This is a genomic window from Mesorhizobium sp. ArgA1 (assembly GCF_053714375.1).
In genome coordinates this window covers 1-113054 of record NZ_JBSKBQ010000006.1, presented here as the reverse complement: position 1 = coordinate 113054, position 113054 = coordinate 1, and the positions used below count along the sequence as shown (strand labels likewise).

Genomic DNA, 113054 nt, shown 5'->3' with positions numbered 1-113054 from the left:
CCCAGTGCTCGGCACGCTCTTCCGCAGCCGCGATTTCGTCCGCAACGAAAGCGAGCTGGTAGTCATCATCACGCCCTATCTGGCGCGGCCGGTGGCGCGCAACGACCTGGCCAAGCCGGACGACAATTTCAATGCCGCCGGCGATGGCCCGGCCATGTTCCTTGGCCGCGTCAACCGCGTGTACGGCACCATGCAGACCGACAAGCCCAACGGCCGCTACCACGGCGTTGTCGGCTTCATCTACAAGTAAGCGGGGAGCGGACATGTCTCAGTCAGCATCGAAGGCAATGGCGGTCGCCGCAACAGTGCGGTCCGGTGGTGCCCGGATCCGCCGATCGGCAATGCCGATCCTGGCGATCGCGATCGCGGCCTCGCTCGCCGGTTGCGCCAAGCGCGACAGTATCACGGTTGGGGCAATCCCCGACGATTATCGCACCACGCATCCGATCGTGATTGCCGAGAGGAACCAGAAGATCGACCTTCCGGTCGGCGCCGGTGATCGCGGCATGACGGGCTCGCAGCGCGACACGCTTCTGGGCTTCCTAGACGGCTACGACAAGAGCGCCGCCCCGGCGCTGACGATCGCAACTCCCATCGGCTCGGCCAATGAGGTGGCAGCGACTGCCGCGGCGCGCGATTTCGCCAGGCTGGCGATTGCCAGCGGCATCAAGCGAAACCGGATCGTCGTGACCTCCTATCAGTCGGTTTCCCCGGAAGCCTCGGCGCCTATCCGCGTCTCCTTTATTTCGGTGAGAGCCCAGACCGACAAATGCGGGCGCTGGCCCGAGGACCTGTTCGAGACCTCGGAAAACAAGCACTACGCCGATTACGGCTGCTCGTCCCAGAACAACCTCGCCGCGCAGCTCGCCAATCCGGCCGATCTGCTCGGGCCAAGAAAGCCGTCCGATATCGACGCCGAGAACCGCGGCGCGGTGATCGACGTCTATCGCGGCAGAGGTATTTCGGACGAGTTCCTCGGCAATTCGGAAGTGACGTACTAGGAGCGCCAGCCCCGCGTAGAGACTGGAAAGAGAAGTCACGGAAAGAGCATGACGATGAGCAATCTTGCCTACGACACGCCCGTAGACGGCGGCGACAGCTCGCAAACGGATATTGCCGCGATGCAGGCGCTGCGGCCGGTCCCGCGTATTTCGATACAGGCATTTTGCGAGACGGAAGGTGTCGCGCATCCGGTCGAGCGGGCCGCCGAGGATCGCCGCATGGCGAAGGCGCATCTGAAAGTGCATATGGGCGGCATCGCCACGGCGATCGAATTCTACCAGTCGGCGCCGACGCCGAACCTGATCCTGCTGGAATCGCGCAGCGAACCGAAGCAGCTGCTGGAGCAGCTTGCCCAGCTTTCCGAATATTGCGATCCCTCCTCGAAAGTCGTGGTGATCGGCCATTACAACGATGTCGGGCTTTACCGCGAACTCATCCGCTTCGGTATTTCCGAATATGTCATCGCGCCGGTGTCGATGGCCGATGTCGTCTCCGTGGTGTCGTCGATCTTCGTCGATCCGGAATCCGAGCCGATCGGCCGCTCGATCGCCTTCGTCGGCGCCAAGGGCGGCGTCGGCTCGTCGACCATCGCCCATAATGTGGCGTGGGCGATGTCATCGCTGTTCAAATCGGAAGTGGTCGTCGCCGATCTCGACCTGGCTTTCGGGACGGCCAACATAAATTTCGACCAGGACCCGGCGCAAGGCATCGCCGAGGCCGTGTTTTCGCCCGAACGGGTCGACGAGGTCTATCTCGACCGGCTGCTTGCCCAGTGCGCCGATCACCTATCGTTGCTTGCTGCGCCCTCCACTCTCGAACGGGTCTACGACTTTGATCCCGATGCCTTCACGCAACTCATCGACACCGCGCAGCGCAGCGTACCGCTGCTGGTGCTCGACGTCCCCCATGTCTGGACCGGCTGGACCAAGAACACACTGATGAAGGCCGACGAGATTGTCATCACGGCGACACCGGAACTGGCCAATCTGCGCAACACCAAGAACATGGTCGATATGCTGCACCGGCTTCGCCCGAACGATCCGCCGCCGAAGCTCATCATCAACCAGGCCGGCGTGCCGAAACGCCCCGAGATCTCCGCTTCCGACTTCGCCGAACCGCTCGGCATCACGCCGATGTCGGTTATCGCCTTCGACCCGTTGCTGTTTGGAAACGCCGCCAACAACGGCCGCATGCTGGGCGAGATGGATGCCAAGAGCCCGGTCGTCGGCATGATCAATGAAATCGCGCATGTGCTGACCGGTCGCAGCGAAATCAAGGCCAAGAAGAAGGCAGGCCTTGGCGGTCTGCTCGGCAAGCTCTCGCGTAACAAGAAATGACGCTTCTCAAGCGGAATTGGTAGTCGATCATGTTTGGTAAAAGAGGCTCCGACGACGGCGGCCGGTCCACCCCGGAATTCCGTCAGCCAGCACCGCCGCCTGCGGCCCCGGCGGGTGCGAAGCCTGCGGACACGGCGGTTCTTGCCCGGCCCGCCGCAGCGCCGCCGCCTGCTGCGCCGGCAATGCCGCCCGCTCGCCGTGCCGTTGAGGCGCCGCCGATGGCGCCGGAGCCGGCAAGAAAGGTTCAGCGCGAGCGCAGCGAGACCTATTACGACACCAAGAGCCAGGTCTTCTCCGCGCTTATCGACACCATCGACCTGTCGCAGCTCGCCAAGCTCGATCCCGAGAGCGCCCGGGAAGAAATCCGCGATATCGTCAACGACATCATCGCCATCAAAAATTTCGCAATGTCGATCGCCGAGCAGGAAGAGCTGCTCGAAGACATCTGCAACGACGTGCTGGGCTACGGTCCGCTGGAGCCCTTGCTCGCCCGCGACGATATCGCCGACATCATGGTCAACGGCTCCAAGAACGTCTACATCGAAGTCAACGGCAAGGTCGAACAGACCGGCATCCGCTTCCGCGACAATCAGCAGCTGCTCAATATCTGCCAGCGCATCGTCAGCCAGGTTGGCCGCCGGGTCGACGAATCGAGCCCGATCTGCGACGCCCGCTTGCCCGACGGCTCCCGCGTCAACGTCATCGCTCCGCCGCTGTCAATCGACGGCACCGCGCTCACCATCCGCAAGTTCAAGAAGGACAAGCTGACGCTCGATCAGCTGGTCAGGTTCGGCGCGATCTCGCCGCAGGGCGCCGAGATCCTCAAGATCATCGGGCGCGTCCGCTGCAACATCGTCATCTCCGGCGGCACCGGCTCCGGCAAGACGACGCTGCTCAACTGCCTGACCAACTATATCGACCGCGAGGAACGCGTCATCACTTGCGAGGATTCGGCCGAGTTGCAACTGCAGCAGCCGCATGTGGTGCGTCTCGAAACCCGCCCGCCCAATCTGGAGGGCGAAGGCGAGGTGACCATGCGCGACCTGGTCAAGAACTGCCTGCGCATGCGGCCCGAACGCATCATCGTCGGCGAAGTACGCGGACCGGAGGTTTTCGACCTGCTACAGGCGATGAACACCGGCCATGACGGTTCGATGGGAACGATCCACTCCAACAGCCCACGCGAATGCCTGAACCGCATCGAATCGATGATCGCCATGGGCGGCTATTCGCTGCCGCAGAAGACCGTGCGCGAAATCGTCGTCGGTTCGATCGATGTCATCATCCAGGCGGCGCGCCTTCGCGACGGGTCGCGCCGCATCACCCACATCACCGAGGTGATCGGTATGGAAGGCGACGTCATCATCACGCAGGATATCGTGCTCTACAACATCAAGGGCGAGGACTCGAACGGAAGGCTGCTTGGCGAGCATGTGTCGACCGGCATCGGCCGACCGCATTTCTGGGATCGCGCCCGCTACTATGGCGAGGAACAGCGCCTCGCCAATGCGCTGGAATCGATGGAGAAACGCGCTGACTGACGCATCTGTAGGCGTGGGGACCGAGGTTGATGTTCGGAATTGATACCACCGTACTGGCGTTCATCGTGCTCGCCGGCTTCAGCGCCGGCGCGGTCGCCTATGCATTCCTGTTCACCCGGATGAACAACGAGAAGCAGGCAGGCAAGCGGCTCGAGACGATCAAGGCCGCCGAAACCGATCGTTCGGTCGTCAAGGCTTCACGCGACCGTGCCGCGGAGGCGGTCAAGCGGCGCAAATCCGTTCAGGATTCGCTGAAACAGCTCGATGAAAAGCAGAAGACCAACGAACGCGTTGTCAAGAAGCCACCGCTGAAGGCCCAGATTCGTCAGGCGGGCATGCAGGTCTCGATGGAGCGTTTCTATCTCTACTCCGTCTTTTGCGGCATCGCGCTGACGGCGCTTGCCTATTTCGCCGGCGCGCCGATGCTGGTCCTGCCAGGCGCCCTGCTGGCCGGCGCGCTCGGCCTGCCGCGCTGGTTCGTCTCGTTTCGCCGCGCGCGCCGGGTCAAGGCGTTCCTCAACGAGTTTCCCAACGCCCTCGACATCATCGTACGCGCCGTCAAATCCGGCCTGCCGCTCAACGACGCCATTCGCCTGATCGCCAATGAATCGCCGGAGCCGGTCAAGACCGAGTTCCGCCGCATCGTCGATTCACAGCAGGTTGGCATGTCCATCCCCGATGCCACCTTGCGCATGGCTGAAACCATGCCGTGCAGCGAGGCAAGCTTCTTCGGCATCGTCATCCAGATCCAGTCGCAGGCCGGCGGCAACCTCTCCGAGGCGCTGGGCAACCTTTCGCGCGTGCTTCGCGATCGCAAGAAGATGAAGGCCAAGGTCCAGGCGCTGTCCATGGAAGCAAAGGCGTCGGCCGTCATCATCGGCGCCCTGCCTTTTGTCGTCGCCCTTCTCGTCTACCTGTCGAGCCCGAATTACATCATGCCGTTGTTCACCACGAGCACCGGCAATCTGATCCTCGGCTGTTCCGGTGTCTGGATGTCGATCGGCATTCTGGTGATGCGCAAGATGATGAACTTTGAGGTTTAGGCCCGACCTCGGAAAGCTCGAACGAAAAGACTGAAAACGAATGACCGACCAAGTCGTCAAATCGCTGACCGATCCTGCCTTCCTGATCGCATTGCTGGTCGGCATCGCGGTATTCGCAACCGTCTTCACGCTGCTCCCGGCCCTGAGTGGCAACCAGCTCAAGGCACGCATGAAATCAGTGGCGCTGGAGCGTGACGAACTGCGCGCCAAGCAGCGCGCACGGCTGGCCAACGAAGCCGATCGCCGCCGCAAGGGCCTGCGCGAGGAACAGTCGATCGGCATGCGTAACATCGTCGACAGGCTGGACCTGCGGCGGGCGTTGGCCGATGAAGGCACGCTGCAGAAGCTCAAAGTGGCTGGCTTTCGTGGCCAGAACCCGCTGACGCGCTTCCTGTTTTTCCGCCTGGTCCTGCCTTTTGTCGGTTTCGCGCTGGCGGCGATCTATCTGTTCGTGCTCGGCGGGCTGCCGGACCGGCCGGCTTTCGTGAAACTGTTCGTCTGCATCCTTGTGGCCTATGCCGGTTTCTACGCGCCGATCCTCTACGTCAACAACCGTGCCGCCAAGCGCAAGCAGTCGATCCAGCAGGCGTGGCCGGATGCGCTCGACCTGATGCTGATCTGCGTTGAGTCGGGCATGTCGGTGGAGGCTGCAATGCGCAGGGTCGCCGATGAGATCGGTTCGCAGTCAGTGGCGTTGGCGGAGGAGTTCGTGCTGACCAATGCCGAACTCTCTTATCTGCAGGAGCGCAAGCAGGCTTATGAAAACCTCTCGGCTCGTACCGGCCTGGAATCGGTGAAGTCAGTGTCCCAGGCGCTGGTCCAGGCCGAGCGCTACGGCACGCCCGTGGCGCACGCATTGCGCGTGCTGGCCTCGGAAAGTCGCGACATGCGCATGAATGCCGCCGAGAAGAAGGCCGCCGCCTTGCCGCCGAAGCTCACCGTGCCGATGATCCTGTTTTTCCTGCCGGTCTTGTTTGCCATCATTCTTGGACCGGCCGGCATGCAGGTCAGCCAGCGCGGCATCTTCGGCGACCAGCACAATTCCTCAAGCCAGTAACGGGCTTGTCGCAGCCAGACAAAAGAGCCGCACTGCTAAGGCAATGCGGCTCCTGGTTTTTCAGCTTTGGTGTGTGGATAGATCTTGCCCAGCGCGGAGGATGCGTTCAGCGGCTATGCGGCGCTCAGTTGGTCGCCGGCTTGCCCTTGTCCTGATCCTTGAGCTGGCTCCAGGCGTTCTGCTGGGCAAGCATCTGGCGAAGGTAGGCCACATTGGCCTGCGCCTGATCGGGCGAAAGCTCCTGCGAGGCGATCTTCTCGGCCTCGTCGAAACGGCCCTGAAGTCCCACGACCAGCGCCAGGTTCTGGCGCACCCGGCTGTCGGCATTCGGTTGCTGGGCGGCCGAGCGCATATAGGTCTCGGCGGTGCGCAGGTCGCCTTCCAGCACATAGGACATGCCGAGATTTGAAAGGATCGAGGGTTCGTTCGGTTTGAGGTCGAGCGCCTTGCGGTAGTTCTGGCGTGCTTCATCCTTCTGGCCGATCTGGTCGAGGATGGCGGCTTCGGCCGACATGAGCTTCCAGTCCGGATATTCCGGCGTCTGCGCCCGGCGCACGGCGTCGAGCGCGGGCTCGAACTGACCATTGGCTGCAAGCGCCTTGCCATAGGCGGCAAGCACGTCGCGATCCTTGGGGTAGGCGATCGCCAGCTTGCGCATCACGGCAAGCGACTGGTCGGCATCGCCGTCCATCTGCAGTGCCGCCGCAAAATTTGTCGCCAGCCGCTTGTCGTTGGGGTTCCTTGCGTAGGATTCGCCGAGCCGCGTGGTCGCGCTGTGCAACTCGCTGGCCGACATGGTTTCCAGCGGTTTGCCGCTGGTGCGCCCGATCGAGCCGGTCGTGAGCTTGCTGGTTCCGCACCCGGCAACACCGGCGGCGAGCGCCATAAGCAACGCCGCGGTGACCAACCGTTTGCCCGTAACGTTCATCCTGCGGTTGGTCGGCATCGGCACGGGGCTCTCCATTCCTGCGGGTGGCCATTGCGTGGCCATCTTCATTCCCCCAGAAATATTCTGTTAACCCTAACGGATAGTTAAAAAGCGTCCCGTTGAGATCGTTACGCGGCCCGCCGGAAGCCATTGGCTTGGCATTTTCCTATGCCTGGCCTCTGTGCATAGATGTTGAAATCGTTCGACGTCCCTGTCAGGTGACTGGGGACGACTTGCAAGCCTGCGCCGGAGACCATCGAATGCCCGTCGAACTCGTCGAGACACTAAACAGAGCCTTGCCGGTCCATCTGGTCGCTAGGGATGGACTGCAAGCCTTGGGGCTTTCGCCTTCCACGATCGCATGGGCGGGCGCCAACGGCTTTTCCGGCGAAGCCGGCAGGACGCTCGTCGTGCCCGGCGAAAACGGCGCGCTCGCCGGCGCCCTGTTCGGCATCGGCGATGGCGAGGGGGCGCTTGCCATCGGTGCGCTGGCGAGAGCCCTGCCGGAAGGCGACTGGCACCTTGCCTCTGCGCCCGCCGAGCCGGAGCTCGCGGCAATAGGTTTGGTTCTCGGCGGCTATTTCTTCACCCGTTACGGCAAGAAACCAGGCAAGGCGCTGCGCTTCATGCTGCCGTCCGGCGTCGATGCAGGCCGTGTCCACCGCATCGCCGACGGCGTCTTCCTGACGCGCAATCTGGTCAACACGCCGACCAGCGACATGGGGCCAGACGAGCTGGAGAAGGCCGTGCGGACGCTGGCATCCGGACACAATGCCGAAGTATCGGTGATCAAGGGCGACGATCTGTTGAAACAGAACTTCCCGATGATCCACGCGGTCGGCCGCGCCTCGGTCGGCGCGCCGCGCCTGATCGACATGATTTGGGGACCGGAAGGCGCGCCGAAGGTCACGCTGGTCGGCAAGGGCGTCTGCTTCGACACGGGCGGCCTCGACATCAAGCCCTCATCGGGCATGCTGTTGATGAAGAAGGACATGGGCGGCGCCGCCAATGTGATGGGCCTTGCCTCGATGATCATGGCCGCCGGGCTGAAAGTGCGGCTGCGCGTCCTGATACCGGCGGTCGAGAATTCGATTGCCGGCAATGCCTTTCGGCCTGGCGACGTGCTGGTGAGCCGCAAGGGCATCACCGTCGAGATCGGCAACACCGACGCCGAGGGGCGGCTGGTGCTCGCCGATGCGCTGGCGCTGGCCGATGATGAAGAACCTGACCTTTTGATCGACATGGCAACGCTGACCGGCGCCGCGCGTGTCGCGCTCGGGCCAGACCTGCCGCCTTTCTACACCGGCGACGAGACGCTGGCATCCGAACTGGCGGCGGCCTCGGTGGCCGTAGAGGATCCGCTGTGGCGCATGCCGCTGTGGCGGCCCTATGACGCCAAGCTGGCGTCGAAGATCGCCGACATCAACAACGTCACCACAGACGGCTTCGCCGGATCGGTCACCGCGGCGCTGTTCCTCAAGCGCTTTGTCGAGCGGACGGCGGGCTGGGCCCATTTCGACATCTTTGCCTGGAACCCGTCCGACCGCCCCCACGGCCCTGCGGGCGGCGAGGCGCAAGGCATCCGTGCGCTGGAACGGGTTATTTCGAAACGCTTTGGGTAGGGTTGTCCGGCCACTGCGCCGGCTGCCAAAACTGAAACGGAACCGAAACAATTTGCCGTCATGCTTGGGCGATGTCGATTTCGATGCGTCCGAGCCAGGCGATGCGGCTGTGGCAGCAGGTGATGCTGTCACAGGTGCGCGATGATGCGCCCGATCTCACCATGCGCCAGACGGCGATCCTGTTCACCATCTATCTCGACCCGCCGCCGCACACCGTCCGCGGCCTGGCCGCCCGCCTCAATGTCACCAAGCCGGTCATCACCCGCGCGCTCGACACGATGGGTGCGCTGAAGCTGGTGTCGCGCCACCGCGACGAGCTCGACAAGCGCAATGTGCTGATCCGGCGCACCGTCGAAGGCGCGCTCTTTGTCGAGCGCTTCGGCGATGGTATCGTTGCCAAGGGTCACGAACTGCCTATCTGACCGATTACCCATTTAGCTGGATTGATGATTTGACCGCAAGGGATGCACGCCTTCACGCCTTCCGTTCCGACCTCGCCGATGCCAGGCTGAAAGGCGAGGTGTCGGCCGATCGCTTCGTCACCGGCCGCCCGGCGCGCATCGCTGCCTCCGTGGCCGATATCCGCAAGGCGCCGCGCCCGGACGCCGGCGTCAACACGCAGGTTCTGTTCGGTGACGATGTGCTGGTCTTCGAGGAGACCGAGGGCTGGGCCTGGGTCCAGGCCGAACGCGACGGCTATGTCGGCTACGTCGGCGCGACCATGCTGGGCACGCGCGAGCACGCGCCGACCCACATCGTCACGGCGCCGCGCACCTTCCTCTATCCCGGCCCGGATCTGCGCTTCCCGATCAGCGGGCAATTGTCGATGGGCTCGACGGTGACAGTGACCGGCGCCGCCGAAACGCGCGGCACTCACTATGTGCTTCTGCCCTCCGGCGAGGCGCTGATCGCCGGCCACGTGCGGCCGCTCGGCGATGTCGCTGCAGACTATGTCTCAGTGGCCGAGATGTTTCTCGGCACGCCCTATCTCTGGGGTGGCACCTCGGGCTTCGGCATCGACTGTTCGGGCCTGGTGCAACTGGCGATGCGCATGGCCGGCAAAAATGTGCTGCGCGATTCCGACATGCAGGCGGCAGGCCTCGGCGCGCCGCTCGATCCCGGCCCGGATTTCACCGGGCTGGAGCGCGGCGATCTGGTGTTCTGGAAGGGCCACGTCGCGATCATGACCGACATCAACGACATGATCCACGCCAACGGCCACACCATGCTGGTCTCGCGCGAAGGGCTCAAGGAGGCGGTTGATCGGATTGGGTATCTGTATGGCGGGCCGACTGGGTTTCGGCGGCCGTAGCGGAAGCGCCTGTCCTTCTCCCCCTGTGGGAGAAGGTGGCCTCGCGAAGCGAGGTCGGATGAGGGGTGTTCCAGGGAACGCCAACGCCTCACTCCGCTGGAACACCCCTCATCCGTCTCGACGCTATCGCGCCGATCCACCTTCCCCCACAAGGGGGGAAGGGAAAGCTCACCTCGATCACCTTTTGTTCCGATTTTCCTTGGCGTTCGCGCGTCGTCGCGCTACCTCTTTCGCGTGACCGAGCAGCCGCGCCTTGCAGAACACAATGCCACAGTCTCCCTGCCCGAGCCATTCATCAAATGGTTCGGTGAGAAAGGCTGGTCGCCGCGCGCCCATCAGATCGAGCTGCTGGCCAAGGCGCAGGCCGGACAATCGGTGCTGCTGATCGCGCCGACCGGGGCCGGCAAGACGCTGGCCGGGTTCATGCCTTCGCTGACTGAATTGGCCAACCGACCCAGGCGAAAGCCCGGCCAGGCGCATCGCGGCATCCACACGCTCTACATCTCGCCGCTGAAGGCGCTGGCCGTCGACATCGAACGCAATCTCGGCAAGCCGGTAGAAGAGATAGGGCTTCCAGTCACCATTGAGACGCGCACCGGTGACACACCCTCGCATAAGCGCCAGCGACAAAAGCTGGTGCCTCCCGATATCCTGCTAACCACCCCAGAGCAGCTGGCGCTCTTGATCGCTGCCCCCGATGCCAGGCGCTTCTTCGAAGATCTGCGCTATGTCGTGCTCGACGAACTGCATTCGCTGGTGACTTCGAAGCGCGGCCATCTGCTGGCGCTCGGCTTGGCGCGGCTGCGCAGCATTGTGCCCGGCCTGCAAACGATCGGCCTGTCGGCGACAGTGGTCGAGCCCGACGAATTGCGGCGATGGCTGGTCAGCCAGAATCCACCCAAAGGTCTGACAAGCCCCGACATGTCTGAGCTGATCGTCGTCACGGGCGGCGCCAAGCCGGAAATCTCCATCCTCGATTCAGAGGAGCACGTGCCATGGGCCGGACATTCGGCGCGCTATGCCACGCCGGAGATCTACCGCGAGATCAAGCGTCACAAGACGACCCTGCTGTTCGTCAACACCCGCAGCCAGGCCGAGCTCTTGTTCCAGGAATTGTGGCGGGTCAACGAGGACACTCTGCCGATCGCGCTGCATCACGGCTCGCTCGATGTCGGCCAGCGCCGGCGCGTCGAGAAGGCGATGGGCGAAAACGCTTTGCGCGCCATCGTCGCCACCTCGACGCTCGACCTCGGCATCGACTGGGGCGATGTCGATCTCGTCGTTCATGTCGGCGCGCCCAAGGGGGCCAGCCGCCTGGCGCAGCGTATCGGCCGAGCCAACCACCGCATGGACGAACCATCCAAGGCGATCCTCATTCCGGCCAACCGCTTCGAAGTGCTGGAATGCCGGGCAGCCCTAGACGCCAACTATCTCGGCGCGCAGGACACGCCGCCCTTGGTCGATGGAGGGCTCGACGTGCTGGCGCAGCATGTGCTGGGCTGCGCCTGCGGTAGTCCGTTCCGCGCCGATGATCTCTACGAAGAAGTGCTGACAGCGGCGCCCTATGCCAGCCTCGATCGGCCGACATTCGACCGCGTCATCGATTTCGTCGCCACCGGTGGCTATGCGCTCAAGAACTATGAGCGCTACGCCCGCATCCGCCTGAACAAGGACGGCATGTGGCGGGTCTCCAATCCGCGCGTCGCGCAGCAATACCGGCTGAATGTCGGCACGATCATCGAAGTGCCGGCGCTCAATGTGCGCTACGTCAAGGCCGGCAGCAAAGGCTCGGCCTCGCGTGGCGGCGCGGTTCTTGGCAAGATCGAGGAGGCCTTCCTCGAGACACTGACGCATGGCGACACATTCATGTTTGCCGGCAAAGTGCTGCGTTTCGAAGGCATTCGCGAGAACGAATGCTTCGTCTCGAACGCCCCGGGAAGTGATGCCAAGGTGCCCTATTATGGCGGCGGCAAATTTCCGCTTTCGACCTATCTCGCCGAACAGGTCCGCATCATGCTGGACGATCCGCAGCGCTGGAAAAAACTGCCCGAGCAGGTTTCGGACTGGCTGCGCTTCCAGGCCGACAAATCGGTATTGCCCAAACGGGGCGACCTGCTGATCGAGACCTTCCCGCGTGGTAATCGCCACTATCTCGTGGCGTATCCGTTCGAAGGCAGGCTGGCGCATCAGACCCTCGGTATGTTGCTCACCCGCCGCCTGGACAGGGCCGGCGCCAGGCCGCTCGGCTTCGTCGCCACCGATTATGCGCTGGCCATATGGTCGCTGGGCGATATGGGGGCGATGTTCACGGCGAGGAAGCCGTCGCTCGCAGCGCTGTTAGACCAGGACATGCTGGGCGACGACCTCGAAGCATGGCTGGCCGACAGCTGGCTGCTCAAGCGTACCTTCCGTAATTGCGCGCTGATTTCGGGCCTGATCGAGAAGCGCCACCCCGGCCAGGAGAAAAGCGGTCGCCAGGTCACCGTCTCGACCGATCTGATCTACGACGTGCTGCGCAGCCATGAACCCGACCACATATTGCTGCAGGCGACGCGCGCCGATGCGGCGGCTGGCCTGCTCGATGTCAGCAGACTTGCGGACATGCTCTCGCGCATCCAGGGTCGAATCGTGCATAAGGCGCTCGAACAGATATCGCCGCTTGCCGTGCCGATCATGCTCGAGATCGGCAAGATGCCGGTGAACGGCGAGGCCGACGAAACGCTGCTGATGGACGCGGCGACACTGGTCGAGGAAGCCATGGGCTCCGGGATGATCGAGGAATGAATTTTTCGCCGGCGCGCGCAACACTGATCGCCGAGGCCGACATGGTCGGCATCGCCGGCGAGCGCGCGGTTTGCGATCCCCGCGGCGTGCTCTACTTCCCCGATCTCAGGCTACTTGCGGTGTCCGACCTGCATCTGGAAAAAGGCTCGTCCTTCGCCCGGCGCGGCGCCCTGATCCCGCCTTACGATACCGGCGCCACCTTGCTGCGGCTGCAGGCGGTGATCGCGGACTACCAGCCTTCGATCGTCATCAGCCTGGGCGATTCCTTCCATGACGGCGGTGGCGCCGAGCGCATGCACCAGTCCTTCCGCGAGCGCCTGGAAGCGCTGATGGCCGGCCGCGACTGGTTCTGGGTCGCCGGCAATCATGACCCGGAAGCGCCGGCCGATCTGCCCGGAGAGACGGTGCGCGAACTCGCTATCGGCTCGCTGCTGTTTCGGCACGAGCCGTCCAAGGTGAGAGCCGAGGGCGAAGTCGCGGGCCATCTTCACCCTTGCGCGCGCATCGTCCAGCGCGGCCGCTCGGTGCGGCGGCGCTGCTTTGCCGGCGATGGCGGACGCATGATCATGCCGGCCTTCGGCGCCTATACCGGTTCGCTCAACGTGCTCGACCGCGCCTATGCCGGCCTGTTCCGGCCGGAAACGCTGATGGCTTATATGATGGGCACTGACCGCATCTTCGCCATCTCGCGCTCGATGCTGCGGCCAGGCTGAGATCGCCGTCAGCTCAAGTCTTCTTAAGCGCAGCTTGGATGCGATCAAGAACTTCTTCCGCGCCATGGTATCCCTGGGCTGCCGAGCGTTTTAGCCATTGAACCGCAACGACTGCATTCTGCTCAACCCCAACGCCTTTGAGATACATCAATCCCACGTTGAATTGGGCCTTGCCATTGTTCAGTTGCGCAGCCTTTTCGTACCAATGAAAGGCCAGCTTGGGGTCTTTATCTACGATTTCGCCGGTCAGGTAAGCGGCACCTAGATTAATTTGTGCGTCAACGTTGCCCTGGTCCGCTGCTCTGGTTAACCAAAGAGTCGCGTCGGCCCCACTTTTGGGTACTCCCTTCCCGACGGAATACACATATCCAAGGTATTGCTGAGCTTCGGACAAGCCTTGGATCGCCGCCCTGCGCCATAGCTCCGCCGCTTTGGTGTCATCCAGTTGAACGCCCTTACCCCAGGAATATAAAAGTCCAAGTTTCAACTCAGCCACTGCCATGTTCTGATCCGCCGCCTTGTCCCACCACTCGGCAGCCTTGGAATAATCCAATGGAACACCAAGTCCGCTAGAATACAGAAACCCGACATTAAATTGCGCGGCAGCATCGCCCTTTTGCGCAAGAGCCATCCATTCTTTGTACGCTTGCGTGTAATTCTTCGCCTGAAAGGCAGCTTCGGCATCGAGCGCGCCTGCTACTAAATCGTGGGAAGCAAAAACCAAACTGCCCGCAACGCAAACCCCTCGTGCGAGATGCGATGCTAACTTGAAGGGAGTGAGGATCATTGTCTGCTTTGCCAATCCGAAGATGCGGATCCAAGAATTACGACACATTACTCCGAGCCACAACTTACGACAACACTAACTGACACCCAGCAATTGCGATCGCAATTTGGCGTTCCCTACCTGCCGTAGTAGAGCGTGACCGTGTGCTTGGCTTCGGCGAAGAACAGCCAGCGCTCGACCAGCATGCCGGTGAACTGGACGATCACGGCGACCACCGACAGTACCGCCGCCAAGGGCCAGGGCAAGGCAAAGATAGCGGCGAGAAGCAGGGTGGGCAGGGCGAAGGCCAGCAATTGCGTGATCTGACGCAGCCGCGCGCTGTGCTTGCGCGCTATGCGAAAGCCCATTTCCTTGAGCAGGTAGTTTTCCTCGGTATGCGGCCACTCCAGCGACCGCACCGTGCCGCCGGCCAAACCCGTGGCTGTATTGGCGGTGGTCGGGATCTCGAGCCGGTTATTATACCGCCAGGTCGCGAGCTTCCAGCCCCAGCCGGCAAGAGTGGCAATCAGCGAGCAAGCCAGCACGATGATCGAACCAACGCCGAAGCCTAGCAGTAAGGCGTTCAACAGCACGCTACCTGTCATTGTCGAGAAAATAAGATAAGCCGGCAAAGTATAGGGACTATGCCACTGCGCGATCGGCTTCAGCGAGGCATAGATCATACCGGTGGTGCAGACGGTGACGATTGCGCCGATCGTTGCGAGAAACCCGGCGATGGCCACCCAACCGCCGGTGCGGCCAAAAAACACCCAGCCGATGCCGAACAGCCCGGCCGGAATGAAGGTCGCCACCGAGGCCACGCCCTCGCGCGACAGCCAGGAACTGCGCCATTGCGAGAAGGCGCGCCAGGCCCGTTCGGGGCGGCCGAGATGGCCGGTCGAGGACAACAGGCCGGCGGCAATCAGCCCGAGCGCCAGGCCCATGCCAATGAGGCCGAGCCAGAAATCGGCCGGGATGAACCCTAGCCCGGCAAGCACGCCAAGCAGCGCCAGGAGGCCGTAGCCCGCTCCTGTGGCAGTTGTGAAGAAGACGACGGAGAAGGCTGGATGCATTGGTCAGTTCGAAAGCATGCGGTCGACCCAGCCGAGGAAGCCGCCTTCGGCCTTGACCGGCTCGAGCCTTGGCGCCGGCACTGAAGCTGCATGCTCGGTGTGGGCGCGTGGCGGCAGATATTTGTTGGTCGGCCTGTAGCCCATCTCCGGCATCAGGTCGACGCCACCGCGCCTGGCGACCAGTTGCGACACCGCCGAGGCGGGATCGCCGAGATCGCCGAAATGCCGAGCGCTGGTCGGGCAGGCGGCAACGCAGGCCGGCACGCGGTCCTCTTCCGCCAGATTGTCGTTGTAGATGCGGTCGACGCAGAGCGTGCATTTCTTCATCACGCCGACGTCGGTATCGAATTCGCGCGCGCCATAAGGGCAGGCCCAGCTACACAATTTGCAGCCAATGCATTTGCTTTCGTCGATCAGCACGACGCCGTCCGATGCCCGCTTGTAGGACGCGCCGGTCGGACAGACGGTGACGCAGGCCGGCGTCTCACAATGCAGGCAGGAGCGCGGGAAGTTGACTGTGCGCCCGCCCGCCTCGGTCGTGTGTTCGTAGCTGTGCACGCGGTTGAACCAGACGCCGTCGACATCGCCGCCATAGGGGTCGATGTCGGTCAGCGGCGCCATGTGGCCGCCAGTGTTCCACTCCTTGCAGGCGGTGACGCAGGCCTGGCAGCCGACGCAGGTGTCGAGGTCGATGACCAGACCCAGCTTCTTGTCGGTATGGGCGGGAAGGCAGGTCATTCGGCCGGCTCCCTTGCTGCGCGGAATTCCGCGCCGAAGCGAAGAATGTCGGGCGAGGGCTGGAAGCGCGGCGGCTGACTGAAGCGCTCGAATTGCGGCTCGGTGAAGCCGGCTTCTTCCGCAGCGCATTTGACGATGCGCACGCGTAAATCGAACCATGCCGCCTGTCCGGTGACCGGATCCGAATTCGAATAGCGTTTGCCGTTGGCGTCAGCCGAGGTCTGGTCGCCGATGATGTGGTTGAGCAGGAAGCCGCGATTGCTCTCGGCGGCGTCGTCCTTCAGCCCCCAGCTGCCGCGTCTCTTGCCGATGGCGTTCCAGGTCCACACCGTATCCGCATTGACGCCGTCGACCAGCTTGATCTGCCCCTTCACACGGCCATTGATGCTTTCGATCCACACCCAGTCGTCGTCAATCAGCTCAAGCTTTGCCGCGGTCTGACGATGCACGAATAGCCGGTTCTGGCTGGTGATCTGCCGCAGCCACGCATTCTGCGAGCCCCAGGAATGATACATGTGCATCGGCCGCTGCGTGAGCGCATGCAGCGGATATTTTTCGAGATCGACGGCGGCCTCTTCGAAGGGCGTAAACCAGAACGGCAGTGGGTCCATATAGGTCTCGATGCGGTGACGCTCGCCGTCGGGCGGCTGGACGCGACCATGGCCGCGCGCGGCGAGGCGAAAGCGCTGCATCGGTTCGGAGTAGAGCTGGAAGACGATGGGCTCGGCCTTGGGGATGAACCCCATCTGCTTCGCGAAGTCGAGATAGGAGCGGTTGGCCATCTTGTAGTAGCGCTGGTCGGCGGCAAAATCCTGATGCCAGAAGCCGCCATTGTCGATGTAGCGCTGTAGCTGATCGGGGTTGGCTTCACCCTTGCCGACGCAAGTGCCGTCCTTGCCGCGCCAGCCGGCGAGCGGGCCTATGCCCGGCGTGCGCTCGTGATTGACGATGTAATCGGCATAGTCGCGGTATTTCGCCGAGCCATCGTCGTTGACGAAGCAGGGCAGACCGAGCCGCGCGCCAAGCTCGATCAGCACCGACTGGAACGGCCTGACGTCGCGATCCGGCTCGACCACTGGATGGCGGATGGCGTCGCCCGGTCCGTCGGCATGGCTGATCGGCCGGTCGAGCAGGCTGATGCAGTCGTGACGTTCGAGATAGGTGGTGTCGGGCAGCACCAGATCGGCGAACGGCACCGTCTCCGAATAATAGGCGTCCGAATAGATGATGAAGGGGATCTTGTAGTTGCCCGCCTCGTCATGGTCGGTCAGCATCGCAATGGTCTCGACGGTGTTCATCGAGGAATTCCACGCCATGTTCGACATGTACATCATCAGGGTGTCGATGGGGTACGGGTCGCCGGCCCAGGCATTGCGGATCACCGTATGCATCAGCCCGTGGGCGGCGAGCGGCGCGTCCCAGGAATAGGCCTTGTCGATGCGCAAGGGCGTGCCGGCCTCATCGACCAGCAGATCATCCGGCCCGCATACGAAACCGAGCGGCATGCCATCGAGAGGCGTCATCGGCTTTGCGGTTTTGCCGCAAGGCTTCGGTCCCGGCGTTGCCGAGCGTGGGTAGGGCGGCTTGAAACGGAAGCCGCCGGGAACATCCACCGTGCCGAGCAACACCTGCAGCAGGTGGATAGCGCGGCAGGAGTGAAAACCGTTGGAGTGGGCCGAAATGCCGCGCATGGCGTGCATCGACACCGGCCGCCCCTTGATCGTCTCGTGCCGTCTGCCGGCCCAGTCGGTCCACGCCACTGGCAGTTCGATCGTCTGTTCGAAAGCAGCATGGGCGAGTTCGGCGGCGATGCGGCGAATGGTGTCGGCCGGAACGCTGCATTGTGCCGCGACCGCATCGGGTGCGTAGCTGTCGTCCATGTAGCGGTCGGCAACAAGCTGGAACACCGGCACGCAACGCCGGCCGGCGACAGTGTAGCTGCCGGTCAGCGCCGGTTTCGCATCGGCATCCTCCGCCTTGGCGGGGTTTTTTGCCACTCTGTCCCAGGCGAGAAGATTGTTGTCGCTGTCACGCAGGAAAAGCCCGTCATCGGCCGCGCCCGGCTCCTGGATGACCAGCACATGCGCGTTGGTGTAGCGCAGCAAATAATCGAGATCGACGCGGCCCGCCTTGAGCAGTTCGTGGATCAGGGCGAACACGAACAGGCCGTCGGTGCCCGGTCTGATGCCGATCCAGTCGTCGGCGATGGCATTGTAGCCGGTGCGGCACGGGTTGATCGACACCACCTTGGCGCCGCGAGCCTTGAGCTTGCCGAGCCCGATCTTGATCGGGTTGGAATCATGGTCCTCGGCGACGCCGAACAGCATGAAGTATTTGGTGTTGTCCCAGTCGGGTTCGCCGAATTCCCAGAACGAGCCGCCGATCGTGTAGAGTCCACCAACCGCCATGTTGACCGAGCAGAAGCCGCCATGGGCGGCGAAGTTCGGCGTGCCGAACTGGCTCGCCCACCAGCCGGTCAGCGACTGCGACTGGTCGCGCCCGGTGAAGAAGGCGAGTTTCTTCGGATCGGTCTGGCGTATCTTGGAAAGCCGCTCGGTCGCGATCGCAAACGCCTCCTCCCATTCGATCTCGCGGAACTCGCCGGAGCCGCGCGGGCCGCTGCGCAACAGCGGCTTCTTCAGCCGCGCCGGGCTGTAATGCTGCATGATACCGGAACTGCCCTTGCCGCAGATCACGCCGCGATTGACCGGATGGTCCTTGTTGCCGTTGATGTAGCGCACCTTGCCGTCCTTGATGTGGACGTCGATGCCGCAGCGGCAGGCGCACATATAGCAGGTGGTCTTGGCGATACTGTCGGAAACGGTGGGCGAAGTGTCGACGCCGTCGCCTTCATCCGGCGCGCGGGTGTTGGCCAACGGCTGTTGCGACGGTGCGGAATTGGCCCCGCGCGGCGCTGTGTGGTTCATAGGCCAGGAGTGCTTTTGCGGTCCGCGAATTTGGCCCGCGTTTTCGGTCCGGGGCCGCGCATATAATGCTCTTCAGGGTGATAGCGGTCGCCGGCCAGCCGCCGCTTGAGGCCACGGGTCCAATGCGCAAGCAGGGATCTGAACCGCCCGATCATTTTGTTGGCTGCGATCTGTTGGCGAATTTTTTCTAACTTCGCTTGAAAAAGTAGAATAAAGCTATCGATCTGTCTAATCAGTTGTTCTTGTAAATTCGATCGAAATTGGTTCTTAATGACCGCATGACCCTCGACCAGTTGCGCATTTTCGTCGCTGTCGCCGAACGCGGCCACATGACCAAGGCAGCCGAGCTTCTGGGCATTTCCCAGTCGGCTGCCTCGGCCGCCATCCGCGCGCTTGAAGAGCAGCATGGCGTTCATCTGTTCAACCGGGTCGGCCGCAACATCGAGCTGGCCCAGACCGGCCATCGCTTCCTGCCGGAGGCCAAGGCCGTGCTCGAGCGCGCCGCCGCCGCCCGCAATGTGCTGGAGCATGTCTCGCAGACGGTCGCCGGCAGCCTGTCGATCGCCGCCAGCCTGACCATTGCCAGCTACTGGCTGCCGCGCCGTCTCGCGTCCTTTCACGAGGCCTACCCGGCGGTGCGATTGAGCGTCACCATCGGCAACACCAGGCAGGTCGAGGCCAATGTGCTGGACGGTACTGCCGATCTCGGTCTGGTCGAGGGGCGCACCGAATCCGATATCCTTCGCCGCACCAAGGTCGACGTCGACAGATTGATGCTGGTTGTCGCCGCCTCGCATCCCGAGATCACCGAAATCGCGCCGGGCCGCCCTGATATCAGGGGCTTGCGCTGGATAATCCGCGAGGGCGGTTCGGGCACGCGCGAGGTTCTGGAAGATCTGGCGCGCCGCGAGGGGATTTCACTTGCCGACCTGCAGATATTCCTGGTGCTGCCGAGCAACGAGGCGGTTCGCCAGGCGGTCGAGGCGGGCGCCGGCGCCACCATTATTTCCGACCTCGTTATCGGACGCGCCGTGGCCGAAGGCAGTCTCCGGTCGGTACCGCTCGAGCTGCCGAAGCGCGACTTCGCCATGATCACCCATCGCGACCGCCAGGCCAGCCTGGCGCAGATGGCGCTCAAGGCGCATCTCGGCGCCTCCACAGATCACGGTTGAGGGATTAGCTGAACTTGCGCCGGGCATCCAGCGCCAGGCCAAGGCCGACCGAGCCGAACATATCGCCCTCGATGACAGCCGCCTGCGGCACCAGCGACAGGATTTCGCGTCTTGCCAGCGGGATGGCGGTCGAACCGCCGGTGAGGAACACGGCGGTGATCTCAGAGGCCGTCACGCCGGCATCGGCAATCGTGCGCCGCACGGTCGCGGACACCCGCTCGATGTCGGCGGCAATCGTCTCCTCCAGACCGCCCCGGCTGATCTCGGCTGCAAAGCGTGCATCGGGTAGCGCCACCGTCACATCGGCCGAAGCCTGATCCGTCAGCGCGATCTTGGCTCGTTCGACCAGCCCGGCCAGCGCATGGCCGTAGCGGTGCTCGACAATGTGGATGAAGCGCTCGACCAGATCGGCGCGCTTGGCCTCGAAGCGGATTTGCCTCAGGTCCGTCATCGCCTTGGCGGTGTAGACGAGATTGATGCGCTGCCACGTCGCCAGGTCGATGAAATAGCTTGCCGGCAGATTGCGTTTGCCGTCCTTGGTCGGCGTCAGATAGCCGAGCTTGGGCATGACATGGGCAATGCTGAGCAGCCGGTCGAAATCAGTGCCGCCGATGTGGATGCCGCGATTGGCAAGGATGTCGTCCTTGCGGTCGCTTGAGCGGGCGCGCTGCGGCGACACCCGCACGATCGAGAAGTCGGACGTGCCGCCGCCCATGTCGACGATCAGCGCCAGCTCCTCGCGCTTCACGGTCTGCTCATAGTCGAGCGCCGCGGCGATCGGCTCGAACTGGAAGGCGATGTGCTTGAAGCCTTGCGCGCGCGCAGCCTTTTCAAGCTCGCCCTGCGCCTTCGCATCGGCTTCCGCATCGTCGTCAACGAACTGCACCGGACGGCCGAGCACGACGCTCTCCACCGGAGCGCCGGCATCTTCGTCAAGCCGCTTCTTCAAATGACCGACGAACATGCCGACAATGTCGATGAAGCCGATCTGACGCGCCTTGATGCGCGTCTTCTCATGCGCCAGCGAACTGCCGAGCACGCTCTTCAGCGACCGCATCAGCCGGCCTTCTATGGCGTCGGTGTAGTCGGCAATCGCGCGGCGGCCGAAATAGGTGTGGCCGTCCTCGAAGTTGAAGAAAACAGCACTCGGCAATGTCGGCTGTTCCCCTTCCAGCGCCACCAGCCGTGCCTGGCCGTTGCGGATCACGCCCACCGTGGAATTGGACGTGCCGAAATCGATGCCGCCAAATGCCTGATGCATTGCAGCCTCCTGTCATTGGGTCGCGGTGGCCAGCGCCGAAGAGCACTGTCATCCGGATGTCCGAACCGCTTGCCGAATTGATTGTACGTATTTGCCCGAGGGTTGGGAGGCGGCGATCTATCCCATAAACGGGGAAAGGGGAACCCTGTTTTTCCGGGAAATGGGCTTTCCGTTTCCCCCGGGAGCGTCAGTCCTTGCGGAAGATCAGCCTGCCAAGCCAGCCGGTGATCATGGCCAGCGACACGGCGAAGACGCCGTAGAGAAAGGAATAATCGTGCGCGACGCGAAAGATCGACTGTTCGAAACCCGATTTGCGGATTTCGAGCTGGGCCGAGCTTTCCTTGAGGAACAAGCCGCTCTTGAACAGGAACGCGCGGGCTTTATGCGTTCCAACTGGGACATTCGGCGCCAGCCGCACGGTGGCGCGGAACAGGTTCTGCGATAGGAACTGCACGCCGCCGACATTCTCGCTGTAGAGGCCGGTCGCCGCCTTGCGCTCGCGCAGCGCTACGGTGAATTCGTCGATCGTCGCCGGGCTGTCGGTGGCGTCGGCCGGCTTCATGTAAAGGCTGGAGGCTCCGAGCGAAAGCTGCTTGTAGCTGTTGGGTTCGGTGATGTCCTGCAGTGGCCGCGTCGTGGCGACGGAATAGGACACCGGCACATTCTCGAAGGTCTCGGATTCCAGATTGACCCAGACGCCGAGCACCCGGTCCTTGCGACGCACCACCACCGGCCGCGGCGGCCCTTCGAGCACGACGATGACGTCATAGCGCCCCTGCCGCGCGACCAGCGGGTCGGGGTTTTCCAGCGACCCGAAAATGGTCAGGTCGGCGCCGGAAAAGCCGGCGGTGATCGACACGGCGTCCGTGGAAAGACCGATCTGGATGCCTTCCGGCAGCGGGTTCGGCGACTGTGCTGTCGCCGGCAGGGCGAGGGCGAACAGCAAAGCGGCGGTCGCGAACGTGCTCCACCGCCGCATCAGTTCAGGCCTGCGGCGGTCAGCGAATAGAGGTCAGGCGGCGTGACGAAGAGATCGATGGCCAGCCGGATGGCAACCGCCAGCACCAGCAGCGCCAGCAGCGCCCTCAGCTGTTCGCCGCGCAGCTTCTGGCCTGCCTTGGCGCCATATTGCGCACCGGCGACGCCGCCCGCCATCAACAGGAAGGCAAGCATGACGTCGACCGTCTGGTTGGTGGTGGCGTGCACCAGCGTCGTGTAGGCCGAGGTGAAAATGATCTGGAACAGCGAGGTGCCGATGACGACATTGGTCGGCACTTTCAGGAGATAGATCAGGGCCGGCACCATGATGAAGCCGCCGCCGACGCCCATGATCGACGACAGGAAGCCAATGCCGGCGCCGAGCCCAAGCACCGGAATGACGCTGACGAACAGCTTCGAAGCCCTGAACCGCATCTTCAGCGGCAGCCGGTGGATCCAGTTGTGCTGGCCGGATTTCTTCAACACCGGGGCGGCACCGCTGCGCGTGGCGCGTAGCGCATTGACGCTTTCGACCAGCATCAGCCCGCCCACGGTGCCGAGCAGCACGACGTAAAGCAGCGAGATGAACAAATCGAGCTGGCCGAGCCGGCGCAGCAAGGCAAAGACGAAGACGCCGCCGGTCGAGCCGACAATGCCGCCGGCCAGCAGCACCCCGCCGAGCTTGAAGTCGAGCGTGCCGCGCTTCATGTGCGACAGCGCGCCGGAGAAGGAGGAGGCGATGACCTGGTTGGCGCCGGTGGCAACCGCGATCGCCGGCGGGATGTTGTAGAAGATCAGGAGCGGCGTGATCAGGAAGCCGCCACCGACCCCGAACATACCCGACAGGAAACCCACCGCCGCGCCCATCGCCAGCAGGACGAAGACGTTGACGGAGATTTCCGCGATCGGGAGATAGATGCCCACCCGTCAGTCTCGATCAGTTTGCCTGTCGGCGATTGCAGCCATTCGCGGGCATTGTCGCACCGAAAAGCCAATTTTTTCTTGCGCCGCCAAGGCGGCCGGGTCAAACCCCGCCGCCCTGCCGAAACAAAAAACATCTCAATCAGTTAACAGGCAAATGTGTGGCAAGGGCGTCGTGTTAGCGACGCATCTGCCGTTATTTGTGCGCCAGCAGCGCCTTCACCAGCTTTTCGTCGATTTCGCCGGTCGCCTGCATCTTGTTGTCGGTTTGGAAAGCCATGATCGCGGTCTTGGTCTTGCCGCCCATCACGCCATCGGCGCCGCCGGCGTCGTAGCCGTTCTTGTTGAGGATGAGCTGGATGTTCTTGACGGCCTTCTTCATGTCGATGCTGGCGGTCGTCTGCGGCGTGCCTTCCTGCCAGGATTCAGGGATGTCGGCCGAGTTGGACGCCGGGTCGAGCGGCTTCGGCTTCCACAGTTCAGTGGCGGCGCGCGCCCGCTCGAGCTGTTCGGGCCTCAGCGCACTGGCGACCTCGTCACGCTTGGCCGCGGCATCCTTGTCGCCGGTCTTGGCGACAAGCGCGAACCATTTGTAGGATTCTTCCAGGCTCTGCTTCATGCCGACGCCCTTGGCCGCCAGGATGCCGAGATTGAACTGGCTGTCCTTGACGCCGACATCGGCCGCGGCCTGGAACCAGTGCGCGGCCGATTCATTGTCGGTCACGCCGTCCGCGGCCATGGCGAAGAGCACGGCCAGATTGTGCATGGCGCTGGCGTTACCTTGCGCGGCGGCAAGCTGGTAGAAAGTCTTCGCCTTCTTGATGTCGCGCGTGACGCCGATGCCCTTCTCGTAGAAATTGCCGATGCGGTATTCGGCCGGTGCGAAGCCCAGTTCGGCCGATTTTTCGTACCATTTGGCGGCCGCCGTCATGTCTTCTTTCACGCCGCGCGATTCGGCATAGCGCGAGCCGAGCTCGAACAGCGCCTTGGCGTCGCCGCCGGCGGCCGCGTCGCGCAAAGCCTGTGGGCCGGCATCGGTCGGAATGTCGATCTTGGCGACGACAGGGGTTGCCGCGGTGTCAGCGGGTGGAACGGCGCCGGTCGTATCCGATGCCGAGGGCGCCGTGACAGCAGCCGCAGGCTGCGCGTCAGCCGCCGCCGGTTCCGCAGTGGCGGTCGTCGGCAGCATTGCGTCTGGCGTCGGGGCCGGATCGGCCAAAGCCATCGGCGCGGACGCGGGTTCGAAGGGCGGTACTTCGGGAGCGGTGACCGAGGCTGCATCCATCGGTGCATCGTTGCCAGCTGTCGGCTGCGAGGGCTCCGCCTGCCTGACGATGCGAGCCGGCGTGTCCTGCACGGCTGGCTGCGCGTCTGCCTTGGGTTGGCTGGCAGCATTGACCGAGGCAATCTCGACCGGCTGCGATGCGACAATCGGCGCTGTATCGTTGCTTGCGACCTCGACCGGGTCGGCGAAGAAGGCCTTGCCCAACTGCAGGCCGGCAAGCGCCAGCATGATCGCGATCGCTCCCATCAGGATCGGCTTGCGACGCGCCTTGAGCAGGTCGCCGATCCGCAGCGCTTTCACCGGGCCCTTCATGGTGGACTGGCGTTTCAGCGCGTCGGCCTCGGCGGCAGCGGCCTGCGCCGCGCGCCGGGCGGCGGCGATGAAGTCGGATTTCGATGCATCGCCGGTGCTTTGCCGCACCGGCGGCCCGCGCTCATCGCGCACGCGCTTCATGATGGCGTTGAGGTCGGGTGCGCCTGAGCCTGGCTCCAGCGGCCGGTTGGCGAGCTTCGGGTCGAGCGGCTCGTCGAGATCGACGCTCGGCATGTCGACATTGGGCGCAGAGCCAGCAAGCGGCGGCAAGTCGGCCGGCTTCTTGCCCCTGAAGGCGCGCGCCAGTCCGCCGAACAGCGACTTCTTGGCCGTGCCTTCGCCCTTCTCGGTAATCGCATCGGAACCGAGCGCCGCCTGGGCAGCGGCCGCGGCAGCCTCGGCCGGCGAGCGCCGCACCGGCTCGCTGCGCATGTCTGGTTCGGCGCGCATATCGGGCTCGTTGCGCATGATGGCGGCGGCGCGGCCGTCGAGGTCGGCCATGTCTCCGGTCAGCGGCAGCGGCTGGTCGATGTCCATCGACGGCGCATCCTGCACCGCGATCTTGGAGGCGCGGGCCGCACGGGCCCGCCGTGCCGGTTCCGCCGGCGTATCCAGGAGTTCGCTCACCGCCTCGACCGGTTCGCTGGTCTCCAGCGAACCCAGGCGGTCGACGATCTTGAGCAGCGTGTCGTGAATGGCCTCGAATGTCCGCGAATTGCGCTCGTCCGAACGGCGCGTCAGCGCTTCCAGCGTCTTCAGATCCTGGGCGAGGCCGGTGACGGCCGCGGTGTTGGCATTGGAATCGGCCAGCGAGCGCACCGCGCTCTCGGCCGCTTCGCGTGCCGCGCCCATGATGGACTCGCGGGTTCCGGCCAGCGATTTCTCGATTTCGTTGAGTCGCGGGCTGATGTCCTCGAATTCCGGCAGCGGCGTGCCGGGCTTCGACAGATGCGCCGACAGGCCGGAGACCTGAGCCTCGAGGCTGCGGATCAGTGCCGGATCGATGCCGGCGACCTGCGCGGCCGACGAGTCCAGCCGGCTTGAAATGTCTTCGAGCCGGCTTTCCAGGCCGCGGATCGCCGCCTCGTTGGCAGGATCGGGAACACGCGTCTCCATGCGTTTGGCAAGCGCGGTGAAGCGGGCGTCGATGGCGTCCATGATTTCGGTGTTGTCGGCTTGCGGCTGACGCTGGTCCAGCCGGTCGGCGACCTCGTCCAGCCGCCGCTCGAGGTCGCGAAACAGCATGTTGCCCTGGTCGATGGCGTCGCCCTGCCGGCGTTCCATCATGCCCGACAGCACGTCGAAGCGCTGTTCCAGACCCTGGAAGATATAGTCGGCGTCGGGCATGGCCGGGGCGCGGTCGATCTTGTCGGCAATCATCGCGATCTGCTTGCCGAGGCGCTCCATCGCCTGTTCCGGCAGATTGGCGCGGCCGGCGAGGTCGTCGACCCGGTTCGACAGCATGCTGAGACGGTCGAGAACCTCGCCGCTCGGACGAACCTGCATGACTTCCTCGATCTGCTGCGCCAGCGAGGCGATCCGCTTCTCGATGCGCTCGAACGGCTCGGGGTCGAAGGAATTGGCCTGGGCGGCGACGGTCGAGGCGACGATGGCGCGCGTAATCTCGTCAAGCCGTTCGTCGATCAGGCCGAGCGTGTCGCCGCCGCGGTTGTTCTGCTGGCTGACGAAGTGATCGACGGCGCCGGCAAGCGTGCGGACCTTTTCCTCCATCGAGCGCAGCGACAGCGATTCCGGCAGATTGTTGACGGCATTGCTGATCTGCTCGAGCCGGTCGGTCAGAGCCGAAAATCCGGGACCGTCCGCGCGGTTGCGCTGATCGGCGTCGACGCGGTCCTCGAACGCGCTCCAGCGGCGGTCGAAATCGTCCCAGCGGCGATCGACCTTCAGCACGCTTTCCTCGCGCGCCAGCGTGTCGAGCGCGGTCTTCACCTGCTCGAGTTCGAGCCGCAGCATGTTGACGCTTCTGTCGTCGCTCTTTTCGGCCAGCGTCTGGATGGCGCCGGACAGCCGCTCGAATTCGAGGCCGAGTTCCGCGCTGCCCTTGCCGGGCAAGCCGCCTGACTGGTTGCCCGCCTGGAATGCCCGCTCGATATCCTTGCGCAGGGCGGCAAATTCGCGCTGCAGGCCGGCAGTCATCTGATGGCGTAGTTCTTCGCGCAAGCCGCGCAATTCGCCGGCGATCTTGCCGACCACGGCGACGCTGTCTTCCTGGCCGCGCACACGGTCTATGTCGCGCGCGATCGCCTGATAGTTCTGGTCGAATCCGGCCTGCGCCGAGCTCTTCGGCCGTGGCGCGGGTTGCGGATCCTCATACCAGCGCGGCGGGGCGTAGGGCTGCGCGCTGGCGTAGCGCGGCTCGACCGGTGGCCGGCGCGGATCGAAGCGCTCTCCCGTGTCCTCGCGCTTGCGCTCCAGCCGCTGTTCCAGCGTTTCCAGCGAGCGGTTCAATTCATCAAGCGTGGTGTTCGGCCTGCGTGGCCTGCCGGCGTTGAGTGTATCGAGATAGGACCGCTTGCTGTTCATCGATGCGCCCGTTTTTCAGAATGGCCGGCTTGCTGCCAGTTTTCCCCAAAGTCCCTGTCGGGAACGAAGGCGGCCGCGCGGCTATGCTGCGGCGGAAGACGAGCTTCCCGGGCCAGGCCCGCGCTCCGAAAAACCGTGAAAAATTCGCTACAGGATAAACACGGATGACCGACATGCGCACATTTCACCCATCGTGGTAAACAAGGCGTTAACCAAGCTTAAGAAGTTACCGCATTGCTGAAATACAGGCAGCGCCCGTTCGGACCTGCACGGGGGGTGCGGCATAAGGTTTCGCAATCCCAGAACGCCCTTGCGTCATGAGGCGGCTATCGATATAGAATTGACGTAAACGTAAGAGGGGCGCTTTTCGTGCCTTTTGCGATGAATTAGTTGAAACCCACGACTGGAAGCATGCCCCCGCTTCCACTCAGGCGTTGCAAGGTCCGAGACCGCGACGCCACTACAGGGGAAAGCCAGTGACCATGAAACTTGTTTCGCCCGGCGAAGCCGCGGCCAACACCAACAATATCTCTGTCGAAGCCGGCGAGGAGCTCGTGCGCATCGGCGAGATGGCCAAGAAATACGGCGTGACCCTGCGCACGCTGCGTTTCTATGAAGACAAGGGCCTGCTCAATCCGAAGCGCGACGGGGCAACGCGCCTCTACACGCGTCGCGACAAGGCGCGGCTGAAGCTGATCCTGCTCGGCCGCAAGGTCGGGTTCTCGCTGCGCGACGTCAAGCAGATGATGGATCTCTACGATCCGACCGGATCCAACACCAAGCAACTGCGGCTGGCTCTCGACAAGTCGGAGAAGCAGCTTGCCCGCCTGCAGAAGCAGCGCGCGCTGATCGACGACGCGATCAACGAGCTGAGCGGCTCGATGTCGGCCGTGCGCCAGATGCTGTCCGAGCGTTCAGCTCCAGCCAGCGCCGCGAGCTGAACTCGCTGCGCCATTTACGGCGCAAGCTTCGATGAACAAGAGCCGTGCGGTCAGCCGCGCGGCTCTTTTCGTTTGCCATCATACTCGCTTGCGCAACCCATGCGCCGCTGGTGTCCGCCACCTCGTGCCGATAGGCTGGCACAAGGAAATTTTGTCGCGGCAATAAAATTGACGTTTACGCAAACGTCAATTTTTGCTATCCCGCTTTCAACATTGGTCTGCATGCTGCCCAGAGCTCATTTTCGGGGCTTTATCCCGCGACCAAGACCCGCATGGTGGAGGAAACACATGCCGATCTACAGGGCTCCCGTCCAGGACACGCTGTTCGTGCTCAATGAGGTGCTGGGCTACCAGCGCTATTCCAATCTTCCAGGATTTGCCGACGCGACGCCCGATGTGGTCGAGGCCATCCTCGCCGAGGGCGCCAAGCTCGCCGAAAACGTCATGCATCCCTTGAACCGTGTCGGTGACATGGAAGGCTGCGTGCGCCACGACGACGGCTCGGTGACGACACCGAAAGGCTTCAAGGAGGCCTACGACCAGTATCGCGAAGGCGGCTGGATGGGACTGGCGGCGCCGGTGGAATTCGGTGGCCAGGGCCTGCCCTATGCGGTGCACACCGCGGTTGCCGAATACATGGTGTCGGCCAACATGGCGCTGATGATGTATCCTGGCCTGACCCAAGGCGCGATCGCGGCGATCATCACCCATGGCACCGACGAGCAGAAAGCGACTTGGCTGCCGAAGCTGGTCGAGGGTTCCTGGACCGGCACCATGAACTTGACCGAGCCGCATTGCGGCACCGATCTCGGTCTGCTGCGCACCAAGGCGGTGCCGAACGGCGATGGCACCTACAAGATTTCCGGCCAGAAGATCTTCATCTCGGCCGGCGAGCACGACATGTCGGACAACATCGTCCACCTCGTGCTGGCGCGCATCGAAGGTGCGCCGGAAGGCGTCAAGGGCATTTCGCTCTTCATCGTGCCGAAGCTCAAGCTCGATGCTTCGGGCAATCCAGCCGACAGGAACACGCTCTCCTGCGGCTCGATCGAGGAGAAGATGGGCATCCACGGAAATTCGACCTGCGTCATGAACTATGACGAGGCCGAGGGCACGCTGCTCGGCGAGGCAAATGGCGGCCTGAAGGCGATGTTCACGATGATGAACGAAGCCCGCCTCGGCGTCGGTCTGCAGGGACTGTCGCTGTCCGAAATCGCCTACCAGAACGCGGTCTCCTATGCCAAGGACCGGCTGCAAGGCCGTTCGCTGTCGGGCGCCAAGGCGCCGGACAAGAAGGCCGACCCGATCATCGTCCATCCCGACATCAGACGCTCGTTGATGACCATGAAGGCCTTCAACGAGGCCGGCCGCGCGCTGGCGCTGTGGACGGCGATCAAGTCCGACATCGCCCACCGCTCCGCCGACGACAAGGACCGCCAGGCCGCCGACGACTACACCGGCCTGCTGACGCCGGTGATCAAGGGCGTGCTCACCGACAAGGGTTTCGACCACGCCGTCATGGCGCAGCAAGTGTTCGGCGGCCACGGCTATATCGAAGAGCATGGCATGAGCCAGTTCGTGCGCGATGCCCGCATCGCCATGATCTATGAAGGCGCCAACGGCATCCAGGCCCTCGATCTCGTCGGCCGCAAGCTCGGCCTCAACGGCGGCCGTGCCATCCAGGCCTTCTTCAAGGATGTCGGCGAGTTCTGCGAGGAGAACCGTGCCGACGAGAGAATGGCGCCGTTCACCAAGGCCCTGAAGAAGGGCCTCAACGACCTGCAGGCGGCCACCATGTGGCTGCTGCAGAACGGCATGGCCAAGCCCGACAATGCCGGCGCCGCCTCTACCGACTACATGCATCTCTTCGGCCTTGTGGCGCTGGGCTATATGTGGGCGCAGATGGCCAAGGCGGCTGTCGGCAAAACCGGCGCCAATGGCACCCAGTCCTTCTACGACAACAAGGTGGTGACGGCGCGCTTCTTCATGGAGCAGATCATGCCCGAGACGTCGGCACATCTCGCCCGCATTTCCAGTGGTGCGGATACGCTAATGGCGCTGCCTGCGGAAGCGTTCTAGGTTTGTCGGGCCGGCATCGCCGGCCCACATTGTCGGAACGCGGAGGAAATCGTGGCGACAAATCCAGCCGAAGTGCTCTCTTTGCCGAAGCCTGCCTGGGCGGCGGAAGAGGTCGGCATGCTTTACGACATGTCGCATCGCTTCATGTTGGAAGAGATCGCGCCGCGCTACGACGAGTTCGAGAAGAACGAAATGGTCGACCGCGAGAGCTGGCGCAAGGCCGGTGCCGCCGGCCTGCTCTGTGCCTCGATGCCGGAGGAATATGGCGGCTCCGGCGGCACGTTCGCGCATGAGAGCGCCATCATCGAGGCGATCGGCCATGTCGGCGTCGACGGGTTCGGCATCGGCCTGCACAATGCCATCGTCGCCCCTTACATCCTTCACTACGGCTCCGAAGAGCAGAAGAAGAAGTGGCTGCCGAAACTGGCGACCGGCGAACTGATCGGCGCCATCGCCATGACCGAGCCGGGTGCCGGCTCCGACCTGCAAGGCGTCAAGACGCGGGCCGAGAAGGACGGCAACCAGTACAAGATCAACGGCTCCAAGACCTTCATAACCAACGGCCAGCTGGCCAATTTCATCATCGTCGTCACCAAGACCGATCCGGCCAAGGGCGCCAAGGGCACCTCGCTCATCGTCATCGAGACCGACGCGGTCGATGGCTTTGAGCGCGGCCGCAACCTCGACAAGATCGGGCTGAAGGCCAACGACACGTCGGAACTGTTCTTCAACGATGTTCGGGTGCCGACCTCCAACCTGCTCGGTCATGAAGAGGGGCAGGGCTTTATCCAGCTGATGCAGCAATTGCCGCAGGAGCGGCTGCAGATCGGCACCGGCGCCATTGCCATGATCGAACGCGCGCTTGCGCTGACCATCGACTACGTCAAGGATCGCAAGGCCTTCGGCAAGGCGATCATCGAGTTCCAGAACACCCAGTTCAAGCTCGCCGAATTGAAGACCGAGGCCACCATAGGCCGCGTCTTCTACAATGACTGCGTCACCCGCCATATCAATGGCGGCCTCGACCCGGTCACCGCCTCGATGGCGAAATACTGGCTCTCGGACCTGCAGGGCAAAGTCGTCGACGAATGCCTTCAATTGCATGGCGGCTATGGCTACATGAATGAATATCCGATCGCCCGCATGTTCCGCGACGCCCGCGTTCAGCGCATCTACGGCGGCACCAACGAGATCATGAAATTGCTGATCGGCCGCTCTCTCTGAGAGCCACGACCGGCAAACCCAAGGAGCAAGAAAATGGCCGAAGCTTATGTCTACGACGCCGTGCGCACGCCGCGCGGCAAGGGCAAGAAGGATGGCTCGCTGCACGAAGTGCCGGCGGTGCGGCTCGCCGCCAGGACGCTCGAGGCGCTGCGCGACCGCAACGGGCTCGACACAGGCAATGTCGACGACATCATCTTCGGCTGCGTCGATCCGGTCGGCGAGGCCGGCTCCGTCATTCCGCGCGCCGCCGCCTTCGAGGCCGGATACGACAACAAGGCGCCTGGCATGCAGATCTCGCGCTTCTGCGCATCGGGTCTCGACGCCATCAACTTCGGCGCCGCCAAGATCGCGCAGGGCGCCGACGAGATCGTCATTGCCGGCGGCGTCGAATCGATGTCGCGCGTCGGCATGGGCGCCTCCGGCGGCGCATGGTTCATGGACCCGTCGGTCGGTCTGCCCGGCTGGTTCGTGCCGCAGGGCATTTCGGCCGACCTGATCGCCACCAAATACGGTTTTTCGCGCGACGACGTCGACGCCTATGCGGTCGAGAGCCAGAAGCGCGCCGGCAAGGCGTGGGCCGACGGACGCTTCAAGAACTCCGTCATCCCGATCAAGGACCAGAACGGCCTGACCATTCTCGATCATGATGAGCACATGCGGCCCACGACCGATATGCAGTCGCTGGCCTCGCTCAACCCGTCCTTCGTCATGCCCGGCGAAATGGGCGGCTTCGACGCCGTTGCCGTGCAGAAGCATCCCGAAGTGGAAGAAGTGAACCACGTCCATCATGCCGGCAATTCGTCCGGCATCGTCGATGGCGCAGCCGCCGTGCTGCTCGGTTCGAAGAAGGCCGGCAAGACCATGGGCCTGAAGCCACGCGCCCGCATCCGCGCCTTCGCCAATATCGGCTCCGAGCCGGTGCTGATGCTGACCGGTCCGGTCGACGTCACCGAAAAGCTGTTGAAGCGCGCCAAGATGAAGCTGTCGGATATCGATCTTTTCGAACTCAACGAAGCCTTCGCCTCGGTGGTGCTGCGCTACATGCAGGCCTTCGACATTCCGCACGACAAGATCAACGTCAATGGCGGCGCCATTGCCATGGGCCATCCGCTCGGCGCCACCGGAGCGATGATCCTGGGCACGGTTCTGGATGAGCTGGAGCGACGCGACCTCAACACCGCCTTGGTGACGCTCTGCATCGGCGCCGGCATGGGCACCGCAACGATCATCGAACGCGTCTGATTTTCGGCCGGAAGGAGAGAGACATGACCTACACAAACTTCACGGTCGACACCGACGCCGACGGCATTGCGCTGGTCACCTGGAACATGCCGGACCGCTCGATGAACGTCTTCACCGAAGAGGTGATGAACGAACTTGACAAGATCATCGATCAGGTGGTGGCCGATGCCGGCATCAAGGGTGCAGTGATCACCTCGGGCAAGGACAGCTTCTCCGGCGGCGCGGATCTCACCATGCTGCAAAAGATGCTGACGGTCTTTGCGAAGGAGAAGACCAAGGATCCGGAGAAAGCGGCAAAGTTGCTGTTCGAAAACGCCGGCCGCATGGGTGCCCTTTGGCGCAAGCTCGAAACCTCGGGCAAGCCTTGGGTTTCGGCGATCAATGGCACTTGCATGGGCGGCGCTTTTGAGCTGTCGCTGGCCTGCCATGGCCGCGTGGCCGCCGACTCCGAAAAGGTCAAGATGGCCCTGCCGGAAGTCAAGGTCGGCATTTTCCCGGGCGCCGGCGGCACCCAGCGCGTGCCGCGCCTGACCGACCAGCAGCAGGCCTTGCAGATGCTGACCACCGGCCAGAACCTGTCGCCGCAGAAAGCCAAGGCGATGGGCCTGATCCACGAAATCGCCGAACCGGCGAAGCTGATCGAGACCGCCAAGGCATTGATCAAGAACGGCCTGAAAGCCGTCCAGCCCTGGGACGAGAAGGGCTATAAATTGCCCGGCGGCCAGATCTATTCGCCCGCCGGCTTCAACCTGTGGCCGCCGGCCATCGCCATCCTGCGCCGCGAGACCTATGGCAATTATCCGGCCGCCGCTGCCATCCTGAAATGCGTCTATGAAGGCCTGTTGGTGCCGTTCGACACCGGCTTGAGGATCGAACAGCGCTATTTCACCGAAATCATGCAGTCGAAGGAAGCGGCGGCGATGATCCGCTCGCTGTTCGTGTCGCTGCAGGAGCTCAACAAGGGCGCCCGCCGTCCGGCCGGCGTGCCGGAAACCAGGTTCAAGAAGATCGGCATTCTCGGCGCCGGTTTCATGGGCGCCGGCATCGCCTTTGTCACCGCCAAGGCAGGTATCCCGGTCGTGCTGCTCGACCGCGACATGGCTTCGGCCGAAAAGGGCAAGGCGCATTCCGACAGCCTGATCTCGGATCAGGTCAAGAAGGGCCGCGCCAAGACCGCGGATAAGGACAAACTCCTGTCGCTGATCACGCCGACGGCAGACTATGCTGACCTCGCCGGCTGCGATCTGGTGGTCGAGGCGGTGTTCGAGGATTCAGCCGTCAAGAAGGCTGCCACCGAACAGGCGGAAGCGGTGCTGAAATCGTCGGCGATATTCGCCTCCAACACCTCGACCATCCCGATCACCGCGCTGGCCAAGAATTCGACGCGGCCGAAGAATTTTGTCGGCATCCACTTCTTCTCGCCGGTCGACAAGATGATGCTGGTCGAGATCATTCTGGGCAAGAAGACCGGCGACAAGGCGCTTGCCACAGCCATCGACTTCGTGCGCGCCATCAAGAAGACGCCGATCGTCGTCAACGACACGCGCGGCTTCTACGTCAACCGCTGCGTGCTGCGTTACATGTCGGAAGCCTACAAGATGCTGATCGAGGGCGTTCCGGCGCCGATGATCGAGAATGCCGCCAAGGCCGCCGGCATGCCGGTCGGTCCGCTGGCGCTGACCGATGAGACGGCGATCGACCTGGCTCAGAAGATCATGAAACAGACCATCAGGGACCTCGGTGACAAGGCCGTCGATCCGAGGCAGATGGCGCTGATCAACACGCTGGTCGATACCCATGGCCGCTTCGGCCGCAAGAACGGCAAGGGCTTCTACGACTATCCGGCGAAGCCCGCCAAGAAGAAGCTGTGGCCGGGCCTGAAAGACCTTTATCCGCAGCTGAAGGCCGAGAAGGTCGACTATAACGAGCTGCAGCAGCGCCTGCTGGTCACCATCGCGCTGGAAGCAGCAAGGGTGATGGAAGAAGGCATTGTCACCGATCCACGTGAGGCCGATGTCGGCTCCATCCTGGCGTTCGGCTTCGCCCCGTTCACCGGTGGCGCGCTGTCCTATATCGACGGCATCGGCGCCAAGGAGTTCGTCAGGATCGCCAAGGGCCTGCAGAAGAAATACGGCGCCGAGTTCAAGGCGCCCAAGCTGCTGCTCGACCTGGCTGAGAAAGGCGAGACCTTCTACCAGCGCTTCGACCCCTATGCGAAGGGTGAGGTGAAGAAGGCCGCTTGATCTAGCGCCCCATGTACGTCTGGGGGCGTCTGGCGCGCATGATGGCCACGGCAAGGCGCCGTGGCCCCTATGTGGTCGGTAGCGAAAGCCGGCTGGCTTTCCGCTGCCTGCCAACCGACATCGACTTCAACAGCCATCTCAACAACGCCCGCTACATGATGCTGGCCGATCTTGGCCGCATCGACATCTTCCTGCGCATTGGCCTCATCGCGCTGGCGCGCAAGAAAGGCTGGGCGCCGATGATCGGCGGGCTGCAGGTGGCCTATGTGCGCGAGATCAGGTTGTGGCGGCGCTTCGAAGTGGTGTCCTCGATCGAAACCTGGGAGGGCACGCAGGTCATCGGCAGGCACCGGTTTGTCCTCGACAATGGCGAGACGGCCGCGCTGATTATGACCACGGGCGGCGTCTACGACCGTGGCGGCCGTCGCTTTGTTGACATAGACGAAGTCGTGGCGGCACTTGGCCATTCGACAGCACCGCGCCCGCCGACGGAGGTGGAGCGGATTTTCATGACCTCTCACCAAAATTTGCGCAGCCTGGCCAAGTCGGGCGACTGAACCGCCGGTGGACAAAGCCGTGGCCGAGCGCTAGAAGGAAAAGGTATTTTTTCCTGTTTCGAGGGAGAGCGGATTGCTCTCGCATGATCGTGTTTGGGCCGCCATCGACGCTCTCGCCGAGCGTTATTCGCTGTCGGCCTCGGGTCTGGCCAGGCGTGCCGGGCTTGATTCGACCGCGTTCAACAAGTCGAAGCGGCTGTCCTCGGATGGGCGGCCTCGCTGGCCCTCGACCGAATCGCTGGCCAAGATCATCGAGGCGACCGGTGCCTCGCTCGACGAATTCACCGGGCTGGTCGAAGGCCGCGCCAAGACCGCTTCAGGCCAGGCAGCCGCGCAGCGTTCAGCGGTGCCGCTGCTCGGCTTTGCCCAGGCCGGCGCCGGAGGCTTCTTCGACGATGCCGGCTATCCCTCCGGCCAGGGCTGGGATCTGGTCGAGCTTCCGGCGCGGGCGACGGAAACCTCCTATGCGCTGAAGGTGCAGGGCGATTCCATGCTGCCGCTCTACCGCAATGGCGATGTGCTGATCGTCGAGCCGGGCGCCGCCACCCGTAAGGGCGACCGCGTCGTCGTCAAGACCAATGCCGGCGAGGTCATGGCCAAGGTGCTCGACCGTCAGACGACGAAGTCGATCGTGCTGATCTCGCTCAATCCCGACCACCCGGACCGCGACATCGCGATGCGCGATGTCGAATGGGTGGCGCGGATCGTCTGGGCAAGCCAGTAGTGCGGCTGCTCCAACTGGCCTTGGCTGTGCTGGCGATCCCGGCGATGGTGGCCTTGGTTGTCGCTGGCGGCCGCGTCCTGCAGCCCGAGCAGAGCAGCGTCGCAGTCGATCAGATCGACCCGGGCATTGACGCCGTGCCCGAGGAGCCGGCAACGTCGGCCATTCCCGAAACCCAGCCCGCCAAGCCTGCGTTGCCTTCGCCTCCGGTGCATTCGAGGGCGATCGATCCCGAGGCCATCGCGCCGCCGCCGCTGCCGCCAGAGGAGCTCGAACGGGTCGAACCGCGGGCACCGCTGAGCGATCTCGCGCTGGCCGGACCGCCCAGGCCGCGCCGGCCGAAAGCAGTCGACGACTGGGGCGGGACAAAACTGTTCCAGCCGGTCGCATCCGCCGCCGGCCTGATCGAAGCCAATGGTTATTCCGTGGCCGTCTCCGGCATCGACATCGTCAAGGAGGACGAGACCTGCACCGATGACGGCAAGTCCTGGGCTTGCGGTGTTCGCGCGCGCACCGCATTCCGGTCTTTCCTGCGCGGCCGGGCCGTGGCGTGCAAGGTGCCGCCGGAGGCCGACAGCGCGCTGGTAGCCGCCGAATGCCGCATCGGCAAGCAGGATGTCGGCCAATGGCTGGTCGAAAACGGCTGGGCGCGTGCGGTCGCGGGCGGCCCCTATGTCGAAGCGGGCGACAAGGCGCGCGACGCCAAAAAGGGCATCTTCGGCGCCGCGCCCGATCTTGGCGGCCTGCCGCCGGCGCCAACGCCGGTTGCCGCACCGACGGCGTCGCAACCGATCCTCGATGCCCCGGCGACAGACACGCAGTCGGTCGGGACGGAAATTATGCCGCCAACTGACCAGCCAGCGCCCGCTCAATGAGGGCGCGCGTCTCGGCAATGCCGTAAAGCGCTGCGAACGAGCCGAAGCGCGGGCCGCGTTCCTGGCCGATCAGCACCTGGTAGATCATCTGGAAGAAGGCGCCGGAAACGCCGGGACCGCCGTCCGGGCTCTGCTTGGAATGGTCCTGGTAGCGCTCGATCTTGCGCGCGACGTTGAGCGAAGCGTTCTGGATAGCCTCGCCGTCAGCACCGGCCGGCAGGGCGGCCAGCGCCTCCGACAGCTTCGTCAGTGCCTCGCGCTCGACCGCGTCGGCGGCTCGATAGACCTTGGCCGGCCGCACGAAATCGTCGAAATAGCGGATGGCGAAGCCGACCAGCTGGTCGAGCTCGGGATGCGTTGACGGCGTCACGCCGGATGTGTGGCGCAAGATGAAGCCCCACAGCACATCCTTGTTCTGCGCATTGGAGGCGCTGACCAGGTTGAGCAGCAGCGAAAACGGCACCGGCAGGTCGATCGCCGGCGGCTTGCCGTCATGCATGTGCCAGACCGGATTGCCCAGCCGCTCCTTCCAATCCTGCCGCGGATAGGCGCCGAGGAATGTGTAGTATTCGTCGACGGCGCGCGGGATGACGTCGAAATAGAGCTTTTTCGCCTGCCTGGGCCGCTGGTACATGTAAAGGCCGAGGCTTTCGGTCGGCGCATAGCGCAGCCATTCGTCGATGGTCAGCCCGTTGCCCTTCGACTTCGAGATCTTCTGGCCGTTCTCGTCGAGGAACAGCTCGTAGACGAAATGCTCCGGCGCGCGTCCGCCGAGGATGTTGCAGATGCGGTCGTAGACCACCGCGTTGGTCTGGTGGTCCTTGCCGAACATTTCGAAATCGACGCCGAGTGCCGCCCAGCGCATGCCGAAATCCGGCTTCCACTGCAGCTTCACCCTGCCGCCGGTCACCGAAAGCGTGGTCTCGGTGCCCTCATCGTCGAAGGTGATGGTGCCCGCCTTGGCGTCGACATGCTTCATCGGCACGTAGAGCACCCGGCCGCTCTTCGGCGAAATCGGCAGGAACGGGCTGTAGGTCGCCTGGCGCTCCGGCCCGAGCGTCGGCAGCATCACCGCCATGATCTGGTCATAGCGCTCGGCGGCGCACACCAGCATCGCGTCGAAGCGGCCGGCCTTGTAGTACTGCGTCGCGCTGGCGAACTCGTAGTCGAAGCCGAATGTATCGAGGAAGCGGCACAGCATCACATTGTTGTGGTCGGCAAAGCTTGCATAGTCGCCGCCAAACGGATTGGGCACCGAGGACAGCGGCATATGCAGGTATGGCTCAAGGGCGGCGCGATCCGGCACATTGTCCGGGATCTTGCGCATGCCGTCCATGTCGTCGGAGAAGCACAGAAGCTTGGTCTTGATCTTGTTTCCGGTCAACACGTGGAAGGCATGGCGCACCATCGAGGTGCGCGCCACCTCGCCGAACGTGCCGATATGCGGTAGGCCTGACGGACCGTAGCCGGTCTCGAACAGGACGGTCTCGGGAAAGTCGGCGCCTTTGTAGCGGTCGATGATCTTTTTGGCTTCCTCGAACGGCCAGGCCTTGCTTTCGGCTGCCGCCGCAAGCTCGGGGTTGAGATCGGCGATGTTTGATCCCGTCATGTCGCTGTCTTCCAAATTACGCACCGGCATCGCCGGATCGGAGTTTTTCAACCGGTCTCTAGGCGTGCACGCCTTGGGCGTCAACGCGCGCGGCGGTTTTTCCTTGCGGCGCGGAGACCGCGTTCCTACCTTCGAAACCCAATATCAAGGAGTTTTGAATGCCGCTGCCGTCCACGCATGAAGCCCTGATCTACCTGATGGTCATCACCTCGGCTTCCGACCGCGACATGACCGATGTCGAACTGGCGCGCATCGGCGACGTCGTCCGCAGCTGGCCGGTTTTCGAGGATTTCAAGCAGGACAGGCTGATTGCCATCGCGCAGGATTGCCAGAAGATGCTGAATGAAAAGGACGGGTTGGAAGGCGTTCTCGAGCGTGTTGGCAAGGCTTTGCCCGAGCGGCTGCACGACACCGCCTATGCCGCCGCCTTCGAGGTCGCCGCCGTCGATCTCGAAATGCGCATGGAGGAATTGCGGGTGTTGCAGCTCATTCGGCGCCAACTCGATCTCGACACGCTGACCGTCGCGGCAATCGCCCGCGGGGCCAAGGCGCGGCTACGCACGCTGACTTGAAAGTCTCGCTGGTAGGGGCTGTTGAAATTCAGGTCAGGCCGAGTCGAGAATGGCTGATGCCGAGAACCGGAGCGGAGCGTACTTGAAGTATGTGAGCGCCTGAAGCGCAGGTGTCAGCCCGTTCGCAGGCCGGCATCCTCTGAATATCAGCAGCCCCTAGAAAAAGCTGACCGGGAAATAGCGTAGATAGAATTCGGCAAAGGTGCCCTTCACCGAGATTTCCTGCAGCGCGTAGTCCATCGCCGCGGCCAGCGCCGGATCGCCGGCCCTTGTGGCGATGGTCATGCCGGAACCCAGATATTCCGGGGCAAGGTACGGACCGCCCGCAAAGCGGCAGCAGCCGGCCGCGTCCTTGCCGCCAAGCCAGAAGGAAAACCGCATGCCGTCGCCGAAGGCGGCGTCGATCTTGCCGCTTTTCAAATCGCTGTAGAGGTCTTCGGGGCTGTTGAAGGGGACGATCTGCACCGTGCCGAAATAATCGCGCAGCATCTTTTCATGCGCCGCGCCAGCCAGCACGCCGACCCGCTTGCTGCGCAATTTGTCGAGGATAGGCTCGGCGAAGGCCTTGGTCTTCGGCATGATGAAGCGCGCCGGAAACTGCAGATAGGAGCGCGAAAAACTGTATTTCGCCCGTGATTCCGGCGTCGCGGCGATTCCGGCGATGATCGCTTCGCCTTCGCCCTTCTGCAGCGCCTCGTCGAGTTCGGCCCAGGGCAGCGCCTGGATCTGGCATTTGTCGGCGATGTCGAGTTCAGCGCAAATCGCCCGCGCCAGGTCGATGTGGAAGCCGGACAGCCGGCCAGCGCCGTCGAGAAAATTGAAGGGCGGGAAATCGGTTGTGGTCAGGAATCGGAGCCTGGGCAGCGCCGAGAGATCTGGTTTCGGCAGCCGTTCCTTGGCGTCCCAAAGCACCGGCACCTGCGGTCCCGCCGCGCGCGCAACGCCGGCAAACGGCTGCGCTCCGGCCAGCAGCGACAGCAAGGCAACGGCTATCCAGCGAAATGTCACGAAAGAACTCCGACCGTTCTGCCATTGGCTTTTGGTACGAAAACGGTGCAGGCACAATTGTTTTTGATTTCAAGGGGCAACTTTCGGGTTATAATTTAGTGAGGTTGCAAATAGCTGCGCAGATTCGGTCCGAGGGCAAGCGGTCGCTGCGCTAGAAAAACCAAATATGCGACTTGCAATCCGGGGTTGATGGCAAAGTGCGGATCAGGCACGTAACATCAGTCTCAAGAGCAGTAGGCAACATGGGGTTGATGTTGCGATGGGTCATTTTGACCAGACACTGGAATATATTGACCAGGTGCAGCGTGCCGGCACGGCGGCTGAGGTGTGCGAGCGGCTACTCAGTGTCACCTCGAATTTCGGATTGACGGCCCTGATAGCCGCGACAGTGCCGCAGCCCGGCATGTCAAGCAGCCAGCAGAAGGACCATGTGCTGCTCTGCGATTGGCCTAATGAATGGCTGGAGCGTTACCTGACGCGCAACTATGTCGACCACGATCCGGTCGTCAGCCACTTGAAACAGTTGCGGGCGCCATTCCAATGGCGCGAGGCCGTCCAGAGGATGCCCGCCGACAAGAGCAGCGACGAGGTGATGCGCGACGCTCGCGAATTCAAGCTGCGTGACGGCCTCGCCTTCCCGCTGATCACGCTCGAAGGCCAGATCGCGCTGGTTTCGCTGGGCGGTGAGGCGGTCGAGCTGTCCTACGCCGAATTCGCAATGGTCTCGCTGGCCTCCACCTATGCCCTCGGCCGCGCCATGCAGCTTCAAACGACGGCCAGCAAGGTTATCGATCACATTGAATTGACGCCGCGCGAGCGCGAATGCCTGCAATGGGCGGCGGTTGGCAAATCCGAGTGGGAAATTTCGCAGATCCTCGGCATCTCGGAGCATACCTCGGAGAAACACCTTCTCAACGCCAAGAGCAAACTGGGCGCCGCCAATCGCGTGCAGGCAGTCGCCGAGGCAATCAGACACGGCTATATCAGCTAGGCCGGTTCTGGCGGCCCCGAAATTATTGGCCGCCCCGTTGGCCTAATTATCTTCAGGAAAGACCGACCCTGTCGTCCTCTTGAGACGGCTAATGCTTTCTTAACGCCAAATGCAGACTGGGCGCCGCCAAACGGGCAAGCCGTCGCGGAGGCGATTAGGCACGGCTATATTAGCCATGGCGGCTGTGGCAGCCCAGAAATTCTTGCCAACACCTTCGCGCAATTTTTTCGGGAAACCCGACCGTATCTTCCTCTTAAGCCCAGGAGACGGCCAATGCTATTTTCCCTCACCACTCAACAATTGATGGAGCGCCCCGACCTATGGGAGGCGGTCCATCGCCTGCGCTATAAGATCTTCGTCGATGAGATGCGGTGGGCCGATCTCGATCGCCCGGACGGCCTCGAGATCGATCAATTCGACCATGATGCAGCCGAACACCACCTTGTCATCCGCAATGGCGAGCTTGCCGGCTATCAGCGCATGCTGCCGACCACGCGGCCGCATCTCCTGAGCGACGTGATGCCGGAACTCTGCGAGGGAAGGCGCCCTTCGGGACCGAATGTCTGGGAGCTCACCCGCTACGCGGTGGCGCCAGGCTTTCGCGATGGCAAGCGCGGCGTGTCTACGGTCGGCACCGAGCTGATCGCCGGCTTCGTCGAATGGGGCCTTGGTCGCAATATCAATCAGGTCATTATCGAGGTCGAGCCGGTATGGGTGCTGCGGACACTGCAACTGCATTTCCTGGCAACGCCGCTCGGCTACCAGCGCACCTATGGCAACCAGCAGGTCGTCGCCACCTTGCTGACCTTCAACGACCACACGCTCGATGTCGTGCGCTCACGCCGCAACCATCACGCCCCCGTGTTGGCCAGAGGCACGCCCGACATGATCGGCATGCGGCAGGCGTCGTGAGATCGGAGACGACGAGATGAGCTTTGACGCCCACCCCGAACTGCGCGGCCACACGCTGGTCGTCACCGTGTCGTCGCATGACGGCCGGCCGTTCTGGACAGGCGCGCCTATGCAAGCCTGGCCAGGGCCTTCCATGAAGCCGCCGTCGACGACAAAGGCCTGTGTTGACGGCGATGCTGTCGGCGTCGGCGGCACCACCTTATTCCAATGCGGCTCTGCAGGACGACACCACGCTGAAGCGGCTGCAGCGGATCGCCCGCCTGGCTGCATGACGCCAGCACGTTTGCAGTAAAGCCGGACAACAGAGCCCATCCCGTATCAGGGATGGGCTCTGTGCCTTCAGCCTCTACTTCTCCAGGAATGACGGCCCTTCGCCGATGATCTTCTTGTCTTCCTTGCCGATGGCGTCGAGATCGCGCCCATCATAGGGCAACGACAACAGGATGCGCCGCATGGCGGCCAGCCGCGAGCGTCGTTTGTCGTTGGCCCGCAGGATGATCCATGGCGCGAACTGCTTGTGCGTGCGCTCGACCATCTGGTCGCGGGCCTTGGTGTAATCGTCCCATTTGGTGATGCCGGCAATGTCGATCGGCGAGAACTTCCAGTTCTTCAGCGGAGACCAGCGGCGATCGTGGAACCGTTCGAGCTGGGTTTCGCGGCCGATGTTCAGCCAGAATTTGAAGAAATAAATGCCTTCATTGGAGATCATCCGTTCGAAATGCGGCGTCTCGTCGAGAAATTTCTCATGCTGCTCCGGCGTACAGAAGCCCATCACCGGCTCGACGCCGCCGCGATTGTACCAGGAGCGGTCGAAGGTGACGAATTCCCCCGATGTCGGGAAATGGTCGACATAGCGCTGGAAGTACCACTGCCCGACTTCCGTCGGTGTCGGCTTGGTCAGAGCCACGTTGCGCGCGGTGCGAGGGTTGAGATACTGGCGCAGCACGAAGATGGTGCCGCCCTTGCCGGCGGCATCGCGCCCCTCGAACAGCGCCATCACACGCTTGCCGGTCGCCTGCAGCCAGGCCTGCGCCTTGACCAGCTCGATCTGCAGCCGCTCCAACGTCTCGTCATATTCCTCGCCCTTCATTTTCTTGTCGTAGGGATAGTCGCCGGCGGTCAGCTTGTTGTCCTCGATCCAGCTGGGAAGCTCGGGGTTCTCGATATCGAACTCCCGCTCCTTGCCGTCGATCCTGATCTTCAGCGGACCTTTTGCCGGCTCTGCCGCGGGACTTTCCTTGGGTTTTTTCATCGAGACGAACCTTTCCAGCTTGCGGACTCATGCTATGGGGGGCCACTACAGCGCCTCGCGTCCCGTTTGGACGCGCAAAGGACGCTGTAGCATTTTTGATTTGCGCATGATCCTTTCCGAAAATCGATTCCGATTTTCGGGGTCATGCGGGAAGCCGGTCCAGCGGAAGTTTCATTCGACCGGCGCAAGGTGCAGGACGCGTGAATGGCTGACACCGGCGCAGAGCGGATAACCACGGCGCAGGCGCTAAGGGCCAGGGTGTGGAACGGCCGCTGGCTGATCGCCGCGGGCATCGTTGCTGTCGCGGCCGTCTATGGTTTCGCCGGCATGTCCGTCTATGTCGTTCTGCTCGCCTGTGCGGTGCTGCTTGCCGCCGCGATGCTGCCGACCGGCGGCGCCAGCCAGTCCATCCAGAGCGATGCCGCGATCGAGTCGAGCGGGCTGCAGCGGCTTTCCGGTGAATATCTCGCGGCTGCCGTTGCCGATCCGTTGATCATCTTCGACCGAACCGCCACCATCGTCCATGCCAACGCCGCAGCCTTCGCCGCCTTTGGCGGCATCGCGCCCGGCCTGTCACTGTCGTTGAAATTCCGCGCCCCTGAGATGCAGGCACTGCTTGACAGCGTGCTGTCGGGAACGGTCGCTTCGGATGCCGTCGACTACACCGAGAAACTGCCGGTCGAACGGGCCTACCGGGTCAGCGCGTCCTCGGTCGGCCACGCCACCGATCTCTTTGTGCTGGTGTTCAAGGACCAGAGCGAGACGCGCCGAATCGACCGCATGCGCGCCGACTTCATCGCCAATGCCAGCCATGAGTTGCGCACCCCGCTGGCCTCGATCTCGGGCTTCATCGAGACGTTGCGGGGTCCGGCCCGCAACGATCCGGCGGCGCGCGAGCAGTTCCTGCAGATCATGCAGAACCAGACCGGCCGCATGGCACGCCTGATCGACGACCTGCTGTCGCTGTCGCGACTGGAAATGAAGCCCTATCTGAAGCCGGGCACCGAGGTCGATCTGCGCCAGACCATCGACAGCGTCATCGACTCGCTCGGCCCGCTCGCCAGGGAAAACAGCGTCGTCATCGAGCGCGACTATGCCGAGGGGCCGCTCGACGTGCCTGGAGACCGCGACGAGCTGTTCCAGGTGTTCGAGAACCTGTTGGAGAACGCCTGCAAATACGGTCAGCCGGGCGGACGTGTCACGGTGTCGATCGGCAGCAGCGAGGCCGGTCCCGAACCAGGCATCGACGTCACCATCAGGGACTACGGTCCAGGCATCCCCGAAGAGCACATCCCGCGCATTACCGAGCGCTTTTACCGCATCGATGTCGAGAGCAGCCGCACCCAGAAAGGCACCGGCCTTGGCCTGTCCATCGTCAAGCACATCTTGACGCGTCACAACGCCAGACTTTCGATCAAGTCGGAAGTCGGCAAGGGCGCGGCGTTCACGGTCCATTTGCCGGCGCGCTGAGGCAGTACTATTTGCTAACTGCCTGTTTCTTCTTTCTGTCATCAGGCAAGCGTATCAGCACAGGATTCGAGGAAACGACTCAAAAGGCCAAGGATTCTAGGAAGGCATTTGATCCATGCAGTCCGTACACATCGTCAGCGCCTATGACGAAGAGCTGAAATATCTGTCGAAACGCATCGCTGCGATGGGCGGGCACGCCGAGCGTATGGTCGAGCAGGCAATCCAGGCCCTGGTCAATGCCGATCCCGGCCTCGCCCAGAAGGTTATCCGCGACGACATTGTCCTCGACGAGGGCCAGCGCGAAATTGACGATAAGGCCATCGTCATCATCGCCAAGCGCCAGCCGATGGCGACGGATCTGCGCGAGATTGTCGGCGCGATCCGTATTTCCGCCGACCTCGAACGGGTCGGCGACCTCGGCAAGAATGTCGCCAAGCGGGTGGTGAGTGTCATTGACGGCCGCCAGCCGACCAGCCTGTTTCGCGGTCTCGAGGCGCTGGCCGAGCTCGCATTGACCCAGCTCAAGGAAGTGCTCGACGTCTATGCCTCGCGCTCCGTCGACAGAATAGGCTTCGTTCGCGATCGCGACGATCAGATCGACGCCATGTACACCTCGCTGTTTCGCGAGCTTTTGACCTACATGATGGAAGATCCGCGCAACATCACGCCGTGCACGCATCTGCTGTTCTGCGCCAAGAACATCGAGCGCATCGGCGACCACGCCACCAACATCGCCGAGACCATCTATTACATCGTCACTGGCGACCAGTTACCGGCCGAGCGGCCGAAAGGCGACAAGACCGACAAGGTTGCGCTTCCGCAGACGGTGCCGGTCAAGTGAACAGCCGCCTCTCGAACGCTTAATCATATTGCGCTAAGCTATCGCAGCGTTAAGCTTCTCAGGTTCTGCTTCCGGAGGCTGCGATGGAATATGTCCGAGAGTTCAAGCCGGCGCCGGCATCGTCCGGCATCATCGCGTCGAGCGTCTACACCGCCGGCAAGCGCATCGCCGACATCCCGATCGAAGAGGCCGGCGACTGGGCGAAGAAATCGGGCCATGTCGTCTGGATCGGGTTGCTCGAACCCGACCGCGAGCTGTTGCTGCGCGTCAAGGCGCAATTCCATTTGCATGAGCTGGCGATCGAAGACGCCGAGCATCCGCATCAGCGGCCCAAGATCGAGCAATATGGCGATGCCCTGTTCATCGTCGCCCGCACCGCCCAGTTGATCGACGGCCGCGTCACCTTCGGCGAAACCCATCTGTTTGTAGGCTCAGGCTATATCGTCAGCGTCAGGCATGGTCCGTCGACCTCCTATGCCGCCGTGCGCCAGCACTGGGAAAGCTGCCCGCACTCGCTGGCCAAGGGCGAGGACTTCGTCCTCTATGCCATTCTCGACTTCATCGTCGACAATTACATGCCGGTGCTGGAGCAGATCGAGGACGAGGTCGAGGCGATCGAGGACAAGATCCTGCTGAAGCCGATGACCGGTCCCGACATAGAGCGGCTCTATATGCTGCGCCGCGATCTATTGCGCCTGCGCAATGCCGCACTTCCCTTGGTCGAGGTCTGCCGCCGGCTGACCAGCGCCGAACTGCCGCAGATCCATGCCGCTATGCACCCGCTGTTTCGCGATGTGACCGACCACATCCGCACCGTCCAGGAAAAAATCGACAGTCTGCGCGAGGTTCTGGCCTTCGCCTTCGAAGCCAGTCTGCTGGTTGGCCAAAGCCAGGAAACTGCGAATACCAAGAAGCTGGCGTCATGGGCCGCCATACTGGCGGTGCCGACGGCGTTCGCCGGCATATACGGCATGAATTTCGACGACATGCCGGAACTGAAGATGGAATACGGCTACCCGGTAGTGCTGACCGCGATCGCCTGCATCTGCGTGTTTTTGTACTGGCGGTTTCGCAAGAATGGCTGGCTGTGAAAGAGAGCGAATAGCGAATAGCAAAAACGGCTTGCTCCTGTCCCAGAAGCCAAGCCGTTTCTATTCGCTATTCGCTATTCGCTATTCGCTATTCGCTATTCGCTATTCGCTATTCGCTATTCGCTCACCGGCTCCGCCGCCGCTCCGAAGCCGGCTGAAACGCGACCCTTGCGTGATATTTGCAATAGGGACCGGTTTCGGCCGCCTCGTTGCCGCAGAAGTTGAAGTCTTCCGACAGCGGATCGCCATTCGGCCATTTGCAGGTCCGCTCGGTGAGGTCGGTAAGCTGCAGATGCCGCGAGATCGGCACGACGACGTTTTCGACCGGGCGGATGTAGTGGCGAGCCACCGGCTCGGCGTCGAACTGCGCCTGCAGCGCTGTCGCACCGATCGAGGTGGTGACGTGGCGTTGCGTGGTTGCGGCGCGCGACACAGACTTCTGGATGGATGATCCCTGCGCCGTCTTCTTCTGGCGCGCCGGCGTTGCGGTCGAGCGTCCGCGGCCCGACAGCTTCAGCCGATGCACCTTGCCGATGACGGCGTTGCGGCTGACCCCGCCAAGTTGTGCGGCGATCTGGCTTGCGCTCAAGCCCTCCGACCACAGCTTTCTGAGAAGTTCGACCCGCTCGTCAGTCCAGTTCATGAGACCGCGCTCCTGCTAAGCGTGCGGCAGCCGGAATCCATTCCCGACCCGGCAACCTTTGCCGGGGCAGACACCACATATATTAGGTGATTAGGTCCGCCGCACGAAATCTAGTTATTTCCCGACTACAATTACCTCATGTGTTGACTCGGTGACAAGAGTCCCAGGTGCAACACGAATCGGTTTTTTCGGTTTTCCCCAACTTGCCCGGTCGCTTATGAGCCGGCGTCCCGTCGGGAGCTTGCCGCGCGCCTTTGCACGACGTTTTCGTTGACTTCATGGCCGAAAAACACGATAAGCCGCACAAGGCCGCCGCTTTGGCGGCTTTTTTGATTTTCCGGTACCGGAGACGCATATAATGAGCGGTTCGGCGCTTTACGAGACCTTTACTCGCGCACCCCTGGCCTTCGACCATGGCGAAGGCACTTGGCTGGTTACCGACAAGGGCGAGCGATATCTCGATTTTGCTGGCGGCATCGCGGTCAATTCGTTGGGCCACGGCCATCCGCATCTGGTCTCGGCGCTGACCGAGCAGGCGGCCAAGCTCTGGCATGTCTCCAATCTCTACGAGATCCCTGGGCAGACCCGGCTCGGCGAGCGGTTGGCTGAGGCCACCTTCGCCGACAAGGTGTTCTTCACCAATTCCGGCGCCGAGGCGCTGGAATGCGCGATCAAGACGGCGCGGCGCTACCAGTTCGTCAAGGGCCATCCCGAGCGCTTCCGCGTCATCACCTTCGAAGGCGCCTTCCATGGCCGTACGCTGGCGACCATCGCCGCGGGCGGCCAGTACAAATATCTCGAAGGCTTCGGCCCCAAGGTCGAAGGTTTCGACCAGGTCGGCTTCGACGACATCGATGCCGCCGAGAAGGCGATCACGCCGGAGACCGCGGCGATCCTGATCGAACCGGTGCAGGGCGAGGGCGGCATCCGCCCGGTGCCGACGCAATCGCTGAAGCGGCTGCGCCAGCTCTGCGACCAGCACGGCCTGCTGTTGATCTTCGACGAGGTCCAGTGCGGCATCGGCCGTACCGGCAAGCTGTTCGCGCATGAATGGACCGGCGTGACGCCCGACATCATGGCGATCGCCAAGGGCATTGGCGGCGGCTTCCCGATGGGCGCGTGCCTCGCCACCGACGAGGCTGTCGTCGGCATGACGGCCGGCGTGCATGGCACCACCTTCGGCGGCAATCCGTTGGCTATGGCGGTCGGCAATGCCGTGCTCGACGTGGTGCTGGAAGACGGTTTCCTCGAAGACGTCCAGCGCAAGGCATTGCTGATGAAGCAGGGCCTGGCGGCAGTCGCCGACGAATTTCCCGATGTCATCGAAGGCATCCGGGGCACCGGCCTGATGCTCGGCCTGAAATGTGCCATGCCCAACACCAAGGTCAACATGGCGTTACGCGACCAGCATCTGCTGGCAGTACCGGCCGGCGACAACGTCATTCGCCTGCTGCCGCCGCTCACCGTCACCGATGCCGAGATCAAAGAGGCGCTCGACCGCATCCGCGCCGGCGCCAAGGGCCTGGCCGACGCCATCACCGCGGCCGCCGCGAAGTAACCCCGGAACCATTCCTGATGTCACTTCGCCATTTCACCGATCTTTCCGCCGTTTCCGAAGGCGATCTGCGGTTCATGCTGGACGACGCGGTGGTGCGCAAGGCGCGCCTCAAGGCCGGCGAGCGCACCAGGCCGCTCGAAGGCAAGGTGCTGGCCATGATCTTCGACAAGCCGTCGACGCGCACGCGTGTCTCCTTCGATGTCGGAATGCGCCAGCTCGGCGGCGAGACCATCATGCTGACCGGCACCGAAATGCAGCTCGGCCGCTCCGAGACCATTGCCGACACCGCCAAGGTGCTGTCGCGCTATGTCGACGCCATCATGATCCGCACGACGTCGCATGAGCGGCTGCTCGAGCTGACCGAGAATGCCACCATCCCCGTCATCAACGGGCTGACCGACGACACCCATCCCTGCCAGCTGATGGCCGACATCATGACCTTCGAGGAACATCGCGGTCCGGTTGCCGGCAAGACCATCGCCTGGACCGGCGACGGCAACAATGTGCTGCATTCGCTGCTCGAAGCCTCGGCGCGCTTCCGCTTCAACCTCAATGTCGCCGTGCCGGAAGGCAGCGAACCGGCGCAGAAGCATATCGACTGGTCGAAGACCAATGGCGGCAAGCTGCATTTCACCCGCTCGCCCGAGGAAGCCGTCGACCAGGCCGATTGCATCGTCACCGACTGTTGGGTGTCGATGGGCCAGGAACACCGCGCGCGCGGCCACAATGTTTTCTCGCCCTATCAGGTCAATGCGGCACTGATGGCGAGGGCCAAGCCCGACGCCCTGTTCATGCACTGCCTGCCGGCGCATCGCGGCGAGGAGGTGACGGACGAGGTTATCGACGGGCCGCATTCGGTGGTCTTCGACGAAGCCGAGAACCGGCTACACGCCCAGAAGGCGGTTTTGGCCTGGTGCTTGGGCGCGTGAAATGTCTGGGCGCTTGATCTGCGGGGGCGCGATGCCTATTTGCGCCGCATCACGCAAATCAAGCGCGTTTGGACGCATGCACCCCTCAGGGCCGCATGGCCGCGCCCTGGAGTATTGTCATGTTGGAAACGCATCAAGTGACTGAACACCACCCCAAACTCGGCGAGTTCGGCTACGCCGGCGACGATCATGTCGTGCCGTTCGAGGTCGGCCCGCTCGACGTGCGCGGCCGCACCGTGCAGCTCGGGCCGATGCTCGACGCCATCCTTGGCCGCCACGACTATCCCGAGCCGGTCGCCCGGCTTCTGGCGGAAGCCTGCGTGCTGACGGTGCTGCTTGGCACCTCGCTCAAATTCGAGGGCAAGTTCATCCTGCAGACCCGCACCGACGGGCCGGTCGACATGCTGGTCGCGGATTTCTCCACGCCCTCGGCATTGCGCGCCTATGCGCGCTTCGATGCCGACCGGCTGGAGGCGCTGGTCGCCGCCGGCGAAACCTCGCAGCAGACAATGCTGGGCAGCGGCGTGCTGGCGTTGACCATCGACCAGGGCGCACACACGCAGCGCTATCAGGGCATCGTCCAGCTCGACGGCGAGACGCTGGAAGACGCCGCGCGCACGTACTTCCGCCAGTCGGAGCAGATCCCGACCGATATCAGGCTTTCGGTCGCCAAGCTCCTGACGCCGGGCCTTGGCGGGGCGCGCGAGCAGTGGCGCGCCGGCGGCATCCTGGCGCAGTTCCTGCCGCAGTCGCCCGAGCGCATGCGTGTGCCCGACATTTCGGGCGGCGACGGCGATCCGCGCGACGTGACGAACGAGCCGGCCGACAATTCTTGGCAGGAGTTGCTGGCCCTGCTCGGCACCATCGAGCCGACCGAACTGATCGACCCGACCATCGGCGCCGAGCGTCTGCTCTACCGGCTGTTCCACGAACATGGCGTGCGCGTCTTCGGCGGCGTGCCTGTCGCCGACCAGTGCTCCTGCTCGCGCGACAAGATCCGAGGCATCCTCGAAGGCTTTTCGGCCGAAGAGATCAGGGAGAGCACGCAGGATGGCGGCATCCACGTCGCCTGCGAGTTCTGCTCGACCCAGTACGACTTCGACCCGGCGGAGTTTGCGAAGCAGTGAGGCTTCTTCCTTCTCCCCGTTTCACGGGGAGAAGGTGCCCGAAGGGCGGATGAGGGGCAGCGCCGACTTCGGCGGTTGGCCGCGCCCACATCCGTCATTGCGTGGAAGATAATCTCATCAGCCCGGCGCCGCCCCTCATTGCCCTGCCGGTCATTTCTCCCCGTGAAACGGGGAGAAAGAGGCTAATTCACCGTCCGTCTCGTCCCCGGCAGATCCAGCGAGAAAGCCGGGATGGCGATATCGAACGTCTCGCCCCTTTTGTTGCGCATCGTGTAGTGCCCGACCATGAAGCCGGACGGCGTCGAAAGCGGGCAGCCGGACGTGTATTGGTAGCTGTCGCCCGGATTGAGTTCGGGCTGGTCGCCGACCACGCCGGCGCCGCGCACCTCTTCGACCCGGCCGCTGCCGTCGGTGATGTGCCAGTAGCGCGACATAAGCTGCACGAACTCGTCCGACTGGTTGTCGATCGTCACCTGGTAGCCCCAGACATAGCGGTTCTCCGACGGATCCGAGCGATCCTCCAGATAGAACGGTCTGACCTGCACTTCGATGTTGCGCGTGACTGCGCGGTACATGGGCTGCTCCAAACGATACGGACGAAATCGTCGACGCTCTCCCCCGCACAGTCAACCGTGCGCGTCGTATTCTTGGCCAGACCACTGGTGGGGGCCTGATGGGCAGGTGCCGAACAACAATGTCATTTAAGTGACACATGACAATGATGGTGTGCACGAACCGTGTCGGGCGACTCAGCGCTCTGTCGAACTGTTGAAAACGGTCGCTCGTGGCCGCTTTTTCCCGGAGTGACCAGATCTCGATGGAACTGACATTCATAGCAGCGCTGCTTTCGATACTCCTGCTCCTCTCCAACCTCGCCAGCATTGTGCTGGCCTCGCTTAGCCTGAAGCGGCCGCTCCTCATCACGCCGCCCGCTGCAAAGGCGGCACCAGTCTCGATCGTCGTGCCGTCGCGCGGCGTGGAGGCTTTCACGCGGGAGACGCTTCAGCGCGCCTTCTCCCTCGACTGGCCGCATTACGAGCTGATCTTCTGCGTCGCCCATTCCGAAGACCCCGTGGTCAAGCTTATCAACGCTGCAATCGCCCACCATCCCGAGATTCCGGCACAGCTCCTCATCGGCGATGACCGGGTCAGCGCCAACCCGAAGCTCAACAACTGCGTCAAGGGCTGGCTGGCGGCGCAGCACGACTGGGTCATCCTGGCCGATTCCAACGTGCTGATGCCTGTCGACTACGTACAGCATCTGATGGCGGCCTGGCGGCCGGACACCGGGCTTGTCTGCTCGACCCCGATCGGCTCGCGGCCGGATGGGTTCTGGGCCGAGGTCGAATGCGCCTTCCTCAACACGCTGCAGGCGCGCTGGCAATATGCCGGCGAAGCCCTTGGCCTCGGCTTTGCCCAGGGCAAGAGCATGCTGTGGAACAAGCCGATGCTTGACGCCAATGGCGGCATCGAGGCGCTTGCCGCGGAGATCGCCGAAGATGCTGCCGCGACCAAGCTGGTCAATGGGCTCGGCCTGCACGTCAATCTCGTTGCCTCGCCGTTCGAACAGCCGCTCGGCCAGCGCACCTTTGCCGAGATCTGGTCGCGCCAGACGCGCTGGGCGCGGCTGCGCCGCGTCACCTTCCCGCTGTTCTACACGCCCGAAATCCTGACCGGCGCGGCGGTGCCGTTGCTGCTGGCGCTGGTCGCAGCGGCAAGCGCCGGCGTCAGCCTGCCGACCACGGCCTTGGCTGTCCTGGCCTTTGCCTACGTGCCGGAATGCCTGCTCGCCTGGGCCAAAGGCTGGTATTTGTCGCCGCGCATCGTCACCGCCATGATCGTGCGCGATGTGATGCTTCCCGCCATCTGGGCGCGCGGCTGGCTCGGCGGCGCGGTCGAATGGCGCGGCAATGCCATGACCATCCGCACCAGGGCGATGACGGACCTGGAAGAGGCCTCGTCGGGCGCCTGATCGACGCCGGGCTTTTGCCTCGCTTTTCGGACCAGGCCGCTACTTGGCCGCCTTCAGCGCCTGTTCGACGTCATCGAGCAGATCATCCGTATCCTCGAGACCAACCGACAGCCTCAGCGTTCCCGGCCCGATGCCGAGCTCGGCGCGCGCCTCGTCGCTGAGGTTCTTGTGCGTCGTCGTCGCCGGATGGGTGATCAGGCTCTTGGCGTCGCCGAGATTGTTGGAGATCAGCACGATGTCGAGCGCGTTCTGCAAGGCGAAAGCGGCCTGCTTGCCGCCCTTGACGTCGAGGCAGATCAGCGTCGAGCCGCCAGTCATCTGCTTCTTGACGATATCGGCCTGCGGGTGGTCGGCGCGGCCGGGATAGATGACGCGGGCGATCTGCGGCTGCCCGGCCAGGAAGTCGGCGATCTTGGCCGCACTTTCCGTCTGCTGGCGCACGCGCACGGGCAATGTTTCCAGGCCCTTCAGCAGCGTCCAGGCGTTGAACGGCGACAGGCTCGGACCGGTGTGGCGGAAATAGTCGTGCAGATTCTCGTCGATCCACTTCTTGTCCGACAGGATGATGCCACCCAGGCAGCGTCCCTGGCCGTCAATGTGCTTGGTGGCGGAATAGACGACGATGTGGGCGCCGAGCAGCAAGGGCTTCTGCTGCAAGGGCGTGGCAAAGACATTGTCGACGATCAGCCTGGCGCCGATCGAGGTCGCCAGCGATGCGACGGCGGCAATGTCGACCACTTCCAAGGTCGGATTGGTAGGGCTTTCCAGGAAGAACAGTTTCGTGTTCGGCCTGACCGCCTTTTCCCAGTTGGCGATGTCGGTGCCGTCGACCAGCGTCGCCTCGATGCCGTATTTCGGCGCCAGCGTCTCGACCACCCAGCGGCAGGAGCCGAACAGCGCGCGCGCCGCAACGATATGGTCGCCGGCCTTGGCGCTGCACAAAAGGGCGGCCGTCACCGCCGCCATGCCCGATGCGGTGGCGCGCGCATCTTCGGCACCTTCCAGCGCGCACATGCGCTTTTCGAACATGTCGACGGTCGGGTTGGCGTAGCGCGAATAGATGAAGCCAGGCTCCTCGCCCTTGAAACGGGCTTCGGCGGCCTGTGCCGTTTCATAGACATAGCCTTGGGTCAGGTACATCGCTTCCGACGTTTCGCCGAACTGGGAACGCAGCGTTCCCCCGTGCACGAGTGCGGTCTGAGGCTTCCAGTTACGCTTCTTGGTGCTCATCGTTTTTGTTCCAGACACAAAAAAACCGGCCGCGAAAGTCGCAACCGGTCCATACGGCCTTGCGGCCCGACGGTCCTTTAGCGACTTGTTTAACGTGGCTGCAAGCCGACCGGCCAAATCACCACGGGATAACGACCCTTTAGACCTCAGCCATGCTTGCGTCAATTGCCGGCTTCATTAAGAGGTTTGTACCAGTTGGAATGGAGCCAGCCTTTTGCGGCAGACAGGCATTCTTCCCGATCAGGACATTTCCGCGCTGTTTCAGTCCGGCGCGCTGAAGTCGCCGCGCGCGCTCGACGCCGACCAGGTCCAGCCGGCCAGCCTCGATCTCAGGCTCGGTGACAAGGCTTTTCGCGTACGCGCCTCCTTCCTGCCGGGTCCCGACCATTTGGTGGCCGACAAGCTTCACCGGCTGAAACTGCACGAGTTCAGTCTCGCCGAGGGCGCGGTGCTGGAAACCGGTTGCGTCTACATCGTGCCGCTGCTCGAAAGCCTGGCGCTGCCTGCAAACGTGTCCGCCTCGGCCAATCCGAAGAGTTCGACCGGACGGCTCGATATCTTCACCCGGGTGATGACCGATCGCGGCCACGAGTTCGACAAGATCGCCGCCGGCTATCATGGGCCGCTCTATCTGGAGGTCAGCCCGCGCACCTTCCCGATTGTCGTGCGTGCGGGCTCGCGGCTGTCGCAGATCAGATTCCGCACCGGCAATGCACTCCTGTCGGAGAGCGAACTCAAGGAATTGCACCACGCGGAAATGCTGGTGGCGACCGAGCCGCCCAACATTTCCGGCGGCGGCATTGCGCTGTCCATCGACCTTGACGGCGATCGGAACGGCCTGGTGGGCTATCGCGGCAAGCATCACACCGGACTGGTCGACGTCGACAAGCGCGCCGCGCAGAACGTCGTCGATTTCTGGGAGCCGCTCTACAAGAGCGGCGCCGGCGAACTGGTGCTCGATCCCGACGAATTCTACATCCTGGTCAGCCGTGAGGCGGTGCACGTGCCGCCGCTCTACGCCGCCGAGATGACGCCCTTCGATCCGCTGGTCGGTGAATTCCGCGTCCACTATGCCGGCTTCTTCGATCCCGGCTTCGGCCATTCGGCGTCCGGCGGCACCGGCAGCCGGGCAGTGCTCGAAGTGCGCAGCCACGAAGTGCCGTTCATTCTCGACCATGGCCAGATCGTTGGCCGGCTGGTCTACGAGCACATGCTGAAGCGGCCGCAGGCGCTGTACGGCACCGATCTCGGTTCCAACTACCAGGCCCAAGGCCTGAAACTCTCCAAGCATTTCCGAACCGCCGGCTGAAGCTTGATCACCGCCAGGCAAAATACTTGCCTGCGTTGCCCCGCCATGCTTGGCTGCCTTTCGGTGGCCGGCAAGAGACCGGCGCGTAAGGGGAACCAAAAATGCAGATATCAAGATGGATCATATCGGCAGCCGGCGCTGCCATGCTGGTGATGGCGGCCGGCTCGCTGGCACAGGCGCAGGAAAAATTGAAGATCGGCACTGAGGGCGCCTATCCGCCCTTCAACACCATCACCGCGGACGGCAAGGTCGAAGGCTTCGACATCGATATCGCCAATGCGCTCTGTGCGCAGATGAAGGTTGAATGCGAGATTGTCACCCAGGACTGGGACGGCATCATTCCGGCGCTGCAGGCGAAAAAATTCGACGCCATCATCGCCTCGATGAGCATCACCGAGGAGCGCAAGAAGCAGGTGGCCTTCACCAACAAATACTACACCACGCCGCTGGCGCTTGTGGCGCCGAAGGACAGCGACCTCACCTCCACCGAACCGGCCGCCCTTGCCGGCAAGACGGTGGGCGCGCAGGCCTCGACCACCCAAGCCGACTACGCCCAGAATGCCTACGGCAAGGCCGGTGCCGAGGCAAAACTTTATCCGACCCAGGAAGAGGCGATTACCGACCTGCAGAATGGCCGCCTCGATGCGGTGATTTCGGACAAGTTCGTGCTGATGGACTGGCTGAAGAAGGCGAGCGACGGCTGTTGCAAGCTGGTCGGCGACGTCAAGGGCACCGAGACGCAAGCGGGCATCGCCGTGCGCCTGGAAGACACCGCCCTCCGCGACAAGCTCAACGCGGCCATCGACGCCATCGTCGCCGACGGCACCTACAAGAAGATCCAGGCCAAGTATTTCGATTTTGATATTTATTGAGGGTGAGCTGCCGCGCCTTCCCTTCTCCCCCAGGGGGAGAAGGGAAGGGCGCTATGTCACAACGCTTTCACCGCCACCTTCACCGGCTGCTCGATTTCCAGCGGGTTGCGCAGCGGCAGGCCGAAATCCCCGGCTTCGATCTCGAAGACGTCGCCGGCTTCAGTCCTGATGCCGTCGGCGAAGGACAGCGTCGCCGTGCCGAACATGTGGACATGCACGTCGCCAGGCTGGCGGAAGGCTGAATATTTGAAGTGGTGATGCTCGAGATTGGCGATGGTGTGCGACATGTTCGCCTCGCCCGACAGGAACGGCTTTTCCCACAGCAGATTGCCGTCGCGCAGGATGCGGGAGGCGCCTCTGATGTCGGCCGGCAGGTCGCCGATCAGGATCTCCGGTCCGAACGAGGCGTTGCGCAGCTTGGAATGCGCCAGGAATAGATAGTTCACCCGCTCGGTGACGTGGTCGGAAAACTCGTTCGACAGCGTGAAACCGACGCGGAACGGTGCACCGTCGTCGCCGATGACATAGATGCCGGCGATTTCCGGCTCCTCGCCGGCGTCCTGCGCGAAGGCCGGCGACATCAGCGCCGCACCCGGCGCCACCGCCATGGTGCCGTTGCCCTTGTAGAACCATTCCGGCTGCACGCCGGTCTGGCCCTTGGCCGGCTTGCCGCCTTCCAGTCCCATGCGGAACATCTTCATGGAATCGGTGAGTTGTTCCTCACCGCCATCGCTGAGCTTCTTGTGCATGGAATCGCGCGTCGCCGCCGAGCCGAGATGGGTCAGCCCGGTGCCGGTCAGATGCAGATGCGCGGGATCGGGATGGTTGATCGGCGACACCAGCCGGCCCTTCTTGTAGGCGGCGTCGAGGTCCACGGCCTCACCGTATCCCTTGCGCTCGATCAGCGCGGCGAGACCGGTGCCGGTGCGCGCGGCTTCCATCGCCAGCGAATAGACGCTGCGGGCGCCATTGATGATCCTGGTCTTGCCGCCGCCATTGCGGGCGACGACGCGGATCGTCTCGGCGTCGTCGAGGATCTGGGAGATCAGCATGATGAAACCCTCTCTCATGTGCCTTGGCCCGGTTGCCTCTTGGCAAACCTTGACCTGCGCGGCTCGGACCACGCCGCGCCACGGGTTGAACTCTTCGTCCGGATTGCGCTCGCGGGCTCGGTCCCTCAGGGGACTTGCTGATGTCGGCAGGTTGCCGGCAACATCGCGATCTTGACCCGTATGCCTTCTTCGTTGCCTCGCCTAAGCCTGTTCAAGCCTTGTTCTTGTTGTAGACGTCGAAGATCACCGCGCCGAGCAGCACCAGGCCTTTGACCACCTGCTGCCAGTCGACATTGACGCCCATGATCGACATGCCGTTGTTCATCACGCCCATGATGAAGCCGCCGACGACGGCTCCGATGACCTGGCCGACGCCGCCCATCGCCGAGGCGCCGCCGATGAAGACGGCGGCAATGACGTCGAGCTCCGAGCCGAGACCCGCTGCCGGCACCGCCTGGCCAAGACGAGCCGCGATGATCAGGCCGCCGAGCGCCGACAGCACGCCCATATTGATGAACACCATCAGCGTCAGCCGCTCGGTGTTGATGCCCGACAGCTGCGCCGCCTTGGCGTTGCCGCCCATCGCATAGATGCGGCGGCCGATGGTCATGCGCTTGGTGACGAAGACGAACAGCGAGATCAGCACGCCCATGACCAGCAGCACGACCGGCAGGCCCCTGTAGCTGGCGAATTCATAGACCAGGAACAGCGCCAGCGCGCTGGCGACCAGCGTCTTGACGATGAAAAGGGGGAAGGGCTCCGCCTCATAGCCATGGCGTTCGCGCTTGCGCCGGGTGCGAACCCCGAAATAGGCATAGGCCAGCACGGCAATCAGGCCGAGCACGACCGTCGTCATGTGCAGCGTCAGGCCGCTGCCCAGGATGGTCTTGCCGGCGGCGTTCACCGTTGGCGGGATCAGCGTCAGCGGGCCGATCACGTCTGGGATGAAGCCGGAGCTGAGCGCCTTGAAGTCGCCCGGAAGCGGACCGACCGAGGATCCGCCGCCTAGCAGCGCCTGGCAGATGCCGCGGAAGATCAGCATTCCGGCCAGCGTCACGATGAAGCTTGGTATCCGGTGATAGGCGATCCAGTAGCCTTGCGCGGCGCCGATCAGGCCACCCACGATCAGGCAGACAATTGAAACCACCAGCGGATTGCTGAGCGGGCCGAGCTGCCAGATGACCATCATGTTTGCCGCCAGCGCGCCGATGAAACCGGCGACCGATCCGACGCTGAGGTCGATATAGCCCGATACGATCACCAGCAGCATGCCAAGCGCCATCACGATGATGAAGGAGTTCTGCTGCACCAGGTTGCTGAGGTTGACCGGCTTGAACAGCGTTCCCGACGTGGTGAACTGGAAGAACAGCATGATGACGATCAGCGCGATGATCAGACCGTATTCGCGCAAATTCGTCGTCAGCGCCGAAACGGCGATGCGCGGACGCTGTTCTTCAGCGACGTTGCCCTGCGGGGCGGGGGCGGTTTCGGTGCTCATGCTGCTTTTCCTTCTCCCCGAACGATGGCGCGCATTATTTTTTCCTGGCTTGCGTCCGTCGCGGGCATTTCGCCGACGATGCGGCCTTCGTTCATGACGTAGATGCGGTCGGTGATGCCTAGAAGCTCCGGCATTTCCGACGAGATGACCACGATCGCCTTACCCTCCGAGGCAAGGCGGGCGATGATCGTGTAGATTTCGTACTTGGCGCCGACATCGATGCCGCGCGTCGGCTCGTCGAGGATCAGCACGTCCGGATCGGCGAACAGCCATTTCGACAGCACCACCTTCTGCTGGTTGCCGCCGGAAAGATTGCCGGTCATCTGATAGACGCTGGAGGCCCGGATGTTGGTTTTCTTGCGGTAGTCGTTGGCGACCGCGAGCTCGCGCAGATCGTCGATCACGCTGTGGCGCGACACGCCGCCGAGATTGGCGAGCGTAATGTTGTGTTTGATGTGGTCGATGAGGTTGAGACCGTAGGTCTTGCGATCCTCGGTCACGTAGGCAATGCCGTGCTGGACCGCCTTGCTCACCGTGGAGACATCGACCGGCTTGCCCTTGAGCAGCACCTCGCCGGTGATGCGGCGGCCATAGGAACGGCCGAACAGGCTCATGGCGAATTCGGTGCGGCCGGCGCCCATCAGCCCGGCAATGCCGACCACCTCGCCCTTGCGCACATTGATGTCGATGCCCTTGATCACCTGCCGCTCGGCATGGAGTGGATGATAGACCGACCAGTTCTTCACCTCGAACACGACTTCGCCGATCTTCGGCTCTCGCGGCGGATAGCGGTCATCGAGCGAGCGGCCGACCATCGAGGTGATGATGCGGTCTTCCGAGATGTCCTTCTTGGCCAGCGTCTCGATGGTGCGCCCGTCACGGATGACCGTGACCTTGTCGGCGACCCGGTTAACCTCGTTGAGCTTGTGCGAGATCAGGATCGAGGTCATGCCCTGGCGCTTGAATTCGAGGAGCAGGTCGAGCAGCGCCTGGCTGTCCTTTTCGCTGAGTGACGCCGTCGGCTCGTCGAGGATCAGCAGCTTGACCTCCTTGCTCAGCGCCTTGGCGATTTCGACCAGCTGCTGCTTGCCGACGCCGATATTGGTGATCAGCGTCTTGGGGTCCTCCTTGAGGCCCACCTTCTTCAACAGCGCGCTGGTGCGCTGCTCGTTGGCGTCCCAGTCGATGACGCCGTAATTCGCGTGCTCGTTGCCGAGGAAAATGTTTTCGGCAATCGACAGCATCGGCACCAGCGCAAGCTCCTGGTGGATGATGACGATGCCCTTGCGTTCGCTGTCATGGATGCCTTTGAACTGGCATTCCTGGCCCTGGAAAATGATCTGGCCGTCATAGGTACCTGCGGGATAGACGCCCGACAGCACCTTCATCAGCGTCGATTTGCCGGCGCCGTTCTCGCCGACCACCGCATGGATCTCGCCTTCCTCGACTCTGAGGTTGACGTTCGACAGCGCCTTCACGCCAGGGAACGTCTTGGTGATGTCGCGCATCTCCAAAATCGTCGAGGTCATCAGGGCAAGCTCCTCCGAGGCCGGTAGAAAACAATACCGGGCTCGCTGGTGAACGAAAAGGGGCCCTGCGTTGCGCAGGACCCCTGATTTTACAACCGGATTACTTCAGTTCGTCGGCCTTGATGTAGCCGGAATCGACGACCAGTGCCTGGTAGTTCGACTTGTCGACATCATGCGGCGTCAGCAGGATCGAGGGAACGACCTTGACGTCGTTGTTGTAGGTCTTTTCATCGAGGCCTTCCGGCTTGCCGCCCGAGAGCACCTTGTCGACGAGCTCGACGGTGGCCTTGGCCAGTTCGCGGGTATCCTTGAACACGGTCGAGTACTGCTCGCCCGAGATAATCAGCTTGACCGAGGCGGTCTCGGCGTCCTGGCCGGTCACGATCGGCCATGGCTGAGCGTCGGTGCCGTAGCCGACGGCGCGCAGCGAGGCGGTGATGCCGCGCGACAGGCCGTCATAGGGCGACAGAACGCCATCGACGCGGCTGCCGTCCGAGTAGTTGGCGGAGAGCAGGTTGTCCATGCGCGCCTGGGCGGTGGCGGCGAGCCAACGCAGCGTGCCGACCTTGTCCATGCCGGTCTGGCCGGACTTGATCTTGATCGAGCCGTCATCGATCAGCGGCTGCAGGACGGAGATGGCGCCGTTGTAGAAGAAAAAGGCGTTGTTGTCGTCCGGCGAGCCGCCGAACAGTTCGACGTTCCACGGCTTGGTGCTCGGGAAACGCTCCTTGAGACCCTTGACCAGCGAATTCGCCTGGATCACGCCGACGCCGAAATTGTCGAAGGTGGTGTAGTAGTCGACATTGGCGGTCTTCTTGATCAGGCGGTCATAGGCGACGACGACGACGCCGGCGTCAGCGGCCTTCTGCAGCGCATCCGACAGCGTGGTGCCGTCGATCGAGGCGATGATCAGCGCCTTCGGACCCTTGGTGATTTCGTTTTCCAGCTGGCTGAGCTGGTTGGGGATGTCGTCCTGCGCGTATTGCAGGTCGACCGTGTAGCCGAGAGCCTCGAGCTGGGACTTGACGGCATCGCCGTCATTGATCCAGCGCTGCGAGGTCTTGGTCGGCATTAGCACGCCGACGAGACCCTTGTCGGCGGCGTGCGCCTGATAGCTCATGGCAGCAATGCCAAGGGCCGCGACTGCGGCCAGTGTCTTGATGATTTTCACGTAAAACTCTCCCTGGTTGATGGACGCGACACCTCGGGGCTTCGCGGGCCGCGCAGTCGGGCGGATGCGCCAAAGCGCCGCCGCCGTCATATCGATCTCCGGTATCCTCCCAATCGGCCCTCAGTACCTGATTTCAATCGATACGATTCTGCTCGTCATCGACCGTCAAGTCTTGAGGACGCGCGAAGGGTGTGTCCCTTTGCCATAACTGTCAAATGCGATCTTCGGTGGTTGCTATACCGAAACCGGTATATGACTGACGCGGACCAGAACAGTGGCGGGAGCGGGTAAGAGCATGGCGGCGTTGGGAAATCATCGTGGAATTTCAGACAGTTACGATGAATCGCCAGGCGATGGCGAAACACTTCTGCGCAGTGGGCTCAGCCTGCGCCACATGCGTATGATCGCGGCGCTCGATGATCACGGTCGGGTGAGCGCGGCGGCGCAGGTGATGAACATCTCGCAACCGGCGGCCTCGCGCATGATTTCCGAGATGGAAGCGGTGCTTGAGGTGAAGCTCTGCGAAAGGCTGCCGCGCGGCATCACGCTGACACCCTATGGCAAGGCTCTGGCCAGGCGGGCGCGCTCGATCCTGCTCGAAATGCGCGAGGCTGACCGCGAAATATCCGAGCTCAAGTCCGGCAAGGGCGGCTCGGTGTTTTTGGGCGCGGTGACGGCGCCGGCGATCGAACTGGCGGTGCCGGCGATTCGCGAGATCCGCCGCCTCTATCCGCGCATCGAGATCACCATGCAGGTCGAAACCTCCAATGTGCTGGCGCGCGAACTGATTGCCACGCGCCATGATTTCATCATCGCGCGGATCCCCGACGACCTCAATCCGCGCCTGTTCGAATCGCGCGTCATCGGCGTCGAGAAGGCCTGCCTGATCGTGCGCCGCGGCCATCCGCTGAGCAACGGCAAGGCGGTGCGGCTGGAGGATACGGCCGCCTATGACTGGGTCTTCCAGTCTGGCGGCTCGCCATTGCGCCAGGCGATGGAGAGCAATTTTTTGAACCGCAGCATCGCGTTGCCGGACCGCATCCTCAACACCAGCTCTTTGTTGCTCACCCTGGTCATGGTGGCGCAGTCCGACGCCATCGCCCCGGTGTCGATCCAGGTGGCAAAATTCATCCAGAACCCCGACGGTCTCGCCGGCGCCATCGACGTCGTCCAGACCGAGTTCGACATCGAGGTCCGGCCCTACAGCCTGATCACGGTAAAGAACCGCGCGCTGTCGCCGGCAGCCAAGATGCTGCACGATTTCATTTTGCGCGAGGTGGGGTAGGGCCGGAGCTGCGGCCGGAAGCGAAGGCCGAGCGGCGCCGTGCTTGCGCGCGAGGGCCGCTCGGAGGATGCGCTCGCGCTCGTGTAACAGCCCGATCGGAAGATTGATGAGCGTTGCCTAATGTTAACCATCTTGATGCTAGCCTAGGCCCCGCGAGACAAACGCGAGACCCCGGAATGAAAATCGATCTGCTGCCTGCAAAGCTTGAATGGACGTTGAAGACCTTGGCGATTGGACTCTTCGCCGCCATTCTGACGACGCCGCCCGCGAATGCCGAAACGGTCGGCGACAATCCGGGTGGCCAGATCGTGAACTTCGCCCTGCACATTGCCGAATTGCGCGCCGCCGACGAGCCGGTGAGCTTCGAGGGCGCGTGCGACAGCGCCTGCACGCTCTACCTGTCGCTGCCCGTCGAGCAGCTTTGCGTGACCCCGCACGCCTCCTTCGGCTTTCACCTTCCTTTCGGTGTCGGCGCGCGGCAGAACGCGATCGCCGCCAACTACCTGATCTCGCAATACCCGGACTGGGTGCGGCAATGGATCGATGAGCATGGCGGCCTGACGCATACCATAGTGCGCATGGAAGCCGACGAGGTGGCAAAGCACCTTCCTTTGTGCGGCGTGCTTGCATGAACGGGCCGCGGCGGCGCCGGACAGGTTGCCGGCGCCGCTTGACCAGAGGGCGTCCGGCCTGCGGCAGGGCGCCGGAAGGGTCCACCCAATCGTTTGATTCTGCTGGAGCGGGTAGAGGGAATCGAACCCTCGCGTTCAGCTTGGGAAGCTGACAAGCTACCATTACATCATACCCGCGTCGGACTCTCGATATCATGATGGGCCCGTATCGGGCAATCGCCCTTGGACAGCTGTTCGGAAACGGCTGTTGGAAACCCCGCCGGCGGGAGCATCACTTTCGCGCGGGAAGTTCCATGCGCACGCGCGCGCCGCGCCATGAACCGTGCAGAATCCGGATCGTGCCGTCATGCAGCCGGGCGATCTGGCGGGCGAGGTTGAGGCCGAGGCCGGCGCCGCGCGATTGCGGCTGCAAACGACTATACGGTCGGGCCCGAGGCGCAGGTCTATTTCGGCAATCTGACGCTCTATGGGCAAGCCTACTACGGCAAGATCGATCTGGATTTCGATATTCCGACCGAGTGGGGCGTTCGCAGTGTTGCGCGCGATTTCGTGCAGCCGAACCTGCGACTCGACGGCGAAGTTGCCTTCAACAGGGTTGGCTTCGATTTTGCCGATTTCGATACGGTCAGTCTTGCAGCCCAGGCCACGTATCGGTTCGAAGGTACACCATGGTCGCTGTTCGGCCGTTACCAACACGACCGAATTTCGGTCGAATCCGAAACTTTCAACACCAGCAACAAGTACATGATCGGTCTGCGCGCCAGCTTTGGCAGCAGGACGCTGTTCGACGAAGATCGCAATGGCGCGACGATGGACACCTATCGGTCCAATTCCATCTTGCCCTTCGGCGGGGCACAGTAGACCGCTGCTAGCGTTATCATGGACCGCCTGCTCGATGCCGGCGGTCAAGTGCGCATCTCCGGTCGGCGCGCGAATCCGGGCACCTGAATTTGGAGATAGGCCTTGTCCGCATCGCGGCCTTCGGCTCGCCTAAGGAATGTGATGCACGACGCCCTAAGGGGTCGGCAGGGGATCCGGACGAAGCGCATTTCCCGAGTAGCCGAACGAGATGTGACGCCGCAGCCATACCATGAACCTGCGCTCAAGAAGGTGTGCGCTTAGCCAGGAAACCAAGAGAACCGGAGGAATCGAAAGGACGGCAAATAGCAACTGGGATCCACTACCAGCGATCCTGTCCAGGTCGAAGTGAAGCATCGAGCGCTTGACGACCGACAGGACGATCGGGTGCCATAGGTAGAGGCTGAAACTGACGGTTCCAAACCACTGCATGACATTCGCCTTTAGCGCGTTCGAACCCCATCCGTTGCCGTAGGCAAATCCGGCAAGGCCAATGGTAGCGGACAGGAAGGCAATAGCGGCGAGGGGTAGCTGAGCAAGGGGGCTCCATTCAAAAACATTCTGGTCGGTTACCGGTCTGACGCCCAATTCCGAGACCGACATCCAGCTTGCCAGAAAAACCAGCAGCATTATGAGCGGATGGCGCAGCAGGATTGGCGGCAGTTTCCGGCCGAATACACCGCTGACTATGAGAAGACCGCAAAAGAAGAAGATCGCGCGAGGCCTAAACAAACAGATGGCGACGCCGAGAACGATGCCTAAAAGCATGGCACCCGGGACATTCTTCTTGTAGAGCCACCAGGTAAAGCCGCACATTATATAGAAGGCGAACTCATAGCTCAGGGACCACGCCGCCGGGTGAATGAGCGGGAGGGATATGATCCCCGGAACAGCCAAGAGGTTTGCCGGAACTATCCAGGAGAGCTGCGACGCGCTTAGATGCGCTACCGTCTTCTCGCCAGCCACTATCGACATGATTGTGATGATGCCGACCGTCGGCCAGAGGACCGGAAATATCCTTGTGGCCCTGTTGACAATGAATTCGATCGGAGAGTTCGATTTAATCAACGTGTTCGATATCACAATCGCGCTGATACCGAAAAAGAGCTCCACTGCAAATTGCAGCGACATCATGAAGTTGTACGGCAATCCGTCGGACAAAAACGGGAAGGTTTTTAGCCCGGAGTTAGCTATGTGATGCAAGAAAACGGCTATTGAGAAAAGGCCGCGTGCACCATGTACGCCGGTATTGAAACCGCCAAGCCGGTTTGTTGTGTTCATGAACTGTCAGCGTCCCAATTTCGCCTCACGCCGCTAAAGCAGGCTGCCGGATCAACGAACTCCATCTACAGCTAACTGTTTGTTAACCACGATCTAAGCAGAGATTGCTGCACTGCACAATGACTATTTTAGCAACCCGTGAAGTGTCCCTTTGAGCACATGCGCAATCCCTGCCGCACTGCAGCAGGTGTCGAACGGCCCGCGCACCATGCTTGCGCCGCCCGGCTTGATGCCACGCTGTCAAGTGCGTATCTCTGAGCCTGTGCCCGAATCCGGGCACCCGAATCTGGAGCAGGGCCTTGTCCGCATTGACGCGCTTTCTCGGCGACTCGCCCGTCAGGGTGATCGTCAAGCTGTTGGTCGTGTCGTTCCTCGTCGGACTGGTGATGAACGCGTTCGGCTGGACGCCGATGGACGTGTTCTACCGCATCCAGGGATTCTTCATCGATCTGTGGAATCTCGGCTTCAACGCCGTCTATCGCTTCTTCGGCTATATCCTGCTCGGCGCCGCGATCGTGGTGCCGGTCTTCATCCTGCTCAGGGTTGCAAATTACCGGAAGTGAGTCGGAGCATGATCCCGAAAAGTGGAAACCGGTTTTCTGAAAAGATCATGCTCAAATCTGAGGTTCCTCAGGCGTAGGCTGATGCTACCTCGAACAGGATGGCGTGGCGTGCCGCCAGTGCCGCCACATCGTTCGAATAGCCGCCGCCGATGACGCCACAGACCGGAATGTCCAGCGCGCGGAAATGGCCGATCACCATTTCGTCGCGGGCGCGCAAGCCGTCATCGCTAAGCGAGAGCCGGCCAAGCCGGTCCTCGGCATGGACGTCGACACCGGCATTGTAGAAGACGATGTCCCAGGGCGCCTTGGCCGAGAGCTCCGGCAGAAGGACGCCCAGCCGCTCGAGATAGGCCGCATCGCCGGTGCCATCCGGCAGCTCGATGTCGAGGTCGGAGGCGATCTTGCGCACGGGATAATTGCGCTCGCCATGCATGGAGAAGGTAAAGGCGCGTGGTTCGTCTTTCAGGATGTCCGCGGTGCCGTCGCCCTGGTGGACGTCAAGATCGACGACCAAGATGTTCTGCACGGCACCTTCGCCGAGCAGCACCAGCGAAGCGACGGCGACGTCGTTGAAGGTGCAGAAGCCGGCGCCTTGCGCGCGCCGCGCATGGTGGCTGCCGCCGGCGCTGTTGCAGGCAATGCCGCTGACCAGCGCCAACCGTGCCGCCAGCACCGTGCCGCCGGCGGCGAGCTGCGCTCTCAGCGAAACGCGTGGCCCGACGGCAAAGCCGATCTCGCGCTCGATCTTTTCAGGCACCGCACAAGCGATCACCTGGTCGACATAGTCGGCCGCATGGGCAAGCTTCAGCCAGGAGGCCAGCGCCGGTTCCGGCATCGACAGTGCGCTGGACCCGATCAGACCTCGCGTATGCAAGGCCTGCATCAGCAGCGGATATTTGCTCATCGGAAAACGATGGTTGACGGCAAAGCCGGCATCGTAGTCGGGGTGGTGGACGATCTGCAGGGGCATCAGGGCTCGCGCCAAGGTCGGTAATTCGGTTGGCCATTGCGGCGTGAGTGATTGCGCGGTGGCCGGAAAATGGGGCACATCGGCTGTTCGATCAAGCAGCAAGGCAGCAATCTCCTGGACCAGGGCGCAATCCCAGCCGACGCGAAGCCCTTCGCCGTCACCAACAGTTCGGTGCTTGCCATCGCGGTGCCGATGACGCTGGCCTATCTGACGACGCCTCTGCTCGGCATCGTCGATACGGCGGTGGTCGGGCAGTTTGGCGACGCGGCCCTGCTCGGCGGCCTGGCGGCCGGCGCGCTGGTCTTCGACGTCGTCTTCAACACCTTCAATTTCCTGCGCTCCGGCACCACCGGCCTCGTCGCCCAGGCTTTCGGCCGCGGCGACCAGTTGGAGGAGCAGGCGGTGTTCTGGCGCGCCGTGCTGATCGCGGTCGCCGCCGGCATCGCGCTTGTCGCCCTTGCGCCGCTGATAGCCATCGCCGGCCAGAAATTCATCGGCGCCGAACCGCGCGTCAGTGAGGCGATGGGCGTCTATATCAGGATCAGGATGCTCGCTGCCCCCTTCGCGCTGATCAACTACGCCATCCTCGGCTATGTGCTGGGGCGCGGCGAGGGCGGGCTTGGGCTGATGCTGCAGGCGGTGCTCAACGGCATCAACATCTTGCTCTGCATCCTGCTCGGCCTGAAGCTCGGCTGGGGCGTCGCCGGCGTCGCCTGGGCGACCGTCACCGGCGAGTTGCTGGCCATGCTGCTTGGCCTCGCCATCGTCGTCTGGCGCTTCAGGGCCGCGCCCGTTCTGCCGCGCCATCGCCTGCTCGACATGGCCGCCTTCCTGCGCATGCTCTCGCTAAACCGCGACATCATGATCCGCTCGTTCTCGCTGCTGGCCGCCTTCGCGCTGTTCACCCGCCAGGGCGCGCAGTACGGCACGCTGACGCTGGCCGCCAACGCCGTGCTGATGAACTTCTTCCTCGTCGCCGGCTATTTCCTCGATGGCTTCGCCACCGCCGCCGAACAGCTGGCCGGACGCGCCATCGGTGCCCGTGCCGAAACCTCGTTTCGCCGGGCGGTGCAGCTGACGCTGTTCTGGGGTTTCGGCCTGGCGGGAACCGCCACACTGATCTTCTGGCTCGGCGGCGCCGGCCTGGTCGCCCTGATCACAACAGCGCAGGATGTCCGCGATGTTGCCGATGTCTATCTGCCATGGGCGGCGCTGACCCCGCTCAGCGGCGTGCTGGCCTTCCAGATGGACGGCGTCTTCATCGGCGCAACGTGGTCACGCGACATGCGCAACATGATGCTGTTGTCGTTCCTGGCCTTCAGCGCCGCCTTGCTCGCTCTGGCGCCGGCATTGGGCAATCACGGCCTGTGGGCCGCGCTGCATGTCTTCCTGCTGGTGCGCGGCTTCAGCCTGCTTATGATTTTGCGGCTGAGAATGCGCATGGCGTTCTAGAGCGGCTTGGCAACCCACTGGTCGAGGCTGACATCACGCAGCGTGCGCAACGACTTCAGCCCTTCCTTGTCGACGAAGCGCACCATCCCGGTCAGAATGCGGCCCGGCAACGCCGGCCCGGCATAGATCATGCCGGTGTAGAGCTGGACGAGATCAGCGCCGGCGCGGATTTTCTCCAACGCCGTCTCGGCGGAATCGACGCCGCCGACACCGATGATGGCGCGCTTCGGCCCGAGCAGCTTGCGCATCTTGGCCAGCACGATGGTCGAGCGTTCGAACAGCGGCTTGCCGGAGAGTCCGCCAGCTTCGCCGGCGCCGGTCGTGCTGCGCAGTCCGGTCCGCGCCAGCGTCGTGTTGGAAACGATGACGCCATCGATCTGCTTTTCGCTCACTTCGGCGGCGACATCCTCAAGCTCGGCCTCGCCCAGGTCCGGCGCGATCTTGAGGAAGACGGGCGGCTGTGCCGAGGCGGAAGCGCGCGCAGCCATGACCCGGGCCAAAAGCTCGCCCAACTGCTCGCGCGCCTGCATGGTGCGTAGGCCGGGCGTGTTGGGCGACGAGATGTTGACGGTGAGATAGCTGGCGTATTTCGCAAAGCGGGAAACGCCCAACTCATAGTCACTGACGCGGTCGGCGCTGTCCTTGTTGGCGCCGACGTTGACGCCGACAATGCCGCTGCGTCCCTGGCGCGCGGCAAGGCGCTTCTCGGCCGCCTCGTGGCCCTCATTGTTGAAGCCCAGCCGGTTGATAACCGCATCGTCCTCGGTCAGCCGGAATATGCGCGGCTTCGGATTGCCCGACTGCGGCAGCGGCGTCACCGTGCCGGCCTCGGCAAAGCCGAAGCCGAGACCAAGCAGTGCATCCGGCACTTCGGCGTTCTTGTCATAGCCGGCGGCCATGCCGAGCGGGTTCGGAAAATCGAGGCCGCAGAGGCTGACCTTCAGCCTGCCGTCGCGCACCGGCCGCGCGCCGACCGGCAGACCGCATCGCAGCGCCGCGATCGACATGCCATGTGCCGTTTCCGGATCGAAGGTGAACAGCAGTTTCTGGCCGATGCGGTCGAGCACGCTCATTCACCCTCCAGCGCCGGAAACTGGTGCGTGCCATCAGGGCCAAGCGGCAATGGCCGCACCCACAGCACGGCGCTCATTTCGAGCACACCATAGAGATGGGGGAACAGCGCACCGCCGCGCGAGATCTCGTATTTCAGCGCTTCGCCCAGCCGGGCTCCATCGATGGAGACCAGCACCAGATCCGTCTGGCCGGCGAAATGCTTCGCAGCCGTTTCCCTGGCTTGTCCTGCGGTGGAGAAATGGATGAAGCCATCGGCGATGTCGATCGGAGCGCCGGTGAAGCGGCCGCTTTTCTCGGCCTCGCGCCAAAGCGCCTCGGGCGCGATCTTGTAGATAATCTGAGACATAGCTGCGCTATAGTCCGAACCGATCATGCGGGGAAGGGCAACCCTTCCGCATTTACGGCGCAAAGCTGTGATAGGCTCCCGCACACTGGCTCATGGAGGATGAACATGCGTCTTCAGCACATACTGATCCCCGCCGCACTGGTCTCGCTGGTCGCGGCATCGGCTTGGTCCGAGGAGACCGATCGCTACCGGCTCGAAAAATCGGCCAATGGCTATGTCCGCATGGATACGCAGACCGGCGCCATGTCGATCTGCGAGGAACGCTCTGGCCAGCTCGTCTGCAAGATGGCGGCCGACGAGCGCGCCGCCTTCCAGGACGAGGTCGACCGTTTGCAGGCCTCGATGAAGGCCATGGACGAACGCGTCACCAAGCTGGAGAATTCGCTGTCCGCCCGCCTCGAATCGAAACTGCCGAGCGAGGAGGATTTCGACAAGACAATGAACTACATGGAGCGCTTCATGCGTGGCTTCATGGGCATCGTCAAGGAGATGGACAATGGCGACGGCGCCAAGCTCGATGGCCAAAAGACCTGAGCTGGCGTCGGCCGGGCTGGGGAAAATTCAGCGGCCGGCCATTGCCGCTTGAAAATGCAACACTTCGCCGCATAATCGTCCGGTCCCGCAAAAGCAGACAATGATAACGGGATTTGGGAGGAATATTTGCCGTCGGGCTACACCTTCGTCATCGCCGACGACCATCCGCTTTTCCGCGGCGCGTTGAAAGAGGCGCTTGCCGGCGTTGGCGATGTTGCCGCCATCCACGAGGCCGGCGATTTCGAGAGCGCCAAGGCGCTGGTCGTGGCGTATGAGGATGTCGACCTGGTGCTGCTCGATTTGTCGATGCCGGGCGCCAGCGGCCTGTCTGGCCTGATCTCGCTGCGCGGCATCCATCCGGCGGTGCCGCTGGTGGTGGTGTCGGCCCACGACGACCCGGTGACGATAAGGCGTGCGCTCGACCTCGGCGCGTCCGGCTTCATCTCCAAATCGGCCAGCATGGAGGAGATCCGCGCGGCCGTGCAGACGGTGCTGGCCGGCGATATCGCCGCGCCCGTCGGCATCGATCTCGGTGTCGAGCGCGATCCCGAAATATCAGACCTGATAAAGCGGCTGCAGACGCTGACGCCGCAGCAGACGCGCGTGCTCGGCATGCTGGCCGAAGGCCTGCTCAACAAGCAGATCGCCTATGAGCTCAGCGTCTCCGAAGCGACGATCAAGGCGCATGTCTCGGCCATCCTGCAAAAACTCGGCGTCGACAGCCGCACCCAGGCGGTGATCCAGCTGTCCAAGATCGGCAACGACCCGCTGCAGCCGGTGGGTTGAGCGCCGAAGGCGCTCAGCTCTGTTCTGTCCCGGCCAAGCAGTCCGCCGGCGGCCTTAGCGCAACTTCACCGACAGTTCGACGTCGTCGCCGAACGGCGTCGACATGTAGCCCGATGCAGGCGCGCGTACGCGCTCGAGGTATTCGGGGTTGAAATCGGCGTTGTCGGCGATCACCAGCGCGCCGGGCCTGAGCCGGCTTTCGACCAGGCTCAATATCTCAGGGTAGATCGCCTTGGCGCCATCGAGCAGCAAAAGATCGATCGTTTCGGGAAGATCGGCGCTCAGCGTTTGCAGCGCATCGCCCTCGCGGACTTCCACCAGATCGATGAGGCCGCCCTCGGTCAGATTGGCCTTGGCCCGCATCACCTTGGATGGTTCGAACTCGGTGGTGATCAGACGGCCGCCGCCATTGTCCCTGAGTGCCGCGGCAAGATAGAGCGTCGAGATGCCGAACGAGGTGCCGAATTCGATGATGACGCGGGCGCCGCTGCTGCGCGCCAGCATGTAGAGCAGCGTGCCGGTCTCCGGCGAAACCGCGAGCCACAGGTCCTTCAGCCTTCCGTAGAAATCGACATATTCGGTCTTGCTGTGCAGTAGGCGTTCCCTCTCGTCGGGCGAGAAGCCGGCCGCTGCGGGGCTCGACGCTGCTTCCGCCTCCTTGAACAGGCGGGCGAGCAAGGGCGCGAGCGGGGTGAGGGTGGTCATCGAAGTCTCCAGTCGGAAAAACATTGCGTTCTTGTGTCGTGCTGAAAATACGAATAATCCTTCAGGTTTCCAATTCGCATTGCCGGACAGGACCATGACGGAACGTCCAAGCCATTCTATTTCCTCGCGAAAGCAGCCTAAGCAGGCTCGCGCGGTCGAGCTCATTGCGGCGATTTTGGAAGCTGCTGTTCAGGTTCTGGCGAGCGAAGGCGCGCAGCGTTTCACCACCACGCGCGTGGCCGAAAGGGCCGGCGTTAGCGTCGGCTCGCTCTACCAGTATTTCCCCAACAAGGCCGCCCTGCTGTTCCGGTTGCAAAGCCATAAGTGGCAGCAGACGGGCGGCCTGCTGCGCACCATACTCGAGGACAAACAGCGGCCACCGCTGGAGCGGTTGCGCAGGCTTGTCCATGCCTTCATCCGCTCGGAGTGCGATGAGGCTGCCGTGCGCGGGGCGCTCAATGACGCCGCTCCGCTTTATCGCGACGCACCCGAGGCGCACGAGGCAAGGGACGCTGGCGAGCGCACCGTTCAGACCTTTCTGGATGAAGCCTTGCCCGGGGGCCCGGAAACCGTCCGTACGCTGGCCGGTGGCGTGATCGGCGCGACGCTGAGCTCAGTGGGAAAGGACTTTTCAGGAAGCCCCCGCACCGACGCCGAGATCGAAGCCTATGCCGATGCCATGGCCGACATGTTCTGCGCCTACCTCGTAAGCCTTGGACACCGCTGAGACGGGCCGGCGTGGCTATTCCGCCGCCGAAGCCAGCGGCCTGACCCTTGATAGCATCGAGCGCAGCACGGCCGGCTTCAGCGGCTTGTTGATCACCGGCACATCGAGGGCGGCGGCAGCGGCACGAACCTCCGTGGAGCGGTCGGCGGTGACCAGCACGGCCGGCAGGTCCCGGCCGTGGATGTCACGCAGCCGCACAATCACGTCGAGGCCGCTCCTGCCGTCGAGATGATAGTCGGCAAGCACGATGTCGGGACGATGGATGTCGACCCTGGTGAAATCCTCCGATCCGGAGAAGGTGCCGACGCTGCAGCCCCAGCCTTCGAGCAAAAGCCGCATGCCGTCGAGAATGCGGGCGTCATTGTCGATGCACATGACGCGCAGCCCAGCCAGCGAGTTCGCGGTGCGAGCAGGCGCCTTGAGCTCAACCTCGCGCCGCGGCGCCTCAACGGCAGCAATCGGCAGGATGACGGAAAAGCGCGTGCCTTTGCCGGGGTGGGAAAAGATCTGGATCTCGAGCCTGAGCACACGGGCGATGCGGTCGACGATGGAGAGGCCGAGGCCGAGGCCTTCGGCCTCGCGCACGCCTTCATCGAGCCGGGTGAATTCGCGGAACACCGTGTTCAGCTTGTCGCCGGCAATGCCGATGCCGGTGTCGATCACCTGGATCTCGGCGAGCTCGCCGCGCCGCCGCACGCCGACCAGGATGCGGCCATGGCGCGTGTATTTGATGGCGTTGGAGACCAGGTTCTGGATCAGCCGGCGTAGGAGATTGCGGTCCGTCATCACGCTGAGCGACGAGGCCATGATCGTCAGGTCGAGTTTCTTTTCGGCGGCGAGTGGCTGAAAATCGTTGCCGATCTGGCGCAGCAGCCCGTCCAGCCGGAAGGCGCTGTCATCCGGCTTCATGGCGCCGGCGTCGAGGCGAGAAATGTCGAGCACGGCGCCCAGGATCGTCTCGACCGATTCCAGCGAGGATTCGATGTTGACGGCGGCCTTGCCAGCCGGCCCCTTTCCGGCCTTTTCGATCAATGACGAGCAGTAGAGCCGGGCGGCGTTCAAGGGCTGCAGGATGTCGTGGCCGGCGGCGGCGAGGAAGCGCGTCTTGCCGAGATTGGCCTCCTCGGCCAGCATCTGCGCCTGCGCCAGTTCCTCATTGACGCGCGTCAGTTCGACGGTGCGCGTCTTGACCCGCTGCTCCAGTGATTCATTGGCCCGCTTCAGCGCCAGATCCTGTTCGACGCGTCCGGAAATGTCGGCGTAGGTGGCGACGATGCCGCCGTCCGGCATCGGGTTGGACCGCAATTCTAGGATGCGGCCGCTGGTCTTCAGCTCCATCTGCCACGGGCTGACGAAGCTGGTCAGACGGTTGAGCATGGCCACGCGCTGGTCGGCCGGAATGTCGCCGCGCTCGGCGAGATGGCGCAGGATGCGGTCGAGCGAGACGCCGACCTGGCCCATCTCGTCGGGCAGGTCAAATAGCAACCGGTACTGGCGGTTCCAGCAGATCAGACGGAAATCCCGGTCGAAGACGGTAATGCCCTGTTCCATCTGGTCGAGCGCGATCTGAAGCAAGTCGCGATTGTGCTGCAACGCCTCGGTGGCGTCGTCGAGCAGGCGGAACGCATCTTTGGATTCGCGGTCGTTGCGGCGAAACAAAAGCGACAGGATCAGCCGCGCTGACGACGAGCCGACCGCGCTCGCCAGCAGCTGCTCGGAAAAGCGGATGACGTCCATGCTGGCCTGCTCATTGCCGTAGAGCGAGACGCCGGTGCTTTTCTCGAAGGACTGGAAGGAGCGCTCGGTGCGCTCGACGCCGAGATAGCGCGAAATGGTGTCCTTCAGCACGTTGACGGTGATGGCGGTGCGGAAGCGGCGCAGGCTTGGCATCGGACTGGCCTCGCGCGGCACAAAGATGGACGCCTGGATGCGTTCCAGCGGCACCGACGCGCGCGACAGCGAGCCAAGGACGAAGAACAGCGTATTGACGGACAGGCTCCAGAGCACGCCGTGATTCAGCGGCTCGGCGACGGTGCCGAACAAGGCCCGCGGCCGCAGCGCTTCGAAACCGAACAGGCCATGCACGACAATGTCGGCGTCGGCTGCGGAGAGCGAAGGCAAAAGCAGCGTGTAGCCCCAGACGAGGATGCCGGCAACCATACCCAGGGCCGCGCCCCGGCCATTGGCGCCGCGCCAGATCAGCCCGCCGATCAGCGCCGGTGCAAACTGGGCGATGGCCGCAAACGACATCAGGCCGATGGAGGAAAGCCGCGCAGAGTTGGTGCTCTCGCGATAGTAGAGGAAGGCGATGAACAAAAGGATGAAGATCGCACCGCGCCGTACATTGAGGATCAGCGTCGACCAGTCCTCATTCTCCGAGGTCGTTGTCTTGAGCAGCCGGCGCACGAACAGCGGGATGATGAGATCGTTGGAGATCATGATCGACAGCGCCACGCTTTCGACGATGACCATGGCGGTCGCCGCCGACAGGCCGCCGATGAAGGCCGCCATGGCAAGCACGTCATGGCCGCTGAACAGCGGCAGTGAAAGCACGTAGAGGTCGCTGCTGGTCCTGCCGCCGACCAGCGACAGGCCGGCGAAGGCAATAGGCAGCACGAACAGGTTGATCGCCACGAGATAGAGCGGAAACACCCAGGTCGCGGTGCGCAGTTCGGCCTCGCCACGGTTCTCGACGATGGTGACGTAGAACTGGCGCGGCAGCATGATGATGGCAAAGCCGCTCAGACAGGTCAGCACCAGCCAGGTGGCGAGCGAGGTGTTGTAGCCCATCGCCAGCCGCACCTGGTTGTTCTCGGCCAGTTTGTCGATCATATCGCCCGGTCCGCCGAAGATCAGGAAGGTCACCATCAGGCCGATTGCCAGGAAGGCGGCGAGCTTGACCACGGTTTCGACAGCCACCGCCAGCACCAGCCCGTCCTGGTGCTCGGTGGCGTCGGCGTGGCGGGTGCCGAACAGCACTGCAAACAGCGCCAAGAGCATGGCCACGACCAGCGAGATGTCGCTGACGAACGGATCGAAGGATGGCGGCGATCCGGTATAGTGCTCGACCATCAGGCCGACCGAACCGGAAATCGCCTTCAGTTGCAGCGCGATATACGGCACCGCGCCAATGGTGGCGATCACCGTGGCGATCGCCGAGACGGCAAAACTCTTGCCGTAACGGGCGCCGAGGAAGTCGGCGATCGAGGTGATCTTCTCGCTCTTGGCCAGCCGCACGATGCGGTTGAGCAGGGGAAAGCCGAACACGAACACCAGCACCGGGCCGGTATAGATGCCGAGGAACTCGAGTCCGCGCTCCGACGACAGGCCGACCGAGCCGAAGAAGGTCCAGGAGGTACAGTAGATGGCGAGGCTGAGCGCGTAGATGAAGGGTCGGGCACGACCGGGCCCGGAAGCCGCCGAGCGCCGGTCGCCGAGGCTGGCAATGACGAACAGCAGCGTCACATAGGCGACGGCAATGATGACAATGAACCAGCCCTGCACGGCTCGAAAGTCCTCCTCCAGCCAGTATTCATGCGGCCTGGCCAGACGCAATCACAGCTTTGGGGTCGAGTCCATCGCGGCTTTCGGCGCATGGCGACGACGCGCCGCCTGTCGAGCCTGTGACCTAAGGTAAAGAGAATGCGGTGTTTTCCGCTTTTGCTTCTGTTGCAACCTCAGGTTTTTGTTATGGTATGCGCGGGCCGGCGCCGAAGGACGGCGGCAGCGCGGCCTGCCATGACAAGGAGGGTCGAATGCTGAAAGAGTTCCAGGAATTCATTTCCAAGGGCAATGTGATGGACTTGGCCGTCGGTGTCATCATCGGCGCTGCCTTCGGCAAGATCGTCACTTCGCTGGTCGACGACGTCATCATGCCGATCGTCGGCGCGATCTTCGGCGGACTGGATTTCAACAACTATTTCCTTGGACTTTCCTCGGCCGTCAACGCCCCGACGCTGGATGCGGCAAAGGGGCAGGGCGCGGTCCTTGCCTATGGCAGCTTCATCACCGCGACGCTGAACTTCCTCATCCTCGCCTTCATCATCTTCCTGATGGTGAAGGCCGTGAACAATCTGCGCAAGCGGCTTGAGCGCGAGAAGCCTGCTGCACCAGCGGCCCCGCCGCCAGCTGACGTCGCACTGCTCACCGAGATCCGCGATCTCCTCGCCAGGAAATAGCGCCGAGGCAGGTCCTTGGACCAAAACCCCGGTCATTCGCGGCCGGGGTTTTCTGTTGCTGCTTCTGTTAAAAGCACTCACCTGACATCAAAACGGACCTGTCCATGACCTTGATCGATAGTTTGCGCGCCGAAGCCGTTGCCGCCCCTGAAAGCGGCATTGTCGCCGTGGTCAATTACGGGCGCACGCGCGAGGGGATGATCCCGCTCTGGGCCGGTGAAGGTGATTTGCCGACGCCTGCCTTCATCTCCGAAGCCGCCGCCAAGGGGCTCGCCAATGGCGAGACCTTCTACACCTGGCAGAAAGGCATTCCGGAGCTGCGGCAAGCGCTTTCCCGCTACTATCTCAGGCATTTCGGCAAGAATTTCGCCGAGGAAGAATTCATCGCCACCGGTTCCGGCATGCACGCCATCCAACTGGCGCTTGCCGCCGTCGCTGGCAGTGGCGACGAGGTCGTCTATCTCTCCCCGGCCTGGCCGAATTTTGCCGCCGCCGCCGGTGTCTCCGGTGCTACTCCCGTTGCGGTCACGCTCGACCAGTCCGGCAATGGCTGGTCCTGCGATGTCGACAAGATTGCAGCCGCGGTCACGCCCCGCACCAAGGCGCTGTTCGTCAACACGCCGTCCAACCCGACCGGCTGGACCGCCGACAAGGAAACGCTGCAGTCGATCCTCGATCTCGCCCGTGAAAAGGGCCTGTGGATCATCGCCGACGAGATCTATTCGCTGTTCCACTACGGCGGTGGCCGCGCGCCGTCCTTCCTCGACATTTCGACCGCGGAAGACCGCATCCTGTTCGTCAACTCCTTTTCCAAGAACTGGGCGATGACCGGCTGGCGCATCGGCTGGATCAAGACCCATCCCGACCTGCAGCAGGTGTTCGAGAACCTGATCCAGTATTCGACCTCGGGTGTTGCCCAGTTCATGCAGCGCGGCGCCATCGCTGCCCTCGACCATGGCGATGCCTTCATCGTCGAGCAGGTGGATCGCGCGCATGCGGCACGCGACCTGGTCTGCGACATAATCGGCGCCACCGGCAAGGCGCGCTTCACCGTGCCGCAAGGCGCGTTCTACCTGTTCTTCACGGTCGACGGCATCACCGATCCGCGCCGGGCCGCCTTCGACGTCGTCGACAAGGCCAATGTCGGCCTGGCCCCCGGCACCGCCTTCGGCCCCGGCGGTGAAGCGTTTTTGCGGCTGTGCTTCCACCGCCGCCTCGATCAGCTCGAGGAAGCAGCGCATCGCCTGGCGAGGTGGATGAAAAGCTTCTGAGCCGTCTGAAGCCGGATTGAAAGCCGTTCCGACGAGTCAGCTGGCGTGGGTTTCGAGAACCGGAGCGCAGCGGACATTTGGGTCCGTGAGCACCGGAAGCGGAGAAACCTGTGTCAGATGGCCGTCGGAGCGAGTTTCAAACGGCTTCAGCCGCCGGACTTCGGCACCAGCAGGGGCACAATCCGCTCGCTCTTGGCGACGGCGGGTCGTCCGGCGGAGCCGTAGGGGATGCCGAGCGCATCCCATGTCTCGACCAGCGCGTCCTGCAGACCCGCAATCAGTGCATCGGTATGGAACGGCGTCGGCGTAATGCGCAGCCGCTCGGTGCCGCGCGGCACGGTCGGGTAGTTGATCGGCTGGATGTAGATGCCGTGCACGCCGAGCAGGCGGTCGCTGGCCATCTTGCAGAGTTCGGGGTCACCGACCAGCACCGGCACGATATGTGTCGGCGACTCCATCACCGGCAGGCCGGCGGCGCTGAGGACCTCCTTGGTCCGCGACGCCTGGCGCTGCTGCGCATCGCGTTCGGCCTGCGAACGCTTCAGATGCCGAATGGAGGTGGTGGCGGCGGCGGCGATCGCCGGCGGCAGCGCCGTGGTGAAGATGAAGCCCGGCGCGTAGGAGCGCACTGCGTCGATGATGGCGCTGTTGCCGGCGATATAGCCGCCGAGCGTGCCGAACGCCTTGGCGAGCGTGCCTTCGATGATGTCGATGCGGTCGGCCAGGCCTTCGCGCTCGGTGATGCCACCGCCGCGCGGTCCGTACATGCCGACGGCGTGGACCTCGTCGACATAGGTCATGGCATTGTAGCGTTCTGCCAGTTCGACGATCTCTCTGATCGGCGCAATGTCGCCATCCATCGAATAGACGCTCTCGAAGACGATCAGCTTGGCGCGTTCGCGACCCGCCGCCTGCAAAAGGCTTTCGAGATGCGCGACGTCATTGTGGCGGAAGATCTTCTTTTCGGCGCCCGAGCGCCGCACGCCCTCGATCATCGAAGCGTGGTTCAACTCGTCCGAGATGATCAGGCAGTTGGGCAAAAGCCGCGCAATGGTCGAGATCGAGGCCTCGTTGGAGACGAAGCCGGAGGTGAAGACCAGGGCCGCTTCCTTGTCGTGCAGATCGGCCAGTTCCACTTCGAGCTCGACCAGCGGGTTCGAGGTGCCCGAAATGTTGCGGGTGCCGCCGGCGCCCGAGCCCATCTTGCCGGCCGCGTTCTGCAACGCGGCGATGACATCCGGGTTCTGGCCCATGCCGAGATAGTCGTTGGAACACCAGACGGTGATTTCCTCGGCGCGGCCGTTGGAACGCCAGATGGCACGCGGAAACTTGCCGACAATGCGCTCGAGATCGGCGAAAACGCGGTAGCGCCGCTCGGCATGGAGCTGATCGATCGCTTCCTCGAAGAACCGCTGATAGTTCATGTCGCCTTCCCAGTTTTGTGCGGGATCATAATCATTGGCCCATTCGTCGTCCACCGGGCCCTGTTTGGTCAAAATGCCACGCCCCGCGCCTGTTCCTAACGATACGGGATCGTGGCTTATTCCCTTGATGTGCATCAACTTTGTTTCACTACGATGCCTTGGGCCGCTGAGACTGTTACGGACTTAACACACTGGCCTTGTATAGCCCCGCGGCGGTCTTTCCAGTAAAGCGGCATTTGAGACAGTTTCCGATAAATCTTGAATAGCGAGGATACGGAATGACGGTTTTGGTGACAGGCGGCGCCGGCTATATCGGCAGCCACATGGTCTGGGAACTGCTGGATGCCGGCGAGAGCGTCGTCGTTCTCGATCGGCTTTCCACCGGCTTCGAATGGGCGGTGGCGCCGGAAGCGAAGCTGGTCGTCGGCGATGTTGCCGACAAGGAATTGGTCGGCCAGATCATCAGGGACAATCGTATCGACGCGATCATCCATTTCGCCGGTTCGATCGTGGTGCCGGAATCAGTTACGGATCCGCTCGCCTATTACGAGAACAACACCTCGAAGACCCGCACGCTGATCGAGACCGCCGTACGAGAGGGCGTGCCCAATTTCATCTTCTCGTCCACCGCCGCCGTCTATGGCGGCGCCGGGCTGGAGCCGGTGCGCGAGGATGCCCGCCTGGCGCCTGAATCGCCCTACGGCCTGTCCAAGCTGATGAGCGAATGGATGCTGCGCGATGCGGCGCTGGCGCACCCCTTGCGCTACACGGCGCTGCGCTACTTCAACGTCGCTGGCGCCGATCCCAGGGGCCGCACCGGCCAGTCGACGCCGGGCGCCACCCATCTGATCAAGGTCGCCTGCGAGACCGCGCTCGGCAAGCGGCCCTTCATGCAGGTGTTCGGCACCGACTATCCGACGCCGGACGGCACCTGCATGCGCGACTACATCCATGTCAGCGACCTGGCTGCGGCGCATCGCCTGGCGCTGGAGCGGCTGCGCGCGGGGGGCACCAGCCTCGTCGCCAATTGCGGCTACAGCCACGGTTATTCCGTGCTCGAAGTCATCGACAGCGTGCGCCGCGCCTTCGGCCGGGATTTCGAGGTCAAGATGGGCGACCGCCGTCTCGGCGACGCCGCCGCCATCGTCGCCAATTCCGACCTTGCGCGCGCCGAACTCGGCTGGACCCCGCAGCGCGACGATCTCGACCAGATCGTCGCCGACGCACTCGCCTGGGAGCGCATTCTGACCAGCAAGAACTCCGCCCGGGGCTGAGCCTGGCGTCCCCAAGGGCTCGCAAGGCGCGCGGCGAAGCGCTATTGAAGGCATTCGCTGATGCGGCGTGGAGGCGCTGCGCCGCGAGGAGCATTTGGGGGGTAGCATGAGGATAACGGTGCTCGGGGCCGGCGTTGTCGGGACGGCCGTCGCCTATTATCTGGCCGCCGATGGCCACGAGGTCACCGTGGTCGAGCGCCATCCGGCGCCGGCACGCGGAACCAGTCAGTCGAATGCCGGCCTGGTCTCGCCGGGCGACGCCACCGCCTGGGCCTCGCCGGCGGCGCTGAAGACTTTCCTGCGCGCGCTCTGGAACCATGATCTCGGCATTAAAGTCAGGCTGCGCTTCGACCCCTATTTCCTCGCCTGGAGCCTGCGCTTCCTGCGCCAGTGCACGGTGGCCCGCCTGCGCGCCAACAGCCGGGTCAAATTGCGCCTGGCACTCTATTCTCGCGACTGCATCAATGCCATCTCGGCCGACACAGGCATCCACTATGACGAGCGCAAGAAGGGCATCCTCTATTTCTTCCGCTCGCAGCACAGTCTCGACACCGGCACGGACAATTATCGCTATCTCGCCGAACACGGCCTGCCGATCGAGATCGTCGGCCGCGACCGGCTGATCGAACTGGAGCCTGGTCTCGCCGGAGTGAAAGAGAAGATCGCCGGCGGCGTCTATTCGCCGATCGACCAGACAGGCGATTCCCGGCAGTTCGTGGAAAACCTCGCCGCGTATTCGGCCGAGAAGCTCGGCGTGAAGTTTCTCTTCGGCAGGACGGTCGAGGGCCTCGACATCGAAGGCGACAAGGTGCGCGCGGTGATGACCACGGCCGGACCTGTCACCGGCGACGCCGTGGTCATTGCGATGGGGCCGGAAAGCGGCCTGCTCGGTCGCCGCTACGGTATCGACCTGCCAGTCTATCCGGTTAAAGGCTATACAGCGACCATTCCGCTGGAGGACGCGAGCAAAGGCCCGACCATGGGCGGCGCTGACGAGGACCAGCTGACCGCTTATTCGAGGCTGGGCAACCGTTTGCGGTTGGCCTCGACCGCCGAATTCACCGGCTTCGACCGCACCCACAAGCCGAGCGACTTCGCCGCCATGTTCAGAACCGGCAAGGACCTGTTCCCCGGTGCCTTCGACGAGAAGAAGGCGGAACTCTGGGCAGGCTTGCGACCGATGATGCCGACCTCGGTACCGGTCATCGGCCAGGCGCGCTACGACAATCTCTATCTCGACACCGGCCATGGCCATGTCGGCTGGACCATGGCTTGCGGCTCGGGCAAATTCCTGGCCGACCTCGTTGCCGGCCGCAAGCCGGAGATCGACCCGCAAGGTCTGGTCTACGGAGGCTAGGATGTCGGGACCGCAAGTCGCCATCGATCTTGGCCGCATCGAGCGCAATGCGCGCATCATCGTCGAACGCTGCGCGTTGTCGGGCATCAAGGTGTTCGGCGTCACCAAGGGCACATGCGGCATGCCGCAAGTGGCGCGCGCCATGCTGCGCGGCGGTGTTGCAGGCATCGCCGAATCGCGTTTCGAAAACATCCGCCGGCTGCGCGACAGCGGCATCAGCGCGCCGATCATGCTTTTGCGCAGCCCGCCCATGGCGCGCGTCGAGGAAGTGGTGCGCACCGTCGACATCAGCCTGCAGTCGGAGCTGACCACGATCTGCGAGATATCGCGCATCGCCGAGCGCATGGGCCGCGTCCACGACATCATGCTGATGATCGATCTCGGCGATCTCAGGGAAGGTATCTGGCCAAGCGATCTGATCCCGACCGTCGAGCAGATCCTGGAATTTAGAGGCGTGCGCATCGCCGGCATCGGCACGAATCTCGGCTGTTTCGGCGCCATCATGCCGACGCCGGAAAATCTCGGTCAGCTCGTCGCCCATGCCTACAAGACCGAGCGCGTGTCGGGCAAAAGCCTCGACTTCATTTCCGGCGGCGCCTCGTCGTCGCTGACGCTGCTGCTCGAAGGCAAGCTGCCCGCCGGCATCAACAATCTCAGGGTCGGCGAGGCGATCCTGCAAGGCGGCATCGAGACCTTCCGCGACGTGCCGTGGCCGGAACTCGAACCCGATGCCTGCCGCCTGACCAGCGATATCATCGAGGTCAAGCTCAAGCCGTCGCGGCCCATTGGTGAATCCGGTTACGACGCTTTCGGCAACCAGCCTGTTTTCCCGGATGAAGGCGACCGGCTGCGTGCCATCGCCAATATCGGCCGCGAGGACGTGCTGGTCGAAGGGCTGACGCCGATCGCCAAGGGGATAAGGGTTCTCGGCGCTTCCAGCGATCATCTGCTGCTCGACGTGCAGGATGCCGATCCACGGCCCGCCGTCGGCGACCGCGTCGCCTTCCGCATGAACTACGGCGCCATGCTTTTGGCGATGACCTCGGAATATGTCGAAAAGGCTCCGATGCACGACGTCGCCGACTTCTCCGGCCGCAAGATTGTGTCCATTTCGGCCGAACCGGCCGCCGCCGGGATTCTCGCTCGGGAGGGCACCGGCGCGCGGCTGGAGGCGATGAATTTCGACGTTGTCGAACTCGCCGATGTCGAGCGCCCGCCCTCAGGCCTGATCCGGCTCGCTGCCGGCGCCGACCGCCGCGTCGCCCACAAGGCGCTGACCGCAACGGCGCGCGCGACGCATTCCTTCGGCCTGATCTGGATCGATTCCATCGCCGCTTTGATGCCCGAGGACGAAGACGGGAGCGAATTGCCGGAAGGCTCGGTACTGGCGCGCATACTCGGTCTCGACCACAAGGCCGGCGCGCTGCAGCCGCAGCTGTCGCCGGAAAATGTCGTCATCATCGGCCTGCGCCACGCCGATCCTGCCGAAGCGCGGGTGCTGAAGGATTCGCGTGTCTCCGCCTTCACCATGACCGACATCGACGCCATGGGCATGCGCGACCTGATGCATGAGGCGATCCGCATCGCTTCGTCAGGCACGCAAGGCTTTCACGTCAGCTATTCGCCGACGGCCACCGAATTCGCCGGCTGGGCCGCCGGCTCCGGCGGACTGACGGTGCGCGAGACGCACCAGGCGATGGAGGCGGTAGCGCTGTCCGGCGGGCTGCTGTCGATGGACGTTTCAGGGATGACCGCCGACTTGGAGCCCAGGATAGGCACAGACGCCGTCAACTTCGTCATGTCGGCCTTCGGCAAGCGGATCCTGTGATCAGCCCTGCGCGCTTACAGCCGCGCGCCACGCGCTGACATAGGCGGCCCAGATCGGGTCGGCCTGCGGTTCTATCCTCTCGCCTTTGCCGTGCGCTATTACCTGATCCGTTGCCAGCAGCGCCGCTCCGATGCTGGTGCCGGTGGCCGCTTCGGAAGCGATGACGGTACGTCCGGTGGCCGCGGCCAGCATGCCGACAAACAGCCGGTTGCGGGCAAAGGGTCCTTCCACGGTCGTCGGACCGTCGGCGCCGACTAGGTCAAGGCACGTGGCCGTCATCAGCGCCAGATAGAACGAGATGGCGGCGAAGCGTTCTGCCTTGCTGATGCCGTCCGCATCGCGCCATACCGCTTCATGGTGCGGGAACGGTCCTGATCCCTGCTGTGTCGAGGGCAGAAGCAGCATCTTTCTTGTCAGAACAGTCAGCACATCGCTGCCGCTGCAATCCTGCGGTTTGTCCTTGGTCAGCAGGGAAAACTCGCGACCACCCATGAACCGCGCCGAGGGTACGGGCCCACCCAGTGCACTGACATTGACCAGCGTATCGCGCGCTGCGTCGAGTGCGATCTCCGTGCCGCCGACCGCCATCGACACCACCCAGGTGCCGGTGGAGACGACCGAGAAGGGCGGCGCGTCGGACAGGAGATGCGGCAGCAGCGAGGCATTGGAGTCGTGCAAACCGCAGAACACAGGCGTCCGCGGACCAAGCCCGGTTCGCGCCGCAAGCGCCGGCAGGATCGGGCCGAGCTGATCCCTGGCCGACCGCACCGCCGCCATCAGGCTGCGCCATTTCAGGCTGTCGACCATCGACGAGAAATCCGCAGCCCACGGGTTCCAAAGATCGGTGTGGCAGCCAAGCGATGTTACCTCGTTGGCAGCGATGCCGGTCAGCCGCAGCGCCCAGTATTGCGGATACATCAGCATTGCGCTGGCCCTGGCGAATTCCGAGGGAAAACGCTTCTGCTGCCAGAAGAATTGCGCGCCGAGATTGAGGCCGAGCGGCAGGCGCGGCGTGCCGGTCTCGGCGAAGGGCGGACGGGCGGCGTCATACTCCACCGCCAGCTTCTCGGGGCCATCGAACTCGTAGTCGAGCACAGGCAGCACCAGCTCGCCCGCCGCATCGACAAGCACGCCCGTCGCGCCATGGGTGGTGATCGAAATGGCGTCGATGCGTTGTTCGCGGTTGATGCTGGCCAGGCTGTTCAGGATGAACGTCCACAGCGCCTCGACATCGTGATGCGGGTAGGGCGCCTGCCGCACCGGTGCATTGGCCATCCGGCGCAGCGCGACTTCGCTCAGCGTAACGAGATCGACCAGCGCCACCTTGGCGTTGGTCTTGCCGATGTCGATGACGGCGATATGGCGTAGCCCACTCATGCCATATGGAACACTGTTTCCAGCTGCACGGCCACCGGCTCGTTATCGGGCCTGGTCTCCATGATGTCGGCCATGTGGGCCCACCAGCGCTGCATCACCGGGTGTTTCGGCAGGTCGGCCATCCCATGGTCGTCGCGCCGCCACAGCACGCCGAACAGGATGTTGGTCTCATCATCGAGATGGATCGAATAGTCGGAAACCCCGGCCTGTCTCAGCAGCGCCACCAGTGCCGGCCAGATCTCGTCGTGGCGCTTCTGGTACTCGGCCTTCATGCCGGGTTTGAGCTTCATCTTGAAGGCGTATTTCTCAGGCATCAGCTGTTACCACGCAGCCGCCGCCAGACGATCGGCAGTGCGATGACGACGATCAGCAACAGGCCGATGAAGATCGACATGACGATGCCGGGCACGTTGAGCAGACCGAGGCCGAAGGTCACCAGCCCCATGATGAAGGCAGCGAGCACGACGCCCAAAATGCTGCCGGAGCCACCGAGGATCGATACACCGCCGAGCACAACCATGGTGATGACTTCGAGCTCATAGCCTTGCGCGATCGACGGCCGCGTCGAGCCGAGCCGCGAGGTGATCAGCACCGAGGCGATGCCCGCCATCAGCCCGGTCAGGCAAAACAAGACGAATTTGATGCGGCCGACGCGCACGCCGGAAAACTGCGCCGCAACCGCATTGTTGCCGATGGCGAAGACACGCCGGCCGAAACTGGTGCGGTGGAGGATGAACCAGTAGACGACGGCCGCGATGAGGAACAGCACCAGTTCGAACGACACCACCCACCAGACATAACCCTGGCCGAAGAAGGCGAAGCTTTCGGGATAACCCTTGTAGGCTTGGTCGCCGAGCATGATGAAGGCGATGCCGCGAAACAGGCTCATCGTGCCGATGGTGACGACGATGGAGGGCAGGCCGAGCCTCGTCACCAGTAGCCCGTTGAAGGCGCCGCAACCGAGCCCGACGGCGATGCCGATCGCCACCAGCACCGGCGTGTCGGCGCCAGCCTGCACCGCCATGCCCATCATGGTCGAGGCGAGCGCGATAATGGCGGCGACTGACAGATCGATCTCGCCGGAAATGATCAGCAGCGCCATGGCGAAGGCGATCAGGCCCTTCTCCGTAAAATTGAAGGTCAGGTCCGACAGCGAGTAGGCGTCGAGGAAATAGGGCGAGGCGAAGCTGTTGATGGCGAAGATGGTGACGGCCACCACGACCAGCAGTGCCTCCCAGGAAAAGATCGCAGAGGAGAGCGGCTTGTCGAGCCGGTCAGGAATATGGCGCGGGGCAGGCACGTTGCTCATGCCGCCTCCGCTTTCCGCAGGATGATGCGGCCTTGCTGGCGTTCGCCGCGCGCGTTGAGCACGACGGCGAGGATGATGGCGCTGCCCGAAATCGCCATCTGCCAGAAGGGCGAGATGTTGATGACCGGCAGCGCGTTGGAGATGATGCCGAGGAACAGCGCGCCGAGCACCGCGCCGCCGACCGAGCCGATGCCGCCGGCGATCGAAATGCCGCCGATGACGCAGGCGGCGATGATGTTGAGCTCGTAGCCGTTGGCGACCTCGACCGAGGCGATGACATAGCGCGAGATCCAGAGGTAGCCGGAGAGGCCACCGATCATGCCTGAGATGCAGAAGACGATGAACTTGGTGCGGCCGACATCGATGCCGGCATAGACCGAGGCTGTCGGATTGACGCCGATGGCGTAGATCGAGCGGCCGAGCGCGGTGCGCGTCATCACGAGGAAGAACAGCGCGATGACCAGGATGGCGATCCAGGACAGAACCGGGATACCAAGGAAAGCTGCACGCTGGAAGCCGATGAACTCCGGGCTCATCTTGTCGGCATTGACCCAGGCGCCACCGGACAGGACGAAGGTGGCGCCGCGATAGATAGTCAGCGTGCCCAATGTCATCACGATCGACGGGATGTTCAGCCGCCAGACCAGCAGGCCGTTGATGGCGCCGAGCACCAGCCCGACGGCGAGTGCAATGACGATCAGCAGCGGGATCGGGATCGCCGGATGCGCCGCATTCAGCATCGCCACCACCATGCCGGTGAAGCAGAGATTGGAGGCCATCGACAGGTCTATCGAGCGCGTCAGGATGACCACCATCTGTCCCAGCGCCAGGATCATCAGGATCGACGTGTCGTTGAACACCTGGCCGAGATTGCCGGGATCGGCAAAGCCCGGGAAGCGCGTCGAGATCAGCCCGATCAACACGACGATGGCCGCCGCCAGCCAGATCTCGCGGTACTTCAGAAACGCCTTCATGCCGCGATCCCCGCTGCCGTCCGGACCAGCGTCTCAGCATCAAGGCCCCTATTGTCGTAGACCGCCGCGACAAGGCCTTCGCGCATGACGACGACGCGATCGGACATGCCGAGGATTTCGGGCAGTTCGGACGACACCATGATCACCGACAGGCCTTGCGCCACCAACTCGGCCATGAAGCCGTGCACGGCGGCCTTGGAGCCGATGTCGATGCCCTTGGTAGGCTCGTCCAGGATGATCACCTTGGGCGCGGTCGCCAGCCATTTGGCGATGACGATCTTCTGCTGGTTGCCGCCTGACAGCGTGCCGACATCCTGGCTGAGCGAGGACGCCCTGAGGTCGAGCCGCTCGGTGTAGGAGCGGGCGAGCGAAAACTCCTCGGCCAGTCGCAGCAGGCCGGATTTCGACGTACGCTTGAGCGAAGGCAGCGAGACATTCTGGAAGATCGGCAGGCCGATCACCACGCCCTGCTTGCCGCGCTCTTCGGGCACGTAGACGATGCCGGCCTCGATCGAATCCGCCGCCGATTTCGGCGCGATCGCCTTGCCTTCCAGCGTGATCGTTCCGCCCGATATGCGGGTGATGCCTGAAATCGCCTGCATCACCTCGCTGCGGCCGGCGCCGACAAGGCCGTAGAAGCCGAGGATCTCGCCCTTATGCAGCTCGAAGCCGATATCGTTGAATTCGGTCGGATGCGACAGGCCCGAGACCGACAGCACCGGCCCGCCGATCTCCGCCTTGCGCTGCGGAAAGATGTGGTCGACGGAGCGGCCGACCATCATGCGCACGATCTGGCTCTGGCCGGCATCCTTGATCAGCCCTTCGCCGACCATCTCGCCGTCGCGAAACACAGTGTAGCGGTCGGCGATCCGGTAGATCTCGTCGAACTTGTGGCTGATGAACAGGATCGCCTTGCCTTCCTCCTTGAGGAATTCGATGAGCAAAAACAGCTCCTCGATTTCCTTCATCGAAAGGGCTGCGGTCGGCTCGTCCATGATGACGATCTGCGCATCGATCGACATGGCGCGCGCGACCGCGACCAGGTGCTTGTTGGCGATGCCGAGGTCCTTCAGTCGCGCATCGGCGTCGATATGGCCGGCATGCATGGTGTCGAGCACTTCGTGCGCATTCTTGCGCATCATGCGCCAGTCGATGGTGCCGAAGCGTGTGCGCGGCGCATGACCGAGAAAGATGTTTTCGGCAACCGTCAAATCGTCGAACAGCACGGTTTCCTGATGGATGGCGGTGACGCCATGGCCGAAGGCGGCATGCGCGCTGGGCAGTGTGATGGCCTGGCCGTCAATGCTGATCGTGCCGGCGTCGGGCTGGTAGATGCCGGTCATGATCTTGACCAGCGTCGACTTGCCGGCGCCGTTCTCGCCAATCAGCGCCGTGACTTGTCCCGGATAGAGCGACAGGCTGACATCGTGCAGCGCGCGTACGCCGGGGAAGCTCTTGGAGACGCCGGACAGCGTCAGGCGCGGGGCAGGAGCCGCGGGCTCCTCCTTCACCGTGCCGTGCTGGGCTGTCGTGTCCATATCTGTATCAAGCCCCGAAACAAGGTCGGTTTAAAGTCGCGGCGGGATTTTGGTCCCGCCGCGCCAGGTCGAAGAACGCCAGGATCAATAGATCTTGGAGAACTTTTCGATGTTGGTCTTGTCGAACTGGAAGGGCGGAGCCATCGCAGCCGAGTTCGTATCGTCGAGCGTGACCTTGCCGACACGGCCGATTGACAGCGTGGCGCCCGGCTTCGCCTCTTCCTTCTTCACCGCCAGATCATGGGCGAGGTAGACGGCGGAGTAGCCGAGGTCGATCGGGTTCCACAGTGCAACCGCCTGGCTGGAGCCGTTGTCGATGAACTTCTTGAACTCGGACGGCAGCGCGAGACCCGTGACATTGACCTTGCCGATCAGGTTCGCGTCGGTGACAACCTGGGCGGCGGCAACAACGCCGACGGTGGTCGGCGCGATGATCGCCTTGAGGTTCGGATAGGACTTCAACAGGCCCTTGGCTTCATCTGTGCTCTTGGCCGAATCGTCATCGCCATAGACGGTGGCGACGAGTTTGATCTTGGGGAACTTCTCCGGCAGGATTTTTTTGGCCGCGTCGATCCAGGCGTTCTGGTTGGTCGCGGTGGACGAAGCCGACAGGATGGCGACTTCGCCGCCTTCCGGCAGATAGTCGGCGGCCAGCTTGATGATGGTCTCGCCGATCAGGCCGGTGTCGGACGGGTTGAGATGCAGCTGGCGGCCTTCCTTGGCGACGCCGGAATCCCACGAGATGACGGTGATGCCGCGCTCCATGGCCTTCTTCAGCACCGGCACCAGCGCGTCGGCGTCATTGGCCGAAATGGCGATGGCGTTGACCTTCTGCGCGATCAGCGAATTGACCACTTCGATCTGCGCTTCGGCGGTCGCCTTGGTCGGGCCGGTGTAGATGATGTCGACGTCGCCAAGTTCCTTGGCCGCCTCTTCGGCGCCCTTGTTGGCGGCGTCAAAGAAGCCGTTGCCGAGCGACTTCACCACCAGCGCGATCTTGACGTTCTCGGCATAGGCGGCATTCACGAACATGGCGGCCGAGAACGCGGCCGTCACCATCAATTTCTTCAAAAAGCTCATCTGATATTCCTCCCTTGAGCGTTGCATTCCATCGTCGCTGCGGGCGTGAGGTCGGCCTCAGGCTTGCAGCGAAGATTCTTCCTTTGCCGACTTGCGGGCGACGATCAGTGTCACCCCCGCGGCCTCCAGCATGTTGGCTTCCCGATCCTCGATACCGTCATCGGTGATGACGGTGGCAATGCGCTTGAGCCCGCACAGGATCAGGCTGGAGCGCTGGCGGAATTTCGAGGAGTCGACCAGCACCACCAGCTCGTCGGCCTGGTCGATCAGTTTCTGCTCCGCCTGGATCAGCAGCGGATCCCCTTCCATCAGGCCGAGCGGGCCGAGACCCTGCGCGCCCATGAACATGCGGCGCGCATAGAAATTGCGCGTCACGTCATTGTCGAAGGGCGACAGGACGATGTTCTGCTCGCGGTAGATCGTGCCGCCCGACAGCATCACGGTGTTCTTGGAGTGCTTGAGCAGATGCTCGGCGATCGGAAACGAATTGGTGAAGATCGGCATGCGGCGGCCGGTCAGAAAATGCACCATCTGGAAAGTCGTGGTGCCGCCATTGATGATGATCGGTTCGCCGTCTGTGCACAATTCCACCGCCTCGCGCGCAATCGCCCGCTTCTGCGAAGCATTGAGCGTTTCATTGACGGAGAAGGGCCGGCCGGCGAGGCCGATGAACTGCGGCGGCGAGATCGCCTCGGCGCCGCCGCGCACCCGGCGCAGGCGCTTTTGCACGTGAAGCGCCGCGATATCGCGCCGGATCGTCGCCTCGGAGGAGTCCGTCAGGTCGACCATCTCCTGCACCGTCACCACAGGCTTTTCCTGGACGGCGGACAGAATGATCCTGTGGCGCTCTTTTTCGTGCATGGTTCCTCCCTGCACAGTCATGAGGCACTAGAAAACAACCAGTGTCAATCATTTCCGATCAAATAATTTCATTGTGCAGTGCAATATGATCGGTATTGATCGTTTGTGATTGACAAGCAGCGTGCTTGCGTAGACATTTCCGGCAAAACGGACTGCGCCTTTTTGCGTCCCAGGGAGGATAATCATGCTCGACAAGCGCTCCGGCTCGCGCCTTGCCAATCTGTGGGACGACGCAAAGGCCAAGGGGCTGAGCGAGCCTGAGCTTCTGGTTTATCGCTCGAACACGCTCGGCTCCGACAAGCGTGTCACCAACTATGGCGGCGGCAACACCTCCTCGAAAATCTGGCAGAAAGACCCGCTCACTGGCGATGATGTCGAAGTGCTCTGGGTCAAGGGCTCGGGCGGCGACAGCGCCTCGATCAAGCTTGACGGTTTCGCCACCCTCTACATGGACAAGCTCCGCGCGCTGAAGGGCCTCTATCGCGGTGTCGCGCACGAGGACGAGATGGTGGGTTATCTCCCCCACTGCACCTTCAACCTCAATCCGCGCGCGGCCTCGATCGACACGCCGCTGCATGCCTATGTGCCGAAGCCGTTTGTTGACCACATGCATCCCGATGCCATCATCGCCGTCGCTGCCGCGAAGGACTCCAAAGCGCTGACCAAGGAGATCTTCGGCGACGCCATTGGCTGGCTGCCATGGAAGCGGCCTGGCTTCGAACTTGGCCTGTGGCTGGAGAAATTCTGCGTCGAACATCCCGAGGCCAAGGGCGTCATTCTCGAAAGCCACGGGCTCTTCACCTGGGGCGACACACCTAAGGAATGCTACGAGACGACGATCTCTGTCATCAATCAGGCGATCGAGTGGTTCGAGCGCCGTTCCGAGGGCCTGGCCATCTTCGGCGGCGAAGTCGTCAAATCGCTCGATGCCACTGAGCGCCGCGCCATCGCGGCAAAACTGATGCCGAGGATCCGCGGCCTGATTTCGGAAAAGAGCCACAAGCTCGGCCATTTCGATGACCAGGCCGCCGTGCTCGAATTCGTCAACTCCAGGGATTTGCGTCCGCTGGCCGCACTCGGCACCTCATGCCCCGACCATTTCCTGCGCACAAAAATCCGGCCGCTGGTGATCGAGTTCGATCCCGCGAAACCCGATGTCGATGCGGTCATCGCCCGCCTTGCCGATGACATTGCCGAATACCGTGTCGGCTACCAGGCCTATTACGACAGCTGCAAGCACCCTGACTCGCCCGCCATCCGCGATCCCAACGCTGTCGTATATTTGATGCCCGGCGTGGGCATGTTCACCTTTGCCGGCGACAAGGCGACGGCGCGCATCTCAGGCGAATTCTATGTCAACGCCATCAATGTCATGCGCGGCGCTTCGACCGTCTCGTCCTATGTTGGCCTCCCTGCACAGGAGGCCTTCGACATCGAATATTGGCTGCTCGAGGATCTGAAGCTGCAGCGCATGCCGAAGCCGAAATCGCTCGCCGGCCAGATCGCGCTAGTCACCGGCGGCGCCGGCGGCATCGGCCGGGCCACCGCCAGCCGCCTGTTGCGCGAAGGCGCCTGCGTGGTGCTGGCCGATATCGACGAGACCGCACTTGCCAGCGCCAATGAGGAACTCGCGAAAGCCTATGGCAAGGACTTCGTCCGACCGGTTGTGATCAACGTCACATCGGAAGAACAGGTCGTCTCCGGCTTTACCGAAACGGCGGTCGAATTCGGCGGCATTGATATTCTCGTCTCCAACGCAGGCCTCGCCTCCTCGGCGCCAATCGAAGAGACCACGCTGGCGTTGTGGAACAAGAACATGGACATATTGTCGACCGGCTATTTCCTGGTCTCGCGGGAAGCGTTTCGCCTGTTCCGTGCCCAGAAGATCGGCGGCAACGTCGTCTTCGTCGCCTCCAAGAACGGCCTTGCCGCTTCACCCAACGCCGCCGCCTATTGCACCGCCAAGGCGGCCGAGATCCATCTCGCGCGATGCCTGGCGCTGGAAGGCGCGGAGGCGCAGATCAGAGTCAACGTCGTCAATCCGGACGCGGTACTGCGCGGCTCGAAAATCTGGACGGGCGAGTGGAAGGAACAGCGCGCCGCCGCCTACAAGATGTCGACCGACGATCTCGAGGAACACTACCGCTCGCGCTCGATGCTGAAGCGCTCCGTCTTCCCCGAGGATATCGCCGAGGCGATCTATTTCCTGGCCTCCGACATGTCGGCCAAGTCCACCGGCAACATCATCAATGTCGACGCCGGCAACGCGCAGAGCTTTACGCGCTAAGCTTTCCTTCTCCCCGTTCTGCGGGGAGAAGGTGCCCGAAGGGCGGATGAGGGGCGGCGCCAGCCGTGCGAGTACCGGGAGGAACAGCAGTGTCCGAATTGATCATCTCCGCCGACATCGTCGCCAGCAGTAACGCCGCGCGCAAGGCTGACCTTGAGCGTGACTATGCCTCGCTCGGCGAGCGCCTCGACCGACGCGGCATCGCCATCGATGCCATCAGGGACAAGGTCGAGAAATTCGCGGTCGCGATCCCCTCCTGGGGCGTCGGCACGGGCGGCACCCGCTTTGCCCGCTTTCCTGGCGCCGGCGAGCCGCGCGATATCTTCGACAAGATCGAGGATTGCGCCGTCATCAGCCAGCTGACGCAGGCGACGCCGACCGTCTCCTTGCACATTCCATGGGACAAGGCCGATCCGAACCGGCTGAAGCAAGCGGCCTCGCGTTTCGGCCTCGGCTTCGACGCCATGAACTCCAATACCTTCTCCGATGCCAGGGATCAGAAGCTCTCCTACAAATTCGGCTCGCTGTCGCATGCCGATGCCGGCACCCGCCGCCAAGCGGTCGAGCATAACCTCGAATGCATCGAGATCGGCAAGACGCTGGGGTCCAAGGCGCTGACGGTGTGGATCGGCGACGGCTCGAACTTTCCCGGCCAGGTCAATTTCGCAAAGGCTTTCGAGCGCTATCTCGACGCGATGAAAGAGGTCTATGCCGGGCTGCCTGCCGACTGGAAGCTGTTCACCGAGCACAAGATGTACGAGCCGGCCTTTTATTCCACGGTCGTGCAGGACTGGGGCACCAACTACATGATCGCCAAGGAGCTGGGCGACAAGGCGTTCTGCCTGGTCGACCTCGGCCACCATGCGCCCAACGTCAACATCGAGATGATCGTGTCGCGGCTGATCCAGTTCAAGAAACTTGGCGGCTTCCACTTCAACGATTCCAAATATGGCGACGACGACCTAGATGCCGGCTCGATCGATCCCTACCGGCTGTTCCTGGTCTTCAACGAACTGGTCGATGCAGAACTCTCTGGCGCCGAGGGTTTCGATCCCGCCCACATGCTCGACCAGAGCCACAACGTCACCGACCCGATCGAGAGCCTGATGCTGTCGGCGGTCGAGGTGCAGCGCGCTTATGCGCAGGCGCTGCTGGTCGACCGCAAGGCCCTGGAAGGTTTCCAGGACGACAATGATGCGCTGATGGCGACGCAGACCCTGAAAGCCGCCTACCGCACCGATGTCGAGCCGATCCTGGCCATGGCACGGCTGAAAACCGGCGGCGCCATCGATCCCGTCACCGCATACCGCGCGGCGGGCTACCGCGCCAAGGTCGCGGCCGAGCGCCCTGTCGTTGCTGGCGGCAGCGGCGGCATCGTCTGACAGGCAGACATCCTAATTGATCTGGTCCAGCGCCACCCAACGCCAGGAGCACCGCCATGCCCTTGACCCGCCGGACGCTGATTGGTGTCACCCTTTCGCTCGCAATAGCGGCGACGCCAGCCGCAGCCGTCTTCGCTGCTTCCCCGCAACCGTCCAAGGGTGAGCACGGAATGGTGGTCACCGCCCAGCATTTCGCGTCGGAAGCCGGCGTCGAGGTGCTGAAGAAGGGCGGCAACGCTGTCGATGCGGCGGTCGCCGTGGGCTATGCGCTCGCGGTCCTCTACCCTAATGCCGGCAATATCGGCGGCGGGGGGTTCATGACCATCCGCTTCAAGGACGGCAAATCGACCTTCCTCGATTTCCGCGAGCGCGCGCCGCTGGCGGCTACCAAGACCATGTATCTCGACAAGGACGGCAAGCCGGTGAAGGGCGCCAGCCTCGATGGCTATCTCGCGGTTGGTGTGCCGGGTTCCGTGGCAGGTTTCGAGATGGCGCGCGAAAAATACGGCACGCTGCCACGCCAGGATTTGATGGCGCCGGCAATTGCCTATGCCAAGGACGGCTTCGTCCTCAACCAGGGCGACGCTGCCACATTCGCAAGCAATGCCGATAGGCTGGCGAAGGACCCTGCCGCGGCCGCCATCTTCCTGAAGCCCGACGGCAAGCCCTATGGCGCCGGCGAGCGTCTCCTCCAGCCCGACCTTGCAGCCTCGCTCGCCGCCATTTCCGAAAAGGGCGCGGATGCCTTCTACAAAGGCGCCATCGCCGATGCCATCGTCAAGGCAAGTGGCGCCAAGGGCGGCATTCTCGCCAAGGCCGATTTCGAACAATATACGGTGCGCGAGCTGAAACCGGTAACCTGCACCTATCGCGGCTACGAGATCACGTCCTCGCCGCCGCCAAGCTCGGGCGGCGTCATCATCTGCGAAATCCTCAATGTGCTTGAACTCTATCCGCTGTCCTATCTCGGTGCCGGTTCGGCCGAAACGGTGCATGTCATGGTCGAGGCAATGCGGCACGCCTATGTCGACCGCAACTCGGCGCTTGGGGATCCCGATTTCGTCGACAATCCCGTCTCGAAACTGCTCGACAAGGGGTACGCCAAGGACATCCGCGACAAGATCGATCCGTTCCGGGCGGGCGTCTCACAGAACCTGATGCCGAAGGGCTTTGGCGAGTCGAAAGAGACGACGCATTACTCGATCATCGACAATGACGGCAACGCGGTCGCCGTCACCTATACGCTGAACGGCTCGTTCGGCGCCGGGGTCGTCGCCGATGGCACCGGCATCCTGCTCAACAACGAGATGGACGATTTCACCCAGAAGCCCGGCGTGCCCAACCTGTACGGCCTAGTCCAGGGCGAGGCGAATGCGATCCAGCCGAAGAAGACGCCGCTGTCGTCGATGAGCCCGACCATCGTCGCCAAGGACGGCAAGCCGTTCATGGTCATCGGCAGCCCCGGCGGCTCGCGCATCATCACCATCACGCTGGAAGCGATCGTCAACGTCATCGACCACGGCATGAACATCCAGGAGGCGATCGACGCACCGCGCATCCACCATCAGTGGCTGCCCGATACGGTCTATGTCGAACCGTTCGGCCTGTCGCCCGACACCGAAAAACTGCTGGCCGGCATGGGCTACCACCTCGATCCCGCCGTTTCGACCTGGGGGCAGGCGGCCGGCATTCTCGTCGGCGGCAAGAGCCTTGCAGAAATCGAGAAGGGCGGCGGCGCCCTCTATAACGGCGCCATCGACAGCCGCGCCGCATCCGGCGAGGCTCTGGGATACTAGATCATGGTCGAACGAAGATCGATCAAAGGACGAGTGTGAGGGTCGATCCCACCAGCATCAGTGCCGCGATGCCAACGAACAGCGCGTAGATGCGCGGCCGGTCGAGCAGCAGCGCATTGCCCGATATCCAGGCGGCGGTCGCGCCGCCGAGCGCGAACAGGAAGCCGTTGCGATGGCCGAAGGCCATGGAAGCGGCCATCAGCCCGCCAATGATCAGCGCGCCGAAGACGATGATCACGGCGACGGCGTATCTCTCGAAGTCGTTGCCGCCACCCATGGCCGGGCCGATCGCGTTCAAATTCGGCAGATCGTCCGGATCGAAGGAATTGGTCGACCCATACTCATCTTGACCGACAGGTTCTCGCATCACTCATTCTCCGCTGACCGGCAACAAATCATCAACATCTGCCGAGCGCAACCGGATCGTGCCTTGCCGAAGGCGGCCGATGCGGTGTTCAACACCTTCTGATGCCGACTTGCCACGGTTTTTTCGGGCCGGCTCAAAATTTAGCGTCCTTTCGAACCCACATGCCTGATTTACCTGGAAAAATCGCTGCGCACGATGCCATGCCGCTGCAGCTTGTCATAGAAGGTCTTGCGCGGAATGCCGAGCGCCTCGATGGTGCGCCGGACATCGCCGTCATTGCGGCCAAGTGTCTCGCGGATGACATCGGCTTCATAGCGCTCAAGCCGTTCCGGCAGTGAACCGGGATCATCCGTTTCCGCCGGGGTGGAAGGCGGCGCATGATCCACCTCCTCCAGTCCGAGCACGAAACGTTCGGCGAAATGCGCCAGTTCGCGCACATTGCCTGGCCAATCATGCTGGCTGAGATAGCGATGCACCGAGGCAGGCACGGCAGGCATTTGACGGCGGAAGCGGGCGGCGGCTCGCTCGGCGAAGTAGAAGAACAGCAGGGCGATGTCGTCGCGACGTTCGCGCAGCGGCGGGATCGAGATCGTCACCACGTTGAGCCGGTAGTAGAGGTCCTCGCGGAAGGCGCCGCGCTGGCCGGGATCGCCGAGATCGACCTTCGCGGCGGCGACGACGCGCAGGTCGACCGGCCGGATCTCATTGGTGCCGAGCGGCGTCACCTCACGCATTTCCAGCACCCTGAGCATCTGTACCTGGGTTGAAGCGGGCATGCTTTCGATCTCATCGAGGAACAGCGTGCCGCCGCTCGAATGCTCGATGCGGCCAATCCGCTTCTTCTGTGCGCCGGTGAAGGCGCCGGCCTCATGGCCGAACAATTCGCTTTCGATCACCGTGTCCGGCAGCGTGCCGCAATTCAGCGCCACGAAATTACCCTTGGCGCGCCGGCTCCAGCGATGCAGCAGGCTGGCCACCACCTCCTTGCCGGAGCCGGTCTCACCGGTCACCAGCACATCGACATCGGTGTCGGCGATTTGCCTGAGCGTGCGGCGCAGCCGCTCCATGGCCGGCGTCTGGCCGATCAGCGGCAGCCCGTCTTGCGCCTGCTCGGCGCCCTCGCGCAAGGCCCGGTTCTCCATCACCAGCCGGCGCTTTTCCGCCGCCCGCGCTACACTTTGCGCCAACCGGTCGGCGGCGAAAGGCTTGGTGATAAAGTCGTAGGCGCCATCCTTGATCGCCCTGACCGCAACCGCGATGTCGCCATGCCCGGTGACCAGGATGACCGGAATGTCGGGGTCGAGCTGCAAGACGCGGTCGAACACTTGCAAGCCATCGATGCCAGGCATTCTGATATCGGACACCACCACGCCGGGAAAATTGGCGTCGAGCCCGGCCAGCGCCTCGGCCGCCGCCGCAAAGGCAGACACCGAAAAGCCGGCAAGCTCCAGCGTCTGCCGCGTAGCTCGCAGCAATTCGCTGTCGTCATCGATCAGGATGACCGGTGCGGTGTCCATCATGCTGCCCTGGCGAGGTGAACTGTGAAGCGCGTGCCGTCTCTGCCGCTCGCGACCTCGATGCGCCCGCCATAATCGGCGACGATGTCCTGCGAGATGACGAGCCCGAGCCCGAGGCCCTTTTCCTTCGACGTGTTGAACGGCGTGAACAACGACTTGAGGATAGCGGGCGAAATGCCCGGTCCGTTGTCGGCGACGGCAAGCGCCACGCCGTCGGCCGTTTCCTGCGCCGACACCTGAACTTTGGCACCGTCGCGGCCGTCCAGCGCCTCCAGCGCATTCTGGAACAGGTTGATCAGCACCTGCTCCAGCCGCAGCCGGTTGCCCATCACCTTGAGCGTCTGCGGCGGAAGCGTGATATCAAGCGCGTCCAGCCGGCCGGCAAAGCGGCTTCGAAGCAGCACCACGGCGCCTTCGATGACGCCGCGCAATTCGACCGGTTCGGCTGCCGTGCGACCCTTGCGGGCAAAGCCCTTCAATTCCTCGGTAATGCCGCCGATACGCTCCGTCAGCGCGGCAATCGCGCCAAGATTCTCTTCTGCCGAGGCGGTTTGCTTGCGCTCCAGGAACACACGCGCATTGTCGGCATAGGCGCGGATCGTCGCCACCGGCTGGTTGATCTCATGCGCAACCCCAGCTGCAACCTGGCCGAGGGTGGCAAGTCGGTTGGCCTGCACCAGCTCCTGCTGCATGACCTGTAGCTTGGCCTCGGTGCTGCGGTGATCGGTGATCTCGGCCTGCAGCCGGTCGCGCGCCAGGCTCAAATCATGCGTCCGCTCGACGACCCGGCGTTCCAGCTCGATGCGCGCCGCCTGTTCGGCGGCAATGCGCATCTGCGCCGATTGCCGGCGCCACAGGAGATAGCCGGCCAGTGCCAGCAGCGGCACCACGACGCCCAGCGCCAGCAGCCGCATTTCACGCACCGCAGCCGCGATCGGCGCTTCTGCCGGGACGAGATAGTCGAGCCGCCATGGCGTCGATTGGACCAGTGTCGAAAGCCTGAGATATTCGGCATCGCTGCCACCCGGCGTTATCGCATGTACCATCGACACCTCAGGGCTCAATGCCTCGGGACCGGTGATCGGCAACGGGATCAGTGGCGCGTTGCCGAATTGCTGGCTGCTCCGGATGGCCGCGGCCAGCGGGCCGGCAAGGGGCGCCGTGGTCATGAAGCGCCAGGACGGCACGCTGGTGATCAGCACGACGCCGTGATCGTCGCTGACATAGGCCGGGCGGTTGGCTTCATGCCAGTCGGCTTCGAGCTGATCGAACTCCATCTTGACGACGACGACGCCGAGCGGTGCTGCCGCATTGCCGACGCGCCGCGAAATGTAGAGGCCGGGGCGCTTGCTGGTATTGCCCAGTGCGAAATATTCGGCGGTCCCGGATTGCATGGCGCCGGAGAAATAGGCGCGGAAACCATAGTCGTTGCCGACGAAGCTGGTCGCCTCGCGCCAGTTGCTGGAAGCGATCGCGAACCCGTCGACGCCGGTGACGTAAAGCACAGAAGCCTTGGTGCCTGAGACCAGCCCTTCGAGTTTGCGGTTGAGCACGTCGATCGCGACTGCGCCTTTGTTCTGCAGGGCGTCATGAACCTGCTGGTCCTCGGACAAAAGCAGCGGCAGTGCCCGCGGGCTTTCCAGCACCGCCCGTAGCAGCGCGACCTTGAGATTGGCATCGGTGCGGCCTTGCGCTGCCAGCGTTGCGACCTCGGCGCGGCGTGCATAAAGGCCGGCGCCGGTGAGCGCCGTGGCCACGATCACCAGCGCGATCGCCGCAAACAGCAGCCAGGCACGGCGCGCGCGTTTGCCGAGTTGCTCGGGCGTCGGCGACAGAACCGCGGCAGGGCGTTGCAGCATCGCCCATTTGTGCATGATTTCGCACAAAGCACAATTCGCTTATGCGGATGTCCGCACTTCCCTTCAGGCCAACGCGACGTTGGTTCTCAAAAATAGTCAATAAAATCAAGGTGTACGACCTTGCCACGCAGTTTGGCATGGCAGTTGCACTCATCCATTCAGCAGTCGCGAGGCTGCGGAGGTCAAAAACAACTTGCCCCGGGAGGTCGAGCTTTCGATCGGGGCGTCATGGAGGACGTCATGCAGCCAGCATTCGCTGCCGCCGAACCGCGCGGCAAAGTACCCTTTTATCGGCATCTTTATGTGCAGGTCCTGACGGCGATCGCCGCCGGCGTTCTGCTCGGTCATTTCTATCCCGAACTCGGTGCTTCGCTGAAGCCGCTCGGCGATGCCTTCATCAAGCTGGTCAAGATGGTGATCGCGCCGGTCATCTTCCTGACGGTGACGACCGGCATTGCCGGCGTTTCCGACCTGAAAAAGGTCGGCCGCGTCGCCGGCAAGGCGATGATTTATTTTCTCGTGTTCTCCACTTTGGCCCTGGTTGTCGGCCTGGTCGTCTCCAATATCGTCCAGCCGGGCGCCGGCATGCACATCAATGCAGCCACGCTCGATCCCTCGAAAGTCGCGACCTTCACCGAGAAGGCGCATGACACGACCATTGTCGGCTTCCTCCTCAACATCATTCCCGACACCATCACCGGCGCCTTCGCCCAGGGCGACATCCTGCAGGTGCTGTTCTTCTCGGTGCTGTTCGGCATCTCGCTCGCGCTGGTCGGTGACCGTGGCCGTCCGGTCGTCGACTTCCTGCAGGCGCTGACGTCGCCGATCTTCCGCCTCGTCGCCATCCTGATGAAGGCCGCCCCCATCGGCGCGTTCGGCGCCATGGCCTTCACCGTCGGCAAATACGGCATCGGCGCGATCGCCAATCTCGCCTTCCTGATCGGCACCTTCTACTTGACGTCGCTGCTCTTCGTGCTGGTCGTGCTTGGCGCTGTAGCATGGTACAACGGCTTCTCGGTCCTGGCGCTGATCCGCTACATCAAGGAAGAGTTGCTTCTGGTGCTCGGCACCTCGTCCTCGGAAGCCGCTCTTCCCGGCCTGATGGCCAAGATGGAGCGCGCCGGCTGCAACCGTTCGGTGGTCGGCCTGGTCATCCCGACCGGCTATTCCTTCAACCTCGACGGCACCAACATCTACATGACGCTGGCTGCCCTGTTCATCGCCCAGGCGACCGACACGCCGCTCACCTATGGCGACCAGATCCTGCTGCTGCTCGTCGCCATGCTGAGCTCCAAGGGTGCCGCCGGCATCACCGGCGCCGGCTTCATCACGCTGGCGGCAACGCTCTCTGTAGTGCCTACGGTGCCGGTCGCCGGCATGGCGCTGATCCTCGGCGTCGACCGTTTCATGTCGGAATGCCGCGCGCTGACCAACTTCGTCGGCAATGCGGTGGCGACCATCGTCGTGGCACGCTGGGAAGGTGAACTCGACCAGACCAAGTTCGTCGCCGCTATGGCCGGCACATTGTCAGAGGAGGCCGACCTGGCGCTGTCGGGCGACCTTCAGGCGGCCTGACATATCAGGCGTCCTCCCGAGCCTGTGCAGGTCGCGGCGGTTGCCGCAGCCTGTTCATTTTCCGCCGCCCTGCTTAGGGTGGCGCCGCCCGGCTCCTCCGGTGCGATCATTCAGCCTTGAGGCCCGCCGATGAGCAGTGCGTATCCCGAAACCTACCTCGTTCGCCACGGCGAGACCGAATGGAGCGCGTCGGGAAAGCACACCGGCCGCACAGACATACCGCTGACGGCGGCCGGCGAGGCGGCGGCGCGCGGTGTGGCGGACCGGCTCAAGGGCCTGTCCTTCAAGGCGGTCTGGTCGAGCCCGTCGCAGCGCGCCTTCAACACCTGCAAGCTGGCCGGGTTCGGCGCGCATGCGCTGAAGAAGCCGGACCTGCAGGAATGGGACTATGGCGCCTATGAGGGCGTGAAGACCAAAGAGATTCTGGCTGAGCGCCCCGGCTGGCAATTGTTTCGCGATGGCTGTCCCGGCGGCGAGTCTGCGGCGGATGTCGGCGCCAGGGCCGATACGATTATCGCCGGGCTGCGCGCCATCGAGGGCAACGTGCTGGTGTTTTCGAGCTCGCATTTTCTCAGGGTGCTGGCCGCGCGCTGGCTCGGCCTGCCGCCCGAAGGCGGCGCGCACTTCGTGCTCGACACCGCCAGCATCAGCATCCTCGGCTACGAGCATGATTTGACCGAGCCAGTCCTTCGCAAATGGAACCAGAAATAGGCTTCGCAGGAGCGGCAATCACTGCGGTCCGTGCCACTCAGGACGCGAGCAGCGCCAGTTCCGCTGATGTCAAATGCCGCGCCTTACCCTTGGCGAGCTCGCCGAGCTGCAAGGTGCCGATCGCTACCCGAACCAGCCTCAGCACCTCGATATCGAAGGCGCCGAGCACGCGGCGGATCTGGCGGTTGCGGCCCTCATCGAGCACGATCTCCAGCCAGGCCGTGCGGCCGCCGCTGCGCAGCACCTCGATCGAACTTGCCGTCAGCAACTCGCCATCGACGACCGCGCCTTCGCGAAACCGCGCCAGCATCACCTCGTCGGGCACGGCGCCGACCTGCACATGATAGGTCTTGGCGACATGCGACGCCGGATCGAGCAGGCCATTCGCCCAGCGCGTGTCGTTGGTCATCAGCAACAGGCCTTCACTGGCCTTGTCGAGGCGCCCGACCGGCGACACGAAAGGCAGGTCGAGCCCGGCAAGGCAGTCATAGACGGTGCCGCGCCCCTCGGGATCGTCGCGGGTGGTGACCAGCCCGCGCGGTTTGTTGATCATCAGGTAGACTTTTGCCTCGCCGACGATGTTCTCGTTGTCGACGGCAATGCGGTCCCGGCCGAGATCGACGCGCAGCGACGGATCGCGCGCCACCTTGCCGCCAACCCGCACCCGCCCTTCGGCGATCAGCAGCTCGGCCTGCTTGCGCGAACACAGGCCGAGTTTGGAAAGCGCCCGGTTCAGGCTGACGCCTGCCCTGGCGGCGCCTTGTCGGGCGATATTCGGCGGCCGTGCCATGATCCTGCTTTGCTTGTCCCAATGATAGGCATCGACAGATGCCACGCCGTGCAGTGATTTCGCAACCTGTTCTCGACAGAGGCCGAGTTCTCCTGCTCAGGGCATCGGGCCCAGCGCCCGCCATGGAACGCGACCGGGCAAAAGACGTTGTTGCTGACGTGCGATCTGTCGCGAAAGGCCCGCCATGAAGAAGAAGACCTACGAAAAGCCGACGCTGGTGAAGCGAGGCAGGCTTACCCGCGCAACGGCTCAGATCGTCGCTTCCGGGCTCATTCTGGGTGAATAGTCCCAAGACAACGGAAGGGATACGCCGATGAGCGAGCGCGGCGTTGATTTTCTGCAAGGCTGGATACACGAGCACCTGCCGGGCGAATTGCCTGCCGACAAGGCAACGGCTCGAACCCTGACCACGCTGGCAGCCTTGGATGCCCGGCATTTAGGCCTAGAGGTCAGCGAGATCGAAGAGGATTTGGGTTCGCTGGAACGGGTGATTTTCGAGGCGCTCGATCAGCCCGATACCTGAGCCCATCGCCTTCGCGGCGGTGGGCTTTTCTACGATTGCATCCCCTTTGGCGCGTAGCCTATGCGGCACGCGCCGATTGCGCTGCCCGGGCCGGCGGCAATTCGAACACAGTGGCGCCGTTCTCCTGGCCGCGTTCGACATAACCGATGACGCGGAACCATTTGGCGACGTCAGCCCGACGCAGCCAGCTGCGCGAATGGATGGGAAGGTTGCCGGCGAGCGCCTGGATATGGCGGATGTGGCGTCGGCAGAAGCGGACCGTCGCGGCGCTGAAAAAACCCTCCTGCGCGGCAAACAGCGTGTCGGCGGCGTCGCTGTTCTCATGCCAGGCGACGATCGCCACCGTCTTGTCGCCCTCGACCAGCGCGTGAGCGCGGCCTTCCTTCAAATTCATCATCAGATTGTCGTAGGCGACTTTGCTGTCCTTGCCGGCGGCAACATACTCGTCCGACATCCGCCTGGACAAATCCCGGAAAACACCTTCGAGATCGCCGATCGTAGCTGCGCGTGCTCTCATTTCTCCTCCTGCAGCCCCGGCAGGCAGTTTGCACTAGGAAGAGGCGATTACCAAGCAAATCAAATCCGCCAAACCGCAGATGCGCGCAAAGTGATTTCGGCCTGCGGCCCTGGGTGGAACCGAACTGGCTCCCCCGAATTGACTCGCGACCACGTTCGGAGGGAAACATGCAAGACCAGCATTTCGATGAGCCGGTTCGCGTGGCGCTCGGCAGGTCCAGAAACACGATCTACAAGGTGGAGCGTGTCGCGCAGGCCGCTGACATCCTCATCAACCGCTGGCCCGCGAAGACGGGCCGGTACCACGTTGCCGCCCGCAAAGCCTGCCTTGGCGTTCTCGAAGGCCTGAAAGAGGCGCACTATGCCCGGGCCGCCTTCGTCAATGCGGCAATCGAGGCCGATATCCTGGTCGAGCGCGACCGTCAGGATTGAGCGCCCACCACTTTATCATCGCCTGTTCGTTTGCCTTAGACTGACAGCCCGGTTCGGAGCCTTCCATGTGCAACGATTATGAGCAGCATATTCTCTGGGCTGAATATTGCCGGATGCTGGAGTCGTTGGCACTCGAGATTCCGGCCCACCAAACCGAACTTGACCTGCCGCAGGCGGACGACATCCACATCAATGATCCGGCTCCGATCATGCGCGCCGCCGGCGACACCGGCGTTGTTGAACTGGCTTCGATGACGTTCGGATTTCCACCGGCCGGACCAAAAGGCGGACCCGTATTCAACTTCCGCTCCGAAGGCCGGCAATTCGGGAGCAGCAAACGCTGCCTCGTTCCGGCATCCGCCTTCTTCGAGTTCACCGGCACCAAATATCCGAAGGCGAAGCATCGCTTCACCCTCAACGGCTCTCCGTTCATGGCCATCGCAGGGCTCTGGCGTGAAGCCGTAGGCAACAAGCCGCCCAGCTTCACCATGCTGACGACCGATCCTGGACCGGATATCGCGCCCTATCACAATCGGCAGGTGGTGGTCCTTCAGCCTGAGAATTGGTCCGTCTGGCTCAATTTGACGAAGTCCGAAGCCGAATTGTTGCAGCCGCTTCCGGCAGGCTCGCTGGGTGTGGAAACTGTGCGCCCCGAAAAATCATAATTCAGTTGTGCAGGCGCACCAGCACACTCCGCGGCCCGAGGTCCAGAATCCGTCTGCAGCCGCCGGCACGAGGCCAGGCATTTGATTTCTTCAGAGAAGGGAATGGTGCCCAGAGGCGGATTCGAACCACCGACACGCGGATTTTCAGTCCGCTGCTCTACCAACTGAGCTATCTGGGCCTCGCCGGCAAACGAGATATCGCTGACCGGATTTCAGGAAAGCGCCCGCTGGCGCCCCTTGAAAGCGCGTGGGTTATAGCACGGGAATCCGGCCTGTCCAGCGCCTAAGCGCCGATTTTCCAGGGCAATTGTCGCAGACAAATACCGATGCTGGCAAAGCAACAATTGCGAAGGTCGGCGCCGCCCATCATCCGCCTGCCGGCACGTGCCCTTCGCCGTCGCTTCGGGCGTTCGTCGTTCGAAAAGCCAAGCAATTGGCTTTTTTGTCCGCTGCGCGGACTTCGCCTCACCTCCGTGAACGGGGCGAAGGGATTTGGCCGCCAACACTGCCGCCCAAACCTTACTTCGGCTCGTCGCTCTCGTCCTCGTCATCGCGCGCGGTGATGACGTAGGCGCCTTTCAGCCAGCGGTTGAGGTCGATGTCCTTGCAGCGCGTCGAGCAGAAGGGGTAGGTCTCGCGCGCCGATGGCTTGCCGCACTCGGGGCAGGGGCGCTTCGGGCGCAGCGGCGTGACTTTGTCGTCCAGGCTCATGGCCGCGCCGTGTGCCAGCTGGTGTGGACCTTGAAGCCTTCTCCGGAAAGCAGCGCCACCGTCTCGTAGAGCGGCAGGCCGACGATGTTGGTGTAGGAGCCGACCAGCTTGACGACGAAGGAGCCGGCCAGGCCCTGCACGGCGTAGCCGCCAGCCTTGCCGCGCCATTCGCCCGACGCGACATAGGCATCGATCTCCTCGCGCGGCAGCCGCTTGAAGCGAACCCGGCTCTCGACCAGCCTTTGGCGCAGTTTTCCGCCCGGCGTAATCAGGCAGATGCCGGAATAGACCCGGTGCGAGCGGCCGGACAAGAGCCCAAGGCAATTGGCGGCGTCATCGAGCGTCTCGGCTTTGGGCAGGATGCGGCGGCCGACCGCGACCACCGTATCGGCAGCCAGCACGAAGCCTGGCGCATAGTCTTCCTCGCTTTTCAGCGAGGCCAGCGCCTTCTCGGCCTTTTCCTTCGACAGCCGTTTGGCCAGCGAGCGCGGATGTTCGGCGCGCAGCGGCGCTTCGTCGACATCGGCCGGCAGCACGCGGTCCGGCTCGATGCCGGCCTGCTGCAACAGCTCGATCCGGCGCGGTGAACCCGAGGCAAGCACCAGCTTCTGCAAACTGCTCATCGGAGCATGATGCCGAAAAGTGTGAAGCGGTTTTCGGACGACATCATGCTCCACTCTTTGATTTGGAGCCGGATTCAGATTTCAGGCCGACAGACCTGAAATCATCCGGATCCAGGGTTTTCCGGCAGGCTGTTACTTGAAACGGTAGGTGATGCGGCCCTTGGTCAGGTCATAGGGCGTCATCTCGACCAGGACCTTGTCGCCGGTCAGCACGCGGATGCGGTTCTTGCGCATGCGGCCGGCCGTATGGGCGATGATCTCGTGTTCGTTTTCGAGCTTCACCCTGAACATCGCGTTGGGCAACAATTCCGTCACGATACCCGGAAACTCGAGGACTTCTTCCTTCGGCATTCGATACCTTTGCTTGGATTGCAGTTCCGGCGTCCTGGAGCGCCCAGGCTGGAATTTCGGCGGAACCTATATGATAATCGTCCGCTTGTGAACACGCTTAGATCGCGTCATAAGCGACGCGACCCAAGCTTTTGTTTTATGCATGTCGTTGTCTCAAAACCGGGACCACTTTTGAGCGACATGCATCAATCCGCCGCGTTTTTTGCTTCTGGAAGCAAAAATCGTCGGCTTATCCGCGCTTTCAGCCGTTCGCGCACGTCGCGATAGGCGGCCATGATCTGCTCTCGCCTGCCGCCGGCATCGGTCGGGTCGGGCATCGGCCAGTATTCGACATCGACGGCAAGCGAGCGGGTGAGTTCGAGCGCGGCGTGATGGGCTTCCGGCGCCAGCGTGACGATCAGGTCGAAATAGTCGTCCTCGAGATCGTCCATTGAGCGTGGTTGACTCTCGCCCAGCATCAGCCCCTCTTCGGCGAGCACCGCATCGACAAACGGGTCGCGCTCGCCCCGGTGCACGCCGGCCGACGCGACAAAAGTGGCCGGTGGCAGCATGCGCCGCGCCAGCTGCTCGGCCATCGGCGAGCGCACGGCGTTCATGCCGCACAAAAACAGGATAGAGCGGGGCGCCACGGCCAGGGCTAACCCCGCCAGTGCAGCACGCAGACCAGCGTGAACAGCCGCCGCGCCGTGTCGAAGTCGATGTCGATCTTGCCGGCAAGCCGGTCCATCAGCGTCTGCGAGCCCTCATTGTGCAGGCCGCGCCGGCCCATGTCGATCGCCTCGATATGGCTCGGCGTCGACGAGCGGATGGCGTCGTAATAGCTTTCGCAGATCAAATAGTAGTCCTTGACGATGCGCCTGAGCGGCGTCAGCGACAGGATGTGGGTAACGACGGCAGCACCGTCCTCGCGGGCGACCGCGAACACCAGCCGGGATTCGGCCAGCGACAGCTTCAAGCGGTAAGGCCCGGCGCCGTCATCATTGACCGGCTGAAAGCTGTTTTCCTCGATCAGGTCGAAGATCGCCACCGCGCGCTCATGTTCGACATCGGGCGTCGAACGGCCGATCGACTCGTCGAGCTCGACATCGATCAGCCTTGCGCGAGTTTGATCGCCGTCCGCCATGGCCGCCTACATGTTCAGCCGAATGGCGACGGAGCGGCCATGCGCGTCGAGCCCTTCCGCCTTGGCCAGCGCGATCGCCGCCGGCGCAAGTGCCCTGAGCTGCTCCGGCCCGAGCTTCAGGATCGAGGTGCGCTTGACGAAATCGAGCACCGACAGTCCCGACGAGAAGCGCGCCGAGCGCGCCGTCGGCAGCACGTGGTTGGAGCCGCCGACATAGTCGCCGATGACTTCGGGCGTATGGCGTCCAAGAAACACCGCACCGGCGTTGCGCATCCTGGCCAGGAAACGCTCGGCATCGTCGATGGCAAGCTCGACATGTTCGGCGGCGATACGGTCGACCAGCGGCAGGGACGCCTCGATGGTCTCCACCAGGATCACCGCACCGAAATCGCGCCAGCTGGCGGCCGCCGTTTCAGCGCGGGGCAGGCTCTGCAACTGGCGCTCGACCGCCTGTTCGACGGCTTTGCCGAAGGCGGCATCGTCGGTGATCAGGATCGACTGCGCCGACACGTCGTGCTCGGCTTGGGCGAGCAAATCGGCAGCGATCCAGTCGGGATCGTTGGCGCCATCGGCCACCACCAGCACTTCCGACGGGCCTGCGATCATGTCGATGCCGACGGTGCCGAACACCTGGCGCTTGGCGGCGGCAACATAGGCATTGCCAGGCCCGACGATCTTGGCGACTGGCCGGATCGTCTCGGTGCCATAGGCAAGGGCGGCAATCGCCTGCGCACCGCCGACGCGGTAGATTTCCGACACGCCGGCCATGTCGGCCGCCACCAGCACCAGCGGATTGATGACCCCGCCCGGCGCCGGCACGACGATGACGATGCGCTCGACGCCGGCCACCTTAGCCGGCACCGCATTCATCAGCACCGAGCTTGGATAGCTTGCCGTGCCGCCGGGCACATAGAGCCCGACCGCCTCGATCGCCGTCCAGCGCGAACCCAGCTCGACGCCGGCGGCATCGGTATAGCGATCGTCCTTGGGCATTTGCCGTTCGTGATGGGATCGGATGCGGTCACGGGCAAATTTCAGCGCCTCGACGGTCTCCGGATCGGCCGCTTTGTAGGCCTGTGCGATGTCGTCCTTGGAGACGGCGATGCCGAGCTGGCTCAAATCGGCCTTGTCGAACTTCAAGGTATAGTCGATCAGCGCCGCGTCGCCCTCGGCACGCACCCGCGCGACAATCGCGCGCACCGCAGTGTCGACGTCCTCCGATACCTCCCGCTTGGTGGTCAGGAAGGCGGCGAAACGCTGCTCGAAACCGGCGTCGGACTGGCGGAGCGTGATGGCCATCGGCTGCGTCTAGATCATGATGAGATTGGGTTGAAATCTCACCATGATCTACCCCTTTGTTGGAGCATGATCTCTTCCAAAAACCGGTACCCACTTTTTGGGATCATGCTCTAGCCCCTGTGCACCGGACGCGAGGTGGCTTCCCAGGCGCCGCCTATGTCGGCAAGCCGCGCCTCGATGCACTCGACATCGAGCATGATGGCGCCGCCGCCGGAAAAGATTAGCTCGACGATGCCGGCCGGCTTGCTGATCTCGACAAAGCTGATTGCCAGCAGCGACAGCACCTCGGCCGGGCGGTCGCGGGCAATGCCGCTGGTCTTGGCTCCGAGCACGCGGTCGAAATGCAGAACCGCCTGGCGCCGCTCATTGTGCTGGGAAAACAGGCCGGATTTCGCTTCCCAGGCGAAGCGGTTCATGGTCAGCAGGAAACGCTTGGCCGACGGCAGATATTCGAGGTCCGAAACCTTCATCACGGCGTCCTGGACATGGGCCGAGACGATGCTCAGATCCTGGTCGTCGAGCGCAATGAGTTTGAGGGCCGCCATGCCGAATGCACACCTGAAAGTTGGTTTCAGCCTCTGTTAGGCGGTCTTTCCGGTCCGTGCAACCGCGACACAAACTCAACCCGAGGCCAGCGCCTCGGGTTTTGGGGTATCGATTGGGAATGACGACAGCACGAGCTTCGACAATTGGTCATTCCAAAACAGGAAGACCCTGTTTTGTCTGAATCGCCTGCCCTGTGGTCGTTACGCCGAAATCCGCTCGATCACCGCGCCGCAGTTGGACAGCTTTTCTTCCAGCCGCTCAAAACCGCGGTCGAGATGGTAGACGCGGTTGACCGTCGTCTCGCCTTCGGCCGCGAGGCCGGCGATGACCAGCGACACCGACGCGCGCAAATCGGTCGCCATCACCGGCGCGCCCTTCAGCTTGGCGACGCCGTCGACGATCGCCGTCTGGCCGGAAAGCGTGATGTGGGCGCCGAGACGGGCCAGTTCCTGGACGTGCATGAAGCGGTTTTCGAAAATGGTCTCGGTGATGCGCGACTTGCCCTTGGCCATGGTCATCAGGCCCATGAACTGCGCCTGCAGATCGGTCGGGAAGGCCGGGAAGGGCGCTGTCGTCACGTCGACCGGCGCAATGCCGGCGCCGTTGCGCCTGACGCGGACGCCCGAATTGGTCGGCGTGATCTCGGCGCCGGTTTGCGCAATGACGTCGAGCGCGGTCTGCAGCAGTTCGGGGCGGGCGCCTTCCAGCACCACATCGCCGCCGGTCATGGCAACCGCCATGGCATAGGTGCCGGTCTCGATGCGGTCGGGGATGACGCGCACGCGCGCGCCCGACAGCGATTCGACGCCATCGATGGTGATCGTCGGCGTGCCGGCGCCGGAGATCTTGGCGCCCATGGCGTTGAGGCATTCCGCGAGGTTGACGATCTCGGGCTCGCAGGCGGCGTTTTCCAGCACCGTCTCGCCCTTGGCGAGCGCCGCCGCCATCATCAGGACATGGGTGGCGCCGACGGAGACTTTCGGGAAGACGTAGCGGTTGCCGACGAGGCGGCCGTTCCTGGTCTTGGCCAGGACATAGCCGGTGTCGACATCGATGTCGGCGCCCAGCGCCTGCAGGCCTTCGAGGAACAGATCGACCGGGCGTGTGCCGATGGCGCAACCGCCGGGAAGTGACACTTTGGCCTCGCCCATGCGGGCCAGCAGCGGGCCGATCACCCAGAACGATGCCCGCATCTTCGACACCAACTCGTAAGGCGCGGTCGTGTCGACGATGTTGCGGGCCGAGAAATTGATGGTGCGCGAATAGCCCTCATTCTGCTTTTCGCGGCGGCCGTTGACCGAATAGTCGACGCCGTGGTTGCCAAGGATGCGGATCAACTGCTCGACATCGGCCAGATGCGGCACGTTTTCCAGTGTCAGCGTGTCGTCGGTGAGCAGCGACGCGATCATCAGCGGCAGGGCTGCGTTTTTCGCGCCCGAAATCGGAATGCTTCCGGCGAGCTTGTTGCCGCCGACAATTCTGATGCGATCCATGAGAGAATGTCCCCTCGGCCCGAAAGGCCGGTTTTCGTCAGTTTGAGTATCGGCCCGTCTAGACCATTGGCCGGCTTGGTTCAAGAAATAGGATTTCTGAGCGCCTTTGGCCAAAGGTGGCGGCCCAGTGTGGCCGATATCGGTCAGTCCTTGTGCATTTTTTCAGCAGCCGCCAGCCCTTCCAGCCGCTTGTCGGCATCGCCGGCGCGCTGGCTGTCAGCGTCGCCGGTGCGCCGCGAACGCGCCTGCGACTTGCGCTTCATGAGATTGGCGCGCAACTGCTCTGCCAGCCGGTCCTTGCGATTGGTCCCGCCCTTTTTTGCTTGATCGACCTTTTGTGCTGGAATTGTCGTGTCGTTCATTGTCCCGTCCCATCCGGCCACCAGCCGGCTCGCCGTTCAGGGATAGCTAGCATTGTGGCGTCGGCTTGTCAGCGAAACTTGTCTGGCAAAGCCTTTCACCAGGGGAATCGGGTGAGTTAATTTTCACGAGATGAGGCTGACGAGAAAGTCCTCGTTCCATCCGGCCTTCAATCGTTTGTTGGTCATGGACAGTTTGGCTGGATGACGGCGCAACAGGTTGAGAGCGATATGTTTGATAGTGGTGAAGTTGGCCGGGGCATGTTCGGTGCGGACCCGGCATTCGTCGTCTCGGAAGAGGCAGTCCATCAGCCAGTGCATGCTCTCGACCGCCCAATGGCGGCGGACAACGTCAGCAAGCCTGTCGGCCGTGCCGGTTGACGAGGTGATGTAGAAGCGCCTTTCACGCTCGATCTTGGCGTCGATCTCACGCTCGCTCTCGACCATGATCACGGCCTTCAATCCGGGCCAGTTGTGGCGCTGCTGGAGCCAGCCGATGTCATGGAAGACGGTGGTTCGGCGGGTCTCGATGCGGCCGTGATCGCCATCGACCGTCTTGTCCTGGCTGACCGTGGTATCCTTGAACTTCTTGACTTTCTGCTCGTTGGCGA

At 63.1% G+C, this 113054-nt stretch carries 104 protein-coding genes, 2 tRNA genes and 1 riboswitch (1 of these 107 running past the window's edge); of the genes, 54 read left to right on the top strand and 52 right to left on the bottom strand.

The window, feature by feature from the left end:
• The 6 genes in view from ACWGTI_RS16290 to ACWGTI_RS16265 are tightly spaced (at most 54 nt apart) and all read left to right on the top strand, a layout consistent with a single transcriptional unit that may run on beyond the window.
• Positions 1-250: the end of a type II and III secretion system protein family protein gene (locus ACWGTI_RS16290; protein WP_454588051.1), read on the top strand. 1295 nt of this gene lie to the left of the window's left edge; the window shows 250 of its 1545 coding nt (coding positions 1296-1545); the start codon falls outside the window, past its left edge; the stop codon is at positions 248-250.
• A gap of 13 nt (positions 251-263) precedes the next feature.
• Entirely contained in the window at positions 264-1001 is a 738-nt protein-coding gene (locus ACWGTI_RS16285) for a CpaD family pilus assembly protein (protein WP_454588050.1), read from the top strand.
• A gap of 54 nt (positions 1002-1055) precedes the next feature.
• Positions 1056-2339, top strand: a complete 1284-nt coding sequence (locus ACWGTI_RS16280) for an AAA family ATPase (protein ID WP_454576694.1) — start codon at positions 1056-1058, stop codon at positions 2337-2339.
• 29 nt (positions 2340-2368) lie between these two features.
• The gene (locus ACWGTI_RS16275) at positions 2369-3880 is read left to right on the top strand and encodes a CpaF family protein (protein ID WP_454576559.1); all 1512 of its coding nucleotides are present in this window, start codon (positions 2369-2371) and stop codon (positions 3878-3880) included.
• A 29-nt stretch (positions 3881-3909) separates the two neighbouring features.
• A complete protein-coding gene (locus ACWGTI_RS16270; RefSeq protein WP_454588049.1) occupies positions 3910-4923 on the top strand; it encodes a type II secretion system F family protein in 1014 nt (337 codons plus the stop codon).
• 40 nt (positions 4924-4963) lie between these two features.
• A complete protein-coding gene (locus ACWGTI_RS16265; RefSeq protein ID WP_454588048.1) occupies positions 4964-5980 on the top strand; it encodes a type II secretion system F family protein in 1017 nt (338 codons plus the stop codon).
• Positions 5981-6104: 124 nt separating this feature from the next.
• On the opposite strand, the gene ACWGTI_RS16260 is transcribed toward ACWGTI_RS16265, so the two are convergent.
• A complete protein-coding gene (locus ACWGTI_RS16260; RefSeq protein WP_454588175.1) occupies positions 6105-6926 on the bottom strand; it encodes a tetratricopeptide repeat protein in 822 nt (273 codons plus the stop codon).
• 242 nt (positions 6927-7168) lie between these two features.
• Here ACWGTI_RS16260 and ACWGTI_RS16255 point away from each other — a divergent pair, with 242 nt between their 5' ends.
• The 5 genes from ACWGTI_RS16255 to pdeM all read left to right on the top strand — a co-directional run bounded on the left by ACWGTI_RS16255 (position 7169) and on the right by pdeM (position 13339).
• Positions 7169-8530 (top strand): leucyl aminopeptidase family protein, encoded by a 1362-nt coding sequence (locus tag ACWGTI_RS16255; RefSeq protein WP_454588047.1) that lies wholly within the window; start codon positions 7169-7171, stop codon positions 8528-8530.
• 71 nt (positions 8531-8601) lie between these two features.
• Positions 8602-8952, top strand: coding sequence for a MarR family winged helix-turn-helix transcriptional regulator (locus ACWGTI_RS16250; protein WP_454588046.1), 351 nt, complete (start codon positions 8602-8604; stop codon positions 8950-8952).
• Positions 8953-8981: 29 nt separating this feature from the next.
• Positions 8982-9842, top strand: coding sequence for a C40 family peptidase (locus ACWGTI_RS16245; protein ID WP_454588045.1), 861 nt, complete (start codon positions 8982-8984; stop codon positions 9840-9842).
• 234 nt (positions 9843-10076) lie between these two features.
• Complete coding sequence (locus ACWGTI_RS16240; RefSeq protein WP_454588044.1) at positions 10077-12626, top strand: ligase-associated DNA damage response DEXH box helicase; 2550 nt, start codon at positions 10077-10079, stop codon at positions 12624-12626.
• Positions 12623-13339, top strand: coding sequence for a ligase-associated DNA damage response endonuclease PdeM (gene pdeM / locus ACWGTI_RS16235; protein WP_454588043.1), 717 nt, complete (start codon positions 12623-12625; stop codon positions 13337-13339). Before ACWGTI_RS16240 ends, pdeM begins: the two co-directional genes overlap by 4 nt.
• Positions 13340-13352: 13 nt before the next feature.
• Here the strand turns inward: pdeM and ACWGTI_RS16230 are convergent, their stop codons facing one another.
• From ACWGTI_RS16230 to ACWGTI_RS16210, 5 genes are all read right to left on the bottom strand, one after another.
• Entirely contained in the window at positions 13353-14126 is a 774-nt protein-coding gene (locus ACWGTI_RS16230) for a tetratricopeptide repeat protein (RefSeq protein WP_454588042.1), read from the bottom strand.
• Positions 14127-14242: 116 nt separating this feature from the next.
• Positions 14243-15178, bottom strand: coding sequence for a dimethyl sulfoxide reductase anchor subunit family protein (locus tag ACWGTI_RS16225; protein WP_454588041.1), 936 nt, complete (start codon positions 15176-15178; stop codon positions 14243-14245).
• A 3-nt stretch (positions 15179-15181) separates the two neighbouring features.
• Complete coding sequence (locus ACWGTI_RS16220) at positions 15182-15916, bottom strand: 4Fe-4S dicluster domain-containing protein (protein ID WP_454588040.1); 735 nt, start codon at positions 15914-15916, stop codon at positions 15182-15184.
• Positions 15913-18843: a molybdopterin oxidoreductase family protein gene (locus tag ACWGTI_RS16215; protein ID WP_454588039.1), complete on the bottom strand. Its 2931-nt coding sequence runs from the start codon at positions 18841-18843 to the stop codon at positions 15913-15915. The genes ACWGTI_RS16220 and ACWGTI_RS16215 overlap by 4 nt, the downstream gene beginning before the upstream one ends.
• Positions 18840-19172 (bottom strand): hypothetical protein, encoded by a 333-nt coding sequence (locus ACWGTI_RS16210; protein ID WP_454588180.1) that lies wholly within the window; start codon positions 19170-19172, stop codon positions 18840-18842. Before ACWGTI_RS16210 ends, ACWGTI_RS16215 begins: the two co-directional genes overlap by 4 nt.
• Here ACWGTI_RS16210 and ACWGTI_RS16205 point away from each other — a divergent pair.
• Positions 19122-20015, top strand: coding sequence for a LysR substrate-binding domain-containing protein (locus tag ACWGTI_RS16205; protein ID WP_454588038.1), 894 nt, complete (start codon positions 19122-19124; stop codon positions 20013-20015). The genes ACWGTI_RS16210 and ACWGTI_RS16205 overlap by 51 nt on opposite strands.
• Before the next feature lie 4 nt (positions 20016-20019).
• Here the strand turns inward: ACWGTI_RS16205 and ACWGTI_RS16200 are convergent, their stop codons facing one another.
• The 4 genes from ACWGTI_RS16200 to ACWGTI_RS16185 form a co-directional block, all read right to left on the bottom strand.
• A complete protein-coding gene (locus ACWGTI_RS16200) occupies positions 20020-21276 on the bottom strand; it encodes an Hsp70 family protein (RefSeq protein WP_454588037.1) in 1257 nt (418 codons plus the stop codon).
• 187 nt (positions 21277-21463) lie between these two features.
• Positions 21464-22255 (bottom strand): TIGR02186 family protein, encoded by a 792-nt coding sequence (locus tag ACWGTI_RS16195; RefSeq protein WP_454588036.1) that lies wholly within the window; start codon positions 22253-22255, stop codon positions 21464-21466.
• The gene (locus ACWGTI_RS16190; RefSeq protein WP_454588035.1) at positions 22255-23178 is read right to left on the bottom strand and encodes a sulfite exporter TauE/SafE family protein; all 924 of its coding nucleotides are present in this window, start codon (positions 23176-23178) and stop codon (positions 22255-22257) included. The genes ACWGTI_RS16195 and ACWGTI_RS16190 overlap by 1 nt, the downstream gene beginning before the upstream one ends.
• Positions 23179-23371: 193 nt before the next feature.
• Positions 23372-27316, bottom strand: coding sequence for a peptidoglycan-binding protein (locus tag ACWGTI_RS16185; RefSeq protein WP_454588034.1), 3945 nt, complete (start codon positions 27314-27316; stop codon positions 23372-23374).
• A gap of 482 nt (positions 27317-27798) precedes the next feature.
• Here ACWGTI_RS16185 and ACWGTI_RS16180 point away from each other — a divergent pair, with 482 nt between their 5' ends.
• From ACWGTI_RS16180 to ACWGTI_RS16145, 8 genes are all read left to right on the top strand, one after another.
• Positions 27799-28257 carry a MerR family transcriptional regulator gene (locus ACWGTI_RS16180; RefSeq protein WP_454576542.1) on the top strand — a complete coding sequence of 153 codons (459 nt, stop codon included), beginning with the start codon at positions 27799-27801 and terminating at the stop codon, positions 28255-28257.
• Positions 28258-28545: 288 nt separating this feature from the next.
• Complete coding sequence (locus ACWGTI_RS16175; RefSeq protein ID WP_454588033.1) at positions 28546-30336, top strand: acyl-CoA dehydrogenase; 1791 nt, start codon at positions 28546-28548, stop codon at positions 30334-30336.
• A gap of 51 nt (positions 30337-30387) precedes the next feature.
• Positions 30388-31560, top strand: coding sequence for an acyl-CoA dehydrogenase family protein (locus ACWGTI_RS16170; RefSeq protein WP_454588032.1), 1173 nt, complete (start codon positions 30388-30390; stop codon positions 31558-31560).
• A 33-nt stretch (positions 31561-31593) separates the two neighbouring features.
• Positions 31594-32802: an acetyl-CoA C-acetyltransferase gene (locus tag ACWGTI_RS16165; RefSeq protein ID WP_454576539.1), complete on the top strand. Its 1209-nt coding sequence runs from the start codon at positions 31594-31596 to the stop codon at positions 32800-32802.
• A gap of 23 nt (positions 32803-32825) precedes the next feature.
• A complete protein-coding gene (locus ACWGTI_RS16160; RefSeq protein ID WP_454588031.1) occupies positions 32826-35045 on the top strand; it encodes a 3-hydroxyacyl-CoA dehydrogenase NAD-binding domain-containing protein in 2220 nt (739 codons plus the stop codon).
• Between the two features lie 11 nt (positions 35046-35056).
• Positions 35057-35602: a thioesterase family protein gene (locus ACWGTI_RS16155; protein WP_454588030.1), complete on the top strand. Its 546-nt coding sequence runs from the start codon at positions 35057-35059 to the stop codon at positions 35600-35602.
• A 73-nt stretch (positions 35603-35675) separates the two neighbouring features.
• Positions 35676-36326, top strand: coding sequence for a S24 family peptidase (locus tag ACWGTI_RS16150; RefSeq protein WP_454576536.1), 651 nt, complete (start codon positions 35676-35678; stop codon positions 36324-36326).
• Positions 36326-37198, top strand: coding sequence for a thermonuclease family protein (locus ACWGTI_RS16145; protein ID WP_454588029.1), 873 nt, complete (start codon positions 36326-36328; stop codon positions 37196-37198). Before ACWGTI_RS16150 ends, ACWGTI_RS16145 begins: the two co-directional genes overlap by 1 nt.
• Here ACWGTI_RS16145 and ACWGTI_RS16140 read toward each other — a convergent pair.
• A complete protein-coding gene (locus ACWGTI_RS16140) occupies positions 37161-38807 on the bottom strand; it encodes a lysine--tRNA ligase (RefSeq protein ID WP_454588028.1) in 1647 nt (548 codons plus the stop codon). The genes ACWGTI_RS16145 and ACWGTI_RS16140 overlap by 38 nt on opposite strands.
• Between ACWGTI_RS16140 and ACWGTI_RS16135 the strand changes: the two genes are divergently transcribed.
• Positions 38791-38988 carry a hypothetical protein gene (locus tag ACWGTI_RS16135; protein ID WP_454588027.1) on the top strand — a complete coding sequence of 66 codons (198 nt, stop codon included), beginning with the start codon at positions 38791-38793 and terminating at the stop codon, positions 38986-38988. The genes ACWGTI_RS16140 and ACWGTI_RS16135 overlap by 17 nt on opposite strands.
• Complete coding sequence (locus tag ACWGTI_RS16130) at positions 38966-39379, top strand: tellurite resistance TerB family protein (RefSeq protein WP_454588026.1); 414 nt, start codon at positions 38966-38968, stop codon at positions 39377-39379. Before ACWGTI_RS16135 ends, ACWGTI_RS16130 begins: the two co-directional genes overlap by 23 nt.
• A 156-nt stretch (positions 39380-39535) precedes the next feature.
• Here ACWGTI_RS16130 and ACWGTI_RS16125 read toward each other — a convergent pair whose 3' ends face one another.
• Positions 39536-40387, bottom strand: coding sequence for a transporter substrate-binding domain-containing protein (locus ACWGTI_RS16125; protein ID WP_454576533.1), 852 nt, complete (start codon positions 40385-40387; stop codon positions 39536-39538).
• Positions 40388-40646: 259 nt separating this feature from the next.
• Between ACWGTI_RS16125 and ACWGTI_RS16120 the strand changes: the two genes are divergently transcribed.
• Together ACWGTI_RS16120 and ACWGTI_RS16115 are read left to right on the top strand one after the other, a co-directional pair.
• The gene (locus ACWGTI_RS16120) at positions 40647-41378 is read left to right on the top strand and encodes a helix-turn-helix transcriptional regulator (protein ID WP_454588025.1); all 732 of its coding nucleotides are present in this window, start codon (positions 40647-40649) and stop codon (positions 41376-41378) included.
• Between the two features lie 273 nt (positions 41379-41651).
• Positions 41652-42290: an acyl-homoserine-lactone synthase gene (locus tag ACWGTI_RS16115; protein WP_454588024.1), complete on the top strand. Its 639-nt coding sequence runs from the start codon at positions 41652-41654 to the stop codon at positions 42288-42290.
• Positions 42291-42636: 346 nt separating this feature from the next.
• On the opposite strand, the gene ppk2 is transcribed toward ACWGTI_RS16115, so the two are convergent.
• The gene (gene ppk2 / locus ACWGTI_RS16110; protein WP_454588023.1) at positions 42637-43542 is read right to left on the bottom strand and encodes a polyphosphate kinase 2; all 906 of its coding nucleotides are present in this window, start codon (positions 43540-43542) and stop codon (positions 42637-42639) included.
• A 204-nt stretch (positions 43543-43746) separates the two neighbouring features.
• Between ppk2 and ACWGTI_RS16105 the strand changes: the two genes are divergently transcribed.
• The 3 genes from ACWGTI_RS16105 to ACWGTI_RS16095 all read left to right on the top strand — a co-directional run bounded on the left by ACWGTI_RS16105 (position 43747) and on the right by ACWGTI_RS16095 (position 46944).
• Positions 43747-45012, top strand: a complete 1266-nt coding sequence (locus ACWGTI_RS16105; protein ID WP_454588022.1) for an ATP-binding protein — start codon at positions 43747-43749, stop codon at positions 45010-45012.
• 115 nt (positions 45013-45127) lie between these two features.
• On the top strand, positions 45128-45853 hold the full coding sequence (gene phoU / locus ACWGTI_RS16100) for a phosphate signaling complex protein PhoU (protein ID WP_454588021.1): 726 nt from the start codon (positions 45128-45130) through the stop codon (positions 45851-45853).
• A gap of 83 nt (positions 45854-45936) precedes the next feature.
• A complete protein-coding gene (locus ACWGTI_RS16095) occupies positions 45937-46944 on the top strand; it encodes a magnesium and cobalt transport protein CorA (RefSeq protein WP_454588020.1) in 1008 nt (335 codons plus the stop codon).
• A gap of 124 nt (positions 46945-47068) precedes the next feature.
• Here ACWGTI_RS16095 and ACWGTI_RS16090 read toward each other — a convergent pair whose 3' ends face one another.
• The gene (locus ACWGTI_RS16090; RefSeq protein WP_181056251.1) at positions 47069-47587 is read right to left on the bottom strand and encodes a GcrA family cell cycle regulator; all 519 of its coding nucleotides are present in this window, start codon (positions 47585-47587) and stop codon (positions 47069-47071) included.
• Between the two features lie 358 nt (positions 47588-47945).
• Here ACWGTI_RS16090 and ACWGTI_RS16085 point away from each other — a divergent pair, with 358 nt between their 5' ends.
• The 3 genes from ACWGTI_RS16085 to ACWGTI_RS16075 all read left to right on the top strand — a co-directional run bounded on the left by ACWGTI_RS16085 (position 47946) and on the right by ACWGTI_RS16075 (position 51201).
• The gene (locus ACWGTI_RS16085) at positions 47946-49145 is read left to right on the top strand and encodes an acetylornithine transaminase (protein WP_454576525.1); all 1200 of its coding nucleotides are present in this window, start codon (positions 47946-47948) and stop codon (positions 49143-49145) included.
• Positions 49146-49162: 17 nt separating this feature from the next.
• The gene (argF, locus tag ACWGTI_RS16080; protein WP_454576524.1) at positions 49163-50074 is read left to right on the top strand and encodes an ornithine carbamoyltransferase; all 912 of its coding nucleotides are present in this window, start codon (positions 49163-49165) and stop codon (positions 50072-50074) included.
• A 95-nt stretch (positions 50075-50169) separates the two neighbouring features.
• Positions 50170-51201: an Hsp33 family molecular chaperone gene (locus ACWGTI_RS16075; RefSeq protein ID WP_454588019.1), complete on the top strand. Its 1032-nt coding sequence runs from the start codon at positions 50170-50172 to the stop codon at positions 51199-51201.
• Between the two features lie 182 nt (positions 51202-51383).
• Here the strand turns inward: ACWGTI_RS16075 and apaG are convergent, their stop codons facing one another.
• Positions 51384-51776, bottom strand: coding sequence for a Co2+/Mg2+ efflux protein ApaG (gene apaG / locus ACWGTI_RS16070; RefSeq protein WP_112565540.1), 393 nt, complete (start codon positions 51774-51776; stop codon positions 51384-51386).
• A 242-nt stretch (positions 51777-52018) separates the two neighbouring features.
• Here apaG and ACWGTI_RS16065 point away from each other — a divergent pair, with 242 nt between their 5' ends.
• Complete coding sequence (locus ACWGTI_RS16065) at positions 52019-53173, top strand: glycosyltransferase (protein WP_454588018.1); 1155 nt, start codon at positions 52019-52021, stop codon at positions 53171-53173.
• Positions 53174-53212: 39 nt separating this feature from the next.
• On the opposite strand, the gene ACWGTI_RS16060 is transcribed toward ACWGTI_RS16065, so the two are convergent.
• A complete protein-coding gene (locus ACWGTI_RS16060; protein ID WP_454588017.1) occupies positions 53213-54403 on the bottom strand; it encodes an O-succinylhomoserine sulfhydrylase in 1191 nt (396 codons plus the stop codon).
• Positions 54404-54460: 57 nt separating this feature from the next.
• Positions 54461-54538: riboswitch (SAM riboswitch) on the bottom strand.
• A gap of 79 nt (positions 54539-54617) precedes the next feature.
• On the opposite strand from ACWGTI_RS16060, the gene ACWGTI_RS16055 reads away from it, so the two are divergent.
• Complete coding sequence (locus tag ACWGTI_RS16055) at positions 54618-55712, top strand: 2'-deoxycytidine 5'-triphosphate deaminase (protein ID WP_454588016.1); 1095 nt, start codon at positions 54618-54620, stop codon at positions 55710-55712.
• Positions 55713-55813: 101 nt separating this feature from the next.
• The gene (locus ACWGTI_RS16050) at positions 55814-56584 is read left to right on the top strand and encodes an ABC transporter substrate-binding protein (protein WP_454576519.1); all 771 of its coding nucleotides are present in this window, start codon (positions 55814-55816) and stop codon (positions 56582-56584) included.
• A gap of 56 nt (positions 56585-56640) precedes the next feature.
• On the opposite strand, the gene araD1 is transcribed toward ACWGTI_RS16050, so the two are convergent.
• The 4 genes from araD1 to chvE all read right to left on the bottom strand — a co-directional run bounded on the left by araD1 (position 56641) and on the right by chvE (position 61834).
• A complete protein-coding gene (gene araD1, locus ACWGTI_RS16045) occupies positions 56641-57636 on the bottom strand; it encodes an AraD1 family protein (RefSeq protein WP_454576518.1) in 996 nt (331 codons plus the stop codon).
• Between the two features lie 211 nt (positions 57637-57847).
• The gene (mmsB, locus tag ACWGTI_RS16040) at positions 57848-59134 is read right to left on the bottom strand and encodes a multiple monosaccharide ABC transporter permease (RefSeq protein ID WP_454588015.1); all 1287 of its coding nucleotides are present in this window, start codon (positions 59132-59134) and stop codon (positions 57848-57850) included.
• Positions 59131-60663 (bottom strand): multiple monosaccharide ABC transporter ATP-binding protein, encoded by a 1533-nt coding sequence (gene mmsA / locus ACWGTI_RS16035; protein ID WP_454588014.1) that lies wholly within the window; start codon positions 60661-60663, stop codon positions 59131-59133. Before mmsA ends, mmsB begins: the two co-directional genes overlap by 4 nt.
• A 100-nt stretch (positions 60664-60763) precedes the next feature.
• Complete coding sequence (gene chvE / locus ACWGTI_RS16030; RefSeq protein WP_454588013.1) at positions 60764-61834, bottom strand: multiple monosaccharide ABC transporter substrate-binding protein; 1071 nt, start codon at positions 61832-61834, stop codon at positions 60764-60766.
• A 295-nt stretch (positions 61835-62129) separates the two neighbouring features.
• Between chvE and ACWGTI_RS16025 the strand changes: the two genes are divergently transcribed.
• The gene (locus tag ACWGTI_RS16025) at positions 62130-63119 is read left to right on the top strand and encodes a LysR family transcriptional regulator (RefSeq protein ID WP_454588012.1); all 990 of its coding nucleotides are present in this window, start codon (positions 62130-62132) and stop codon (positions 63117-63119) included.
• 215 nt (positions 63120-63334) lie between these two features.
• Positions 63335-63751, top strand: coding sequence for a hypothetical protein (locus ACWGTI_RS16020; protein ID WP_454588011.1), 417 nt, complete (start codon positions 63335-63337; stop codon positions 63749-63751).
• A gap of 103 nt (positions 63752-63854) precedes the next feature.
• Here ACWGTI_RS16020 and ACWGTI_RS16015 read toward each other — a convergent pair.
• The 3 genes from ACWGTI_RS16015 to ACWGTI_RS16005 all read right to left on the bottom strand — a co-directional run bounded on the left by ACWGTI_RS16015 (position 63855) and on the right by ACWGTI_RS16005 (position 65890).
• Positions 63855-63928: transfer RNA gene (locus ACWGTI_RS16015), tRNA-Gly, on the bottom strand.
• Between the two features lie 15 nt (positions 63929-63943).
• Complete coding sequence (locus tag ACWGTI_RS16010) at positions 63944-64660, bottom strand: hypothetical protein (protein ID WP_454588010.1); 717 nt, start codon at positions 64658-64660, stop codon at positions 63944-63946.
• A gap of 105 nt (positions 64661-64765) precedes the next feature.
• Entirely contained in the window at positions 64766-65890 is a 1125-nt protein-coding gene (locus ACWGTI_RS16005; protein ID WP_454588009.1) for an acyltransferase family protein, read from the bottom strand.
• A 299-nt stretch (positions 65891-66189) separates the two neighbouring features.
• On the opposite strand from ACWGTI_RS16005, the gene ACWGTI_RS16000 reads away from it, so the two are divergent.
• A complete protein-coding gene (locus ACWGTI_RS16000) occupies positions 66190-66453 on the top strand; it encodes a DUF6460 domain-containing protein (protein ID WP_454588008.1) in 264 nt (87 codons plus the stop codon).
• A gap of 67 nt (positions 66454-66520) precedes the next feature.
• Here ACWGTI_RS16000 and ACWGTI_RS15995 read toward each other — a convergent pair whose 3' ends face one another.
• Positions 66521-67423 (bottom strand): histone deacetylase family protein, encoded by a 903-nt coding sequence (locus ACWGTI_RS15995; RefSeq protein WP_454588007.1) that lies wholly within the window; start codon positions 67421-67423, stop codon positions 66521-66523.
• Between the two features lie 114 nt (positions 67424-67537).
• Between ACWGTI_RS15995 and ACWGTI_RS15990 the strand changes: the two genes are divergently transcribed.
• Positions 67538-68875: an MATE family efflux transporter gene (locus tag ACWGTI_RS15990; protein ID WP_454588174.1), complete on the top strand. Its 1338-nt coding sequence runs from the start codon at positions 67538-67540 to the stop codon at positions 68873-68875.
• Here ACWGTI_RS15990 and ACWGTI_RS15985 read toward each other — a convergent pair.
• A complete protein-coding gene (locus ACWGTI_RS15985) occupies positions 68872-69948 on the bottom strand; it encodes a quinone-dependent dihydroorotate dehydrogenase (RefSeq protein ID WP_454588006.1) in 1077 nt (358 codons plus the stop codon). The two genes, ACWGTI_RS15990 and ACWGTI_RS15985, sit on opposite strands and share 4 nt — an antisense overlap.
• On the bottom strand, positions 69945-70295 hold the full coding sequence (locus ACWGTI_RS15980) for a DUF952 domain-containing protein (RefSeq protein ID WP_454588005.1): 351 nt from the start codon (positions 70293-70295) through the stop codon (positions 69945-69947). The genes ACWGTI_RS15985 and ACWGTI_RS15980 overlap by 4 nt, the downstream gene beginning before the upstream one ends.
• Before the next feature lie 105 nt (positions 70296-70400).
• On the opposite strand from ACWGTI_RS15980, the gene ACWGTI_RS15975 reads away from it, so the two are divergent.
• Together ACWGTI_RS15975 and ACWGTI_RS15970 are read left to right on the top strand one after the other, a co-directional pair.
• Entirely contained in the window at positions 70401-70829 is a 429-nt protein-coding gene (locus ACWGTI_RS15975) for a hypothetical protein (protein ID WP_454588004.1), read from the top strand.
• Between the two features lie 126 nt (positions 70830-70955).
• Positions 70956-71615: a response regulator transcription factor gene (locus ACWGTI_RS15970; protein WP_454588003.1), complete on the top strand. Its 660-nt coding sequence runs from the start codon at positions 70956-70958 to the stop codon at positions 71613-71615.
• 54 nt (positions 71616-71669) lie between these two features.
• On the opposite strand, the gene ACWGTI_RS15965 is transcribed toward ACWGTI_RS15970, so the two are convergent.
• A complete protein-coding gene (locus ACWGTI_RS15965) occupies positions 71670-72320 on the bottom strand; it encodes an O-methyltransferase (RefSeq protein WP_454588002.1) in 651 nt (216 codons plus the stop codon).
• 94 nt (positions 72321-72414) lie between these two features.
• Here ACWGTI_RS15965 and ACWGTI_RS15960 point away from each other — a divergent pair, with 94 nt between their 5' ends.
• Positions 72415-73047 (top strand): TetR family transcriptional regulator, encoded by a 633-nt coding sequence (locus tag ACWGTI_RS15960; RefSeq protein WP_454588001.1) that lies wholly within the window; start codon positions 72415-72417, stop codon positions 73045-73047.
• Between the two features lie 15 nt (positions 73048-73062).
• On the opposite strand, the gene ACWGTI_RS15955 is transcribed toward ACWGTI_RS15960, so the two are convergent.
• Positions 73063-76551 (bottom strand): PAS domain-containing hybrid sensor histidine kinase/response regulator, encoded by a 3489-nt coding sequence (locus ACWGTI_RS15955; protein WP_454588000.1) that lies wholly within the window; start codon positions 76549-76551, stop codon positions 73063-73065.
• A 251-nt stretch (positions 76552-76802) separates the two neighbouring features.
• On the opposite strand from ACWGTI_RS15955, the gene mscL reads away from it, so the two are divergent.
• Together mscL and ACWGTI_RS15945 are read left to right on the top strand one after the other, a co-directional pair.
• Complete coding sequence (mscL, locus tag ACWGTI_RS15950) at positions 76803-77225, top strand: large conductance mechanosensitive channel protein MscL (RefSeq protein WP_023669649.1); 423 nt, start codon at positions 76803-76805, stop codon at positions 77223-77225.
• 104 nt (positions 77226-77329) lie between these two features.
• A complete protein-coding gene (locus ACWGTI_RS15945) occupies positions 77330-78496 on the top strand; it encodes a pyridoxal phosphate-dependent aminotransferase (protein ID WP_454587999.1) in 1167 nt (388 codons plus the stop codon).
• Positions 78497-78642: 146 nt separating this feature from the next.
• Here the strand turns inward: ACWGTI_RS15945 and hemA are convergent, their stop codons facing one another.
• Positions 78643-79920 (bottom strand): 5-aminolevulinate synthase, encoded by a 1278-nt coding sequence (gene hemA, locus ACWGTI_RS15940; RefSeq protein ID WP_454588173.1) that lies wholly within the window; start codon positions 79918-79920, stop codon positions 78643-78645.
• 278 nt (positions 79921-80198) lie between these two features.
• On the opposite strand from hemA, the gene galE reads away from it, so the two are divergent.
• The 3 genes from galE to ACWGTI_RS15925 all read left to right on the top strand — a co-directional run bounded on the left by galE (position 80199) and on the right by ACWGTI_RS15925 (position 84379).
• Positions 80199-81194, top strand: coding sequence for a UDP-glucose 4-epimerase GalE (galE, locus tag ACWGTI_RS15935; RefSeq protein WP_454587998.1), 996 nt, complete (start codon positions 80199-80201; stop codon positions 81192-81194).
• 106 nt (positions 81195-81300) lie between these two features.
• On the top strand, positions 81301-82551 hold the full coding sequence (locus ACWGTI_RS15930; RefSeq protein WP_454587997.1) for a D-amino acid dehydrogenase: 1251 nt from the start codon (positions 81301-81303) through the stop codon (positions 82549-82551).
• A 1-nt stretch (position 82552) separates the two neighbouring features.
• The gene (locus ACWGTI_RS15925) at positions 82553-84379 is read left to right on the top strand and encodes an alanine racemase (protein WP_454587996.1); all 1827 of its coding nucleotides are present in this window, start codon (positions 82553-82555) and stop codon (positions 84377-84379) included.
• Here ACWGTI_RS15925 and ACWGTI_RS15920 read toward each other — a convergent pair whose 3' ends face one another.
• From ACWGTI_RS15920 to ACWGTI_RS15890, 7 genes are all read right to left on the bottom strand, one after another.
• On the bottom strand, positions 84380-85756 hold the full coding sequence (locus ACWGTI_RS15920) for an FGGY-family carbohydrate kinase (protein ID WP_454587995.1): 1377 nt from the start codon (positions 85754-85756) through the stop codon (positions 84380-84382).
• The gene (gene rhaM / locus ACWGTI_RS15915) at positions 85753-86070 is read right to left on the bottom strand and encodes an L-rhamnose mutarotase (RefSeq protein WP_454587994.1); all 318 of its coding nucleotides are present in this window, start codon (positions 86068-86070) and stop codon (positions 85753-85755) included. Before rhaM ends, ACWGTI_RS15920 begins: the two co-directional genes overlap by 4 nt.
• A complete protein-coding gene (locus tag ACWGTI_RS15910; protein WP_454587993.1) occupies positions 86070-87065 on the bottom strand; it encodes an ABC transporter permease in 996 nt (331 codons plus the stop codon). Before ACWGTI_RS15910 ends, rhaM begins: the two co-directional genes overlap by 1 nt.
• Positions 87062-88039, bottom strand: a complete 978-nt coding sequence (locus tag ACWGTI_RS15905; RefSeq protein ID WP_454587992.1) for an ABC transporter permease — start codon at positions 88037-88039, stop codon at positions 87062-87064. Before ACWGTI_RS15905 ends, ACWGTI_RS15910 begins: the two co-directional genes overlap by 4 nt.
• Positions 88036-89577 carry a sugar ABC transporter ATP-binding protein gene (locus ACWGTI_RS15900; RefSeq protein WP_454587991.1) on the bottom strand — a complete coding sequence of 514 codons (1542 nt, stop codon included), beginning with the start codon at positions 89575-89577 and terminating at the stop codon, positions 88036-88038. The genes ACWGTI_RS15905 and ACWGTI_RS15900 overlap by 4 nt, the downstream gene beginning before the upstream one ends.
• An 84-nt stretch (positions 89578-89661) precedes the next feature.
• Positions 89662-90657, bottom strand: coding sequence for a rhamnose ABC transporter substrate-binding protein (gene rhaS / locus ACWGTI_RS15895; protein WP_454578380.1), 996 nt, complete (start codon positions 90655-90657; stop codon positions 89662-89664).
• A gap of 57 nt (positions 90658-90714) precedes the next feature.
• Positions 90715-91518 (bottom strand): DeoR/GlpR family DNA-binding transcription regulator, encoded by an 804-nt coding sequence (locus ACWGTI_RS15890; RefSeq protein ID WP_454587990.1) that lies wholly within the window; start codon positions 91516-91518, stop codon positions 90715-90717.
• Positions 91519-91702: 184 nt separating this feature from the next.
• On the opposite strand from ACWGTI_RS15890, the gene ACWGTI_RS15885 reads away from it, so the two are divergent.
• The 3 genes from ACWGTI_RS15885 (at position 91703) to ggt (ending at position 96983) form a co-directional block, all read left to right on the top strand.
• Positions 91703-93805, top strand: a complete 2103-nt coding sequence (locus ACWGTI_RS15885; RefSeq protein ID WP_454587989.1) for a bifunctional rhamnulose-1-phosphate aldolase/short-chain dehydrogenase — start codon at positions 91703-91705, stop codon at positions 93803-93805.
• An 89-nt stretch (positions 93806-93894) separates the two neighbouring features.
• The gene (rhaI, locus tag ACWGTI_RS15880; protein WP_454587988.1) at positions 93895-95187 is read left to right on the top strand and encodes an L-rhamnose catabolism isomerase; all 1293 of its coding nucleotides are present in this window, start codon (positions 93895-93897) and stop codon (positions 95185-95187) included.
• Between the two features lie 56 nt (positions 95188-95243).
• Positions 95244-96983 carry a gamma-glutamyltransferase gene (ggt, locus tag ACWGTI_RS15875; protein WP_454587987.1) on the top strand — a complete coding sequence of 580 codons (1740 nt, stop codon included), beginning with the start codon at positions 95244-95246 and terminating at the stop codon, positions 96981-96983.
• A 22-nt stretch (positions 96984-97005) separates the two neighbouring features.
• Here the strand turns inward: ggt and ACWGTI_RS15870 are convergent, their stop codons facing one another.
• The 3 genes from ACWGTI_RS15870 to ACWGTI_RS15860 form a co-directional block, all read right to left on the bottom strand.
• A complete protein-coding gene (locus tag ACWGTI_RS15870) occupies positions 97006-97350 on the bottom strand; it encodes a hypothetical protein (protein ID WP_454587986.1) in 345 nt (114 codons plus the stop codon).
• Positions 97351-97520: 170 nt separating this feature from the next.
• The gene (locus ACWGTI_RS15865; protein WP_454587985.1) at positions 97521-98870 is read right to left on the bottom strand and encodes a sigma-54-dependent transcriptional regulator; all 1350 of its coding nucleotides are present in this window, start codon (positions 98868-98870) and stop codon (positions 97521-97523) included.
• The gene (locus tag ACWGTI_RS15860; protein ID WP_454587984.1) at positions 98867-100741 is read right to left on the bottom strand and encodes a sensor histidine kinase; all 1875 of its coding nucleotides are present in this window, start codon (positions 100739-100741) and stop codon (positions 98867-98869) included. The genes ACWGTI_RS15865 and ACWGTI_RS15860 overlap by 4 nt, the downstream gene beginning before the upstream one ends.
• Positions 100742-100966: 225 nt before the next feature.
• On the opposite strand from ACWGTI_RS15860, the gene ACWGTI_RS15855 reads away from it, so the two are divergent.
• Together ACWGTI_RS15855 and ACWGTI_RS15850 are read left to right on the top strand one after the other, a co-directional pair.
• Positions 100967-102301, top strand: a complete 1335-nt coding sequence (locus tag ACWGTI_RS15855) for a dicarboxylate/amino acid:cation symporter (protein WP_454587983.1) — start codon at positions 100967-100969, stop codon at positions 102299-102301.
• A 129-nt stretch (positions 102302-102430) separates the two neighbouring features.
• Complete coding sequence (locus ACWGTI_RS15850) at positions 102431-103012, top strand: histidine phosphatase family protein (RefSeq protein WP_454587982.1); 582 nt, start codon at positions 102431-102433, stop codon at positions 103010-103012.
• Positions 103013-103049: 37 nt separating this feature from the next.
• Here the strand turns inward: ACWGTI_RS15850 and ACWGTI_RS15845 are convergent, their stop codons facing one another.
• On the bottom strand, positions 103050-103802 hold the full coding sequence (locus tag ACWGTI_RS15845; RefSeq protein WP_454587981.1) for a pseudouridine synthase: 753 nt from the start codon (positions 103800-103802) through the stop codon (positions 103050-103052).
• Between the two features lie 184 nt (positions 103803-103986).
• On the opposite strand from ACWGTI_RS15845, the gene ACWGTI_RS15840 reads away from it, so the two are divergent.
• Together ACWGTI_RS15840 and ACWGTI_RS15835 are read left to right on the top strand one after the other, a co-directional pair.
• The gene (locus ACWGTI_RS15840) at positions 103987-104088 is read left to right on the top strand and encodes a putative RiPP precursor (protein ID WP_454587980.1); all 102 of its coding nucleotides are present in this window, start codon (positions 103987-103989) and stop codon (positions 104086-104088) included.
• A gap of 27 nt (positions 104089-104115) precedes the next feature.
• Positions 104116-104325, top strand: coding sequence for a DUF768 domain-containing protein (locus ACWGTI_RS15835; RefSeq protein WP_454587979.1), 210 nt, complete (start codon positions 104116-104118; stop codon positions 104323-104325).
• Positions 104326-104383: 58 nt separating this feature from the next.
• Here the strand turns inward: ACWGTI_RS15835 and ACWGTI_RS15830 are convergent, their stop codons facing one another.
• Positions 104384-104842 carry a hypothetical protein gene (locus ACWGTI_RS15830; protein WP_454578368.1) on the bottom strand — a complete coding sequence of 153 codons (459 nt, stop codon included), beginning with the start codon at positions 104840-104842 and terminating at the stop codon, positions 104384-104386.
• A gap of 167 nt (positions 104843-105009) precedes the next feature.
• On the opposite strand from ACWGTI_RS15830, the gene ACWGTI_RS15825 reads away from it, so the two are divergent.
• Positions 105010-105273, top strand: a complete 264-nt coding sequence (locus ACWGTI_RS15825; RefSeq protein ID WP_454587978.1) for a DUF982 domain-containing protein — start codon at positions 105010-105012, stop codon at positions 105271-105273.
• A 65-nt stretch (positions 105274-105338) separates the two neighbouring features.
• Positions 105339-105938 (top strand): SOS response-associated peptidase, encoded by a 600-nt coding sequence (locus ACWGTI_RS15820; protein ID WP_454587977.1) that lies wholly within the window; start codon positions 105339-105341, stop codon positions 105936-105938.
• A 103-nt stretch (positions 105939-106041) separates the two neighbouring features.
• Here the strand turns inward: ACWGTI_RS15820 and ACWGTI_RS15815 are convergent.
• From ACWGTI_RS15815 to ACWGTI_RS15765, 11 genes are all read right to left on the bottom strand, one after another.
• A tRNA-Phe gene (locus ACWGTI_RS15815) sits at positions 106042-106117 on the bottom strand.
• A gap of 340 nt (positions 106118-106457) precedes the next feature.
• The gene (gene yacG / locus ACWGTI_RS15810; protein ID WP_142869784.1) at positions 106458-106649 is read right to left on the bottom strand and encodes a DNA gyrase inhibitor YacG; all 192 of its coding nucleotides are present in this window, start codon (positions 106647-106649) and stop codon (positions 106458-106460) included.
• Positions 106646-107272: a Maf-like protein gene (locus tag ACWGTI_RS15805; protein ID WP_454587976.1), complete on the bottom strand. Its 627-nt coding sequence runs from the start codon at positions 107270-107272 to the stop codon at positions 106646-106648. Before ACWGTI_RS15805 ends, yacG begins: the two co-directional genes overlap by 4 nt.
• 132 nt (positions 107273-107404) lie before the next feature.
• On the bottom strand, positions 107405-107623 hold the full coding sequence (infA, locus tag ACWGTI_RS15800; RefSeq protein WP_006329283.1) for a translation initiation factor IF-1: 219 nt from the start codon (positions 107621-107623) through the stop codon (positions 107405-107407).
• Between the two features lie 185 nt (positions 107624-107808).
• Positions 107809-108273 (bottom strand): arsenate-mycothiol transferase ArsC, encoded by a 465-nt coding sequence (locus tag ACWGTI_RS15795; RefSeq protein ID WP_454588172.1) that lies wholly within the window; start codon positions 108271-108273, stop codon positions 107809-107811.
• A complete protein-coding gene (locus ACWGTI_RS15790) occupies positions 108261-108746 on the bottom strand; it encodes a UPF0262 family protein (RefSeq protein WP_454578126.1) in 486 nt (161 codons plus the stop codon). The genes ACWGTI_RS15795 and ACWGTI_RS15790 overlap by 13 nt, the downstream gene beginning before the upstream one ends.
• A gap of 6 nt (positions 108747-108752) precedes the next feature.
• Positions 108753-110045 (bottom strand): histidinol dehydrogenase, encoded by a 1293-nt coding sequence (gene hisD, locus ACWGTI_RS15785; RefSeq protein WP_454587975.1) that lies wholly within the window; start codon positions 110043-110045, stop codon positions 108753-108755.
• A gap of 110 nt (positions 110046-110155) precedes the next feature.
• The gene (locus ACWGTI_RS15780; RefSeq protein ID WP_454587974.1) at positions 110156-110590 is read right to left on the bottom strand and encodes a DUF2948 family protein; all 435 of its coding nucleotides are present in this window, start codon (positions 110588-110590) and stop codon (positions 110156-110158) included.
• 201 nt (positions 110591-110791) lie between these two features.
• A complete protein-coding gene (gene murA, locus ACWGTI_RS15775; protein ID WP_454587973.1) occupies positions 110792-112084 on the bottom strand; it encodes a UDP-N-acetylglucosamine 1-carboxyvinyltransferase in 1293 nt (430 codons plus the stop codon).
• Positions 112085-112227: 143 nt separating this feature from the next.
• Positions 112228-112446, bottom strand: a complete 219-nt coding sequence (locus ACWGTI_RS15770; protein ID WP_454587972.1) for a hypothetical protein — start codon at positions 112444-112446, stop codon at positions 112228-112230.
• Positions 112447-112569: 123 nt separating this feature from the next.
• Positions 112570-113054 (bottom strand): ISAs1 family transposase (locus ACWGTI_RS15765; protein ID WP_454587971.1); only part of this gene is annotated, 485 nt, incomplete at its 5' end.

Bases quoted from the DNA above. Each gene is read 5' to 3' on its own strand.
- ACWGTI_RS16285 (WP_454588050.1), top strand. From the start codon at position 264: ATGTCTCAGTCAGCATCGAAGGCAATGGCGGTCGCCGCAACAGTGCGG.
- ACWGTI_RS16280 (WP_454576694.1), top strand. From the start codon at position 1,056: ATGAGCAATCTTGCCTACGACACGCCCGTAGACGGCGGCGACAGCTCG.
- ACWGTI_RS16275 (WP_454576559.1), top strand. From the start codon at position 2,369: ATGTTTGGTAAAAGAGGCTCCGACGACGGCGGCCGGTCCACCCCGGAA.
- ACWGTI_RS16270 (WP_454588049.1), top strand. From the start codon at position 3,910: ATGTTCGGAATTGATACCACCGTACTGGCGTTCATCGTGCTCGCCGGC.
- ACWGTI_RS16265 (WP_454588048.1), top strand. From the start codon at position 4,964: ATGACCGACCAAGTCGTCAAATCGCTGACCGATCCTGCCTTCCTGATC.
- ACWGTI_RS16260 (WP_454588175.1), bottom strand. From the start codon at position 6,926: ATGCCGACCAACCGCAGGATGAACGTTACGGGCAAACGGTTGGTCACC.
- ACWGTI_RS16255 (WP_454588047.1), top strand. From the start codon at position 7,169: ATGCCCGTCGAACTCGTCGAGACACTAAACAGAGCCTTGCCGGTCCAT.
- ACWGTI_RS16250 (WP_454588046.1), top strand. From the start codon at position 8,602: ATGTCGATTTCGATGCGTCCGAGCCAGGCGATGCGGCTGTGGCAGCAG.
- pdeM (WP_454588043.1), top strand. From the start codon at position 12,623: ATGAATTTTTCGCCGGCGCGCGCAACACTGATCGCCGAGGCCGACATG.
- ACWGTI_RS16230 (WP_454588042.1), bottom strand. From the start codon at position 14,126: ATGATCCTCACTCCCTTCAAGTTAGCATCGCATCTCGCACGAGGGGTT.
- ACWGTI_RS16225 (WP_454588041.1), bottom strand. From the start codon at position 15,178: ATGCATCCAGCCTTCTCCGTCGTCTTCTTCACAACTGCCACAGGAGCG.
- ACWGTI_RS16220 (WP_454588040.1), bottom strand. From the start codon at position 15,916: ATGACCTGCCTTCCCGCCCATACCGACAAGAAGCTGGGTCTGGTCATC.
- ACWGTI_RS16215 (WP_454588039.1), bottom strand. From the start codon at position 18,843: ATGAACCACACAGCGCCGCGCGGGGCCAATTCCGCACCGTCGCAACAG.
- ACWGTI_RS16205 (WP_454588038.1), top strand. From the start codon at position 19,122: ATGACCCTCGACCAGTTGCGCATTTTCGTCGCTGTCGCCGAACGCGGC.
- ACWGTI_RS16200 (WP_454588037.1), bottom strand. From the start codon at position 21,276: ATGCATCAGGCATTTGGCGGCATCGATTTCGGCACGTCCAATTCCACG.
- ACWGTI_RS16195 (WP_454588036.1), bottom strand. From the start codon at position 22,255: ATGCGGCGGTGGAGCACGTTCGCGACCGCCGCTTTGCTGTTCGCCCTC.
- ACWGTI_RS16185 (WP_454588034.1), bottom strand. From the start codon at position 27,316: ATGAACAGCAAGCGGTCCTATCTCGATACACTCAACGCCGGCAGGCCA.
- ACWGTI_RS16180 (WP_454576542.1), top strand. From the start codon at position 27,799: ATGAAACTTGTTTCGCCCGGCGAAGCCGCGGCCAACACCAACAATATC.
- ACWGTI_RS16175 (WP_454588033.1), top strand. From the start codon at position 28,546: ATGCCGATCTACAGGGCTCCCGTCCAGGACACGCTGTTCGTGCTCAAT.
- ACWGTI_RS16165 (WP_454576539.1), top strand. From the start codon at position 31,594: ATGGCCGAAGCTTATGTCTACGACGCCGTGCGCACGCCGCGCGGCAAG.
- ACWGTI_RS16160 (WP_454588031.1), top strand. From the start codon at position 32,826: ATGACCTACACAAACTTCACGGTCGACACCGACGCCGACGGCATTGCG.
- ACWGTI_RS16155 (WP_454588030.1), top strand. From the start codon at position 35,057: ATGTACGTCTGGGGGCGTCTGGCGCGCATGATGGCCACGGCAAGGCGC.
- ACWGTI_RS16135 (WP_454588027.1), top strand. From the start codon at position 38,791: ATGTTTGATCCCGTCATGTCGCTGTCTTCCAAATTACGCACCGGCATC.
- ACWGTI_RS16140 (WP_454588028.1), bottom strand. From the start codon at position 38,807: ATGACGGGATCAAACATCGCCGATCTCAACCCCGAGCTTGCGGCGGCA.
- ACWGTI_RS16130 (WP_454588026.1), top strand. From the start codon at position 38,966: ATGCCGCTGCCGTCCACGCATGAAGCCCTGATCTACCTGATGGTCATC.
- ACWGTI_RS16120 (WP_454588025.1), top strand. From the start codon at position 40,647: ATGGGTCATTTTGACCAGACACTGGAATATATTGACCAGGTGCAGCGT.
- ACWGTI_RS16115 (WP_454588024.1), top strand. From the start codon at position 41,652: ATGCTATTTTCCCTCACCACTCAACAATTGATGGAGCGCCCCGACCTA.
- ppk2 (WP_454588023.1), bottom strand. From the start codon at position 43,542: ATGAAAAAACCCAAGGAAAGTCCCGCGGCAGAGCCGGCAAAAGGTCCG.
- ACWGTI_RS16105 (WP_454588022.1), top strand. From the start codon at position 43,747: ATGGCTGACACCGGCGCAGAGCGGATAACCACGGCGCAGGCGCTAAGG.
- phoU (WP_454588021.1), top strand. From the start codon at position 45,128: ATGCAGTCCGTACACATCGTCAGCGCCTATGACGAAGAGCTGAAATAT.
- ACWGTI_RS16095 (WP_454588020.1), top strand. From the start codon at position 45,937: ATGGAATATGTCCGAGAGTTCAAGCCGGCGCCGGCATCGTCCGGCATC.
- ACWGTI_RS16090 (WP_181056251.1), bottom strand. From the start codon at position 47,587: ATGAACTGGACTGACGAGCGGGTCGAACTTCTCAGAAAGCTGTGGTCG.
- ACWGTI_RS16085 (WP_454576525.1), top strand. From the start codon at position 47,946: ATGAGCGGTTCGGCGCTTTACGAGACCTTTACTCGCGCACCCCTGGCC.
- argF (WP_454576524.1), top strand. From the start codon at position 49,163: ATGTCACTTCGCCATTTCACCGATCTTTCCGCCGTTTCCGAAGGCGAT.
- ACWGTI_RS16075 (WP_454588019.1), top strand. From the start codon at position 50,170: ATGGCCGCGCCCTGGAGTATTGTCATGTTGGAAACGCATCAAGTGACT.
- apaG (WP_112565540.1), bottom strand. From the start codon at position 51,776: ATGTACCGCGCAGTCACGCGCAACATCGAAGTGCAGGTCAGACCGTTC.
- ACWGTI_RS16065 (WP_454588018.1), top strand. From the start codon at position 52,019: ATGGAACTGACATTCATAGCAGCGCTGCTTTCGATACTCCTGCTCCTC.
- ACWGTI_RS16060 (WP_454588017.1), bottom strand. From the start codon at position 54,403: ATGAGCACCAAGAAGCGTAACTGGAAGCCTCAGACCGCACTCGTGCAC.
- ACWGTI_RS16050 (WP_454576519.1), top strand. From the start codon at position 55,814: ATGCAGATATCAAGATGGATCATATCGGCAGCCGGCGCTGCCATGCTG.
- araD1 (WP_454576518.1), bottom strand. From the start codon at position 57,636: ATGCTGATCTCCCAGATCCTCGACGACGCCGAGACGATCCGCGTCGTC.
- mmsB (WP_454588015.1), bottom strand. From the start codon at position 59,134: ATGAGCACCGAAACCGCCCCCGCCCCGCAGGGCAACGTCGCTGAAGAA.
- mmsA (WP_454588014.1), bottom strand. From the start codon at position 60,663: ATGACCTCGACGATTTTGGAGATGCGCGACATCACCAAGACGTTCCCT.
- ACWGTI_RS16025 (WP_454588012.1), top strand. From the start codon at position 62,130: ATGGCGGCGTTGGGAAATCATCGTGGAATTTCAGACAGTTACGATGAA.
- ACWGTI_RS16005 (WP_454588009.1), bottom strand. From the start codon at position 65,890: ATGAACACAACAAACCGGCTTGGCGGTTTCAATACCGGCGTACATGGT.
- ACWGTI_RS15995 (WP_454588007.1), bottom strand. From the start codon at position 67,423: ATGCCCCTGCAGATCGTCCACCACCCCGACTACGATGCCGGCTTTGCC.
- ACWGTI_RS15985 (WP_454588006.1), bottom strand. From the start codon at position 69,948: ATGAGCGTGCTCGACCGCATCGGCCAGAAACTGCTGTTCACCTTCGAT.
- ACWGTI_RS15980 (WP_454588005.1), bottom strand. From the start codon at position 70,295: ATGTCTCAGATTATCTACAAGATCGCGCCCGAGGCGCTTTGGCGCGAG.
- ACWGTI_RS15975 (WP_454588004.1), top strand. From the start codon at position 70,401: ATGCGTCTTCAGCACATACTGATCCCCGCCGCACTGGTCTCGCTGGTC.
- ACWGTI_RS15965 (WP_454588002.1), bottom strand. From the start codon at position 72,320: ATGACCACCCTCACCCCGCTCGCGCCCTTGCTCGCCCGCCTGTTCAAG.
- ACWGTI_RS15960 (WP_454588001.1), top strand. From the start codon at position 72,415: ATGACGGAACGTCCAAGCCATTCTATTTCCTCGCGAAAGCAGCCTAAG.
- mscL (WP_023669649.1), top strand. From the start codon at position 76,803: ATGCTGAAAGAGTTCCAGGAATTCATTTCCAAGGGCAATGTGATGGAC.
- ACWGTI_RS15945 (WP_454587999.1), top strand. From the start codon at position 77,330: ATGACCTTGATCGATAGTTTGCGCGCCGAAGCCGTTGCCGCCCCTGAA.
- hemA (WP_454588173.1), bottom strand. From the start codon at position 79,920: ATGAACTATCAGCGGTTCTTCGAGGAAGCGATCGATCAGCTCCATGCC.
- galE (WP_454587998.1), top strand. From the start codon at position 80,199: ATGACGGTTTTGGTGACAGGCGGCGCCGGCTATATCGGCAGCCACATG.
- ACWGTI_RS15930 (WP_454587997.1), top strand. From the start codon at position 81,301: ATGAGGATAACGGTGCTCGGGGCCGGCGTTGTCGGGACGGCCGTCGCC.
- ACWGTI_RS15925 (WP_454587996.1), top strand. From the start codon at position 82,553: ATGTCGGGACCGCAAGTCGCCATCGATCTTGGCCGCATCGAGCGCAAT.
- ACWGTI_RS15920 (WP_454587995.1), bottom strand. From the start codon at position 85,756: ATGAGTGGGCTACGCCATATCGCCGTCATCGACATCGGCAAGACCAAC.
- rhaM (WP_454587994.1), bottom strand. From the start codon at position 86,070: ATGCCTGAGAAATACGCCTTCAAGATGAAGCTCAAACCCGGCATGAAG.
- ACWGTI_RS15910 (WP_454587993.1), bottom strand. From the start codon at position 87,065: ATGAGCAACGTGCCTGCCCCGCGCCATATTCCTGACCGGCTCGACAAG.
- ACWGTI_RS15905 (WP_454587992.1), bottom strand. From the start codon at position 88,039: ATGAAGGCGTTTCTGAAGTACCGCGAGATCTGGCTGGCGGCGGCCATC.
- ACWGTI_RS15900 (WP_454587991.1), bottom strand. From the start codon at position 89,577: ATGGACACGACAGCCCAGCACGGCACGGTGAAGGAGGAGCCCGCGGCT.
- rhaS (WP_454578380.1), bottom strand. From the start codon at position 90,657: ATGAGCTTTTTGAAGAAATTGATGGTGACGGCCGCGTTCTCGGCCGCC.
- ACWGTI_RS15890 (WP_454587990.1), bottom strand. From the start codon at position 91,518: ATGCACGAAAAAGAGCGCCACAGGATCATTCTGTCCGCCGTCCAGGAA.
- ACWGTI_RS15885 (WP_454587989.1), top strand. From the start codon at position 91,703: ATGCTCGACAAGCGCTCCGGCTCGCGCCTTGCCAATCTGTGGGACGAC.
- ggt (WP_454587987.1), top strand. From the start codon at position 95,244: ATGCCCTTGACCCGCCGGACGCTGATTGGTGTCACCCTTTCGCTCGCA.
- ACWGTI_RS15870 (WP_454587986.1), bottom strand. From the start codon at position 97,350: ATGCGAGAACCTGTCGGTCAAGATGAGTATGGGTCGACCAATTCCTTC.
- ACWGTI_RS15865 (WP_454587985.1), bottom strand. From the start codon at position 98,870: ATGATGGACACCGCACCGGTCATCCTGATCGATGACGACAGCGAATTG.
- ACWGTI_RS15860 (WP_454587984.1), bottom strand. From the start codon at position 100,741: ATGCACAAATGGGCGATGCTGCAACGCCCTGCCGCGGTTCTGTCGCCG.
- ACWGTI_RS15855 (WP_454587983.1), top strand. From the start codon at position 100,967: ATGCAGCCAGCATTCGCTGCCGCCGAACCGCGCGGCAAAGTACCCTTT.
- ACWGTI_RS15850 (WP_454587982.1), top strand. From the start codon at position 102,431: ATGAGCAGTGCGTATCCCGAAACCTACCTCGTTCGCCACGGCGAGACC.
- ACWGTI_RS15845 (WP_454587981.1), bottom strand. From the start codon at position 103,802: ATGGCACGGCCGCCGAATATCGCCCGACAAGGCGCCGCCAGGGCAGGC.
- ACWGTI_RS15840 (WP_454587980.1), top strand. From the start codon at position 103,987: ATGAAGAAGAAGACCTACGAAAAGCCGACGCTGGTGAAGCGAGGCAGG.
- ACWGTI_RS15835 (WP_454587979.1), top strand. From the start codon at position 104,116: ATGAGCGAGCGCGGCGTTGATTTTCTGCAAGGCTGGATACACGAGCAC.
- ACWGTI_RS15830 (WP_454578368.1), bottom strand. From the start codon at position 104,842: ATGAGAGCACGCGCAGCTACGATCGGCGATCTCGAAGGTGTTTTCCGG.
- ACWGTI_RS15825 (WP_454587978.1), top strand. From the start codon at position 105,010: ATGCAAGACCAGCATTTCGATGAGCCGGTTCGCGTGGCGCTCGGCAGG.
- ACWGTI_RS15820 (WP_454587977.1), top strand. From the start codon at position 105,339: ATGTGCAACGATTATGAGCAGCATATTCTCTGGGCTGAATATTGCCGG.
- yacG (WP_142869784.1), bottom strand. From the start codon at position 106,649: ATGAGCCTGGACGACAAAGTCACGCCGCTGCGCCCGAAGCGCCCCTGC.
- ACWGTI_RS15805 (WP_454587976.1), bottom strand. From the start codon at position 107,272: ATGAGCAGTTTGCAGAAGCTGGTGCTTGCCTCGGGTTCACCGCGCCGG.
- infA (WP_006329283.1), bottom strand. From the start codon at position 107,623: ATGCCGAAGGAAGAAGTCCTCGAGTTTCCGGGTATCGTGACGGAATTG.
- ACWGTI_RS15790 (WP_454578126.1), bottom strand. From the start codon at position 108,746: ATGGCGGACGGCGATCAAACTCGCGCAAGGCTGATCGATGTCGAGCTC.
- hisD (WP_454587975.1), bottom strand. From the start codon at position 110,045: ATGGCCATCACGCTCCGCCAGTCCGACGCCGGTTTCGAGCAGCGTTTC.
- ACWGTI_RS15780 (WP_454587974.1), bottom strand. From the start codon at position 110,590: ATGGCGGCCCTCAAACTCATTGCGCTCGACGACCAGGATCTGAGCATC.
- murA (WP_454587973.1), bottom strand. From the start codon at position 112,084: ATGGATCGCATCAGAATTGTCGGCGGCAACAAGCTCGCCGGAAGCATT.
- ACWGTI_RS15770 (WP_454587972.1), bottom strand. From the start codon at position 112,446: ATGAACGACACGACAATTCCAGCACAAAAGGTCGATCAAGCAAAAAAG.